This window comes from Streptomyces sp. GL_140 (assembly GCF_057834465.1).
This window is the reverse complement of sequence record NZ_CM174404.1, coordinates 6350710-6465202: the sequence shown is the minus strand read 5'-3', so window position 1 is coordinate 6465202 and position 114493 is coordinate 6350710. Positions and strand designations below refer to the sequence as shown.

Annotated in this window: 91 protein-coding genes, 2 pseudogenes and 1 riboswitch (2 of these 94 running past the window's edge); of the genes and pseudogenes, 22 read left to right on the top strand and 71 right to left on the bottom strand. The window is 71.4% G+C overall.

Features of this window, described 5'->3' with window-relative positions; translation table 11 throughout:
- The 11 genes from AC3IYJ_RS30350 to AC3IYJ_RS30300 form a co-directional block, all read right to left on the bottom strand.
- Window positions 1–224, bottom strand: the 5' end (the start) of a protein-coding gene (locus tag AC3IYJ_RS30350; RefSeq protein ID WP_489397702.1) for a TauD/TfdA family dioxygenase. 886 nt of this gene lie to the left of the window's left edge; the window shows 224 of its 1110 coding nt (coding positions 1–224); its start codon is at window positions 222–224; the stop codon falls past the left edge of the window.
- Between the two features lie 75 nt (window positions 225–299).
- Entirely contained in the window at window positions 300–698 is a 399-nt protein-coding gene (locus AC3IYJ_RS30345; RefSeq protein WP_489397701.1) for a hypothetical protein, read from the bottom strand.
- Window positions 699–1546: 848 nt separating this feature from the next.
- Window positions 1547–3484: an alpha/beta hydrolase family protein gene (locus tag AC3IYJ_RS30340; RefSeq protein ID WP_489397700.1), complete on the bottom strand. Its 1938-nt coding sequence runs from the start codon at window positions 3482–3484 to the stop codon at window positions 1547–1549.
- A gap of 14 nt (window positions 3485–3498) precedes the next feature.
- A complete protein-coding gene (locus tag AC3IYJ_RS30335) occupies window positions 3499–4518 on the bottom strand; it encodes a pyridoxal phosphate-dependent aminotransferase (RefSeq protein ID WP_489397699.1) in 1020 nt (339 codons plus the stop codon).
- Window positions 4519–4561: 43 nt separating this feature from the next.
- The gene (locus AC3IYJ_RS30330) at window positions 4562–5806 is read right to left on the bottom strand and encodes a phenylacetate--CoA ligase family protein (protein ID WP_489397698.1); all 1245 of its coding nucleotides are present in this window, start codon (window positions 5804–5806) and stop codon (window positions 4562–4564) included.
- Between the two features lie 291 nt (window positions 5807–6097).
- A complete protein-coding gene (locus tag AC3IYJ_RS30325) occupies window positions 6098–6910 on the bottom strand; it encodes a hypothetical protein (RefSeq protein WP_489397697.1) in 813 nt (270 codons plus the stop codon).
- A gap of 44 nt (window positions 6911–6954) precedes the next feature.
- Window positions 6955–7119: a hypothetical protein gene (locus tag AC3IYJ_RS30320; protein WP_489397696.1), complete on the bottom strand. Its 165-nt coding sequence runs from the start codon at window positions 7117–7119 to the stop codon at window positions 6955–6957.
- 189 nt (window positions 7120–7308) lie between these two features.
- Window positions 7309–7617, bottom strand: a complete 309-nt coding sequence (locus tag AC3IYJ_RS30315) for a hypothetical protein (RefSeq protein WP_489397695.1) — start codon at window positions 7615–7617, stop codon at window positions 7309–7311.
- Window positions 7618–7714: 97 nt separating this feature from the next.
- A complete protein-coding gene (locus AC3IYJ_RS30310) occupies window positions 7715–8749 on the bottom strand; it encodes a LuxR C-terminal-related transcriptional regulator (protein WP_489397694.1) in 1035 nt (344 codons plus the stop codon).
- 499 nt (window positions 8750–9248) lie between these two features.
- Window positions 9249–9524 (bottom strand): hypothetical protein, encoded by a 276-nt coding sequence (locus tag AC3IYJ_RS30305; protein ID WP_489397693.1) that lies wholly within the window; start codon window positions 9522–9524, stop codon window positions 9249–9251.
- A gap of 195 nt (window positions 9525–9719) precedes the next feature.
- Window positions 9720–10265, bottom strand: coding sequence for an NUDIX domain-containing protein (locus AC3IYJ_RS30300; protein WP_489397692.1), 546 nt, complete (start codon window positions 10263–10265; stop codon window positions 9720–9722).
- 90 nt (window positions 10266–10355) lie between these two features.
- Between AC3IYJ_RS30300 and AC3IYJ_RS30295 the strand changes: the two genes are divergently transcribed.
- Window positions 10356–10496 (top strand): protein kinase domain-containing protein, encoded by a 141-nt coding sequence (locus tag AC3IYJ_RS30295; protein WP_489402972.1) that lies wholly within the window; start codon window positions 10356–10358, stop codon window positions 10494–10496.
- A gap of 100 nt (window positions 10497–10596) precedes the next feature.
- Here the strand turns inward: AC3IYJ_RS30295 and AC3IYJ_RS30290 are convergent.
- A pseudogene (locus tag AC3IYJ_RS30290) lies at window positions 10597–10821 on the bottom strand (hypothetical protein); the annotation flags it as partial.
- Between the two features lie 87 nt (window positions 10822–10908).
- Here AC3IYJ_RS30290 and AC3IYJ_RS30285 point away from each other — a divergent pair.
- Window positions 10909–11556, top strand: coding sequence for a hypothetical protein (locus AC3IYJ_RS30285; RefSeq protein ID WP_489397691.1), 648 nt, complete (start codon window positions 10909–10911; stop codon window positions 11554–11556).
- A 27-nt stretch (window positions 11557–11583) separates the two neighbouring features.
- Here AC3IYJ_RS30285 and AC3IYJ_RS30280 read toward each other — a convergent pair whose 3' ends face one another.
- The 6 genes from AC3IYJ_RS30280 to AC3IYJ_RS30255 form a co-directional block, all read right to left on the bottom strand.
- Window positions 11584–16245 (bottom strand): putative T7SS-secreted protein, encoded by a 4662-nt coding sequence (locus tag AC3IYJ_RS30280; protein ID WP_489397690.1) that lies wholly within the window; start codon window positions 16243–16245, stop codon window positions 11584–11586.
- The gene (locus AC3IYJ_RS30275) at window positions 16245–16397 is read right to left on the bottom strand and encodes a hypothetical protein (protein ID WP_489397689.1); all 153 of its coding nucleotides are present in this window, start codon (window positions 16395–16397) and stop codon (window positions 16245–16247) included. The genes AC3IYJ_RS30280 and AC3IYJ_RS30275 overlap by 1 nt, the downstream gene beginning before the upstream one ends.
- Window positions 16398–16404: 7 nt before the next feature.
- Window positions 16405–16812: a hypothetical protein gene (locus AC3IYJ_RS30270; protein WP_489397688.1), complete on the bottom strand. Its 408-nt coding sequence runs from the start codon at window positions 16810–16812 to the stop codon at window positions 16405–16407.
- Window positions 16812–17222 (bottom strand): SseB family protein, encoded by a 411-nt coding sequence (locus tag AC3IYJ_RS30265; protein WP_489397687.1) that lies wholly within the window; start codon window positions 17220–17222, stop codon window positions 16812–16814. The genes AC3IYJ_RS30270 and AC3IYJ_RS30265 overlap by 1 nt, the downstream gene beginning before the upstream one ends.
- 130 nt (window positions 17223–17352) lie before the next feature.
- Window positions 17353–19689: an ABC transporter permease gene (locus tag AC3IYJ_RS30260; RefSeq protein WP_489397686.1), complete on the bottom strand. Its 2337-nt coding sequence runs from the start codon at window positions 19687–19689 to the stop codon at window positions 17353–17355.
- Complete coding sequence (locus AC3IYJ_RS30255) at window positions 19686–20417, bottom strand: ABC transporter ATP-binding protein (RefSeq protein ID WP_489397685.1); 732 nt, start codon at window positions 20415–20417, stop codon at window positions 19686–19688. Before AC3IYJ_RS30255 ends, AC3IYJ_RS30260 begins: the two co-directional genes overlap by 4 nt.
- A 134-nt stretch (window positions 20418–20551) precedes the next feature.
- On the opposite strand from AC3IYJ_RS30255, the gene AC3IYJ_RS30250 reads away from it, so the two are divergent.
- Both AC3IYJ_RS30250 and AC3IYJ_RS30245 read left to right on the top strand, forming a co-directional pair.
- Complete coding sequence (locus AC3IYJ_RS30250) at window positions 20552–21757, top strand: sensor histidine kinase (protein ID WP_489397684.1); 1206 nt, start codon at window positions 20552–20554, stop codon at window positions 21755–21757.
- Window positions 21757–22419, top strand: a complete 663-nt coding sequence (locus AC3IYJ_RS30245) for a response regulator (protein WP_489397683.1) — start codon at window positions 21757–21759, stop codon at window positions 22417–22419. Before AC3IYJ_RS30250 ends, AC3IYJ_RS30245 begins: the two co-directional genes overlap by 1 nt.
- A gap of 3 nt (window positions 22420–22422) precedes the next feature.
- Here AC3IYJ_RS30245 and AC3IYJ_RS30240 read toward each other — a convergent pair whose 3' ends face one another.
- The 4 genes from AC3IYJ_RS30240 to AC3IYJ_RS30225 form a co-directional block, all read right to left on the bottom strand.
- Entirely contained in the window at window positions 22423–23073 is a 651-nt protein-coding gene (locus AC3IYJ_RS30240) for a thymidine kinase (RefSeq protein WP_489397682.1), read from the bottom strand.
- 52 nt (window positions 23074–23125) lie between these two features.
- Window positions 23126–24331 (bottom strand): alkaline phosphatase family protein, encoded by a 1206-nt coding sequence (locus AC3IYJ_RS30235; RefSeq protein ID WP_489397681.1) that lies wholly within the window; start codon window positions 24329–24331, stop codon window positions 23126–23128.
- Window positions 24331–24927 carry a DUF5998 family protein gene (locus AC3IYJ_RS30230; protein ID WP_330298991.1) on the bottom strand — a complete coding sequence of 199 codons (597 nt, stop codon included), beginning with the start codon at window positions 24925–24927 and terminating at the stop codon, window positions 24331–24333. Before AC3IYJ_RS30230 ends, AC3IYJ_RS30235 begins: the two co-directional genes overlap by 1 nt.
- 80 nt (window positions 24928–25007) lie before the next feature.
- On the bottom strand, window positions 25008–27845 hold the full coding sequence (locus AC3IYJ_RS30225) for a bifunctional acetate--CoA ligase family protein/GNAT family N-acetyltransferase (RefSeq protein ID WP_489397680.1): 2838 nt from the start codon (window positions 27843–27845) through the stop codon (window positions 25008–25010).
- Window positions 27846–28029: 184 nt separating this feature from the next.
- Between AC3IYJ_RS30225 and AC3IYJ_RS30220 the strand changes: the two genes are divergently transcribed.
- The gene (locus tag AC3IYJ_RS30220) at window positions 28030–28311 is read left to right on the top strand and encodes an HPr family phosphocarrier protein (protein ID WP_250746483.1); all 282 of its coding nucleotides are present in this window, start codon (window positions 28030–28032) and stop codon (window positions 28309–28311) included.
- A gap of 209 nt (window positions 28312–28520) precedes the next feature.
- Here AC3IYJ_RS30220 and AC3IYJ_RS30215 read toward each other — a convergent pair whose 3' ends face one another.
- From AC3IYJ_RS30215 to AC3IYJ_RS30200, 4 genes are all read right to left on the bottom strand, one after another.
- Window positions 28521–29186 carry a GntR family transcriptional regulator gene (locus AC3IYJ_RS30215; protein WP_489397679.1) on the bottom strand — a complete coding sequence of 222 codons (666 nt, stop codon included), beginning with the start codon at window positions 29184–29186 and terminating at the stop codon, window positions 28521–28523.
- 191 nt (window positions 29187–29377) lie between these two features.
- Window positions 29378–30169 (bottom strand): M23 family metallopeptidase, encoded by a 792-nt coding sequence (locus tag AC3IYJ_RS30210; RefSeq protein WP_489397678.1) that lies wholly within the window; start codon window positions 30167–30169, stop codon window positions 29378–29380.
- 12 nt (window positions 30170–30181) lie between these two features.
- Window positions 30182–30341: riboswitch (cyclic di-AMP (ydaO/yuaA leader) on the bottom strand.
- A gap of 207 nt (window positions 30342–30548) precedes the next feature.
- Window positions 30549–31916 (bottom strand): M16 family metallopeptidase, encoded by a 1368-nt coding sequence (locus AC3IYJ_RS30205; RefSeq protein ID WP_489402971.1) that lies wholly within the window; start codon window positions 31914–31916, stop codon window positions 30549–30551.
- A 32-nt stretch (window positions 31917–31948) separates the two neighbouring features.
- Entirely contained in the window at window positions 31949–33313 is a 1365-nt protein-coding gene (locus AC3IYJ_RS30200; protein WP_489397677.1) for a M16 family metallopeptidase, read from the bottom strand.
- Window positions 33314–33546: 233 nt separating this feature from the next.
- On the opposite strand from AC3IYJ_RS30200, the gene AC3IYJ_RS30195 reads away from it, so the two are divergent.
- Together AC3IYJ_RS30195 and AC3IYJ_RS30190 are read left to right on the top strand one after the other, a co-directional pair.
- Window positions 33547–36003, top strand: a complete 2457-nt coding sequence (locus AC3IYJ_RS30195) for a DNA gyrase/topoisomerase IV subunit A (protein ID WP_489397676.1) — start codon at window positions 33547–33549, stop codon at window positions 36001–36003.
- Between the two features lie 127 nt (window positions 36004–36130).
- Window positions 36131–38278, top strand: a complete 2148-nt coding sequence (locus AC3IYJ_RS30190; RefSeq protein ID WP_489397675.1) for a restriction endonuclease — start codon at window positions 36131–36133, stop codon at window positions 38276–38278.
- A gap of 19 nt (window positions 38279–38297) precedes the next feature.
- Here AC3IYJ_RS30190 and AC3IYJ_RS30185 read toward each other — a convergent pair whose 3' ends face one another.
- Window positions 38298–39428, bottom strand: a complete 1131-nt coding sequence (locus tag AC3IYJ_RS30185; RefSeq protein WP_489397674.1) for a CobW family GTP-binding protein — start codon at window positions 39426–39428, stop codon at window positions 38298–38300.
- 25 nt (window positions 39429–39453) lie between these two features.
- A complete protein-coding gene (locus tag AC3IYJ_RS30180) occupies window positions 39454–40605 on the bottom strand; it encodes a citrate synthase (protein ID WP_489397673.1) in 1152 nt (383 codons plus the stop codon).
- A 64-nt stretch (window positions 40606–40669) separates the two neighbouring features.
- On the opposite strand from AC3IYJ_RS30180, the gene AC3IYJ_RS30175 reads away from it, so the two are divergent.
- Window positions 40670–41905, top strand: coding sequence for a citrate/2-methylcitrate synthase (locus AC3IYJ_RS30175; RefSeq protein ID WP_489397672.1), 1236 nt, complete (start codon window positions 40670–40672; stop codon window positions 41903–41905).
- 45 nt (window positions 41906–41950) lie between these two features.
- Here AC3IYJ_RS30175 and AC3IYJ_RS30170 read toward each other — a convergent pair whose 3' ends face one another.
- The 6 genes from AC3IYJ_RS30170 to AC3IYJ_RS30145 form a co-directional block, all read right to left on the bottom strand.
- Entirely contained in the window at window positions 41951–43555 is a 1605-nt protein-coding gene (locus AC3IYJ_RS30170; protein ID WP_489397671.1) for a glycoside hydrolase family 13 protein, read from the bottom strand.
- A gap of 78 nt (window positions 43556–43633) precedes the next feature.
- Window positions 43634–44509 (bottom strand): carbohydrate ABC transporter permease, encoded by an 876-nt coding sequence (locus AC3IYJ_RS30165; protein ID WP_489397670.1) that lies wholly within the window; start codon window positions 44507–44509, stop codon window positions 43634–43636.
- 14 nt (window positions 44510–44523) lie between these two features.
- Window positions 44524–45432, bottom strand: a complete 909-nt coding sequence (locus AC3IYJ_RS30160; RefSeq protein WP_489397669.1) for a carbohydrate ABC transporter permease — start codon at window positions 45430–45432, stop codon at window positions 44524–44526.
- Window positions 45433–45618: 186 nt separating this feature from the next.
- Window positions 45619–47019: an ABC transporter substrate-binding protein gene (locus tag AC3IYJ_RS30155; protein ID WP_489397668.1), complete on the bottom strand. Its 1401-nt coding sequence runs from the start codon at window positions 47017–47019 to the stop codon at window positions 45619–45621.
- Between the two features lie 238 nt (window positions 47020–47257).
- Window positions 47258–48277, bottom strand: coding sequence for a LacI family DNA-binding transcriptional regulator (locus tag AC3IYJ_RS30150; RefSeq protein WP_489397667.1), 1020 nt, complete (start codon window positions 48275–48277; stop codon window positions 47258–47260).
- A 44-nt stretch (window positions 48278–48321) separates the two neighbouring features.
- Window positions 48322–48645, bottom strand: a complete 324-nt coding sequence (locus AC3IYJ_RS30145; protein WP_489397666.1) for a hypothetical protein — start codon at window positions 48643–48645, stop codon at window positions 48322–48324.
- 243 nt (window positions 48646–48888) lie between these two features.
- Between AC3IYJ_RS30145 and AC3IYJ_RS30140 the strand changes: the two genes are divergently transcribed.
- The gene (locus AC3IYJ_RS30140; protein ID WP_489397665.1) at window positions 48889–49026 is read left to right on the top strand and encodes a hypothetical protein; all 138 of its coding nucleotides are present in this window, start codon (window positions 48889–48891) and stop codon (window positions 49024–49026) included.
- Between the two features lie 180 nt (window positions 49027–49206).
- Here AC3IYJ_RS30140 and AC3IYJ_RS30135 read toward each other — a convergent pair whose 3' ends face one another.
- Window positions 49207–53496, bottom strand: a complete 4290-nt coding sequence (locus tag AC3IYJ_RS30135) for a discoidin domain-containing protein (protein WP_489397664.1) — start codon at window positions 53494–53496, stop codon at window positions 49207–49209.
- A gap of 230 nt (window positions 53497–53726) precedes the next feature.
- On the opposite strand from AC3IYJ_RS30135, the gene AC3IYJ_RS30130 reads away from it, so the two are divergent.
- Both AC3IYJ_RS30130 and AC3IYJ_RS30125 read left to right on the top strand, forming a co-directional pair.
- Window positions 53727–55328 carry a sensor histidine kinase gene (locus tag AC3IYJ_RS30130; protein WP_489397663.1) on the top strand — a complete coding sequence of 534 codons (1602 nt, stop codon included), beginning with the start codon at window positions 53727–53729 and terminating at the stop codon, window positions 55326–55328.
- Window positions 55325–56050, top strand: coding sequence for a DUF7342 family protein (locus AC3IYJ_RS30125; RefSeq protein ID WP_489397662.1), 726 nt, complete (start codon window positions 55325–55327; stop codon window positions 56048–56050). Before AC3IYJ_RS30130 ends, AC3IYJ_RS30125 begins: the two co-directional genes overlap by 4 nt.
- A gap of 7 nt (window positions 56051–56057) precedes the next feature.
- Here AC3IYJ_RS30125 and AC3IYJ_RS30120 read toward each other — a convergent pair whose 3' ends face one another.
- The 3 genes from AC3IYJ_RS30120 to AC3IYJ_RS30110 form a co-directional block, all read right to left on the bottom strand.
- Window positions 56058–57650: a solute symporter family protein gene (locus tag AC3IYJ_RS30120; RefSeq protein ID WP_489397661.1), complete on the bottom strand. Its 1593-nt coding sequence runs from the start codon at window positions 57648–57650 to the stop codon at window positions 56058–56060.
- Entirely contained in the window at window positions 57647–58195 is a 549-nt protein-coding gene (locus tag AC3IYJ_RS30115) for a DUF485 domain-containing protein (RefSeq protein ID WP_489397660.1), read from the bottom strand. The genes AC3IYJ_RS30120 and AC3IYJ_RS30115 overlap by 4 nt, the downstream gene beginning before the upstream one ends.
- A gap of 153 nt (window positions 58196–58348) precedes the next feature.
- Window positions 58349–60469 (bottom strand): DNA gyrase/topoisomerase IV subunit B, encoded by a 2121-nt coding sequence (locus AC3IYJ_RS30110; protein WP_489397659.1) that lies wholly within the window; start codon window positions 60467–60469, stop codon window positions 58349–58351.
- Window positions 60470–60915: 446 nt separating this feature from the next.
- Here AC3IYJ_RS30110 and AC3IYJ_RS30105 point away from each other — a divergent pair, with 446 nt between their 5' ends.
- Window positions 60916–61152, top strand: coding sequence for a DUF7455 domain-containing protein (locus tag AC3IYJ_RS30105; RefSeq protein ID WP_330298965.1), 237 nt, complete (start codon window positions 60916–60918; stop codon window positions 61150–61152).
- 181 nt (window positions 61153–61333) lie between these two features.
- Here AC3IYJ_RS30105 and AC3IYJ_RS30100 read toward each other — a convergent pair whose 3' ends face one another.
- From AC3IYJ_RS30100 to AC3IYJ_RS30065, 8 genes are all read right to left on the bottom strand, one after another.
- Entirely contained in the window at window positions 61334–62293 is a 960-nt protein-coding gene (locus AC3IYJ_RS30100; RefSeq protein ID WP_489397658.1) for a S1 family peptidase, read from the bottom strand.
- A 99-nt stretch (window positions 62294–62392) separates the two neighbouring features.
- Window positions 62393–63970: an RNA polymerase sigma factor gene (locus AC3IYJ_RS30095; RefSeq protein WP_489397657.1), complete on the bottom strand. Its 1578-nt coding sequence runs from the start codon at window positions 63968–63970 to the stop codon at window positions 62393–62395.
- A gap of 528 nt (window positions 63971–64498) precedes the next feature.
- Entirely contained in the window at window positions 64499–65365 is an 867-nt protein-coding gene (locus AC3IYJ_RS30090) for a FadR/GntR family transcriptional regulator (protein WP_489402970.1), read from the bottom strand.
- Between the two features lie 226 nt (window positions 65366–65591).
- On the bottom strand, window positions 65592–67406 hold the full coding sequence (locus AC3IYJ_RS30085) for an ATP-binding cassette domain-containing protein (protein ID WP_489397656.1): 1815 nt from the start codon (window positions 67404–67406) through the stop codon (window positions 65592–65594).
- A gap of 137 nt (window positions 67407–67543) precedes the next feature.
- The gene (locus AC3IYJ_RS30080; RefSeq protein WP_489397655.1) at window positions 67544–68299 is read right to left on the bottom strand and encodes an NUDIX hydrolase; all 756 of its coding nucleotides are present in this window, start codon (window positions 68297–68299) and stop codon (window positions 67544–67546) included.
- A 93-nt stretch (window positions 68300–68392) separates the two neighbouring features.
- Window positions 68393–70375: a glycogen debranching N-terminal domain-containing protein gene (locus AC3IYJ_RS30075; protein WP_489397654.1), complete on the bottom strand. Its 1983-nt coding sequence runs from the start codon at window positions 70373–70375 to the stop codon at window positions 68393–68395.
- 245 nt (window positions 70376–70620) lie between these two features.
- On the bottom strand, window positions 70621–71898 hold the full coding sequence (locus tag AC3IYJ_RS30070) for a DUF4192 domain-containing protein (RefSeq protein WP_489397653.1): 1278 nt from the start codon (window positions 71896–71898) through the stop codon (window positions 70621–70623).
- Between the two features lie 131 nt (window positions 71899–72029).
- Window positions 72030–74189, bottom strand: a complete 2160-nt coding sequence (locus tag AC3IYJ_RS30065; RefSeq protein ID WP_489397652.1) for a RecQ family ATP-dependent DNA helicase — start codon at window positions 74187–74189, stop codon at window positions 72030–72032.
- A 432-nt stretch (window positions 74190–74621) separates the two neighbouring features.
- Between AC3IYJ_RS30065 and AC3IYJ_RS30060 the strand changes: the two genes are divergently transcribed.
- On the top strand, window positions 74622–75251 hold the full coding sequence (locus AC3IYJ_RS30060; protein WP_489397651.1) for a hypothetical protein: 630 nt from the start codon (window positions 74622–74624) through the stop codon (window positions 75249–75251).
- A gap of 214 nt (window positions 75252–75465) precedes the next feature.
- Here AC3IYJ_RS30060 and AC3IYJ_RS30055 read toward each other — a convergent pair whose 3' ends face one another.
- The 3 genes from AC3IYJ_RS30055 to AC3IYJ_RS30045 all read right to left on the bottom strand — a co-directional run bounded on the left by AC3IYJ_RS30055 (window position 75466) and on the right by AC3IYJ_RS30045 (window position 77676).
- On the bottom strand, window positions 75466–76146 hold the full coding sequence (locus AC3IYJ_RS30055) for a hypothetical protein (RefSeq protein WP_489402969.1): 681 nt from the start codon (window positions 76144–76146) through the stop codon (window positions 75466–75468).
- Between the two features lie 45 nt (window positions 76147–76191).
- The gene (rnhB, locus tag AC3IYJ_RS30050; protein WP_489397650.1) at window positions 76192–76902 is read right to left on the bottom strand and encodes a ribonuclease HII; all 711 of its coding nucleotides are present in this window, start codon (window positions 76900–76902) and stop codon (window positions 76192–76194) included.
- Between the two features lie 171 nt (window positions 76903–77073).
- Entirely contained in the window at window positions 77074–77676 is a 603-nt protein-coding gene (locus tag AC3IYJ_RS30045; protein WP_489397649.1) for a TetR/AcrR family transcriptional regulator, read from the bottom strand.
- A 140-nt stretch (window positions 77677–77816) separates the two neighbouring features.
- Between AC3IYJ_RS30045 and AC3IYJ_RS30040 the strand changes: the two genes are divergently transcribed.
- Window positions 77817–79370 (top strand): MFS transporter, encoded by a 1554-nt coding sequence (locus AC3IYJ_RS30040; RefSeq protein WP_489397648.1) that lies wholly within the window; start codon window positions 77817–77819, stop codon window positions 79368–79370.
- A gap of 78 nt (window positions 79371–79448) precedes the next feature.
- On the opposite strand, the gene AC3IYJ_RS30035 is transcribed toward AC3IYJ_RS30040, so the two are convergent.
- From AC3IYJ_RS30035 to AC3IYJ_RS30015, 5 genes are all read right to left on the bottom strand, one after another.
- Window positions 79449–81167, bottom strand: coding sequence for a DUF4153 domain-containing protein (locus AC3IYJ_RS30035; protein ID WP_489397647.1), 1719 nt, complete (start codon window positions 81165–81167; stop codon window positions 79449–79451).
- A gap of 154 nt (window positions 81168–81321) precedes the next feature.
- Complete coding sequence (locus AC3IYJ_RS30030) at window positions 81322–82236, bottom strand: ADP-ribosylglycohydrolase family protein (protein ID WP_489397646.1); 915 nt, start codon at window positions 82234–82236, stop codon at window positions 81322–81324.
- 11 nt (window positions 82237–82247) lie between these two features.
- Window positions 82248–82907, bottom strand: coding sequence for a histidine phosphatase family protein (locus tag AC3IYJ_RS30025; protein WP_489397645.1), 660 nt, complete (start codon window positions 82905–82907; stop codon window positions 82248–82250).
- Between the two features lie 101 nt (window positions 82908–83008).
- Window positions 83009–83614 carry a YdbC family protein gene (locus AC3IYJ_RS30020; RefSeq protein ID WP_384651390.1) on the bottom strand — a complete coding sequence of 202 codons (606 nt, stop codon included), beginning with the start codon at window positions 83612–83614 and terminating at the stop codon, window positions 83009–83011.
- A 32-nt stretch (window positions 83615–83646) separates the two neighbouring features.
- Window positions 83647–84471, bottom strand: a complete 825-nt coding sequence (locus AC3IYJ_RS30015; RefSeq protein ID WP_489397644.1) for an arylamine N-acetyltransferase family protein — start codon at window positions 84469–84471, stop codon at window positions 83647–83649.
- A gap of 81 nt (window positions 84472–84552) precedes the next feature.
- On the opposite strand from AC3IYJ_RS30015, the gene AC3IYJ_RS30010 reads away from it, so the two are divergent.
- On the top strand, window positions 84553–85512 hold the full coding sequence (locus tag AC3IYJ_RS30010; RefSeq protein WP_489397643.1) for a DUF1152 domain-containing protein: 960 nt from the start codon (window positions 84553–84555) through the stop codon (window positions 85510–85512).
- A gap of 40 nt (window positions 85513–85552) precedes the next feature.
- Here the strand turns inward: AC3IYJ_RS30010 and AC3IYJ_RS30005 are convergent, their stop codons facing one another.
- Window positions 85553–86098 (bottom strand): MarR family winged helix-turn-helix transcriptional regulator, encoded by a 546-nt coding sequence (locus tag AC3IYJ_RS30005; protein ID WP_489397642.1) that lies wholly within the window; start codon window positions 86096–86098, stop codon window positions 85553–85555.
- Between the two features lie 62 nt (window positions 86099–86160).
- Between AC3IYJ_RS30005 and AC3IYJ_RS30000 the strand changes: the two genes are divergently transcribed.
- Window positions 86161–86613 (top strand): MarR family winged helix-turn-helix transcriptional regulator, encoded by a 453-nt coding sequence (locus AC3IYJ_RS30000; RefSeq protein WP_489397641.1) that lies wholly within the window; start codon window positions 86161–86163, stop codon window positions 86611–86613.
- Window positions 86614–86627: 14 nt separating this feature from the next.
- On the opposite strand, the gene AC3IYJ_RS29995 is transcribed toward AC3IYJ_RS30000, so the two are convergent.
- Window positions 86628–89525 carry a vitamin B12-dependent ribonucleotide reductase gene (locus AC3IYJ_RS29995; RefSeq protein WP_489397640.1) on the bottom strand — a complete coding sequence of 966 codons (2898 nt, stop codon included), beginning with the start codon at window positions 89523–89525 and terminating at the stop codon, window positions 86628–86630.
- 148 nt (window positions 89526–89673) lie between these two features.
- Window positions 89674–90186, bottom strand: coding sequence for a transcriptional regulator NrdR (nrdR, locus tag AC3IYJ_RS29990; protein ID WP_384651380.1), 513 nt, complete (start codon window positions 90184–90186; stop codon window positions 89674–89676).
- Window positions 90187–90675: 489 nt separating this feature from the next.
- Between nrdR and lexA the strand changes: the two genes are divergently transcribed.
- On the top strand, window positions 90676–91467 hold the full coding sequence (lexA, locus tag AC3IYJ_RS29985; RefSeq protein WP_214953278.1) for a transcriptional repressor LexA: 792 nt from the start codon (window positions 90676–90678) through the stop codon (window positions 91465–91467).
- A 148-nt stretch (window positions 91468–91615) separates the two neighbouring features.
- Here lexA and AC3IYJ_RS29980 read toward each other — a convergent pair whose 3' ends face one another.
- The 4 genes and pseudogenes from AC3IYJ_RS29980 to AC3IYJ_RS29965 all read right to left on the bottom strand — a co-directional run bounded on the left by AC3IYJ_RS29980 (window position 91616) and on the right by AC3IYJ_RS29965 (window position 97191).
- Window positions 91616–93586 carry an ATP-dependent DNA helicase gene (locus AC3IYJ_RS29980; RefSeq protein WP_489397639.1) on the bottom strand — a complete coding sequence of 657 codons (1971 nt, stop codon included), beginning with the start codon at window positions 93584–93586 and terminating at the stop codon, window positions 91616–91618.
- 52 nt (window positions 93587–93638) lie between these two features.
- A pseudogene (locus AC3IYJ_RS29975) lies at window positions 93639–94133 on the bottom strand (IucA/IucC family C-terminal-domain containing protein); the annotation flags it as partial.
- A 303-nt stretch (window positions 94134–94436) separates the two neighbouring features.
- The gene (locus AC3IYJ_RS29970) at window positions 94437–95093 is read right to left on the bottom strand and encodes a GNAT family N-acetyltransferase (RefSeq protein WP_489397638.1); all 657 of its coding nucleotides are present in this window, start codon (window positions 95091–95093) and stop codon (window positions 94437–94439) included.
- 31 nt (window positions 95094–95124) lie between these two features.
- Entirely contained in the window at window positions 95125–97191 is a 2067-nt protein-coding gene (locus tag AC3IYJ_RS29965; protein WP_489397637.1) for an IucA/IucC family protein, read from the bottom strand.
- 1417 nt (window positions 97192–98608) lie between these two features.
- On the opposite strand from AC3IYJ_RS29965, the gene AC3IYJ_RS29960 reads away from it, so the two are divergent.
- Complete coding sequence (locus AC3IYJ_RS29960) at window positions 98609–98788, top strand: hypothetical protein (RefSeq protein WP_489397636.1); 180 nt, start codon at window positions 98609–98611, stop codon at window positions 98786–98788.
- A 187-nt stretch (window positions 98789–98975) separates the two neighbouring features.
- Here the strand turns inward: AC3IYJ_RS29960 and AC3IYJ_RS29955 are convergent, their stop codons facing one another.
- Entirely contained in the window at window positions 98976–100298 is a 1323-nt protein-coding gene (locus tag AC3IYJ_RS29955; protein WP_489402968.1) for a diaminobutyrate--2-oxoglutarate transaminase family protein, read from the bottom strand.
- A 422-nt stretch (window positions 100299–100720) separates the two neighbouring features.
- Here AC3IYJ_RS29955 and AC3IYJ_RS29950 point away from each other — a divergent pair, with 422 nt between their 5' ends.
- Window positions 100721–101890 carry a trypsin-like serine peptidase gene (locus AC3IYJ_RS29950; RefSeq protein WP_489397635.1) on the top strand — a complete coding sequence of 390 codons (1170 nt, stop codon included), beginning with the start codon at window positions 100721–100723 and terminating at the stop codon, window positions 101888–101890.
- A 143-nt stretch (window positions 101891–102033) separates the two neighbouring features.
- On the opposite strand, the gene hflX is transcribed toward AC3IYJ_RS29950, so the two are convergent.
- From hflX to miaA, 6 genes are all read right to left on the bottom strand, one after another.
- Window positions 102034–103557 carry a GTPase HflX gene (hflX, locus tag AC3IYJ_RS29945; protein ID WP_489397634.1) on the bottom strand — a complete coding sequence of 508 codons (1524 nt, stop codon included), beginning with the start codon at window positions 103555–103557 and terminating at the stop codon, window positions 102034–102036.
- A gap of 174 nt (window positions 103558–103731) precedes the next feature.
- Window positions 103732–105180, bottom strand: coding sequence for a M1 family metallopeptidase (locus AC3IYJ_RS29940; RefSeq protein WP_489397633.1), 1449 nt, complete (start codon window positions 105178–105180; stop codon window positions 103732–103734).
- A 75-nt stretch (window positions 105181–105255) separates the two neighbouring features.
- Window positions 105256–107376, bottom strand: coding sequence for a RelA/SpoT family protein (locus tag AC3IYJ_RS29935; protein WP_489397632.1), 2121 nt, complete (start codon window positions 107374–107376; stop codon window positions 105256–105258).
- A gap of 140 nt (window positions 107377–107516) precedes the next feature.
- On the bottom strand, window positions 107517–108413 hold the full coding sequence (dapF, locus tag AC3IYJ_RS29930) for a diaminopimelate epimerase (RefSeq protein ID WP_489397631.1): 897 nt from the start codon (window positions 108411–108413) through the stop codon (window positions 107517–107519).
- 24 nt (window positions 108414–108437) lie between these two features.
- On the bottom strand, window positions 108438–109082 hold the full coding sequence (locus tag AC3IYJ_RS29925; protein WP_489397630.1) for a hypothetical protein: 645 nt from the start codon (window positions 109080–109082) through the stop codon (window positions 108438–108440).
- A gap of 132 nt (window positions 109083–109214) precedes the next feature.
- The gene (gene miaA, locus AC3IYJ_RS29920) at window positions 109215–110153 is read right to left on the bottom strand and encodes a tRNA (adenosine(37)-N6)-dimethylallyltransferase MiaA (RefSeq protein WP_489397629.1); all 939 of its coding nucleotides are present in this window, start codon (window positions 110151–110153) and stop codon (window positions 109215–109217) included.
- A 196-nt stretch (window positions 110154–110349) separates the two neighbouring features.
- Here miaA and AC3IYJ_RS29915 point away from each other — a divergent pair, with 196 nt between their 5' ends.
- Both AC3IYJ_RS29915 and AC3IYJ_RS29910 read left to right on the top strand, forming a co-directional pair.
- Window positions 110350–110571 (top strand): gliding motility protein, encoded by a 222-nt coding sequence (locus AC3IYJ_RS29915; RefSeq protein ID WP_489397628.1) that lies wholly within the window; start codon window positions 110350–110352, stop codon window positions 110569–110571.
- Between the two features lie 23 nt (window positions 110572–110594).
- On the top strand, window positions 110595–110840 hold the full coding sequence (locus tag AC3IYJ_RS29910; protein ID WP_489397627.1) for an antitoxin: 246 nt from the start codon (window positions 110595–110597) through the stop codon (window positions 110838–110840).
- A gap of 90 nt (window positions 110841–110930) precedes the next feature.
- Here AC3IYJ_RS29910 and AC3IYJ_RS29905 read toward each other — a convergent pair whose 3' ends face one another.
- Together AC3IYJ_RS29905 and miaB are read right to left on the bottom strand one after the other, a co-directional pair.
- Window positions 110931–111638, bottom strand: coding sequence for a class III extradiol dioxygenase subunit B-like domain-containing protein (locus tag AC3IYJ_RS29905; protein WP_489397626.1), 708 nt, complete (start codon window positions 111636–111638; stop codon window positions 110931–110933).
- A 69-nt stretch (window positions 111639–111707) separates the two neighbouring features.
- Complete coding sequence (gene miaB / locus AC3IYJ_RS29900) at window positions 111708–113228, bottom strand: tRNA (N6-isopentenyl adenosine(37)-C2)-methylthiotransferase MiaB (RefSeq protein ID WP_489397625.1); 1521 nt, start codon at window positions 113226–113228, stop codon at window positions 111708–111710.
- 95 nt (window positions 113229–113323) lie between these two features.
- Between miaB and AC3IYJ_RS29895 the strand changes: the two genes are divergently transcribed.
- Window positions 113324–114319, top strand: coding sequence for a TAXI family TRAP transporter solute-binding subunit (locus AC3IYJ_RS29895; protein ID WP_489397624.1), 996 nt, complete (start codon window positions 113324–113326; stop codon window positions 114317–114319).
- Between the two features lie 42 nt (window positions 114320–114361).
- On the opposite strand, the gene AC3IYJ_RS29890 is transcribed toward AC3IYJ_RS29895, so the two are convergent.
- Window positions 114362–114493, bottom strand: partial view of an ROK family protein gene (locus AC3IYJ_RS29890; RefSeq protein ID WP_489402967.1) — the end only. 819 nt of this gene lie beyond the right edge of the window; only the last 132 of its 951 coding nucleotides appear in the window; its start codon lies beyond the right edge, outside the window — the gene reads right to left on this strand; it ends in the stop codon at window positions 114362–114364.

The following is a 114493-nucleotide window of genomic DNA, read 5'->3' as shown; positions in this document are numbered from 1 at the left end:
GTCTTCGCCAGCGCGCTGAGCGAGGAGTAGTTCTTCAGCGTCTCGCCGAAGTGGCCGAGGAACTCCAGGTAGCGGTCGGGGTCCAGGGGGAATTCCCGGATCAGGCAGATCCGGTTCTTCTCCATGACCTCCCGCGCATCGGCGGCGATCTGCTCCACCGACTTGCCCGCACCGGTCACGTACCCGTCCTGGATGGACCGGGCCAGTGCGTTCTCCGTATTCAAGATCTTCTCTCCTTGGCGATGGTGTGCGAGGGGAACGGTGCGGCGCGGGGCCGCCCCGCTCGTTCGGCCGCTGGGCTACGCGGCTTCCGGAGCCGCCGTTGCCCGCGCCGAGGCCCGCCCCTGGAAGGTGCGCGCCTCGGCGACACGGCCGGCCCGGGCCAGCAGCGAGGCGTGCGTGAGCAGCGTCAGCCGGTCGGCGTCCGGGCTCTCGGCCGCCGGCGCCAACAGGGCCAGTGCCTCCTCGGCGCGGTCCTGCCGGTCGAGGAAGTTGGCGAACTCGACCCGCAGCTCGTGCTGGGTCGCGTTGGCGATCAGGCTCTGGCGGTAGAGGACTTCCGCAAGGGCCGGGTCGTCCAGCGGACCGGCGGTCAGCCAGGCCAGCTTGCCCAGCGTGTAGGGGTGGTTGGGGCGGCCGCTCAGGGCGCGCAGCATCAGCGTCCGGGCCTGCGCGGCGTCCCCCTCGTGCTTCGCCACGTACAGGGCGTAGTTGCACAGGGTCCGGGGGTGGGCCGGGTCCAGCCGCAGCGCCTCGCGGTAGCGGCCGCCCGCGTACTGCGGGTCCTGCTTCTTGTGCTCGGCGTACAGCGCGAAGTTGCTGTTGACCCGGGCGTGACGGGTTGCCGCGGGGACGGGCCGGCCTGCTCCGCTTCTTGTCGTCCGGCGCCCAGTGGATCTTCTCGGTCCACAGCGAGAGCAGCCGCAGGTCGTTCGCGTCCTCGGGGTAGCGGGCCTGCATGTCGGCCAGCGCGATGGGATCCGGCCGGTCGGCGAGGTAGCCGAAGCGCCCCATCGTCTCCCATTCGGAGAGGGTGATCAGTTCCTTGAGCTCCTCCGGGTAGTCCGGGCGGATCGTCGTCGCGTTGACGCGGCTGCCCTGGGCGAGTACCTCGGCGTCGAAGTCCTCGCCCGCCAGGGTGAGGAAGCGTGCGAAGTCCGACTGGAGGTCCTCCTGGCGCCCGACGAAGTCGACCTCCTCCCCCGGGGCACCCACGTACGAGCCGTAGATGTTGCCCAGGGCTCCCGGCAGCGTCGTCACCGCGCGGCGGACGAACGTCTCGAAGACGTCGCTCTCGCAGTGCTCGTCCAGCGCGTACTGCGGACGCCAGCCCTTCTCCATCCGGTAGGACCAGTAGGAGCGGTACCACTCCAGCGGGTCACGGACGAAGGCGCCGACGAGGCCGTACTGCGAGCGGTCGAAGTCGGCGAGCAGGTCGTGCTCCCGCATCGCGGGGTCGCCGACCTCCTCGACGGGAATGCCCAGTTCCCTGATCTTCTTCCGGATCCAGGTACTGCCGGTCTTCGGGGTCAGCAGCAGCAATGCGTTACTGCGCGTCAGGTGAAGTGCCATGCTCCGCTCCAGAGTTCGATGCCCTCCCCGCCTTCCGGCGGGTGGCGCGTGGTGAGTCGAAAACCTTCATGCCGGTGTCTCCCGGACCGGCCGCAGGTTCTTGCCCGCCCGGCCCGGGCACGCCGAGACCGTCGGCCAGGTACCGGGTGAGCAGGGCGTTCAGCGCGTTGCGGTTGCCCGTGGTGACCACCTCGTGTCCCTCGTCGGGGAAGAGGGCGAGCGAGGCGTCCCGGTCGGCACGGGCCAGGGCCATGAACATCCGGGTCGCCATCTCGGCGGGCACCCGGCTGTCGGTGGCGCCGTGCACCAGCAGAACCGGGCAGCGGAAGCCTTCGGGACGGTTGACCGGCGAGACCGCGGCCAGCCGGGTCCGCTGGCCGGGGACGGCCGGATCCCCGATCCGCCGCCTCAGCATGGGAACGGCGGCCAGCCAGAACGCCGGAGGCTCCTCCAGGAACCGCACCAGGTCGGTCAGCGGCGAGGTCGCCACCACGCAGCGCAGCTCGCGCCGGGTGGTCGCGGCCATCTGGAGCACCGCGTAACCGCCGTAGCTGCCGCCCAGCAGGGCGATCCGGTCCGGGTCGGCGAGCCCCTCGGCCACCGCCCAGTCCAGGGCGTCCTCCAGGTCGTCCTGCATGGCGCGACCCCATTGCCGGTCGGCGGCATTGATCCAGGCCGAGCCGAAACCGGTGGAACCCCGGAAGTTGGGTTCGACCACCGTGTAGCCCTGCTCCGCCAGCCGGGCGCGCCGCTCGTTGTACTCCCACCGGCTGCGCCGCCAGGGCCCGCCGTGCACCAGCAGGACGGTGGGTCCCGGCACTCCCGTCCGCCATGCCCCCGTGCTCCGGGTGACGTAGGCGACGGCATGGCCGCCGTCGCGCAGCGGCACCGAGCTCGGCCGGCACTCCACCGGCAACGGCTCCTGTCCGGGCCGGGCCTCGGTCAGCGTCCAGGTGTCGCCCGTGCCCACGTCGTGGACGGCGTACGCCACCTCCCGCTCAGGACGGTGCGAGGCCGCCAGCCACAGACCGTCGCGGCGCTCCAGGACCACGGGTTCGGTGCCGAGCGCACCGCGAAGCCGGACGATCCGCTCTGCTCCCGCCTCGTCCAGCGCGACGCACTCCTGCTTGGCCCGCTCGACGTGCACCAGGTCCGGCAGACCGGTGTCCTGCGCGTACAGGACCCCGGCGAAGTCCCCGCCGCGGATCCGGTGCAGGGTGCGCGGTTCACCGGCCGCGACCCCCTGCCGGCAGTCCAGCGCGGCCAGCCGGACACCGTCGGGGCCGTCCGGCAGCACCAGGTAGAGGCTGTCGCCGTCGTCGCTGAACCGCAGCACCCGCACGGTGAGCGCATCCTCGTGCGGGATGCGCACGTACGGCGCGCCCTCCGGGTCCGCTCCCGGACCCGGCAGGTGCCGCAGCTCCCGGGAGCCGTCCGGGAGGACGGTCTCGGTCAGCCGGGGGCGGAGGTCGCGGTCGAAGTACACGGCGGAGTGCGCGGAGCCGCGCAGCAGCGGCTCGGTCCCGCCGGTGAGCAGACAGACTCGGAGGTAGTCGCGGCAGCCCGCGTCGCCGCCGGCCGCGGAGAGCACGACGTCGGTGGGACGTCGCTCCGAGAGCCCGACGATCTGCGTCCGCGCGGCCGGATCAGTGCCAAGGGGCGTCCACTCGCCCGTCTCGGCCCGGACCCGGTAGAGGGCCCAGTTCTCGGCACCGTCCGCATCCGCCACGGCCAGCCCGACGCCTGGCAGGTGGGTCCAGGTGAAGGCCCGGCAGCGTGCCGCGCCGACGCTGGAGCGGCTCAGCTCACGCCGGGCCGCCACGTCGTACAGCACCAGTCGGGGGGCGGCGGAGCCGCTGGAGAGCCAGCCGGCGAACCGGCCGTCGGCACTGAGCGACGGCGGCCCGTTCACCTCGCCGGAGGGGCTCACAGGTCTGCCGCGGCCAGGCGCTCCGCTTCGTGCACGCGGGCGACGCACGCGACGACGGCGTCGAGCTCGCTCTCCCGCGGTACGGAGATCCGCAGGCCGAGTGGCCAGTCCTCGGGGTAGCCCTTCAGGTCGTGCAGCAGCCGGGTCCGGTATCCGGCTTCCAGCAGCTCGGCGACGACCGACGGGGCGTGCGGGGTCTCCAGGCAGAGGTAGTTGGCGTCCGAGGCCCAGACCCGCACTCCCTCGATCTTCCGCAGTCCGGCCGCCAGCTCCTCCCGGCACGCCCTGGCCCGCACGATGCTGTCGTTCACGGCACCGGGTTCGGCCAGTAGCCGCAGAGCCGTGCGCTGGGCCACTCCCGAGACGCTGTTGGGCATCAGCCAGAAGCGGAAGTCCTCGCGGGCGAAGGCCTGCGAGACCGCGAAGCCGATCCGCAGGTTGGCGAGGCCCCAGGCCTTGGAGAAGGTCCGCATCACGACGAGGTTCGGGTGCTGGGAGACGAGTCCGAGGGCCGTCTCGGGAGCGAAGTCCGCGTACACCTCGTCCAGGACCACGAGCCCTCGGGCCCTGCTCAGCAGGGTGGAAATGTCTTGCAGATCGAATTGGTAGCCGAGCGGGTTGCGCGGCGAGCAGAGCACGATGATCGCTTCGGGGCGGTCGAGATACGGCTCCAGGGCGGGCAGCAGCTCGCCGCTTTCGCGTACCGGGACGCTCTCGTAATTCCACCCCTGCTGCCGGGACACCGTCGCGGTGAGGTGGAAGTTCGGGGTGACGTCGACCACGAGGCCCTGGTAGGCGCTGCGCAGCAGGGTGTCAATGAGCTGGGTCGCTCCCGCGCCGACGCGCACGAACTCCTCGGACACGCCGAAATGCGCCGCCACCGCGGTGGCCACGCTCTCACCCCAGACGTCGTCCTTGTTGGTGATGTCCATCGACTTGGTGGCCGACATCATCCGGTCGGCCTGTTCACCCGGGTCGAGGAATTGGTTGCCCGTCCAGGTCAGGTTTAGCGTCATCGAAGTATCCAGCCGTTGGTGTGGGGGCTCTGCATGAGGAAATTCAGAGCAGGAAGCGCCGCTTCTTCCCGCCTTGCGGGGTGATGCGTGCGCGCTGCTCCAAGTGCGGGTCCTCGCCGGGGAGGAGTGCGGCCATGGCGTCCCGGAGGGTTGCCTCGAGGGCGGCGGGGTCCGGGCAGGACGCCTCCGCCGACCAGTACAGGAGGGTGCGGTCCCTGCCGGTCAGCACGAACTGGAAGTCCGCGAGGCCCGGGAGGAAACCGACGGCCCGCGTCACCTCGTCCGCGGACAGCTCGCCGGTACGGAAGGGCACGGTCTGCGGCTCCCGGCCGCGCAGTGACAGCAATCGCTGGCCGCCTTCTTCGTTCGTCTCCAGCTCCGCGTGGTCGCCGGTGCGGTACCGGGCGAAGACCGTGCTGCGGTTGACCAGGTTGGTGAGCAGCAGCTCTCCCCTGCCCTGGAGCGAGGGGCGTCCGCTCCCGTCGATCACTTCGAGCCGTACGTTCTCGCCGAACACGTGGTAGTCCGACCCGTTCGGCGCGGTCGCGGCGATCAGCCCGCCCTCCGTCGAGGCGAGGGCGTCCACGACGGGCGCCCGGAAGTAGCCGGTGAGTCGCTCGCGGTCGTCGGCGTGCAGGCACTCGCCGCTGACCAGGATCAGCTGCGGCCGCCACGGCGCCTGCGCGGCGCCCGCGGCCAGCAGCGCGGCCCGCAGATCGAGCAGGTAGGTCGGCTTGCCGTAGAGCACGGGGGCCTGGAATTTGCCGAGGATCGTCAGGGTGTCCGCCGCCGTGTCGGGCAGCTGGAGACGCAGGTACAGCGCGTCGTCCAGGGACGGCAGCGGACGGACGAAACTTGGCCGGCCGGGCTTGTTGCTGACGAAGAGGACGCCGGGTGCCCCACGGCGGAAGACGTCACGGGAGAGTCCGGCGAGCTCGCGGATCTGCGCGAAGAAGTGGTAGTTGACGGCGTACCAGGAGGCTTCGTCCAGGGTGACCTCGAGGGGGCGGCCGGTGGTGCCGCTGGAGGAGATCCGGTACTGCCTCCCTACGGGGGGTTCCGCCCGGAACCGGAGGCCCTGGTCCTGGTGGTCCGCGCGCCCCACGACAGGCAGGCCGGCCTCGGTGTCCACGTCCCGGTAGTAGGGAACAGACGTAGGCAGGCAGGTCAGGAACTCCTCGTACGCCATCGCCGCCGAGGCGGTGCGGGACGCTCTTCCCTCCCAAGCCTGCCGGGACCGTCGGACTTCTTCCAGGGCGTTCGCGATGACGTCGTCGGAATTAATCACTGTGGACCCTGTCCGTTCGGAAAGTTGACAGCGCGGCGCCGTGCGATGCGCGAGATGAGAATTACGGAATCCGGCACATCCGTGACGGCAGCTTCACGTCAAGGAAGGGGATCGGGGGAGCGTCCGAAAATTTCGACACTTCTTCCGCCACCAAGAGCGTGACACTTCTGCGGCGCCATGTCAAACACATCAGGGAATCGGCGAGGAAAGCAGGACGGGACGCCAAAAGGGCCCCCGTCCGGCAATGTTAATTGCCGGACAAGGACCTTTTCGACACCGATACCAAATCGATCAGCCGACCGCGAGCGCCATGAGTTCATCGATATTGAATTCGGCGCGCGACGGACTTCCGTGCCTGGTGAGCTTTCCGCGGCTCACCCACTTCCGAACGGTGGCCTCCGAAACCCCTGCGGCCTGCGCCGCGAGCTTGGTGGGCAGCAACCGCCCCACTGGCGCGGGAGCCGAAGCGCCTGCCGACAACAGCTTCCGAAGAGCCAGCCAGTCACCGGTGGACCAGGAATGGCCGTTCCCGCAGCGCACCGCGCCGCCGGCCGCTCGGCCGCCTGTCATCCACGCCTCGACCGCACCGGCACATCCGGGCTGCGGGCAGGTGCCGAGCGTCATGGGTCGGGCCGCGGGCGGGCCGACCACCTTACGGGCGTCCGCCGCCAGCCCCTTGATCTCCTCGACCAGATCGGCGATGGCCGGGTGGCCGGCCAGGAGGTCGAGGTGCTGGAGCAGGAAGGCTGCGAGCGGTCCCACTTTCCGCTCCGGCACGGCAGCCGTCACGCCGAGGCCCCTGACCACGCCCGCCCAGGAGGCGAGCACGCCGAGCATCGACGTACTGACGGCCGACGCCTCCTCGTTGAAGAGGAGACCGCGGTACTGGCTGCCGCTGACCCTCTCGCCCCGGCCGGTCACGGTCGGGCCGAGGACGTACTCGATCTCCCGGTGCAGGCCCGGCAGTTCGGACAGCGTGACGGCGAGACGATCCCGGCACGCCCGGCACAGCCACGGGGACGGCGCCGGGGTGGGCGAGGGCCGACCGCGGCCGGTGGGGCAGTGGGGCAGGACGCAGTCGCTGGTGTGGGGGGTTCGATGCATGCGAATTTCCTGAAGTGCCGAGGTGGTCAGGCGGGGTCGGGTGCCTAGTCCCAGCCCCAGCTGTACGGCACGGCTTCGGCCACGACTACGGCGGACGACCCCTCCGCGCTGACCCCGTGATCGGTGGACCGCTCAGCCGGCGCGGCGAGCAGTGCGGCGCCCAGCGCTGCCGCGCAGCAGATGAGGTGGGTCAGAAAGCGCTTCGACATGGAAATCCTCTTGAGATCTGTACACGCTCGACGTGGATGTGTCGACGAGCCAAAAAACTCCCGGGAATCGTGTTCTCCGAGAAATTCATCCGCTGGTCACATCGCCAAGGTGGCACACCACTCGAGCCGGGTTCCAGACGTTGCGCTGGCCACAAGCTGCCCAGGCCACATGGTGCCATCTCAAGAAACCTAGAAGGACGCCACCCGGATCATCCCGTCACACAGGCCTATGGACCGGGGATCGGTAGAAGTCACCAAATCAGCCCGCATTCGGCTACCTGTGAGCACTTTCCGGACTGCGGCCAGCACTGCCGTACCTGCGGCTTTTGCGGACGACCCAGTGACGTAGACCACTCCGCTATGTCCATATTCATTCGATCTAGGCGCGTAGATATGCTCCAGAATACTGTCCCGGGCCTTGGACAATTCCATACCGACGTCGTTGATGTCGAGTCGGCCGGGCAGCGGCAGGATCTGCCGGATATGGATCGCGTACATGGGAGCACATGGTGGCACCGCTGGGCCCGGGGCGAGCAGATGGACCTCGGCCGCTCCCTGCCATGGCAGGGGAATGCCACACGGTGACGGCCGCGCCCTACATCCAGCCCGCCCTGACCGCCAGCAGTCCGGCTTCGAACCGGCTGCGGGCGCCCAACCGCCCCATGATGTCCGCCATCATCCTGCGCACCGTCCGCAAGGAGACGCCGAGCTTGCGGGCAGCCACCTCGTCCGTGCTTCCCAGCTCCAGCAGCTTCAGCAGTTCCAGCTCCTGGGCCGTCACCTCGCCCGGCCCCGAGGGCCGGGCACCATCCAGGGCCTGCCCCTGCGCCCAAGCCGCCTCGAATGTGTACACAAGAGCCGCCAGCACACCGGGAGCCTTCACCACGACGGCTCCGGCCCCGCTGTTCTCCGGATCCGTGGGCAGCACGGCCACGGACCTGTCCACGACGAGCATGCGGACCGGCAGGGAAGGGATCGTGCGGATCTCGCCGCCGAGTCCGGCCAGCCAGCGGGCGTACTCCGTGGTGGCCCGGTCGTTGCGAACACTGTCGAGGTACAGGGTCTGGATCCTGACCCCGGCCGACAGGCTCTTCTCGTCCAGGGGCCGGCTGGCTTCCAGCGCTTCCCTGCTCTGTGCACCGCCCGGCATGAAGGAGAGCAACTCGTACTGAGCCTGCTCGGCGAGCTCGATCAGCCTCGCTCGCACCGTAGCGAGGTCGTCGAGCTGCTCGAGGCTGCGGTTGCCCCAGTACCCGTGGTGGGTGGAATAGACGGCGGCGAGTTCGGCGACCGCGGTGCGGGCCGCGGCGAGCTGGGCCTGCTGGCGCTGGATCTCGGTGTCCCGACGGTTCAGCAGCGCCCCCAGACCGACCTCCGGGTTCAGCGCGACCGGAGTGGTCGCGTGCGTGGCCGGGTAGAGCATCGAAAGCTCCGCGAGCTCGTCCAGGCAGCCGCGCACATGAGCCTCGGTCATCTCCAGATGCTCGGCGATCTCGCTGATGCCCCGCCCCTGGCGGCGCACCACGCTCGCGTAGACGTCCAGGAGCCGGTCGTTCACACCCAGCAGTTCGGCCAAGTGCGCCCGCCCGGGCTCTCGCGAAGCCTCGTCACCAGACGCTGAGGTAGCCATCGGTACTCCACCCTCCCGGTACCCGTCGCGCTGCGTACCGTTTCCCCGTCCCCATCACCCTCGGTGCAGATGGTAGACGGCCATGGGTAATGAATTGGCCATGTCGAAGGTGCAACACGAGTCGGGGGGAGCGCCCCGGCGACAGGGCTGACCGTCGCGGCGGTCGGGGCCGGGGCCGGGGGATGCTCACGGTGGTCAGCCTGCCGATACGGGCAGAACTCCGGGGCGATCCGCGTACGGTCCCGCTGACCGACCCCACGGTGGACAAGTCCCCTGGGCCTGCCTGCCGGACTACGGGTTCTCGCCATCTCCTCAACACCGCGGCCGGCCGCATGGGCATCACTCCCAGCGACTTCCCCGACCGACTCTCCGCACGGGGACACGAGGACACGAGGACGCGCACGGCTACCCGGCACGTCGTTGTCGGCAGGTTCTGCGAGTTCGCCCAGCAATCTGCGAGGTCGTGCGGGTTTCGGTAAGTCGCGCCGTCCGGCGCTGCTCACCGGGCACTGCGGCGACGGCTCAGCAGTGAGCTGCCTGCGAGTACCAGGCCGAAGGCGAGGACCTTGGCGGCCTGGTAGTAGCCGGTCGCCGGGTTCTCCGGGGCGCCGGGAAGCCGGAGGAAGACCCACACTGCCCAGAGAACCCCGAAGACGACCAGTCCGATGGCCCCCCACGTCCCGAGGCCCGCCCACCAGAGCCCCGGGCCATGGGTCCGTTCGTCGGCCCGTTCGTCGGCCCGTTCGTCGGTCCGCTCAATGTCCTGTTCGGTCAACGGCCTTTTCTCCTGCGCGTGTAGGGACAGACGAGCGAGAAGACGCAGGCACCGTACGGGAGGTTCACCGGGCTGAGCCTTCCCGGCCGGGAGCGGGCACGGGCCGACCCCGACGGTGCGCTACGCCGCGGCAACCTCTTCGAGACCGAGGCGGTTCCCGAGATCAGGACCCGGGAGCTCCGGTCACAGCTGCGGTCACGGTTGCAGGAAGGGGGCAGCAGCCACGCCGTCCACGAGCTCCGCCGGGCCGCCCTCGTGCGACAGCACCGCGAGCGCTGCCGCCAACTGTCCCCAGGTCGCCTCCGACAGCAATGCCTCTGCCTCCCCCGGGGTGCACATCTGCCACTCCGCCAGTTCCGTCTCGTCCAGCCTTATGCCCTCCAGCCGATCGTCCTCCAGCAGTCCGCCGTCGAAGACGTGGACGATCCGTGGCTGTTGGCCGTCGCTCCGGTTCACCCAGTCCAGGGCGAGCAGCCGTCCCGGCACGCACGACAGCCCGGTCTCCTCCGCAATCTCACGCACAGCCGCCTGCCGCGGAGCCTCCGTCCCGGCCTCCACGGTTCCGCCCGGCAGACCCCAGTGCATACCGCTGTGCCACGGCTGGAGCCGCACCAGCAGGATTCGCCCCCGGAGGTCGGTGAACAGCACCCTCGCCTTGGCCACAACAGCGGGCAGGAGCCGTACCGAAGCGGCTCCCGCAGACCCGCCCTCGAGGGGCCGGGCATCGTTGCCTGTCGGCATTGGATCATCCATGCCACGAGCCTAGTAGCGTTGCCGCGCAGGCCGACCGCTGCGAGCCGAGACCGCCCCTCCAGCATCACCGTGGCGGACATGCGCGCGGACCAGATGCTGGCGGCGCTGGAGGCCAGCAACGCGCGCGGGATGGTGCACAGGGGCATCAAGCCCGCGAACGTCCTGCTCTCCGAGGACGGCACCGCGAAGGTCGCCGATTTCGGATCGTCCGGGCGGTAGCGAGCGACGGCGCTGCCCTGACCGGCGCCAGCTTCACCATCGGTGCACCGCAGTACATGCTGGCCCCGCCAGCATCCCGCTCCTGAAGGAAAGAAACAGGTTGGGCCTCGTCCACGATCACGTAGTCCGCCTTGCCGCCCTTCGAGAGCTGGGCGACCAGGTACGCGTACAGGTCCATGCCCTCCGGCGCCTCGACCGCCTCCGTCACCAGACCGAGCCGGGAAGACAGCTTGCCCTCCCCCGCACGGCCGTCACGAGTGAGGATCACACCCTGCAGACCCCTCGCCACGTAGGGTGCCGACACGCCGCGAGAGCGGCTCGGCAATCGCTCTGACCTGGGCCGACGCCACGGCTCCCCCGTAGGCGCAAGCCCACGGTGCACCCGTCCTGACGACCGTGCACACTCATCACTATGCCGAGTACCCCGCGCCTTGCCTCCTCCATCGACATACGCGCCCACCTCATCGATCAGCTCAACAGCGTCCTGCGCCGCCCGGCGGCCTACGGCGACCTCGACACCGCCATCTGGTTCCTGATGGACCACCTGCTCGTGGCCGAGCTGAACGCCGGAGCCTGGCAGGAGGAGCAGTCCCGCCTCACCGAGGCAGGCGCGTGGTACGCGGACGGAGTCCAGGGCGCCTTTCGAAAGCTGCTTCCGCGGGACGAGGCCCGCGACACCCACACCGCCTCCGTCTACGCCGAGTTCGCCCACCGCCGGGGCTGGCTCGCCGCAGACCGCCTCATGTCGAACTCCGAGTACGAGGCGATGCGCGACGCGCTGCCCGGCTGGTGCGTCGTGGACCGGGACTGGCCGGACGTCACCGCCGAGTTCGGCGAACCGTCCGTCGTCATCGGCGGCCCGAACCCCCGGGTCAGCAAGGCGCTCGTCTACGCCACCGCGGCACCGGAGGACCCCCTGCTCGTCCTGCACCTCTGGAACGACTACGACTCCGGGCGGGCGCAGCCGGCTGTGCTCGCCGCCCGGGTCGGCGGGAACCTCCTCCCGGAGTCGTTCACGTTCACACCGCTCGGCAGCTCTCCCGACGGACCCGGCGGATGATGAGACCGGCGGATGATGCGGCGGCCGTCAGTAGAGCTCGTCTCCCGGCTGTTTGTCCCAGTACTTCCTCGCGTTCGCCTTCGTCGAGTTTCCATCGATCTGAAGGGAGCTGTCGAAGTACGAGATGATCTTCCCGGTCGTGCGGTCCCTGACGCTGAACTCATTCGTCGACGGGTCCCACCGGTAGATCTTGTTCTTCAGGATGCTGTCCTTCTCCCGGACGCCTTCCTCCCTCGGGCCGTTCGTGAACCTGTCCGCCTCCAGCGCGTAGTCGTCCTCGTCGTAGATGTTGAGGTCCCGGGCGTGGTCGTCGTAGTGCTGACGCAGACCGGCCGGGCTGGTCCAGCCGTCCCGTGCCTTCTTGATGTCGGCGTCGAGTTCTTCGCACCCGGGATCCGGTGCCAGGCCCAGCAGGTCGACGAAGGTGAACGGATTGCCGACGTAGGCGACCGGATTCGGCGCCGGCCGCAGGCCCAGCGGGTCTGGGGAGAAATAGCGGGCCGTTTCCGGGTCGTACGTGCGGAAGTAGTTGTGGTGAAGCCCTGATTCCGCATCGAAGTACTGACCCGGGAAACGCAGCGGCGTGTACGCCGTCGCGTCGCGGTTCCACGTGGTGGCGCCCCAAACCGTCGAGCGGCTGCGCCAGGCGATCTTCCCGTCCTCCCCGACCAGCTCCTTCGGGGTACCGATCAGATCGGTGACGATCGCGAAGAACCGCTCGTCCACCACCTCCTGCGAGGCGTCCGCGACGCGTTCCGTCTGGGTGAGCGGGTGGTGGCCGTCGTGGTTCCAGGTGAGGATCACCGCCGGAGCGCCGGGGCCGTCGGCGATCGCGGTCTGTTCGCACAGCGTCGTTCCGTCCCACGTGAAGAGGGTTTCCTCCACGACCCCGGGCACCAACCCGGCCGGCGCGAGGCGCTGTTTGGCCGTGCGGCGACCCAGTGCGTCGTACCGGTAGCGCCAGTGCGTGCCGTCCGGGGTCACCACGGCCGCGAGCCGGTCCTCGGCGTCCCACTCGTAGCGCCAGGTGTCCGGCTTGCGGGACAGCCTGGTCCGCTGCTGGAGGACCACCCGGCCCCGCTCGTCGTGCTCGTAGCGCACTCGGCCCGCCCGGGTGATCCGGGTCCCCGTGTACTCGCGTGCGCCGCGCGCCTCTTCTCCGGGATGTCCGTCCGGCCAGAAGGCAGCGGACTGGTTGCCCGTCCCGTCGTAGCCGTAACGCTCCGACCAGCCGTCCGCATCCACGGCCGTGACCCGCCCGAGCGCGTCGAGCGTGAAGGACCGGTCACCGTTCAGGGCGTCCTCGATCCCCGTCAGGAACCCGTCGTCCCGGTAGCCGTACTCGCGGCGTTGCAGGACGGTGCCGTCCGCGCCGGTCACGTGCTGCCCGGTCACCCGCCCCCGGGCGTCGAACCGCTGAGCCACGGTCAGGGCCCGGCCGACTGTACGGCTCACCTCGCGGCCCGCCGCGTCGCGCCCGAAGGCGACGGTCCGCCCGGACGTGGTCAGCTCACCGCGCCGGCCGTCAGAGGTGAACGTCCACAGGCTCCGCGCCCCTGTGGGGGTGGTCCGTCCCACACGTCTGCCGAGCTCGTCGTAGGCGTACGAGAGCGTCCGGCCGTCGACCGTCTCCGAGAGCAGCCGGCCGTGCCGGTCCCGCAGCCTGACCAGCGTGGAACCGTCGGGGGTGGTCGCCGCGGCCAGCTCGTCGAAGACGTCGTACTCGTACGTCGTGACACCGTCCGGGGTCTCCTTGCGGATCACCTGCCCCAGCGCGTTGCGCTCGAAGGCCACCACTTGGCCGGGGCCGTTCGTCCGGGACGAGAGCTGCCCGGAAGCGTCGTGGACGGAGTCGACTGTCCGGCCGTCGAAGTCCGTTTCCGACACCAGCCGGCCCGCGGCGTCGTAGACGTAGGTCCACTCGGCACCGTGCGGGGCGGTTACGCGCACCGGGCGCAGTTCGGCGTCGTAGGTGAACTCGTACCGCGCCCCGTCCTGGGTGGTGCGTGCCGACATCAGGTCGAAGTCGGTGTACTCGTACGCCGTCGTTCCACCTGCCGCATCCGTGTGGGTCAGGCAGTTGCCCTCGCCGTCGTACGTCCAGGACTGCTCCGTGCCGTCCGGGGCGATCCGGCGGGACGGCTTCCCTTCCACCGTCCATTCCATTCGGGTGACCGCGCCCAGCGGGTCGGTGAAGCGCACGACCCGGCCGAAGGCGTCCCGTTCGAAGCGGGTGACCGCACCGAGCGGGTCCGTCACCCGGTACGGCAGGCCCGCGGCATCGGAGTCGATGCGGACGACGGCCCCCAGCGGGTTCGTCTGCGCAACCAGAGAGCCCCGTTCGTCGTGCTCCAGCACGGTCGTCGAGCCGGTCGGCGAGGTCATCGACGTGCGATTGCCCCGCTCGTCGTAGGTCTGGTGGAACACCCGGCCGTCGGGGTTCACCACCCGCGTCGGGAGACCGAGGTCGTTGTACTCCATCCTGCCCACTCGCCCGTCCGGCCGCTCCAGGGCCGTGAGCAGACCGCGCTCGTCGTAGGAGCGTCGGGTGGTGTGGCCCAGTGCGTCCGTCTCCATGACCGGCAGGCCGCGCCGGTCGTACGCGTGGCGCGCGACCGCGCCGAGCGCGTCGATCGATGCGACCACACGGTGGGCGTCGTCGATCAGATACCGACGGATGTGGCCCTCACCCGTGGTGGTCTTGGTGACGCGCAGCCCCGTCCCCGGGTCGACCGTGTCGTAGGTGAGGGTGAGGGCCAGCTGCCCGTCGGCGCCGCCTTCGGCGATGCACCGGTCCCGGTCGTCGTACGCGTAGGTGAAGCGGCGGTCGTTGGTGTCGGTCCAGGAGGTGACGCGGCGCCGCTCGTCGTAGGCGAGGCGCAGCGGCCGGCCCGAGGAGTTGACGACTTCGGTGAGGTTTCCGTCGGTGTAGCCGTACGCGAGGACACGCGGGCCGCCGGTCAGGTGGAGGGCGGTGACACGGCCTTCGGCGGTCTCGAAGCGCAGGTGGTAGCCGCCGCTGTGGGCGATGCCCAACGGGGTGCCCTCGGCGTCGTACTCGAAGGTGATCGTGTTGCCGTTGCGGTCCTCGATGCGGTCGATGACCGCATGTCCGTCACCGTCGTCCTCGGCGGAAGCGGGAGCGGGAGCGGTGAAGAACCGGGTACGGCCCAGGGCCGGGTCGGTGACGGCGTAATCACCCTCCGGAGTGCGGTCCAGCGACCATCGGGGACCGCTGATCGCGAACACCGGGACGCCGGGGGCGGGATGCGGGTACGGGACGACCAGACCGTCGGCGGTGACCAGGACGACACCCTCGGGGTCGATCTCCAGGTGTTCGTCGACGGTCGAGGACCAGCTCGGGCCGAACCAGCGGCCGGCCGTGTACCCGGACTCGGCGCGGCGGGTGAAGACCAGGGGCAGGGTCCCCGGCAGGACGATGTCGGTCTGCGGCAGGAACATCCGGCCGGTCGCCAGGTCCACCGGGTCGGTACCGTCGCACCGCTTCTCGCAGTCCGGCTTCTCCCGCTGGTGCGGGCCGTCCTCGTCCAGGCCCTTGCGGGCGGGCCCCTTCAGATCGTCGAGGTGTTTGGCAGCGGAGCCGATCTTCTTCAACGACCCCAGGCCCTTGGAACCGACCGCCTCCGGGATCATCTTGCCGAGGCCCTCGGAGGGGTCCTTCATGAACTCGTCGAGCATCTGCTTGCCCGCGCCCAGCGGGTCGTTGGCCATGGTGACCAGACCCGCGGCCGTCGAGTTCAGGTTCGTCACGTACTCGGCGGGGTGCGTCAGGTTGTAGGGGTCCACCGGGTTCAGCGCGCGGGCGAAGTTCACCAGACCGGCCGTGCCCTTGAGGACACCGCCCGCGAGGTGGGTCTTGGCGAGGTCCATGTAGTCCATGCCGTCGCCGAGTTGCTTCGCGTACGAGGGCTTCGGCGGGGCCGCGTCCCGCGCCGCACGCACCGCCGTACGGACCGTCTCCGCGACGTCGTTGCGCTGCTTGCGGGCCGTGTCCAGCTTGTCCTGCGCCGCCGTCGCCAGCCCGGTCCCCGGGTCGGTGAAGTGCTCCGAGGGACGGGGCGGCAGAGTGTCCTTCTTCGCCTTCAGCGCATCGTTGTAGGCGCTGACCAGCTTGTTGTGCGCGTTGCGGGCGTCGGTGGAGACCTTCTTGGCATTGTTGTACTCCTCCAACGCCTCCTTCGCCTGGTTCTGCGCCCACTCCACCGTCTCCGCGAACCGGCCCATCGCGTCCGCGGCCTTCCCGAACGCCTCGGCCGCCTTGAACCAGAGCGGAGGCTCCTTCGCCACCGCCTCCCGGAACGAGTCCGCCGCCTTGCCCTTCAGCCCGTCCGGCTCCCCCATCCCCTTCAGACCGTTGCCGACCTTGTCGAACGAGGCCTTGAAGTCGTTCAGGTGGGACACCTGCGCACGGATCTTCGACACACTGCCGTAGACCAGCCTGTTCGGATCCTCGGTCTGCCCCAGCTCCAACTCCGCCACGTCCGCGCCGAGCTGGTTGGCGGCAGAACGGCTCTTGTCACGGATCCAGTCGCCCGCATCGTCCAGACCCACGTCCTCGGCGAGGTCGGCCGTCTTGTCACCGGCCCACTCGATCGCGTCGCCGACCTTCTCCGCACCCTTCTCGACGCCGTCCTCGATGACGTCCGGTACGAAATCCCGCCAGCCCATCAGCGACCGCCCCCGTCACGCTTCGCCTGCTCCAGCAGATCCTTCAACGAGCCGATCTTCCCGCTGGACGTCAGCTTCTCCCCCGTGTCCGACCAGGTCTTCCTGATGTCCTCGCCGCTCTTCTCGAAGGACTCCGAGCTGTAATCGGGCATGTAGGTGTCAGCGGAAAAAATGTCCCCCCCACGACTTCTGCTCGATCTCGTCCTCACTCGCGTGCGGATTGCCGAACGCGGCAGCGTTCACAACCACCTTGAACGAGCCCTGGAGGTACTGCTCCTCCTCCCACACCGTGCCCGCCGCGATCCCCAACGACTGGGCCAGCGTGCTCGCGTTCTGCACCAGACTGCGCACCCCCCACTCCCAGCGCTCGCAGAAGTCCTCGAAATCGGTCGCCAGACCCGCGTGCCCGGCCTCCATACCCGTCATCGACAGGCTCTCGAACCCCGCACCCATCGAAGCCCCGGCCGCATCCCCCGACTCCCGCAACTCCCCGATCGCCGCCCGCAGACCGTCCTGGATGTTCTTGACCGCCGCCGGCGAAACCTCGAGATCCCCGTCCCCTGCCATCAGGCCGCCTCCCCGTCCGCCGTCAGATCCACGGCACTGCCCTCGGGAACGATCCCCACCACCGGCGGGAAGAACATCGACCCGTCCTCGTCCGCCACGTTCACGACCACACCCGCCGGACCGCCCGCCATCGGAACCACCGCATCCACCAGGCGCGCACCCAGCACCGACAGGTACTCCCACTCCCGACCGGCGTCCGCCTCACCACGCGCCGCCACGAACCGCGCCAACGCAGCCTCGTCCGTGAACGCGTACACCCACCGGATGCCCCCCGACACCGCCGACATCAGACCACCCTCGGGGCCGTCCGCGAGCGGAACCAGCAGGACGGCCCGCCGGAACTCCCCCACCAGGCGACCGGAATCACCCGACCCGCCCCGTATCGCCGCGATCTCTGCGGTCAGTTCCATGAGCTGCATCCCCTTCAGCGCCGGTCAACGTCCTGAAGGAACACGCTATCGGGGGCCCCACCGGTTCCCTCGGGCCCACCGGGGGCCCTGTCAGGCGTGCTGGGCACGGACCGGCTGGTCTGATGCTCTGCTACTCCGTCCGCAGCACCTCCGCCACCGGGGCCTTCGCCGCACCACGGGCCGGGAGGTAGGCCCCCAGCGCGGCGATCACGGAGCCCGAGAAGGCCAGGAGTAGCGCCGTCGGCCAATTCCACACCTGCAGCAGGGAGTCCGGCAGATCGAGCCCGGTGCCGTGCCCGGTCATCGGGATGATGATCCGGTGCACGAGCATCCCGAGCGGGGCGCCGATGAACCCACCGACCGCTCCGAGCATCGCCATGGACGTCACCACCATGGCGATCACCTGGCGCGGCGTCATGCCGATCGACTTGAGCATCCCCAGGTCCTTGCGGCGCTCGCGGGTGTTGAGGACCACCGTGTTGAACACGCCAAGGCTCGAGACGATGATCAGCAGCACGGTGAGAGTCGACACCACGCTGATGATGACCTTCTCAAGGCTGTCGGTGGCTCCGTTCACAACCGCGTTCAGCCCCGGGTCCGTACGCGCGACCGCCTCGGCGTAGGCCTGCGGGTCGGTGCCCTTCGCGAGCTGGACGGAGAAGCCCTGGGCTCGCTGGGCCGGGCTGAGCCGGACGAACCGACTCCAGTCGAGGGTCGTCACGTCCCATCCACCGACGCTCTCGCCGACGATCTTCTGCGGCTGGGGTCCCTCGCTCGTGTCCAGCGTGATCGTGTCGCCGAGGGACACCTCGTGCTGGTGCCAGAACTCCGACGAGACCACCACCTCGTTCGGTCCCTCGATCCAGCGTCCCCGGGCGAGATCCGGGTGCAGCTCCGTCGTGTCGCCGCTCTCGACACCCACCCGGAGGGTTCCCGACCAGCCCGCCATGCGGGTCTGCAGCGGGGCGTGCGCGGACACATGCTCGGCCCCGGGCAGCGAGCGCAGCACCGCGAAGAGCTGCTCGTCGGAGTGCGTCGGGCCAGGAGTCTTCCACTTGGGGTCGTTGACGTCGACGCGCACCTGGATCTTGTCGGTCTGCTGCTGCATCTGCCCGAACTTGACGACCGAGGCCGAGATACCGAGAGCCATGGTCACCGTCATGACGCCGAGCACGACGGTCGACAGTGTCAGGGCCGTGCGACCCGGCCGGGCGAACGGCCAGCCCAAGCCCAGGCTCACCGGGCGCGGCAGGCGCGATCGGCCCAGCTTCCGCTGGACCGCCAGACCGTATCCGGTCTGCTGGACGCTGCCCGCGCTGATGGCAACGGCGGCGGGTAGGCGGCGGGCTCGCATCGCCGGAATGAGCGCGGACAGCGCGACGAGCACCGGCATCCCGATCAGCACCACCGGATAGACCCACGTCGGGACGGTCGCCTTGTCCATGACGAGGTCGTTGCCGAAGAGGCCCCAGAAGGCCTGGTTCACCAGCTTCTTGCCGAGGAGGCCGCCGAGCACCGAGCCGAGCACGCAGCCGACCATCGCCGGGAACGTGACCATGACGAGGTAGACAGCGGTCACCTGGTTCGGCGTGAATCCCATGGCCTTGAGGACTCCGATGTGCCGGAAGCCCGAGACGACCGCGCCGCTGACGACGTTGCCCACGATCAGGACCGAGACGATCAGGCCGAGAATGCCGAAGACCGTCAGGAACGGCACGTAGGTGTTCGGGCCCTTGGCGAGGTTCGCCTTGATGGTCAGGTACGAGCTGGTGCCCGTCAGGGCGTCGGACGGCAGTCCCTTCGTGGCAGCGGTCATGCCGGCCGTCAGCGCCGAGTCGGATCCGGCGTGCTTGAAGCGGTACATCATCTGGAGCGAGGGCGAAGCGGATTGCAGGGCCTGGGCCTGGTCCTGCGTGACCCAGCCCCCCGCGGACTGGCCGGCCGAGTTCGCGTAACCGACGACCTTGAGACGCACACCGTCCGGGGTGACGACCTCGTGCTCGGACTTGATCTGATCCGGACCGATGAACGACGGCTCGTTCAGGACGATCTCCCCGGGACCGGTCACCCAGCGGCCGGCGCTGAGCTTGAGCGTGTCGACTGCGGTGTCCGGCCGGTCGCGGCCGACGACGGTGAGGGCACCCGACAGCCCGATCGGATGGTCGCCGGTCTGCGCGGGCGAGTGGAGGACGGCCTGCGGGTAGGGGCCCGCGACGGCCTCCACGTCGGGGGCGGTCGCCGCCTGGACGATCTGGGCGGCAGTCGCCTTCGAGCCGTCGAACTCGGCGACGACGTGCGCACCGTTCGCGGCGTCGTAGGCCGTGTCGAAGGGGCCCGACACGGCCGCCAGCAGGGCCAGGGTCGCGACGGCCATGGCACTGGAGACCATGACGACGACGCCGAGGACGAATGTCTGGAACCTGCGCCGCTTCACCGCTGCGCGGGAGGCCCGCCACACGGCGCTCATCGGGTGACCTCCCCGACCACTGCGCCGTTCACCGAGCTGTCCCGGGCGATGCGCCCGTCTGCAACCTCGATGACCCGACGCGCGCACTGGGTGGCGAGCCGCGGGTCGTGCGTGACGATCAGGAGGGTCTGGCCGAGCTGGTTCAGGTCCGTGAGCAGTTGCATCACCTGGTCGCCGGACCGGCTGTCCAGGGCGCCGGTCGGCTCGTCGGCCAGCAGCAGCGACGGCTGGTTCATCAAGGCCCGCGCCGTGGCGACCCGCTGCCGCTCGCCGCCCGACAGCGAGGCGGGATAGATGTCCTTCCGGTCGGCGATGGAGAGTTCGCCCATGAGCTCCAAGGCGCGCTTGCGGGCGGCCGACGCCTTCAGCCCGACCAGTTGTCCGGCCAGGGCGATGTTGTCCAAAGCCGGCAGGTCGTCCAGCAGGTTGAAGAACTGGAAGATCATGCCGATCCGGCGACGCCGGAACAGCGCCAGGCCCTTCTCGTCGAGCTTGACCAAGTCCTCCCCGCCGACGACGACCGATCCGGCAGTCGGCCGGTCGAGCCCGGACACCATGTTCAGCAGGGTCGACTTCCCGGAGCCGGACGGCCCCATCACGGCCACCGATTCCCCCGCGCCGATCTCCAGCGAGACGTCGTCCAGGGCCGCGTAGTCCCCGAAGTCCTTCCGTACGTCCGTGAGTCGGACAACGAGTTCCCGCTCCTCGTAACCGCCAGTGTTCGTCATGAGGGGAACAGTGCCGATCACTCTGGTCCGGCGGCATCGGAGCGTCGTCCACATGTCGACCGCTCGGTTACCGACCTGGGGCGTACACCCACGGTCCGATACCCCCGGCATGATCACAGAGCTACGATCGCGCCATGCCCACGACACCGCCTCCGACGCTGGTCCAGCGCGTGACACCCGGCGCGTGGACGGCGCTCGCCTGGTGCGTGTCCACGCTGTACTCCTTCATCGTCCAGATCCGCTGGCCTGGAGAGTCCTGGGGGCTGGTGTACGAGAAGACGCCACGCGCCGCCCCGTTCTCGATGCTCCCCCGGGAGCAGGCGGCCCTGCTGATCGCGGCGGTCCTGCTGTACGTCGCCTGCCGGCTGCTGACCCGCAGACCGCTGGCGTCGATGACGATGCTGGTGGTCAGCGCGCTGCTCCTGACCAATGGCCCCTTCCACACGGTCAACATCGCACCCGAGCAGTACCTGCCGGTGTGTGTCGCCTTCTGTTTCGTCGCAGCCACCGAGCCGCGGCGGACCTCGCTGCGTGCCGCCGGGCTGGTACTCGTCGGACTCTTCGGCTACATCGGTGTGCGCCTGGCGCTGGGACTTGCCGTCGGCACCTCGGTCGAGGCCGTCGTCCTGATGATGATCGCCGTCGCGTGGGTGGTCGGTAACTCCCGGCACCGCGAACGCGTACACGCCGAGGAGATGCGCACCCGGGTGGCGGAGCAGGCGGTGACGGCCGAGCGGCTGCGGATCGCCCGCGAACTGCATGACATGGTCGCGCACAGCATCGGCGTCGTAGCGTTCCAGGCCGGGGCCGCCAGGCGCGTCATCGATACGCAGCCGGAGGGGGCGCGCAAGGCCCTCGGCGCCATCGAGGACACCAGCCGGGAGACGCTCGCCGGACTGCGGCGCATGCTCGGCGCGCTCCACGACGCCGCGTCCGGTGACGGAGAGAAGCCGATCGCCGGGCTCGAGGACGTCGACACACTCGTGGAGAACGTGAAGAACGCCGGCGTCCGCGTGGACGTCGAGTGGCGCGGCGAGCGGCGTCCGCTGCCGCCGGAGGTCGACCTGTCCGCGTTCCGCATCATCCAGGAGTCCGTCACCAACGTGGTGAAGCACTCCAGAACACAGCAGTGCCGCGTCTCAGTGATCTTCCAACCGACCGACCTGTCCGTCGTGATCGTCGACAGCGGATCCGGGAACGGCAGAGGCGAAGGCACCGGCTACGGTATCGCCGGGATGCGTGACCGGGTGAAGCTGCTGCACGGCGACTTCACCGCCGGTCCGCGACCCGAGGGCGGCTACCGAGTGACCGCCCGTCTCCCCATCCCGATGGAGGTCTGATGCCGATCCGCGTCGTGCTCTCCGACGACCAGCCGCTGATCCGTACCGGGCTGGGCATGGTGATCGCCGACATCCCGGACATCGAGGTCGTCGGAGAAGCCGGGAACGGCGCCGAGGCCGTACAGATGGTCCGGGATCTGAATCCCGACGTCGTCGTCATGGACATCCGCATGCCCGGCATGGACGGCATCGAGGCCACCCGGATGATCACGAAGGACGTCGGCGCCCCGCACGTCATCGTCCTGACGACGTTCGACGACGACGACAACGTCTACGACTCCTTGCGAGCCGGAGCTTCGGGATTCCTCGTCAAGGACATGGCACTGGACGACATCATCACGGCCGTACGGGTCGTGGCCGCCGGGGACGCGCTGATCGCTCCGAAGGTGACGCGCCGCCTGATCGAAGAGTTCGCCGGCCGCCCGCAGCAGGCCGCCACACAGCCGGCTAAGGAGATCCGGGGGATCACCGGCCGCGAGCTCGAGGTACTGACGCTGATCGGCCGGGGCATGTCGAACGCCGAGATCGCCGAGGCGATGTTCATCAGCGGCGCGACCGTCAAGGCATACGTGACGCGCCTGCTGTCCAAACTCGACGCCCGCGACCGCGTCCACCTCGTCATCATCGCCTACGAGCACGGCCTGGTGACACCGGCGGGATAGCGCTCAGGCGTGGTTGACGGGGAGGACGTCCGGGGAGAGGGCGCTCGCGTGGGCGGCGGCGCTCGTCATCCGTCGGCGGTGATGCCGGCGGCAGAGGACCTCGTAGCCGATCTCCCCGGCCGGGCGGTTCACGTCGCCGACGACGACCTGCTCGCCCTCGACGACCATCTCACCGTCTATCGTCCGGGCGTTGTGGGTGGCGCGGGCGCCGCACCAGCACAGGGCCTCCACCTGGAGCTGTTCCAGCCGGTCCGCCAGCTCGATCAGGCGCTGGGAGCCGGGGAAGAGCTTCGTACGGAAGTCCGTGGTGATGCCGAAGGCGAACACGTCGAGGCCGAGGTCGTCCACGATGCGCGCCAACTGGTCAATCTGGGCAGGGGCCAGGAACTGGGCCTCGTCCACGATCACGTAGTCCGCCTTGCCACCCTTGGAGAGCTGGGCGACCAGGTACGCGTACAGGTCCATGCCCTCCGGCGCCTCGACGGCCTCCGTCACCAGGCCGAGGCGGGATGAGAGCTTGCCCTCCCCCGCGCGGTCGTCACGGGTGAAGATCACGCCCTGGAGTCCCCGCGCGTCGCGGTTGTGGGCGATCTGGAGAGCCAGTGTGCTCTTTCCGCAGTCCATCGTTCCGGAGAAGAACACCAGCTCGGGCATGGGGAGCAGGACCTTTCGGGTCAGGGAGGGGGAACGGCGGGGAGGGGAGTCGTCAGGAGCGGATTTCGAGCAGCGGGACGAGCTGCTCGGCAGCGGTCATGGAACCGTGCATTCCGGTGAGCGCCGACTCGTTGGGCTCGCTGCGCGAGGCCGTGATCGCGACATCGGCCTGGGCGGCCGCGACCACGTCGCCGATCCGGCCCAGGACCCGCTCGTCGCATTCGCCCCGCGCGCCGAACCAGCCCAACTCCAGGGCTTCCTCGCGGCTCGCGACCCAGAACCGGTCGCCGAGCACCTCGCGCCACACGGTCAGGACGTCGGCCTCGGCGCCCGGTACGGCGTACACGTGCCGGGCCCGGCCCTCGCCGCCCAGCAGGGCCACGCCGGCGCCGAGTTCCCAGTCGTCGTCGTAGTCGATGCGGGAGTCCTCGTCGAAGGGGACGTCCACCATGCCGTGGTCGGCGGTCACGTACAGCGCGGTGCGGGGCGGGAGTTGCTCCGCGAGGCGCTGGACCAGGCGGTCCACGTACATCAGCTGGCCGCGCCAGGCGTCGGAGTCGACTCCGTGCCGGTGGCCGGCCCCGTCGAGCTCGCTGTAGTACGTGTACACGAGCGAGCGGTCGCCGGCCCCGAGGCGCTCGGCGGCCAGGTCCATGCGCTCCTCGCCGGTCATCCGGCCGAGGAAGGTGCCGCCGCTCAGCGCGATCTTGGTCAGCGGGGTGGTCTGGAAGGCCGGCGAGGACACCTGTGCGGTGGCCACCCCGGCGGCGTCCGCCTGCTGGAAGACCGTCGGGTACGGCTGCCAGGGCTTGGGCGAGGTCCACGGGTACCAGCGGAGCTGGTTCATCAGTTCGCCGGTGGCCGGGTTGCGCACGGCGTAGCCGGGCAGGCCGTGGCGGGCCGGGGGCAGGCCGGTGCCGACGGAGGCGAGCGAGGTGGCGGTGGTCGCCGGGAAACCCGCGGTGATCGGCCGGCCGGTGCCGCCGCGCGAGCTGCCGAGGAGGGAGGTGAGGTACGGGGCCCACTCCGGGTGGGCCTTGATCTGCTCCCAGCCCATGCCGTCGACCAGGAACACGCAGTTCCGGTCGGCCGGGGTCAGCTCGGGGATCGAGGCCTCGAAGCCCGGTACGCCCTGGCCCGCGACGAGGGTGGGCAGCAGGTCGGCGAGGGAGCCGGAGCCGTACTCCGGGACGGGGGCGCCGGCCAGGTCCAGCAGTTCCGGCTCGTCCTGCCAGCTCTGCGCCGCGGTGTACGCCATCAGCGGGCGGGGTTGGACGTGGCTGCCGTGGCCTCGGAGAGTGCCTGGGCGAAGAGCAGGGTCTGGCGGACCGCCTCGGGGCCGTCGCCGGCCTCGCTGACGCGCAGGCTGAGGTCGTCGGCGGTGGAGTTGCCGGTGTACCCGTGGTCGGCGTCGCAGTTCTGGTCGCCGCAGGCGGCGGGCTCCAGGTCGATGCGCGAGACCGCGCCCCAGCCGATGGTCAGGACGACCTCGCGGGGCAGGGTGCCGGGGGTGTAGGACTCGGGGTTGGCCACGACGCGGCTGAGGACCACGGAGGAGATGGTGGCCAGCTTCACCGACTCGGTGGAGGTGGTCGCGTACGGCGAGGGGGAGCCGGCGTCGGCGGCCTGCTCGTCGGTGTGGCTCACGATGAACCGGTTGCCGGTCAGGACCAGCACGGTGACGTGCCGGCGCACCTCGTTGGAGTCGAAGGTCGTCTCCTGGTGGACCAGGTACGAGGAGATCGGCTCGCCGCCCACCGCGGCCTCCACGGCCTCGGCCACGAGGGCCGGGTAGTAGCCGCTGCGCTCGATCGCCGTGCGCAGCCCCTGGGTCGTCGTACCGGATTTCGCCATGAGGTCCATCCTAAGGCCCGTTCGGGGCACCCCGGCCGCTCCGGACCGAGCGCCGTGGCCGGCACTGGCCGGTCCGGAGCTCAGTAGCTGGGCAGCGTCCGCGGCCCGAGGTCCCCGCGGGCGGGCGGGTGGGCGACGCGGACGGTCGCGCTCAGGACGCAGAGCCCGTCCGTGGCGACGACCACGGGCTCCAGGTCCACCCCGACCACCTCCGGGTGGTCGTCGACGAGGCGGGACACGCGCAGGAGCAGCTCCTCCAGGGCCGGGATGTCCACGGGGTCGCTGCCGCGCCAGCCGAAGAGGAGCGGGGCGGCGCGGATGGAGCGGATCAGGCCCGCCGCGTCCCGGTCGGTGGCGGGGACCAGCCGGTGCGCGGTGTCGCCCAGCAGTTCGGAGGGGACTCCGGCGAGCCCGAAGGAGAGGACGGCTCCGGCGGCCGGGTCGATGACGGAGCGGATGACGGTGTCGACGCCCCGGGGAACCATGGCCTGGACCACGGGAAGCAGTTCCTGCGGCTTGCCCAGCGCGTCGGTGAGCTCCCCGTAGGCCCGGCGCAGGTCGGCCTCGGTGGTGAGGTCGAGTCGTACGCCGCCCAGGTCGGCGCGGTGGCGCAGGTGGGGGGCGGTGGTCTTGAGCGCCACCGGGTAGCCGAGGACCTGGGCGGCGCGGGCGGCGGAGTCGGCGCTGGGGGCGGGAAGTGTGGGCGGCACCCGGATCCCGTAGCGGGCGAGCAGCTCGCGGGCGTCGGGGTCCGGGAGCCGCAGCACCTGCGTGTCCCCGACGTGCTCCAGCAGCCGGGAGAGCTGCGCGGCGGTCCCGCTCTCGTCGATGTCCTCGTACTCGGGCACCTGCCCGGCCTCGGCGGTGGCCCGCCGCCACTGTCCGTAGCGCACGGCCTCGGCGACGGCCCTGACGGCCCGCTCGGCGGCGGGGTAGCTGGGGATCCGGATCCCGTCGCCGCCGGGCGCCTGCGGAGCGGCCTGCGCGCCCTGCGGCCCCGCCGGGGCGGGGGGCGCGGACTCCGGGGCGGCGCCCCGGTAGGGGGAAAGGGCGGGGTGGGGGAAGGTTCCCGCGGGGGCCGTGGCCGCCGAGAGGGCTTCGGCCAGGGCGCCCAGCTCCACGTGGACCACCGCCACCGGCTTGCCGGGGTGCTCCGCGACCGCCGCCCGCAGGGCCTCGGCCAGGTCGTCGGCCAGGGTGTGCTCGCTCACCCACGGAATCGCGGTGACGACGACCGCGTCGTTGTCCGGCGAGGCCAGAGCCGCGGCGACCGACGTGCGGAAGTCCTCCGGCGAAGCGGCGGTGGTCAGGTCCAGGGGCGCCAGCGGCCGCAGCCCCTGGGTCAGGCAGGCGTCGTAGGTGAGCACCCCGAGCGACTCGGAGTTCCCGAGGATCGCCACCCGCGGCCCGGCCGGTACCGGCTGCGAGGCCAGCAGCAGGCCGACGTCCACGAGCTCGGTGACGGTGTCGACACGGATCACGCCGGCCTGCCCCAGCAGCTCGGACACGGTCGACTCCGGCAGCCGGGTGCCGGGGACCACGTGTCCGGCGGGGGTGTGGCGCCCGCCCAGGGCGACGACCACCGGCTTGACGGCGGCCGTGCGCCGCGCGAGGCGGGTGAACTTCCTCGGGTTGCCCAGGGTCTCCAGGTACATCAGTGCGACGTCGGTCGCCTCGTCGTCGTACCAGTACTGGAGGATGTCGTTGCCCGAGACGTCCGCCCGGTTTCCGGCGGAGACGAAGGAGGACAGCCCTTCCCCGCGCCGCAGCAGTCCCGAGAGCAGCGCGATGCCGATCGCCCCGGACTGCGTGAACAGGCCGACCCGTCCCCGCGCGGGGGCCGGGGCCGGGGCCAGCGAGGCGTTCAGCCCCACCTCGGGCGCGGTGTTGATCACCCCGAAGGCGTTCGGCCCGATCAGCCGCATCCCGTACGAGCGCACCTGCCGCACCAGTTCGCGCTGGCGGGCCAGGCCTTCGGCCCCGCTCTCGCCGTATCCGGCGGACAGCACCACCAGCCCCTGGACCCCGTGCTCACCGCAGGCCGCCACCGCCTCGGGGACCCGGTCGGCGGGGACCGCGATCACCGCGAGGTCGACGGGGGCTCCGATGTCGCCGACCGTGCGGTAGGCCCGTACGCCGTCCAGCAGACCGCTGGCGATGCCGGGGGCGCACGCCTCGTTGACGGCGTAGAGGTGGCCGTGGAAACCGCTGTCCCGCAGGTTGCGCAGGGCGGCCGCGCCCACTCCCCCGCCGGACCGGCTGACTCCGATCACGGCCACGGATCCTGGGGCGAGCAGCCGCTGCACGGACCGGGCCTCGGCGCGCTGTTCGCGGGCGCGCTGCACGGCGAGGGACTCGGCGGTGGGTTCGAGGTCGAGGGTGAGGTGGACGGAGCCGTCCTCGAAGCTGCGCTTCTGCTGGTAGCCGACGTCCGTGAACACCTTGATCATCTTGGTGTTGGCGGGCAGCACCTCGGCGGCGAAGCGCCGGATGCCGCGCTCGCGCGCCACGGCGCCGATGTGTTCGAGCAGCGCCGAGGCGACCCCGCGGCCCTGATGGGCGTCCTGGACGAGGAAGGCCACCTCGGCCTCGTCGGAGGGTCCGGTGGCCGGGCGGCCGTCGGTGCCGATCCGGTCGAAGCGGACGGTGCCGATGAACTCTCCGCCGATCGTCGCGGCGAGGCCGACCCGGTCCACGTAGTCGTGGTGCGTGAACCGGTGCACGTCACGGTCGGAGAGCCGGGGGTACGGGGCGAAGAAGCGGTAGTACTTGGACTCGTCCGAGACCTGCTCGTAGAAGCTGACCAGCCGGCCCGCGTCGTCCGTGGTGATGGGCCGGATCCGGGCGGTTCCGCCGTCACGCAGGACGACGTCGGCTTCCCAGTGGTCCGGGTACGAGGGGTCCGACTCGGTGGTCATGGGGCCACCTTAAGGCTCGAACGGTTCGATTGGCCCGGGCGCGGCGCATCGGGCAAGCTGACCCGAATCAGTGCAAGCTGGAGTAGGTCGAACGGCGGGGATTTCGGGCCGAAGGTCGGTCCGACCATTCCGGACGTCGTGAGAGACTGGTCTAGACAACCGTAAGAACCTGAAGGGCATCACCATGGCAGAGCGCCGCGTCAACGTCGGCTGGGCCGAGGGCCTGCACGCTCGTCCCGCCTCGATCTTCGTCCGTGCGACGACCGCTTCCGGCGTCCCGGTGACCATCGCGAAGGCCGGCGGCGACCCCGTCAACGCCGCCTCCATGCTGGCGGTTCTGGGCCTGGGCGCCCAGGGCGGCGAGGAGATCGTCCTGTCGTCCGAGGCCGATGGCGCCGAGGCCGCGCTGGACCGCCTCGCGAAGCTGGTCGCCGAGGGTCTCGAGGAGCTCCCCGAGACCGTCTGACCCTTCGGGTTCGACTCGCAAGACGTGCACGGCGAAGCCGTTGCCCCCGACCACCGTCGGAGGCAACGGCTTCGCTGCGTCCGGGGCGCGCCACATTCGGGCCGGGCCGAAAATGCGCGCGGCACACGGGGCGCGAATTCACGTGAATTGCGCGGCCTGAAATACCCTCCGGCGCCGTACTGATATCCGACCTTTGTATACGGCGTTTGTTAATGCCGGCCGCTTGCCATGTTTACGGCAGGTTGCAAAGTCCTCACCCTGATCCGGTACGCCCCCGCCGCCCGGTCCACGTGCGCCGCGGTCAGCGTCCGGGCCCGCTCGGCGTCGCCCCGGGCCACCGCGTCCACGATCGCGCCGTGCTCCGCCCAGGACTCCACGGGCCGCACCGGGGACTCCACCACGTACATCCAGGCCAGCTTGTGGCGCATCTGGGTGAGCAGCGTGATCAGCCCCGGGCTCCCCGATGCCTGGGCGAGCGTCTCGTGGAACCAGCCGCCCAGCGAGCGCAGATCCTCCCCCTGCCCCCGCCTGGCCCTCTCCTGGCCCAGCCTGACCAGCCCCCGCAACACCTTGAGGTGGGCCTCGCCGCGGCGCCGGGCGGCCCGTGCGGCCGCCAGGGGCTCCAGCAGCATCCGCAGCTCCAGGAGGTCGGCCGCCTCCTGCTCGGTGGGTTCGGCCACGCAGGCGCCCGCGTGCCGGCGGGTGGTCACGAACCCCTCGGACTCCAGCGTGCGCAGTGCCTCGCGCACCGGGACGCGCGAGACTCCGTACCGGCGGGCCAGCACCTCCTCGGTCAGTCGGCCGCCGGGCCCGAACACCCCGGAGACGATGTCGTCGCGGATTGCTGTGCATACCGTGTGCGCGGGAATACGCAAGACCGGACCTCCGCCTTTTTCGTATGGCTGTGCGCGCTGCAACTCTATTGCAACACACGATAATTTCCGAGGGCGGCCGGAAATACGAAACATTCACACAACGCGAAGGCCCCGGCTCGGATAGAGCCGGGGCCTTCGGGAAGATGCGTGACGCGGCGCGGCGCCGTGCGGGCCGCTGCCTGCTGCCTGCGTCAGGCGTTGACGCCGTGGGCGCGCAGGTACGCGACCGGGTCGATGTCCGAGCCGTATTCGGCGCCGGTACGGGCCTCGAAGTGCAGGTGCGGGCCGCTGGAGTTGCCGGTGGAGCCCGACAGGCCGATCTGCTGGCCCGGGGTGACCTGCTGGCCGACGGAGACGCTCAGCGAGGACATGTGGCCGTACTGGGTGTAGGTGCCGTCGGCGTGCTTGATGACGACGTTGTTGCCGTACGCGCCGCCCCAGCCCGCCTCGACCACGGTGCCCGCGCCGACCGCGTGCACCTCGGTGCCGGAGGCGGCGTGGAAGTCGATGCCGGTGTGGCTGCCGGAGGACCACATGCCGCCACCCGCGTGGTACTGGGTGCTGACGTAGGAGTCCGAGATCGGGGCCACGAAGGTGTTGAGGCGCTTGCGCTCCTCTTCGCGGGCCGCGCGCTCGGCGGCCTCGCGCTCGGCCTTGGCGCGGGCCTCGGCTTTCGTCTTGGCCTCGGCGGCGCGCTGCTTGGCGTCGGCCTCGGCCTGCGCCTTGGCGGCGGCGGCCTCGGCGGCCCGCTGCTGGGAGTGGGCCTGGGCCTGGATCTCACCGGCGAGTTCGTCGGCCACCACGATGGTGTTCAGGCCGGTGTCCTCGACGGAGGGGGCCTTGTCCGCGGCGAACGCCGGGCCGGCCAGGGAGCCGACGACACCGGTGGTGACGACGGCGGCTATGCCGGCATATCCGGCGGTCTTGCGGCTCAGACGGCTGGAACCACGGTGCTTGCCGGCGGCACGACTGCCAAAGGCCATGAAGGGGTTGATCCTTTCCTTCCCTCTCGCCTACCGGGTTAGCTGACGGGTTCGGAGCAGGAAGGTCTCCTACGGGCCACCTCTCGCGAGGCGGTCCGATTCACCCCAGGGACACATGTGGGTCCCCGGCTCCCCAGGCTCGCGCCTGACGGGGACTCGGCGATCGCTGTCCGGTGCCGCGGGGCGCGGCGGTTACAACTGACGGACAGCAGGGCCGACGCTAGGCGGATCATCAGTCAATCGCCAAACAGACACGCCTTTTTGTTGCGTACGCCACACCACATACAAGCAACCACACGACTAAACAGACAAAAGGGGCCCCTGCGGACAAGCCGCCTGAACCCCTCTGTCGGCCGGTGAACGGCCGCCCGTCGTCCGGTCAGTTGGTGACCACGGTCACTTCGCCGATCCCCAGGGCCCGTACGGGCTCCTCGATCTGCGAGGCGTCGCCCACCAGCACCGTGACCAGGCGGTCCACCGGGAAGGCGTTGACGACCGCCGAAGTGGCCTCCACCGTGCCCGTTTCGGCGAGCCGCGCGTACAACTGCGCCTGGTAGTCGTCCGGTAGCTCCTGCTCGACCTGGTCGGCGAGGGTGCCCGCGACCGAGGCGGCCGTCTCGAACTTCAGCGGGGCCACGCCCACCAAGTTCTGCACGGCCACGTCCCGTTCGGCGTCGGTCAGGCCGCCCTCGGCGAGGGTGCGCAGCACCTTCCAGAGGTCGTCGAGCGCCGGGCCGGTGTTCGGAGTGTCCACCGAGCCGCTGATGGCGAGCATCGAGGCGCCCTTGCCGTCGGCGGTGGAACGCAGCACCTGGCCGAAGGCGCGCACGCCGTAGGTGTACCCCTTCTCCTCGCGCAGCACCTTGTCCAGGCGCGAGGTGAGGGTGCCGCCCAGGCAGTAAGTGCCGAGCACCTGGGGGGCCCAGACCCGGTCGTGGCGGTCCGGACCGATGCGGCCGATCAGCAGCTGCGTCTGGACGGCTCCGGGCCGGTCCACGATGACCACGCGGCCGCGGTCGTCGGCGGTGATCGGCGCGACCGGGAGGGGCTCGGTGGTGTCACCGGTCCACGTGCCCAGGGTGTCGGCCAGGACGGCGTCCAGGTCGATGCCGGTCAGGTCGCCGACGATCACCGCGGTGGCGGTCGCGGGGCGTACGTGGGCCTCGTAGAAGGCCCGTACGGCCGCGGAATCGATCCGCGCGACCGTGTCCTCGGTGCCCTGGCGCGGGCGGGAGATCCGCAGGGACTGCGGGAACAGCTCCTTGGAGAGCTGCTTGGCGGCGCGGCGCTGCGGGTTGGCCAGCTCGTGCGGGATCTCGTCGAGCCGGTTGCGCACCAGGCGGTCGACCTCGGCGTCGCTGAAGGCCGGCGCGCGCAGCGCCTCGGCGACCAGTCCCAGCGCCTTGTGCAGGCGGGAGGCCGGAACCTCCAGGGAGACCCGCAGGCCCGGGTGGTCGGCGTGCGCGTCGAGAGTGGCGCCGCAGCGCTCCAGCTCGGCCGCGAACTCCTCGGCGGAATGCTTGTCGGTGCCCTCGGACAGGGCGCGGGCCATGATGGTGGCCACGCCGTCCAGGCCCTCGGGCTCCGCGTCGAGCGGGGCCGCGAGGTTGATCTCGACCGCGATGACCTGCTGGCCCGGCCGGTGGCAGCGCAGCAGGGTCAGGCCGTTGGCCAGGACCCCGCGATCGGGGGCCGGGAAGGCCCACGGCTGCGGCTCACCGGCCCGGGGGCGCGGGTGGAAGGTCATCGTGACGGCTGCGGTGTCGGCTGCGGTGTCGCTCACTGCTCCGCCCCTTCGTTCTCGTCGCTGTTCCCGGCGGATTCGGCCGCCTCGTCCTCCACGTCCACCGCGATCGGCTCGTACACGAGCACCGCGCGGTTGTCCGGGCGCAGTCGGGCCGCGGCCACGGCCTGGACCTCCTCGGCGGTGATGTCGAGGACCCGCTGGACGGCGGTCAGCGCCAGCTGCGGGTCGCCGAACAGCACCGCGAAGCGGCACAGTTCGTCCGCGCGGCCGGACACCGTGCTCAGCCGGTCCAGCCACTCGCGCTCCAGCTGCGCCTGCGCGCGCTCCATCTCCTCGGCCGTCGGGCCCTCGGCGGCGAACCGCGCGAGCTCCTCGTCCACGGCCGCCTCGATGGCGGGCACCTCGACCCCGCTGGAGGTCTTGACGTCCAGCCAGCCGAGGGAGGGCGCGCCGGCCAGGCGCAGCATCCCGAAGCCGGCCGCGACGGCGCTCTGGTCGCGTCGGACCAGGCGGTTGTGCAGCCGGGAGGAGTCGCCGCTGCCGAGGACGGTCAGCGCCACGTCGGCGGCGTCGCACTCGCGGGTGCCGTCGTGCGGGAGCCGGTAGGCGGCCATCAGCGCGCGGGCCGGCACCTCTTCGACGATCTCCTCGCGCAGCTGCTCGCCCATGATGTCGGGGAGCGAGCCGTCGCGCGGCGGCTGCTTGCCGTCGTGGGCGGGGATCGTGCCGAAGTACTTCTCGACCCAGGCGAGCGTCTTCTCGGGGTCGATGTCGCCGACCACCGACAGCACCGCGTTGTTGGGCGCGTAGTACGTACGGAAGAAGGTGCGCGCGTCCTCCAGGGACGCGGCGTCCAGGTCCTCCATCGAGCCGATCGGCGTGTGGTGGTACGGGTGGCCCTCCGGGTACGCCAGAGCGGTCAGCCGCTCGAAGGCCGTGCCGTAGGGGACGTTGTCGTAGCGCTGGCGGCGCTCGTTCTTGACGACATCGCGCTGGTTCTCCATGGACTCGTCGTCCAGGGCGGCCAGCAGCGAGCCCATCCGGTCCGCCTCCAGCCACAGCGCGAGCTCCAGCTGGTGGGTCGGCATCGTCTCGAAGTAGTTGGTGCGCTCGAAGCTGGTGGTGCCGTTGAGGGAGCCGCCGGCCCCCTGGACCAGTTCGAAGTGGTCGTTGCCGGACACGTTCTGCGAGCCCTGGAACATCAGGTGCTCGAAGAGGTGAGCCAGGCCGGTACGCCCCTTGACTTCGTGGCGCGAGCCGACGTCGTACCAGAGGCAGACCGCGGCGACCGGGGTCAGGTGGTCCTCGGACAGCACCACGCGCAGGCCGTTGGCCAGCCTGTGCTCGGTCGCTGTGAGGCCGCCGGAGCCGGCCTGGGCTGTGGCCGTGTGACCCATGGGCATGTGGTCCCTTCGATCGCGATGCAGAGATTCCTGTCAGACCTGCCACTGTATGCAAGCGTGTCGGCGACCGGAGAAGTTCCCGGCCCAGTCCTGGGTCGGAGTCGGCGTTGTCGGTACCTCGGGCCACAATGGTCCGCGTCACCCCTGTCCGAAACCCGGCCAGGCGCACCAGCCCACCCCGTGAGAGCTCAGCTCATCCCGAATCTTGGTTAAGGAGCCGCGCAGCGATGGCCCGCCGCAGCACGAAGACCCCGCCGCCGGAGGATTTCGAGGAGAAGATCCTCGACATCGACGTCGTCGACGAAATGCAGGGCTCCTTCCTCGAGTACGCGTACTCGGTGATCTACTCCCGCGCCCTGCCCGACGCACGCGACGGCATGAAGCCGGTGCACCGGCGCATCGTCTACCAGATGAACGAGATGGGCCTGCGCCCCGACCGCGGCTACGTCAAGTGCGCGCGCGTCGTCGGCGAGGTCATGGGCAAGCTGCACCCGCACGGAGACGCGTCGATCTACGACGCCCTCGTGCGCATGGCGCAGCCCTTCTCCATGCGGCTCCCGCTGGTCGACGGCCACGGCAACTTCGGCTCCCTCGGCAACGACGACCCGCCGGCCGCTATGCGGTACACCGAGTCCAAGATGGCCGACGCCGCGTCGCTGATGACGGACGGGATCGACGAGAACACCGTCGACTTCGCCGCCAACTACGACGGCCAGGAGCGCGAGCCGGTCGTACTGCCCGCCGCGTACCCCAACCTGCTGGTCAACGGCGCGTCCGGGATCGCGGTCGGCATGGCCACCAACATGGCCCCGCACAACCTGGGCGAGGTCATCGCGGCCGCCCGCCACCTGATCCGCTACCCGGAGGCGGACCTCGAGGCGCTGATGCGCTTCGTACCGGGTCCCGACCTGCCCACCGGCGGCCGGATCGTGGGCCTCGCGGGCATCAAGGACGCCTACGAGAACGGCCGCGGCACCTTCAAGATCCGCTCGACGGTGACCCTGGAGGACGTGACCCCGCGCCGCAAGGGCCTGGTCGTCACCGAACTGCCCTTCACGGTCGGCCCCGAGAAGGTCATCGCGAAGATCAAGGACCTGGTCGGCTCGAAGAAGCTCCAGGGCATTGCGGACGTCAAGGACCTCACCGACCGTTCGCACGGCCTGCGGCTGGTCATCGAGATCAAGAACGGCTTCCACCCCGAAGCCGTGCTGGAGCAGCTGTACAAGCTGACGCCGATGGAGGAGTCCTTCGGCATCAACAACGTCGCGCTGGTCGACGGACAGCCGCTGACGCTGGGCCTCAAGGAGCTCCTGGAGGTCTACCTCGACCACCGCTTCGAGGTCGTGCGCCGCCGCAGCGAGTTCCGCCGGGGCAAGCGGCGCGACCGCCTGCACCTGGTCGAGGGCCTGCTGGTGGCCCTGCTCGACATCGACGAGGTCATCCGGATCATCCGGGACAGCGACAACTCCGCCCAGGCCAAGGAGCGCCTGATGGAGCGCTTCTCGCTGAGCGAGATCCAGACCCAGTACATCCTGGACACCCCGCTGCGCCGCCTCACCCGCTTCGACCGCATCGAGCTCGAGTCCGAGCGCGACCGGCTGACCGGCGAGATCGACGAGCTGACCGGGATCCTGGACTCCGACAACGAGCTGCGCAAGCTGGTCTCCTCGGAACTGGCCGCGGTGTCGAAGAAGTTCGGCACGGAGCGCCGTACGGTGCTGCTGGAGTCCGCCGGGACCCCGGTCGCGGCGGTGCCGCTGGAGGTCGAGGACACCCCGTGCCGGGTGCTGCTGTCCTCCACCGGCCTGCTGGCCCGCACCGCGAACGCCGATCCGCTCCCCGAGGAGGAGGGCGGATCCCGTGCCAAGCACGACCTGATCGTCTCGCAGGTCGCGGCCACCGCCCGGGCCGACATCGGCGCGGTCACCTCGTACGGGCGGCTCCTGCGGCTTTCGGTGATCGACCTGCCGCAGCTGCCGGACACCCACGCCTCGCCGAACCTGGCGGGCGGCGCCCCGGTCTCGGAGTTCCTCTCCGGGCTGGAGGCCGACGAGAAGGTCGTCTGCCTGACCTCTCTGGACGAGTCGGGGCAAGGCCTGGCGCTCGGCACCGAGCAGGGCGTGGTCAAGCGGGTCGTGCCGGACTACCCGGCCAACAAGGACGAGCTGGAGGTCATCACCCTCAAGGACGGTGACCGGATCGTCGGAGCGGTCGAGCTGCGCACGGGCGAGGAGGACCTCGTCTTCATCACGGACGACGCCCAGCTGCTGCGCTACCCGGCGGCCCAGGTGCGCCCGCAGGGCCGCCCGGCGGGCGGCATGGCGGGCATCAAGCTCTCCGACAACGCCAAGGTGATCCACTTCTCGGCCGTCGACCCGGCGCGCGACGCCGTGGTGTTCACGGTGGCCGGCTCGCACGGGACGCTGGACGACTCGTTGCTGTCGGTGAAGCTGACCCCGTTCGACCAGTACCCGCGCAAGGGCCGGGCCACCGGCGGCGTGCGCTGCCAGCGGTTCCTGAAGGGCGAGGACCTGCTGGTCCTGGCCTGGGCGGGCGGCTCGCCGGCCCGTGCGGCCACGGCGAACGGCAGCCCCGCGCAGCTGCCCGCCGTCGATCCGCGACGGGACGGCTCGGGCACCTCGCTGCCGGTCGTGGTCGCGGCGCTGGCCGGGGCCGCGCTGTAGGACGCCGGGCCCTGAACGGCCGGCGGGGTGTGCGGTCCGGAGCGATCCGGGGACCGCGCGCCCCGTTCGCCGTACAGGGCCTAGTGTTTTCCCGGTACACGTAGGTGGGGGCGGGAGAGCAGAGCTGATGAGTCGTCGGTCGAGCGGGTTGATCGGGGTCTGGGCAGAGGCCCAGCGCCAGCAGCAGCGCACACAGCTGGTCCAGCAACGCGAGGCCGAGCGTCGGCAGCGGGCGTACGAACGGGACGCGGCGCGGGGCCAGCGGGAGCAGCAGGCCGCCTACAAGCAGCACCGCGAGGCCGAGGCCCGGCGCCGGACCGAGCGGCTCGACGCGGACGTGGCCGCCCTGCAGGGGCTGCTGGCCGCCGGCTGCCGGGCGCCCGCCTTCCGGATGTCCGGGCTGGTCCGCTCCGAGCAGCTCCAGCCCTTCGACCCGGGCACGCTGGCGCACCCCGTACCGCTGCCGCACCTCCAGCAGTTCCAGCAGCAGAGCAGCGGCTGGACCCTCGGCTCGGGCCGGCGGGCACAGGCGGAGCGCGAGGCGCACGACCGGTACACCCGGGCCTGGCAGGCCGCCCACGCGGCGGAGCAGGACCGGCTGCGGCAACTGGCCGCGTACCGGCAGCAGTACGACCAGTGGGCCACGGCGCAGCTCGCCGGGATACGCGCGCACAACAGCGGCCTCAGCGAGACGGCGGACGCCCTGCGCTCGGGTGACGCCGAGGCCGCGGTGGAGTACTTCTCGGCGGCCCTGTACGCCTCCACGGCCTGGCCCGAGGAGCTGCCCCGGCAGGTGACCGCCGCGTACGACCCGGCGGCGCGACAGCTGGTGCTGGACTGGGAGCTGCCGCGCTACCAGGTGGTGCCGGAGATCAAGTCCGTGCGGTACGTGCCGAGTACCGACGAGGACAAGGAGACCGCCCGCCCGGCCACGCAGCGCCGGGCGGTCTACCGGGACCTGCTGGCGCAGTGCCTGCTGCTGGTGGTGCGCGAGCTGTACGCGGCGGACGAGTTCGGCGCGCTGGACTCGGTCGTCGTCAACGGGTTCGTGGACGACCACGATCCGGTGACGGGCCGGGAGGCGCAGCTCGTCCTGGGCTCCGTTCGGGCCGACCGCGCCGACTTCTCCGGGCTGCGACTGGAGCAGGTGAGCGCGGTGGACTGCCTGGTCGACGGCTTGCGCGGGCAGTTGTCGGCCCGGCCCGACCAGCTGACGGCGGTCCGTCCGGGACGGCGGCCGCAGGAGGTCGGCGCGGTCGTCAGCCACGGCGGGCACGCGCAGGGCGGCGAGGACGAACCGGACCTCTTCGCGATGGACCCCATCGTCTTCGAGAACCTGGTCGCCGAGCTGTTCCGGGCGATGGGCATGGAAGCGGTGACGACGCAACGGTCGGGCGACGGGGGCGTGGACGTCGAGGCTCTCGACCCGACTCCGATCCGGGGCGGGCGGATCGTGGTGCAGGTCAAGCGGTACCGGCACACGGTCCCGCCGACGGCGGTCCGGGACCTGTACGGCACGGTCCAGGACCGGGGCGCGAACAAGGGGGTGCTGGTCACCACCGCGACCTTCGGACCCACCTCGTACGCGTTCATCGCGGACAAGCCGCTGGAGCTGGTCGACGGATCCACCCTCGTGGGCCTGCTCCACCAGCACGGACTGCGCGGACGCCTCGGCGGCGGACCGGCGGCCGAAGTACCGGCCCAGCGCACGGCGGAGGCCGCGCGGCCCACATCGTCCGCGCCGCCCGCTCCGTCCGCTCCGTCCGCTCCGTCCTCCCCGCCCGTTTCCCCGGACCACAACGTGCTCGGCATGTCGTGGGCGGGGTCGGTCGCGCTGGACGTGTGCGCGCTGGTCTGCGAGGGCAACCGAGTGCTGAGCGAGGACCACTTCGTGTTCTTCAACAACCCCCGCACCCCGGACGGTTCGGTACGGGCGCACGCGCACTCGGCCCCCGACAAGGCGGCGCTGCTCGTCTCCTTCGACGACCTGCCGCGGCGGGCCGACCGGCTGGTGCTCGTCGCGGCCATCGACCCGGAGGTCAACCCCCACGCCGATCTGGCGGGCTTCACGGACGCCCGGATGCGGCTGCTGGACGCCACGGGCGGGGAGCTGGCCCGACTGGACGTATCCGACGGCCGCGCGGGCGAAACCGCCCTGGTCCTTGGCTCCTTCCGGCGCCGCGAGGGCGGTGACTGGGACTTCGTCCTCGGCGGCAAGGGCTACCGAGACGGCCTGGAGCCCCTCCTCGGCGACTTCGGCATCGAGGTCGCCTGAGGGGTCCGGCGGGCCGGCCTCACGGGTCCTCGATGTCGACCTCCGCCTCGGCCTCCGCGTCGGCATCGGGGACCGGTTGCGCCGGCCGGTCCACGTAGCGCAGGACGCCCCACATGGATTCCGGGCGGCCGCGCTGCGGCTGCGCCTCCTGGCAGGCCTCCAGCTCGCTGAGCAGCCCCGGGCCGTCGGTGCCCGAGCCGATCAGGACGAGCTGCGTCAGGCGGGGCTCGCCCCGGCCCCAGGGCTGCGGGGTGAAGCGGAGGAACCGGCCGACCGCGTGGACCTCGTAGCGCTCCTGGTGGCCGGGAACGCCGAAGTAGACGAAGCCCTTGATTCGGTAGAGACCGGCCGGGCGGCGGTCGAGGAACTCGATGAACCTGCGCGGGTGGAGGGCCTGCTCGGACACGAACTCGATGCTCTCGTAGGCCGCGTGGACGTGCTCGGAGTGGTCGCTCTCCGGCGTCCCGTCGGTCCCCCGCGCCCCGTCCGCCCCGTCCGCATGCGCCTGCTCCAGGAGGTCCTCGAAGGACAGCTGGCCCCGCGTCTGCTCCCACGGCCGCCGGTCGAAGAGCAGCTCCGGGTCGATCCGCCCGTGATCCGCGCCGACGACCGGGATCCCCGGTGCGCAGAGACCGCCGAGCACGTCCTCGATCCTCGCCCGCTCGCCCGCGTCCACCCGGTCGGTCTTGTTGAGCACCACCAGGTCCGCGACGGCCAGGTGCCGGTCGGTCCCGGGGTGCCCGACCCGGGTCGCGTCGAACTCCGCCGCGTCCACGATCTGCACCATGCCGCCGTAGCGGACGGCCGGATTCTCGTTGGCCACGAGCATCCGGACCATCTCCTGGGGCTCCGCCAGCCCGCTCGCCTCGATGACGATCACGTCGATGTGGTGGACCGGGTCGGCGAGCTTCTCCAGGTAGGCGTCCAGCTCGCTGCCGTCCACCGCGCAGCACAGGCAGCCGCCGCCGAGGGAGACCATCGAGTCGCCGAGCCGGCCGGCCACCGACATCGCGTCCACCTCGATGGAGCCGAAGTCGTTGACGACGACCCCGATGCGGGTGCCTCCCCTGTGGGTCAGGAGGTGGTTGAGGACGGTCGTCTTGCCGGATCCGAGGAATCCGGCGAGGACGATGACGGGGATGCTGTTCACCCGGTCGATCGTAGCCAGTGCCGCGTCAGCCGAGGGCGGGGACCGGCTCGGGCGGGGTCGGGCCGGTGTAGCGGGCCGCCGGGCGGATGATCTTCGAGTCGGTGGCCTGTTCGAGGATGTTCGCGCTCCAGCCGACCACCCTGGCCGCGCAGAAGGTCGGGGTGAACATCTCGCGCGGCAGCCCGCACAGCTCCATGACCACGCCGGCGTAGAACTCCACGTTGGTGTGCAGCTCACGCCCCGGCTTCAGCTCGGCGAGGATCTCCTCCACGTGCCGCTCGACCTCCACGGCGAAGTCCACGAGCGGGCCGCCGAACCCGCGGGCGATCTCCCGCAGCATCCGCGAGCGGGGGTCCTCGGTGCGGTACACGGGGTGTCCGAAGCCCATGATCCGGTCGCCCGCGAGAACCCGCTCGCGGATCCAGGGGTCGATCCGGTCCGCCGTGCCGATGGCGTCGAGCGTGTCCAGGGCCCGGCTGGGGGCGCCGCCGTGCAGGGGGCCGGAGAGCGCGCCGATGGCCCCGGTGAGGCAGGCCGCGACGTCGGCTCCGGTGGAGGCGATCACGCGGGCGGTGAAGGTGGACGCGTTGAACCCGTGGTCGATGGTGGAGATCAGGTACTGCTCGACCGCGCGGGCCCTGACCGGGGCGGGCTCGCGCCCGGTCAGCATGTAGAGGTAGTTGGCGGCGTACGGGAGGTCCTCGCGCGGCTCCACCGGTTCCAGCCCCTGCCCCAGCCGGTGCAGCGCGGTGAGGAGCGTCGGTACGGCGGCGCAGGCGGCCAGCGCGTCGGCGGCCCGGCGCTCGGGGTCGAGGTCGTAGACCGGGCGGAAGCCCGCGGAGGCGCCGAGCAGCGAGAGCGCGGTGCGCAGGCCGGCGAGCGGGCCGGACAGGGCGGTGGCGCGGGCCAGTGCGGGCAGGGCGTCGCGGACCTCGGCGGGGAGCCGGCGCAGCGGGGCGGTCTCGGCGGCGAAGGCGGCGCGTTCGGCGGTGTCCGCGGGCAGCGTGCCGCGGAACATCAGGTGCCACACGTCCTCGAAGGTGCGGCTCCGGGCGAGCTCGACGGCCGAGTACTGGCGGTAGTGGTAGAAGCCCTCACGGCCTCGGACGTCACCGAGCAGGGTCTCGGTGACCACGACCCCCGCGAGTCCGCGGGGTACTTCGACGGTGGTGTTCATGCATCGACCATCGATGATTGATGGAATCCTTGTCAATATTGATTGAATCAACATGTATAGAGTGATGGGCATGAACGAAGAGCGACGGCTCACCACCCGGCAGGCGGCCGAGCTGCTGGGGGTGAAGCCCGCGACGGTGTACGCGTACGTCAGCCGCGGGCAGCTCACCAGCCGCCGCGATCAGGTCGGGCGCGGCAGCAGCTTCGACGCCCACGAGGTGGAGGCGCTGGCCCGGAGCAGTCGGCGCGAAGCGGCGGTCCCCGCCGCCGGCGAGTTCTCCGTGCGCACCTCGCTCACCCTCATCGAGCCGGACCGGTACTACTTCCGCGGCGTGGACGCCGTGGAGCTGGCCTCCCGGTACCGCTACGAGGAGGTCGCCGAGTGGCTGTGGACGGGGACCCTGGTGCGCGGGGCCCGGTTCACCGCTCCCCCGGAAGCCCTCGCCGCGGCCCGGCGGGCGGTCGCCGCGCTGCCGGAACACGGCGGCCCGCTCGACCGGCTGCGGGTGGCCGTCGCCGCCGCGGCCGTCGCGGACCCGCTGCGCTTCGACCTTTCCGAGACGTCCGTACTGGGCTCCGCGCGCGCCCTGATCCCCACGCTGGTCGGCGCCCTGCCCGAGGTCGGCCCGTCCCAGTGGCCCGGGGACGGCCGCCTGGCCCGGCAGCTGTGGCCCCGGCTCTCCGCCCTGGACCCGGATCCGGACGCGCTGGCCGTGCTGGACCTGGCCCTGGCGCTGCTCACCGACCACGACCTGGCCGCGTCGACCCTGGCCGTACGGGTGGCGGCTTCGGCCCGCGCGCATCCGTACGCGGCGGTTTCGGCCGGGCTCGGCGCGCTGGAGGGCCCCCTGCACGGAGCGGCCGGGCGGCTCGCCCACCGGATGCTGGTGGAGGTGCTGGAGCGGGGCGGAGCGGCGCCGGTGGTGGCCGACTACCTGCGGGCCGGGCGACGGGTGCCGGGGCTCGGACACCGGCTGTACCGGGGCGAGGACCCGCGGGCGACGGCGCTGTTCGCACGACTGGAGGGGCTGGCGCAGGCCGGTCCGGCACTGGGCGCGGCGCGCGAGGTGGCCGGGGTGATGGCCCGGCACGGCGGCGGGCTGTACCCGAACGTGGACCTGGCGCTGGCCGTGCTGACGGTGTCGTGCGCGATGGCCGCGGAGGCCGGGGAGACGGTGTTCGCGGTGGCGCGCACTGCCGGCTGGATCGCGCACGCGCTGGAGGAGTACCAGGAGCGCCCGCTGCGGATGCGGCCGAGCGGCCAGTACCAGGGTCCCCGCCCGCCACGGCCGATGCCGTGACGGGCGGGGAGGCGGAGCGGTGGTTGCGGCGGTCCGGCGGCGGCGTCAGGTCCGCAGCCAGACCGCCGTGTCCTGCGCGAGCAGCCCGCTGTCCAGGGCGGAGCTGCTGAGCAGGAGTTCGGTGTGGGCCGGCAGCGGGGCCGGCTCCGGCGACAGGTTGGCCACGCAGACCAGCCCGTCGGGGCGGCGGAAGGCCAGCACCCCGGGCGGCGCGTCCAGCCACTCCAGCGCTCCGCCGCCGAAGCCTCCGGCGGCGCGGCGCAGCCGAAGGGCCGTCCGGTAGAGGGTGAGCATGGAGTCCGGGTCGCCGTCCTGGCGGTCGGCGGCGTACGCGGCCCAGTGCTCGGGCTGGGGCAGCCAGGCGTCGTTCCACGGCTCGGCGGTCCAGGGCAGCGGGACCCGGCATCCGTCGCGGCCCGGGTCGGTGCCCCCGGAGCGGAAGTGCATGGGGTCCTGGATGCGGTCGAGCGGTATGTCGGCCTCCGGCAGGCCCAGTTCCTCGCCCTGGTAGACGTACACGGCGCCGGGCAGGGCGAGCGAGAGCAGCGCGGCGGCGCGGGCCCGCCGGGCGCCCAGGTCCAGGTCGGTGGGGGTTCCGAAGGCCTTGGCGGCGAAGTCGAACCCGGTGTCGGTGCGCCCGTAGCGGGTGACCGTGCGGGTCACGTCGTGGTTGCACAGCACCCAGGTGGCCGGGGCTCCGACGGGGGCGTGTTCGGCGAGGGTCTCCTCGATGGACGTGCGCAGCCGGCCGGCGTCCCAGGGGCAGCTGAGGAAGGAGAAGTTGAAGGCGGTGTGCAGCTCGTCGGGGCGCAGGTACCGGGCGAACCGCTCGGAGTCCGGCAGCCAGACCTCGCCGACGAAGATGCCCCCGTACTCGTCGGCGATGGCGCGCCACGAGCGGTAGATGGCGTGCAGGTCGTCGCGGTCGATGTACGGGTGGACCTCGCCGGGCCAGGGTTCGGGCGAGCGGCCCGCCAGGTCGGGCAGGGCCGGGTCCTTGGCCAGCAGGGCCGCGGAGTCGATCCGTACGCCGGACACTCCGCGCTCGAACCAGAACCTCAGGACCTCCTCGTGCTCCCGGCGGACGGCGGGGTGGTCCCAGTTCAGGTCGGGCTGCTGCGGGGTGAACAGGTGCAGGTACCACTCCCCGTCCGGTACCCGCGTCCAGGTGGCGGCGCCGTTGAACTGCGAGGGCCAGTCGCCGGGCGGCAGTTCCCCGTGCGCGCCGCGGCCGGGGCGGAAGTGGAAGAGCTCGCGCTCCGGGCTGCCGGGGCCGGCGGCGAGGGCGGCCTTGAACCAGGCGTGCTGGTCGGACACGTGGTTCGGGACGATGTCGACAATGGTGCGGATGCCCAGCTCACGGGCTTCGGCGATGAGCTTCTCGGCCTCGGCGAGGGTGCCGAAGGCGGGGTCGATGGAGCGGTAGTCGGCGACGTCGTATCCGCCGTCGGCCAGCGGGGAGAGGTACCAGGGGGTGAACCAGAGTGCGTCCACTCCCAGTTCGGCGAGGTAGGGGAGGCGGGCCCGGACTCCCACGAGGTCACCGGTGCCGTCCCCGTCGCCGTCGGCGAAGCTGCGTACGTACACCTGGTAGATGGCGGCCGAGCGCCACCAGTCGGCGGCGTTTTCGGGCAGGGGAAAGTCAGCCACGGAGGGGTCCTTTCACGGCGTTCTTTTCACAGCGTTCTTTCACAGGGGGCGGCCGGGCGCGGCGGCGGAGCGGGGTTCTCACCCCTTGAGGGAGCCTGCCGTCAGGCCGCTCATGATGTTGCGCTGGAAGATCAGGAAGATGATGAGCGTGGGTGCGGAGGCCATCGCGAGTGCCGCGACGAGATGGTTCTCGGGGACTCCCCTGGCCAGTGAGTAGATGCCGACGTTGAGCGTCTGCAGGGCCGGGTCGGGGAGGGTGAGCATGGGCCAGAGGAAGTCTTTCCAGACCCCGACGATCGCGAAGATCGACACGACTCCGAGGATGGGCCGGGACATCGGCAGGACCACGGAGCGCAGGGTGCGCAGGGCGGAGGCCCCGTCGATGGCGGCGGCATCGAGGATCTCGCCGGGGATGGAGTCGAAGAATCGTTTCAGTAGGAAGATGTTGAACGCGTTGGTGACGGAGGGCAGCCAGATCACCCAGGGCGTGTTCAGCAGGTTCCGCTGGATGATCGGCATGTCCAGGACCGTGAGGTACTGCGGTACGACGAGCACCGCGGCCGGGATCATCAGGGTGCCCAGCATCATGGCGAGGACGGCCTTGCCGAAGACGGGCCGGAGCTTGGACAGCGAGTAGGCCGCGGCGACGTCGAGGACGAGCTGGAAGGCCAGCGCCCCGAAGGCGTAGTAGAGGGTGTTGAAGAGCAGCTTGGCGAGGTCCATGACCTTCCATGCCGCCGAGTAGTTCTCGGTGTGCAGGGACCCCGGCACCAGGGTCGGCGGGACCTGGGTGAACTCCTGGGTGCTCTTGAGGCCGTTGGCGACCATCCAGTAGAGGGGGCCGAGGAAGACGACGGTGAAGCCGACGACGACCAGGGCGAGGACCGACCAGTAGGTGATCCTGCCTCGGGTGCGGCCGAGTTGGGCCGGAGATATCAGCGTGCGCTCTGCCATGTCAGGTGCTCCCGTCAGTTCTCGTTGTCGCGGCTCAGCCGGACGTACACGGCGGAGAAGCCGGCGAGCAGGACGAGCAGGCACAGGCCCAGGGCCGCGGCGCCGCCGTACTGGTTGAAGCTGAATGCGTACTGGTAGATGAGGACGACCACGGTGGTGGTCGACCCCTCGGGGCCGGCGCCGCCGGTCAGCATGAACGGTTCCACGAAGACCTGCATCGTCGCGATGATCTGCATGAGCAGCATGAGCGAGAGGATGAGCTTGGTCTGCGGGATGGTGACGTACCAGATCTTGCGCAGCACCCCCGCTCCATCGAGCTCAGCGGCCTCGTAGAGCTCGCCGGGGACTCCCTGGAGGGCCGCCAGGTAGATCAGTGTCGCGCCGCCCATGTTCATCCACGTGGAAGCGATGACGACGGAGAGCATCGCGGTGTCGGTGGATTGCAGCCAGTCCTGCGCCGGCAGGTGCAGGAATTCCAGGACCCTGTTGAAGATGCCGTAACCGGGGTCGTAGAAGTACTTGAAGAGCAGGATCGAGGCCACCGGCGGCATCATCACCGGGAGGTAGACCAGCAGCCGCAAATAGCCCTGCGCATGGCGGAATTCGTTGAGCACGATCGAGACCACGAACGGGACGACGAAGCCGAGAACCAGCGCGAGCCCGGTGAACAGCAGCGTGTTGCGCCAGGCCTGCCAGAAGGTCGGGTCGTTGAAGACGTAGCGGAAGTTGTCCCAGCCGACCCAGCGGACGGATCCGCCCTCGGTCTTCTGGAAGGCCAGCAGGAACTCCCGGACCATGGGGTACCAGGAGAAGAAGGAGAAGCAGAGGACGGCACCGATCAGAAAGCCGTGGGCCGTGATGTTCCGCTTGAACGCCCGGACGAATTCCTCGCGGGAGGTACCGGGCAGGGTGGGAGCCGACATCGCCGCTCGCTCCTAGGTGGGTCGTTGCCGATCGAAACGCGGGTACGGGGCCGGAGGCCGTGAGCCGGGGCCGGAGGACCGGCGGGCCGGAAGCCCGGGAGAGGCTCCGGCCGGAAGGTCCGGCGGGCGGGTCCGACGGGCGGGTCCGGGCCGGGGAGGCCGCCCGGACCTCCCCCGGCCGGGCCGCTACTGGTTGGCCAGCACCTGGTTGACGGCCTTCTCGGCTTCCGCGAGGAGCTGCGCCGAGTCCGCGTCCTTGTTGGTCAGGACCCCCGACATCACCTTGTCGAGCACCTTGTAGACCTCCTGGGCCTTCTTCGGCTCGGCCTTGCCGACCACCGGGTTGTCCAGGAAGGTCTTGAAGTTGATGACCGGCATGGTGGCGCTGGCGGCCTTGAGCTCGTCGTCCTTGGCCTTGCTGGCCCCGGTGAAGAACGCGGGCTGCGGAAGGCCGACCGGCAGGGCGTCGGCCTTGGAGCGGTCGTACTGGAACTGGCCCTTGCCGACGGTGAGGAACTTGAAGTTCAGCCAGGCGATACCGGCCTTGATCTTGTCGGGCGAGCTGCCCTTCTTGATCATGTAGCCGTTGCCGCCGGCCAGGGTGGAGGCTCCGCCGGGGATGGGGCCCATGCCGAAGTTCTCGTACTTGGCACCGAGCTGCTGGACCATGTAGGTGATGTCGTCGGGCGCGGCCAGGAACATGCCGAGCTTGTCCGAGGCCATCTGCTTCTGAAGGTCACCCCACTTGAGCAGCTGGGTCTTGCCCATGCTGTCGTCGTCCCAGCGCATGGCGTGGAGGTTGTCGACAATCTGCTTGCCGGTGGGGTTGTTGAAGGCCGCCTTGCCGTCGGCGCCGACGATGTCGCCGCCCATTCCGTACATGGCCGCCGTGTAGTGCCAGCCGCCGGTGTTCTCGACGCTGTAGTCGCCGTAGCCGGCGGTGCCGTTGCCGAGGGCCGCGATCTTCTTGCCGGCCGCGCGGACCTCGTCCCAGGTGCGCGGCGGCTGGTCGGGGTTGAGGCCCGCCTGCTGGAAGAGCTTGCGGTTGATCAGCAGGCCCATCGTGTAGTTGCTGGTGGGCAGGCCGTAGACCTTGCCGTCACGCTTGAGGATGCTCGTGACGTTCTTGTCGATGTCGTCCAGGCCCGGCACCGACTTGGAGGTCGCGTAGGCCGAGATGTCCTCGGCACCGTCGTTGTCCAGCACCTGCTGGAGGTCGGTGAAGTAGGCGTAGAACACGTCCGGCTGGGACTTGGCCTTGAGCATCGCGGTGAAGCGCGGGGGCTCCAGGCACTGGCCGGGGGTGGAGCGGCCCTCGATCGTGACGTTCGGGTAGGTCTTGTTGAACTCCGCCACGTCCTCCTTCCACTCCTTGAGCTCGGCCGCCTTCGCCGCGGGCGGCATGCAGTCGATGGAGATGGTGACCTTGGTCTTCGGGTCGAGCGGGGCGGAGGCGTCGCTGGAACCGCCGGACGGCTGGTTCTTGTCGGCGTCACCGCTGCTGCTCGTACCGCAGGCCGCGAGGGCCGTGACGGCGAGCGCCGAGACAAGGGCGGCCGCGGTGTTGCGGCGGATGTTGGTTCTCATCGGTGGTCCCCTTCGAGCATCAAGCAGGAGGCTGGGGGCGAGTGTGGGGGGCGAGCGCGGCACACTCAATCACCACCAACAGATGAACGCAATATCTCGCGCAGATTTCGCAAGACATTGGCAGTGAGCCGCCGGACAGGTCGGGCAGAGAACGCAAAACAGGGCTCCGAAACGTCGTCAAGACGTTACGGAGCCCTGTGCTCGAGCGGTGGAGTGAGGGGTGGAGCCGGCCGGAGCCCTACGCGGGACGGCGGCGCGGGACCTGTCCCGTGGAGCCGCGCACCACGAGTTCGGGCTCGAAGAGCAGCTCACCTGGTTGCACGGCGGCGCCCTGGATCTGCGCCGTGAGCAGTTCCACGGCGGCCCGGCCCATGGCCTCGATCGGCTGCCGGACGGTGGTCAGCGGGGGCTCGGTGCAGTTCATGAACGCCGAGTCGTCGTAGCCGACGACGGAGACCTCGCCGGGGACGTCCAGCCCCCGCCGGCGGGCCGCCCGGATGGCCCCGAGGGCCAGCGGGTCGCTCGCGCAGATGATGCCGGTCACCCCGCGATCCAGTAGCCGGGAGGTGGCCGCATGGCCCCCTTCCAGCGAGAACAGCGCCCGCTCCACGTGCTCGGCGGGCAAGTCGGTGCCGGCCGCGGCGGCGACCGCCTGGGCGGCCACGAGCTTGCGCAGGGAGGGGATGTGGTCGGGCGGGCCCAGCACCAGGCCGATGCGTTCGTGACCCAGGGAGGCCAGGTGGCGCCAGGCCTGCTCGACCGCGACGGCGTCGTCGCAGGACACGCACGGGAAGCCGAGGTCCTCTATCGAGGCGTTGATGAGCACCACCGGGACCTTGCGGTCGTGCAGCAGCCGGTAGTGCTCGTGCGGGGCGTCGGCCTGCGCGAAGAGCCCGCCCGCGAAGACCACGCCGGACACCTGTTGCTGGAGCAGGAGCTCGACGTAGTCGGCCTCGGACACCCCGCCGGTGGTCTGCGTGCAGAGCACCGGGGTCAGCCCCTGCTGGGCCAGCGCACCACCGATGACCTCGGCGAAGGCCGGGAAGATGGGGTTCTGGAGCTCGGGCAGGACCAGGCCGACCAGCCGGGCGCGCTCGCCGCGCAGCTGGGTGGGGCGCTCGTAGCCGAGGACGTCGAGGGCTGTGAGCACGGACTGGCGGGTCGCCTCCGAGACGCCCGGCTTGCCGTTGAGCACCCGGCTGACCGTTGCCTCGCTGACCCCCACCTTCTTCGCCACTTGAGCAAGTCGTCGCGTCATGAGCGCAAGAGTAGCGCAAACAATGCAAGTTCCTTGCAGTTGGATTACAGCCAGTTTGGCCCATCGGAATCCGGCGTGGAACCCCCTGGGCCCCACCCGCGGGAATCAGCCACATCCGCTGAAGGCCGCGCCGCCGCACGGCGGCCCCAGGGGCTGGCCCAGCGGGCCGCGATCGACTCCGAGCGCGCGAAGTGGGCGGCGGCCTCGGACTCGCGTCCCAGCAGGACGGCCAGTTCGCCCAGGGTGTACGCCACCGGCCGCATCGCCACGGTGAACCCGGACGAGGGCGGCGGGGCGGCGGCGTAGGGCAGCAGGGCCTCGTAGAGCTCCCGCGCGCCACGCTTCTCGCCGAGGGCCACCAAGGTCATCGCGCGGAAGGTCCCCAGGACCTCCCGTCAGCAGCTCACGGGCCTCCCCCAGCAGCCGCTCGAAGCGCCAGGCGTCCACCGCGTCCTCGGGCAGCCGCAGCGCGTAGCCCGGGGGCGCGCTCACGAGCAGCCGGGCGGCGGTGCGCGGAGCCCGGCCCGGTTCGAGGAGCCTGCGCAGGTTGGACACGTACGCCTGGAGCGAGGCCAGCGCCCGGGCGGGCGCCGCCCCCGGCGATCGCCTTCGTGCCGCTCGGCGACGCGGTGATCGTGCTGAACAGCGGAGGGGCCGCCGCCACCGCCCTCGGGGTCCACGGTTCGACGGCCGCGGCCGTCCTGCTCACCGCCGTCCTGCTGCTTCGCGAACGTCCCGCCACCGCGTGAACACGCCGGCCCGCAAGCACCCGCCCCCGCATCCCCGACCCGATACCCAGGACCCTGCTGGACGTGCAGGAGCTCCACGACACGTACTTCGCCTCCAGCGAGCCGTGGACCGCGGCCCGCACGTGAAGCGGCGGGGCGCCCCCGAGGGGTGCCCCGCCGCTCCACCGGTCCGCTGCCCGCCTACGGCAGCTGGTTGATCTTGAACGTCGAGGTCGTGTTGCGCACGTCCACGGCGTTGTCGCTCGTCTTCAGGTTCTGGATGGTGACCTCACCCACCGCCGGGCCCTGTCCCGCCTCGGGCATCTCGTTCGCCCAGAGACCGAAGCCGGACTTGGCGTCGAAGGCGTCGCCGCTCTTCTTGGCCCCGGTGATGGTGATGTCCTTCAGGATGGTGTCCTTGATGGGATTGACCGGCTGACCGCCGACGTACTGCGTCTGGAACATGATTCCGCTGTACGTCGGATCGATGATGTCGACGTTGTTGATCCGGATCCCCTGGAACACCTTGGAAGCGGAGAAGATCCAGATTCCGGGGAAGGTCTGCGAGCCCCAGAAGTGGCCTCCGGACCGGACGATCGAGATGTTCTCGAAGGTCGTCGGGTCGGTCCCGAATCCGTTCATCGGATACCCGAAGTCCAGCGAGCTGATGGTGATGCCCGAGTAGACGAGGGTGTCGGCGATGTAGACGTTGCGGAAGGTGTTGTTGAAGCCGCCGTAGACGGCGACACCGGCCGCGCGCCAGGTCAGGATCGTGGTCAGGTTCTCGTAGACGTTGTTCTTCATGTCCGCGCCGCCCGCGTCGATCGCGGAGAACAGCGCGAAGCTGTCGTCACCCGTGGAGCGCGCCTCGTTGTTGGAGACGAGGTTGTCCGTGCTGCCGTTGGTCATGTTGATGCCGTCGGCGAAGGTGTCGCGGATCCGCGAGTTCTTGATGGTGATCCGGTCGGTGTTGGCGCCCCAGTACAGGCACACCGTGTGCTCGTTCCAGACGTTGTCGATGGTCATGTCGGTGACGTTGGAGAAGTCGAAGACCTTGCCGGGACCGTCGATGCGCGAGGTGTAGTTGCCGAAGTAGGCGAAGCCGGAGAAGGAGGATCCCTTCGCGGTGCCCTCCGCGCGCCAGCCGTTGTCGGTGTTGTCCTGCGAGGACGGGGCGTGGAAGCGGGTGAACCACGGTCCGGCGCCGACGACCTGGACGGCCTTGCCGTACACCTGGAACTTGCTCGCCGTGTCGTAGTCGCCCGGCGGCAGGTAGACGCCCACGAGCTTGCCCGTGGTGTCCATGCGGACCTTGTCGAGGGCGTTCTGCACGTCCTGGTGGGTGAATCCGGCGGGCACGGTGTACGTCGCCGGGTCGGGGTTGGGGACGACGGTGGCCTGCTCCAGGCTCACGAAGTCGATGGCGTAGGTGGTGGTGTTGGCCGTGTCCTTCTGGAGGCGGATCTTGCTGCCCGCCGGGACGGTCTCGCCGAGGAGGATGTTGGCCTCGTCGTAGATGTGGCGCGGGGCGCCCGCGGTCGGGGAGTTGCCCGGACCGGCCTCGGCCCCGTAGAGCCAGGAGTACTTCGAGGTCAGCGGCAGGGCCTTCTTCAGGACGCCGTTGACGTAGACGTCGATGGTGGAGTCGATGCCGCCTCCGCCCGGGGCGTCCGGGATGGAGAAGCGGGTGACCAGGGTGTTGGTGGCGGCGCGGGTGGTGAACTCCACGTACTCGCCGGTCGCGTCCAGGCTGACGGCCTTGCGGCCCGAGGCCTCGCCGGCGATGTCGCCGATGGTGCGGTTGGGTCCGACGACACTGGCACCGCCGCCGACCACGCCGTCCTCCGCCTCGTAGGTGTCGAAGGGCATGTTCGCCCCGCGGCCGACGAAGAAGGGCTTGGTGGAGGTGTTGTTGCCGCGCTTGACCGGCAGTTCGTTGGCGTCGTCGGCGAGGACCGTCCTGACGGTGTACTTGCCGTTGGCCGCGGTCCAGTTGCCGAGCGCGATCGGGGCCGAGGAGGCACCGGCCGCGAGGGCGCCGCTGAAGGAGCCCGTCAGGGTACGGACGGTGGCGCCGGCCGCGTCCTGCAGGGTGAGGGTGACGTTGTGGGTGCCCGCGGCGGCTGCCACGGTGCCCTGGTTCTGGACGGTGGCGGAGAAGCCCACCGACTGTCCGGCGGAGGGGGCGCCCGGCGACCAGTTGACGGCCGAGGCCACCAGGTCCGAGCTGTCGACCGGCTTGACCACCAGCGGGGAGCCGGTGAAGGAGTTGTTGGTGTCGTTCTGCTCGACGACGGTGTTGGCCTCGTCGACGATCGCGCTCAGCGGGTACGAACCGGCGTCGCGCGGGCCGATCCCGGCGGTGACGGTGGCCGTGGCGCCGGCGGCCAGCGCGGGCACGTCGGCGGTGGCGATCTTCGAGCCGCCCAGCTGGAAGGAGACGGCGGTCGCGCCGGCCGGGGCCGGTCCGGTGTTCTTGACGGTGGCGGACAGGGTGACGGAGTCCGACTCCACGGGGGCCGCCGGGGTGGCGCTCAGCGCAGTGATCTGGAGGTCCGGGTTGGGCGCCGGGACGCCGATGACCTGGAATTCCGCGATCTGGCCGTTGGAGGCGCCGGTGTTGGAGGTGAAGCGCAGCTGCACGTCCGCGACCCGGGCGCTGACCGGAATGGTGACGGTGTTGGACCCGGCGGCCGGATTGAAGACGTAGTCCTTGGCGGCGACCAGGCCGGTGACGCCCGAGGCGCTCTGCTCGCGGCCGAGGACCTGGATGTTCTGGGTGCGCGTGCCCCAGCTGCTGTCCGGGTTGAGCTTGAGGACCAGGCGGTCCAGGTCTGCGTTGGCGCCGAGCTTGACCGTCAGGGTGCTCGGGTAGGCGCCGGCCGCGCCCTCCCAGTAGGTGGAGGTGCTGTTGTCGTTGGCGTTCTCCGCGACGAAGGTGTTGATCACGGAGGAGCCTTCGACGGCCTTGCCGACGGCCAGGTTGGAACCGCCGCCTCCGCTGCCGTTGCGGGTCACGGAGTTGCTGTCGCCGGAGCGGTTGCCCGCCGCGTCCTTGGCTCGGACGAAGTAGCTCACGGTGGCGGTGGCCGACTGGGTGTCGGTGTACGTGGTGAGGTTGCCCGCAACCGTGGTGAGCAGCGTGTTGTTGGCGAAGACCTCGTAGCCGGTGACGCCGACGTTGTCGGTGGAGGCCTGCCAGGCCAGCTTGATCTGGCCGGAGGCCGGCTCGGTGAAGGTCAGGGATCCCGGGGTGGTCGGGGCCTGGGTGTCACCGGTGTCCCCGGCGCGGGTGACGCTGTTGCTGTTGGCCGACTGGTTGCCGGCCGCGTCCTTGGCGCGGACGTAGTACGTCACGCTCGCGGAGGCCGGCTGGGTGTCGGTGTAGCCGGTGACGTCGCCGGCGACGCTGGTGCGCAGCTGGTTGTTGGCGTAGACGTCGTAGCCGGTGACACCGGTGTTGTCGGTGGCGGCGTTCCAGGTGAGCTTGATCTGGCCGGTGGCGGGCTCGGTGTAGGCGAGCCCTGTCGGGGCGCTCGGCGCCTGGGTGTCACCGGTGGTCGGGCCGTAGATCTCCAGCTCGGAGAGCTGTCCGCCGGGCTGTACGGAGTTGAGCGATATCCATACGCGCACGTAGCGGGTGGTGGTGGCGTCGAAGGTGATGGTCATGGCGTTGCCGCCCGCGGCGTTGAAGTCGTACGCCTTCGAGGCGGTCAGGTCGGTGTAGTCCGTGCCGTTGGCGCTGCCCTGGATCTTGAGCGTCTGGCTGCGGGCACCCCAGTTCTCGGGCAGCTTCAGGACCACGCGGTCCACGCGGACGGAGGAGCCGAGGTCTGCCTGGATCCACTGGGGCATCGCGTTGTTGACGCTCTCCCAGTAGCTGGCCGTGTTTCCGTCGTTGGCGTTGCCCGGGACGTAAGCCTGGGTGTTGCTGCTCGCGGTGAGCGTCCTGCCGAGCGCCAGGTTGGTGCCGGATTCGCCGGGGGCGTGGACTTCGAGCTCGGAGAGCTGGGCGGCCTGCCAGCCGGTGTTGGCCGTGATGTTGATCCGGACGAACCGGGTCTGGGTGGCGGGGAAGCCGATGGTGACCACGTTCCCGCTGCCCTGGCCGAAGGTGTACGTGGCCGAGCCGACCAGGGTGCTGTAGCTGGTGCCGTCCGCGCTGCCCTGGACGGACAGGGTCTGGTTGCGGCTCTCCCAGGCGGCGGGGAGCTTGAGCACCACCTGGTCCACCCGTGTGGTGGCTCCGAGGTCGGTCTGCACCCACTGCGGGAACGTGCTTCCGGCGCTCTCCCAGTACGAGGACTGGTTGCCGTCGGTGACGTTGGCGGCGGCGTAGCCGCCGTTGGTACTGCTCGCCGTGGCGGGGCGGCCCGCCGAGATGCTCGGTCCGCCGGCGGCCACGGCGGAGAGAGCGGGCCAGCCCAGCATCAACAGGGCCGTGCTGATCAGGGCGGCCAGGGTCCGCCATCTCCAGTTGTGCCTTCTCATATGTCCTCGTCCCTCGACATGAACTTTCTGAACCATGGGAGATAGGAATTTGCGATGTTCGGTGCGAGAGTTGCAGAGCTTTGCCGAGTCGTCTACCGCTCTGACAGCACTTTTATGTCGTCATCGCTTGCGCAAGCTGGGCGCAAATAGCGCAAGCCATTTGCGTGCAGGATGGAAATTCCACTTACGCCCGAACCGCCCTACCGTTCCTACTCATGCGGTTCCTCCACATGAGCGCTCGGCGCCTCGGGCTGCCCAGACGGGCCGTCTCCCAGATCCTGCTGACCCAGCTGGCCATCGCCGCCGGGGTCCTCGCCCTGGCCACCGGCCTGTTCCTGGCCCCGCTGAGCGCGCAGCTCGACGACCAGGCCATGCGCCGTGCCCTGGCCATCGCCCAGAGCGCGGCGGCGGACCCCTCGCTCGCCGCCGACCTCCTCGACTCGGGCCCCTCGCCGGACGGCCCGGTCCAGGCCTCGGCCGAACGGATCCGCAGCGCCACGGGCGCCGAGTACGTGGTCGTCATCGACCTGAACGGGATCCGCCGCTCGCACCCGAGCCCCGACCGGATCGGGCATCCCGTCTCCACCGACCCCGGCGACGCCCTGGCCGGCCGCGAGGTCATGGAGATCGACGAGGGCACCCTGGGCCGCTCCGCGCGCGGCAAGGTGCCGCTGCTCGCCGCCGACGGCGAGATCGTCGGAGCCGTCTCCGTCGGCATCGACTACTCGGGCGTCCGCGACCGCCTGCTCGGCGCGGTCCCGGGGCTGCTCGCCTACGCGGGCGGCGCCCTGGCAGCGGGCGCGCTCGCCGCCTACCTGCTCTCCCGCCGGATCCAGCGGCAGACCCGCGACCTGGCCTTCTCCGATATCGCGGGCCTGCTCGCCGAGCGCGAGGCCATGCTGCACTCCATCCGCGAAGGGGTGGTCGCCCTCGACCGGGACGGCCGGGTCCGGCTCGTCAACGACGAGGCCGCCCGGCTGCTGGGCCTCACCCCCGACTTCGCCGCGACCGTCGCGGGACGCGCGCTGGACGAGGTACTCGGCGCGGGCCGCACCACCGACGTCCTGGCGGGCCGCGTCACCGGCCGCGACCTGCTCACGGTGCAAGGCCCCCGGGTGCTCGTCGCCAACCGGATGCCCACCGAGGACGGCGGAGCCGTGGCCACCCTGCGCGACCGCACGGAGCTGGAGAACCTCGGCCGCGAGCTCGACTCCACCAGGGGCCTGATCGACGCCCTGCGCGCGCAGGACCACGAACACGCCAACCGCCTCCACACCGTCCTCGGCCTGCTCGAACTGGGCCTGAACGAGGAAGCCGTGGAATTCGTGACGGAGGTCGTCGGCGTGCACCGCAGCACGGCCGAGCAGGTCACCGAGAAGGTCCACGACCCGCTGCTCGCCGCCCTGCTGGTCGGCAAGACCACCGTCGCGGCCGAACGCGGCGTCCCCCTGCGCCTGGCCGACTCCGCCCTGCTGCCCGACCGCCTGGTCGACCCGGGAGGGCTGGTCACCATCGTCGGCAACCTGGTCGACAACGCCCTCGACGCGGCGGTGGGCTCACCGGCGCCGCTGGTCGAGGTCGACATCCGCGCGCAGGGCCGCACGGCGGTCCTGCGGGTCCGCGACAGCGGCCCCGGCGTCCCGGTGGCGCGCCGCGAGGAGATCTTCACCGAGGGCTGGTCGACCAAGCAGCCCCGGGCCCACCGCGAGCGCGGGCTCGGTCTCGCGCTGGTGCGGCGCCTGGCGGAACGGCAGGGCGGCACGGTCCGGGCCGGCGAGGCAGCGGACGGAGGGGCGGAATTCTCCGTCGTACTCCCGGAGGCCCTGCGATGAACGGGTCCGCGATGAACGGGGCTGCGGTCATCTCCGTATTGGTCGTCGACGACGACATGCGGGTTGCCCGGATCAACGCGGCGTACGTGGCCAAGGTTCCCGGCTTCCGCGTGTCGGCCCAGGCCCACTCGGCGGCCGAGGCGCTCGCCCTCCTCGACACCCACCCGGTGGACCTGATCCTGCTGGACCACTACCTACCCGACGAGAACGGCCTCGACCTGGTCCGGCGGCTGCGCGAACGCGGCCACCACGCCGACGTGATCATGGTGACGGCCGCCCGCGACCTGGCCACCGTCCAGGCCGCGATGCGCCTCGGCGCCCTCCAGTACCTGGTCAAACCGTTCACGTTCGCGGGCCTGCGCACCCGCCTGGAGGCCTACGGAGCCCTGCGCCGCACCCTGGCCACGGGCGGCGAGGCCGAACAGGCCGAGGTCGACCGGATCTTCGGCGCCCTCGCCGCGGCCGGCGGCCCGGGCGACCTGCCCAAGGGCCACTCCCCCACCACAGCCGACCTGGTCCGCCAGGTCCTGCGCACCGCCGACGGCCCGCTCTCCACCCAGCAGATCGCCGACCGCGCGGGCATCAGCCGCCAGACCGCCCAGCGCTACCTCAAGCTCCTCGACCGCACGGGCCGCGTCACCCTGGCCCTGCGCTACGGCGAAACGGGCCGCCCGGAGCACCGCTACGCCTGGCGCCCGACGGACCCCGGCGGCGCGCACTGACCCGCCGTCACACCGCTCCGGCTCCCGTCAGCGACCTGACCTCGGTCTCCGCGTGGCGCCGCTCGTCCGCCTCCTCCGTGGAGGTCACCGTGCCCAGCCAGCCCGCCAGGAAGCCCAGCGGGATGGACACGATGCCCGGATTCTGGAGCGGGAAGTACTGGAAGTCGACGCCGGGGAACAGGGATTCCGGGCTGCCGGAGACCACCGGGGACAGCACCACCAGCAGCACCGCCGGGACGAGACCCCCGTACACCGACCAGACGGCGCCCCGCGTGGTGAAGTCGCGCCAGAACAGCGAGTACAGCAGCACCGGCAGGTTCGCCGAGGCCGCCACCGCGAAGGCCAGCCCCACCAGGAAGGCCACGTTCAGGTCCTGCACGAGCAGTCCCAGCGCGATCGCCACCGCCCCGATCCCGACGGCCGCGGCCCTGGCCACCGCCACCTCGCTGCGCTGCCGGGCGTGGCGCCGCTTCAGCGAGGCGTACAGGTCGTGCGCGACCGAGGCCGACGAGGCCAGGGTGATCCCCGCGACCACCGCCAGGATGGTGGCGAAGGCGATGGCCGCCACGAAGGCGAACAGCACCGCGCCCCCGGTGGACTCGGCGCCGCCTCCCAGGAAGGCCGCGAGCAGGGGAACCGCGGTGTTTCCCGAAGCGTTGGAGGACTTGACCTGCTCCGGCCCGAGCAGCGCCGCCGCCCCGAAGCCCAGCACGATGGTCATCAGGTAGAAACCGCCGATCAGCGCGATCGCCCACACCACCGAGCGGCGGGCCGCCCGCGCCGTGGGCACCGTGTAGAAGCGCGAAAGGATGTGCGGGAGCCCGGCCGTGCCGAGGACCAGCGCGAGTCCGAGGCTCATGAAGTCGACGCGGGCCGTCCAGTCCCCGCCGTACTTCAGCCCGGGGCCGAGGAACCGGGCCCCGTGCCCGCTGCGCTCGGCGGCGGTGCTGAGCAGCTGGTCGAAGTTCCCGTGGAAGCGCAGCAGCACCATCACCGTCAGGGTGATCGCCCCGCCCATGAGGAGCACGGCCTTGACGATCTGGATCCAGGTGGTGGCCCGCATGCCGCCGAAGGACACGTAGATCACCATGAGCGCGCCGACCCCGATCACGGTCAGCGTCCGCGCGGCCCGGCCCGAATCGGCGAGCAGCAGGCCCACCAGGCTGCCCGCGCCGACCATCTGCGCGACGAGGTACAGCACCGAGACCACGACCGACGAGGTCCCGGCGGCGATCCGTACCGGCCGCTCGCTCATCCGGGCGGCGACCACGTCGGCGAGGGTGAAGCGGCCGCAGTTGCGGACGAGTTCGGCGACGAGGAACAGCACGACCAGCCAGGCGACGAGGAAGCCCACGGAGTACATCAGGCCGTCGTAGCCGAAGAGCGCGATCAGGCCGGAGATGCCGAGGAAGGAGGCGGCGGACATGTAGTCGCCCGCGATGGCGAAACCGTTCTCCATGGGGGAGAACAACCGCCCGCCCGCATAGAACTCCTCCGCGGAGCCGTGCCGGTTGCGGCTGACCCACGTGGTGATCCCGAGGGTGACGGCGATGAAGACGCTGAACAGGATCAGCGCCAGTGTCTGGTGTTCGCTGGTCACCGGCCCGCCCCCCGGGTCCGGGTGCGTTCCTTGGCGTCCGTCCGGCGGACCTGCTCCCGCTCGAAGACCGTCCAGCGCAGGTCCAGGGCCGCGCGGTCGCGCCGCAGCCGGGCGTGCCGGGCGTAGGCCCAGGTGAGCAGGAAGGTGCTGAGGAACTGGCCGAGGCCCGCCAGCAGGGCCACGTTGACGGAGCCGACCACGGGCCGGGCCATCATGCCGGGCGCCGCGGTGGCCGCGATCACGTAGGCGACGTACCAGAGGAAGAAGCCGGCGGTCGCGGGGACGACGAACCTCCGGTAGCGGCCGCGAACCTCCTGGAAGGCGGCGCTGCGCTGCACTTCGAGGTAGATGTCGGACGCGCCGGGCGTCTGCGCGCCACCGGCGGCGGACCGCGGCGGTGACGTTTCCGCACCCTGACCGGCTTCCCCGCCGACACCTTCGCCTACGTCGGCACCCGCGCCCTCGCCCCACCCGACGGCCAGCGCGTCGTACCAGGGGTCGTCCAGCCGGATCGTTCCGGCATCACGACCTTCGTGCTTGTCCACCGAACTCTCCTTGTCCGCTGCCGCATTGGCCGCGTGCCCACAAGGATGTGCGGGAGGGAAGGTTTCCGGACTGGTGTCCCGGTGCTCTTCACTCCATCAGGTGATGGAGTGAAGAGCACCGGTGTGCCAGTGCGCCGGTGGTGCTCGCTGCCGTCAGGCGTCGATCCGCGAGCGGTCCAGGGTGGCGGCGGAGCTGGTGATGAACTCCTTGCGCGGGGCCACCTCATTGCCCATGAGCAGGTCGAAGACCGACTCGGCCGAGTCCAGGTCGCCGATGTTGATCCGGCGCAGGGTACGGAACCGGGGGTCCATCGTGGTCTCCGCGAGCTGGTCGGCATCCATCTCGCCGAGGCCCTTGTAGCGCTGGATCGAGTCCTTGTACCGGATGTTCTTGCGCTGGTACTCCAGCAGGGTCTGGCGCAGCTCGTTGTCCGAGTACGTGTAGACGTACTTGTCCTGGCCCTTCTTCGGCTGGACGAGCTCGATCCGGTGCAGCGGGGGCACGGCGGCGAAGACCCGGCCCGCCTCCACCATCGGGCGCATGTAGCGCTGGAAGAGCGTGAGCAGCAGGCAGCGGATGTGCGCGCCGTCCACATCGGCGTCCACGAGCAGGACGATCTTCCCGTAGCGGGCGGCGTCGATGTCGAAGGTCCGGCCCGAGCCGGCTCCTATGACCTGGATGATCGCCCCGCACTCGGCGTTCTTGAGCATGTCCGAGACGGAGGACTTCTGAACGTTGAGGATCTTGCCCCGGATGGGCAGCAGGGCCTGGAATTCCGAGTTCCGCGCCAGCTTGGCGGTGCCGAGCGCGGAGTCCCCCTCGACGATGAAGAGCTCGCTGCGCTCCACGTCGTCACTGCGGCAGTCGGCCAGCTTGGCGGGCAGCGAGGAGGTCTCCAGCGCCGTCTTGCGTCGCTGCGCCTCCTTGTGCTGACGGGCGGCGATCCGGGTCCGGGCGGCCGCGACGATCTTCTCCATCACGGCGCGGGCCTGCTGCTTGTCGTCCCGCTTGGTGGAGGTCAGGAAGGCCTTGAGCTCCTTGGCGACCACGGCCGCGACGATCCGGGTGGCCGCCGAGGTGCCGAGCACCTCCTTGGTCTGACCCTCGAACTGCGGCTCGGCGAGACGGACGGTGACCACCGCCGTCATGCCCTCCAGCGCGTCGTCCTTGACCACGTCGTCCTCGGCGACGCGCAGGAGCTTCGCCGAGCGCAGCACCTCGTTCACGGTCTTGGTGACCGACCGCTCGAAGCCCGAGATGTGGGTGCCGCCCTTGGGGGTGGCGATGATGTTCACGAACGACTTGACGTTCGTCTCGTACCCCGTGCCCCAGCGCAGCGCGATGTCCACGCCGAGCTCGCGGGTGACCTCGGTGGGGGTCATGTGACCCCGCTCGTCGAGGACCGGGACGGTCTCCTTGAAGGTTCCCGTGCCGGACAGGCGCTGCACGTCGCAGGCCGCCTTGTCCTGGGCGAGGTACTCGCAGAACTCGCTGATGCCCCCGTCGAAGCGGAAGGTCTCCTCGGTCTTGCCGGCCCCTTCCAGGGCGCGCTCGTCGCGCACCACGATGGTCAGGCCCGGGACGAGGAAGGCGGTCTGGCGGGCGCGCTGGTAGAGCGTGTCCAGCGTGAGCTTGGCGTCCTTGAGGAAGATCTGCCGGTCGGCCCAGTACCGGATGCGGGTGCCGGTCCTGCCCTTGGTGACCCGCTTGCCCTTGCGCAGCCCGTTGTCGGGGTCGAAGGGGCTGTCGGGGCCCTGCTCCGTGAACATCCCCGGGACGCCGCGGCGGAAGCTGATGGCATGCGTGGCGCCGTTGCGGTCGACCTCGACGTCCAGGCGGGCGGAGAGGGCGTTGACGACGGACGCGCCGACGCCGTGCAGGCCGCCGGAGGCCGCGTAGGACCCGCCGCCGAACTTTCCGCCGGCGTGCAGCTTGGTCATGACGACCTCGACGCCGGAGAGGCCGGTCTTGGGCTCGATGTCCACGGGGATGCCGCGGCCGTTGTCCCGGACCTCCACGGAGGAGTCCTCGTGGAGGATCACCTCGATGTGGTCGCAGTAGCCGCCCAGGGCCTCATCGACGGAGTTGTCGATGATCTCCCACAGGCAGTGCATGAGGCCACGGCTGTCGGTGGACCCGATGTACATGCCGGGGCGCTTGCGGACGGCCTCCAGTCCTTCGAGGACGAGCAGGTGCCGCGCGGTGTAGTTGGAGCCGTCCCGGTCTGCTCCGGTCAGCAGTGCGCTGGAAGGCACGGACGTGTCGGCGGTCACGCAGTTCGCTCCTCGCTGAATTTCTTTTCTGGCCCGGTGGGGCGCAGTGGTGGCTCGGCTGCCGCTGGAAGGGTACCGAGGCCTGGTAGAGCCGATGCAACGCCACCCCAGCCTCTTCGTCAGCCTAGTGCAGATCCGCACGGGTGTTCGATCGCCCGTGGGAGTGAAGCAAACATCACGTTCCCTTCCACGCATGAACCATTTAGTGTTCGGGCACGTCCTCATGAACAACCGGCACTCAGCCGGAGAGGGCAGAACTGCGACAAGCGAACGACCTGACAACGCGAAACCGTAAAGCAACGCAATACGGCTCCTTCGCCGCCAACCGGCAACGGCCGGCCAGCTTCGGAAGGAAGTTTCGAGGAAAAGCCGCGAGCGGGAACGTTTTCGGCCTGGTTGGATGTTGACCCTGGTACGACAGCTCGTCGAGCTAGAGAAGAGGCGACGTGACTACTGTTCTGACACCCGCGACCCCGCTGACGGCCGCTGACCGATGCGACCGTTGTGGCGCCCAGGCATATCTGCGCGTCGTCCTGCTGAGCGGCGGTGAACTGCTCTTCTGCGCCCACCACGGGCGCAAGTTCGAGCCGGAACTCAAGAAGATCGCCGCGGAAATACAGGATGAGACCGAGCGGCTCACGTCCGCTCCGGCGGCGAATGCAGCCGACCCCGAGGACCGCTGACACAAGGCCTATACCTCGCATCCGACGAGCCAGGACCGGCCATGCGCCGGTCAACGGGCGGGACCTCTGAGACCCAGGGGTGCCGCCCGTTCTCATACCCGCGACCGGGCCCCGTTCCCGGGTATGGACCCACGGCAGGACCGGGCCCGGCACGAGGCCGGACCCGGCATCGGGGCCGTGCTCAGTGCCTCGGCGCCGGCCGGTCCCCGGCCAGAAGGCCCCTTCCGGGGCCCTGGGCGGGCCGTACGCCCGTTCCGAGCGCTCCGCGGGCATCTGGGTGGGTCCACTTGCGCCGGCCCGTCTCCGGGCCGTCGGGGAAGTCGGCCACGAAGCCGATCAGCGGTGCGATCCGCGTGTACACGCCCGGGCTGTCGGCCCGGCCGCAGCCGCGCCCCCAGGACACCAGCCCGATGAGCCGTCCCTGGGCCACCAGCGGACCGCCACTGTCCCCCTGGCAGGCGTCCTTGCCGCCCTCGCGGTCCCCCGCGCACACCATCGAGTCGGCCCGGTACTGCCCGTCGGCATCGCCCGGGTACGCCCGCACGCAGACCTCGTCCGCCAGCACCGTCACCCTGGCGGCCCGCAACCCGTACGCGTAGTCACCGAATCCGCTCGTGTCGCCCCAGCCGTAGACGGCCGCCTCGGTCCCCGCGGCGTACGCTGGATGCCCCAGGTCCGCCATGGGCAGCACGTGCTGCGCCGGCACGGCTTCGCCCAGCTCCAGTACGGCCAGGTCGCCCGCGTTGCTGCCGGGATCGTAGCCGGGGTTCACCCGGGCGGAACGCACCGCGATCTCCCGGCCCTCCTCGGCGCGCAGCTCCGTACGCCCGGTGATCACCCGGAAGTCCGGGACGGACTCGACCGGGCCGCCCAGCACCTGACGCCCCAGGCAGTGCGCCGCGGTCAGCACCTTGGTCGGGGCGACCAGGACGCCCCCGCAGAACTGCCCGCCCCGCGTACCCCCGAACCGGTCACGGCTCGCGAGGGCCACGACCCACGGGGCATCGGCCACCTTCACCGGCTTCCCGCCGATCACCACGCTGTCCGCCGCGGCTCGCGGCGCCTGGCTCAGCGGGGCCGCCGCCGCTCCCGCCACCAAGGTCAGCGCTCCCGCCAGGACACGGGCAAAGGGACGACGCATGAGGCCTCCTGACTCCGAGTGTGCATGACTCCACCCAGAGTGGGACGCCCGGTGGCCGTGCGCACCCGCGCGGCCACCGGCGAAGGTCCTCGGCGAGGCTCAGTCCAGGTAGTCGCGCAGCACCTGGGAGCGGGAGGGGTGACGGAGCTTGGACATGGTCTTCGACTCGATCTGGCGGATGCGCTCACGGGTGACCCCGTAGACCTTGCCGATCTCGTCGAGCGTCTTGGGCTGGCCGTCGGTGAGGCCGAAGCGCATCGAGACCACGCCGGCCTCGCGCTCGCTCAGCGTGTCGAGCACCGAGTGCAGCTGTTCCTGCAGAAGCGTGAAGCTCACGGCGTCTGCCGGGACGACCGCCTCGGAGTCCTCGATGAGGTCGCCGAACTCGCTGTCGCCGTCCTCACCCAGCGGGGTGTGGAGGGAGATCGGCTCGCGGCCGTACTTCTGGACCTCGATGACCTTCTCGGGGGTCATGTCGAGTTCCTTGGCCAGCTCCTCCGGGGTGGGCTCGCGGCCCAGGTCCTGGAGCATCTGGCGCTGGACGCGGGCCAGCTTGTTGATGACCTCGACCATGTGCACCGGGATGCGGATGGTGCGGGCCTGGTCGGCCATGGCGCGGGTGATCGCCTGGCGGATCCACCAGGTGGCGTACGTGGAGAACTTGTAGCCCTTGGTGTAGTCGAACTTCTCGACCGCACGGATCAGGCCCAGGTTCCCCTCCTGGATCAGGTCCAGGAAGAGCATGCCGCGGCCGGTGTAGCGCTTGGCCAGCGAGACCACGAGGCGGAGGTTGGCCTCCAGCAGGTGGTTCTTGGCGCGGCGGCCGTCCTCGGCGATGATCTCCAGCTCGCGCTTGAGCTTGGGCGCCAGCTTGTCGGAGTTGGCCAGCTTGTCCTCGGCGAAGAGTCCGGCCTCGATGCGCTTGGCGAGCTCGACCTCCTGCTCCGCGTTGAGGAGCGGGACCTTGCCGATCTGCTTGAGGTAGTCCTTGACGGGGTCGGCGGTGGCTCCGGCCACGGCGACCTGCTGGGCGGGGGCGTCGTCCTCGTCGTCCGAGATGACGAAGCCCTTGCTCTCGCCGCCGTCCTCTTCCTCCTCGGACTCGGCCTTGGCCGCTCCCGCGCCCTCTTCCGTGGCCTCGTCGTCGCCCGCCTCGTCGGCGTCCTTCTTGCCGGCGGTCTTCTTCGCCGCCGTCTTCTTCGCGGCGGTCTTCTTGGCGGGCGCGGCCTTCTTGGCCGCGGCCGTCTTCTTAGCCGCGGTCTTCTTGGCGGCGGGTTCGGTCGCTGTCTCCTGCGCGAGGGCGTCGGCGGTCTCCGGGGCCGCCACCTCGGCCTCCGGGGCCGTCGCGGCGACAGCCGGCGCGGCCGCCGTCTTCGCCGCGACCGTCTTGGTGGCCGTCCGCTTGGCGGGGCTCTTCGCTGCGACGCTCTTGCGGGTGGTGCGCTTGGGCGACTCCGCGGCACTGACCATCAGCGTCACACCCTCTTCCTCGAGGATCTGGTTGAGGCTGCGCAGAACATTCTTCCACTGGGTCGCAGGAATCTGGTCAGCCTCGAAGGCCCGACGCACGTCATCGCCGGCGATCTGCCCCTCGGCCTTGCCCCGCTCGATGAGCGCCATCACAGACTCGGAATCGGCGATCTCCGGCGGGAGCGTACGGGATGTGCTGGCCGACACGAACAACCTCTCGGAACGATGGAAACGGCTTCCGACCCCGGCCTGGTGGTGCTGGACCGGAGCCGACGACCACCGACTGGGGATGGGCCGGCGGCGCGGGCAGGGGCCGGGGAGCTGCACAGCACCCCCAAGGGCTGCTGTCTTCCCTCCGTCGGCCATCACCTCTTAGGTCATCGCGTGACCTCGCGGAGCGTTACGCCCAATCTTCGTGGCCCGAGTCACACCCCGTTTGATGCCATGCCGTTCATACGGTCATAAATGTGGGTCCGGTGTGTCCGAACACGCCCCGTTTCGGGGGTCGGAGGACCACCCGGGAGCGGCGCCGCGAGGACTCCGGGTCGACCGGACCGCCGTCCGGGCCGCCGTCCGGGCCGCCGTCCGGGCCGCTCACCGGCCGAGGGCCGGGCCGCCCGACGGGCCGCCGGGGCCCTGACGCCGATGCCGCCGGGCCCTCCCCCGGGGCCCGGCGGCACGTCGGCAGCTCTCCCGTCATCCCCACACCCCCGCACACCTGGGCCCGTGGGCCCGTCAGTGCTCGCGCGGGGCGGGGACCACTCGCTCGACCTCCGGATGCACCGTCAAAAGCTGGCGCATCGCGTTCTCCGCGCCCAGCGCGTCGCCGGCGGCGATGGCCTCGACCATGCGGGCGTGGTGCGCGACGCAGGTCTCGCTGGGGCGGTCGCAGGCGGTGACGGGGCTGCCGGAAACCTGGAGGGCGGAGGAGACGATGCCGGAGAGGTGCTCCAGCATGCGGTTGCCGGCGACCTGGATGAGAAGCGCGTGGAACTCGTTGTCGGCACGCGCGAAGGTGATCGAGTCGCCCTGCCCGAGGGCGTGTCCCATGATCTCGACCATGTCGACGAGACGCTGCTGGATGTCCTGACGGCCGTGGCCGGCGGCGAGGCGGGCGGCGAGCGGCTCGATGGTCCAGCGGAGCTCGTTGAGCTCGCGGCGCTGGTCGTCGCGCTGCGGGCCGAAGGCACGCCACTCGATGATGTCGGGGTCGAGCAGGTTCCAGTCGGCGACCGGGCGGACCCGGGTGCCGACGTTGGGGCGGGCACTGACGAGGCCCTTGGCCTCCAGGACCCGCAGCGATTCACGGACGACCGTACGGGAGACCTCGAAACGCTGGCCGATCTCCTCGGGGACCAGCGGACGGTCCGCGCCGAGGTCGCCGGAAACGATCATCTGGCCGAGCTGCTGGACGAGTTGGCCGTGGAGTCCGCGGCCGCGGCTGCCTGCCGCGCGCCGGCCGACGCGGCTCAACTCGATGTCGGATCCGTCCCAGTGGGGCACTCCGACACGGTCGGCCCCGGGGGCCTCCGCGAAGGGGTAGCGGTCGAGTTCGCCCGAGCCGGCGAGGCCGGAGTCGGCGTGGCGGGCGGCGGTCATCATGGTGTGCGCAAGGGTACTCACGAATCCTTTGTCGGCCTCGTCTCCGCCGCCCTTGAGGTCTTTGCTGAAAAGCACACGAAAGGGTGATCGGTGCCACCTACGCAATTGACGACTTATCGTAAAGAACCGGGCCTTTTACGGGGAGTTGCGGTCCGGCGCTCCCGATGTGGACGGCATCGGTCCCGATGAGCTGCCGTCCGACATCGGAACGATCACCAACGGTCCCTCACAACCGAACGCGGCTGCGCAGTCCTGTGAACCCATAGGCGCACAACAGGACCATCAGCGACAACACCAGCGCGGTGCCGACCGGTTGGGCCATCACCCGCAGCGCCCCGAGAACCACGCGGTCCGCCTCCGGCGGCCACTGCGCCCAGGCCAGACCCCGCAGCCGCTGCGCGAGGCCGCCCACGGGGTACGCGGACGGACCGTCCAGCGCCTTGCGCACCAGCGGTACGACCATCACCGGTACGGCGAGCACCGCGGCCAGACCGGCGGAGGCGGACCGGAAGACTCCGGAGGCCAGCACCCCGGACCAGGCGCAGCCGATGAGCAGTCCCGCCCAACTCGCGGCCGGGGAGACCCACTCCGCGGGGGTACGGAGCGGGCCGCCGCCGAAGACCAGCGTCAGGGCGGCGGCGTCGGCGCTCACGGCGAGGATCCCGAGCAGGAGCGCAAGGCCGGCGCCGACCCCGAGCTTCGCGGTGAGCAGCCCCAGTCGACGGGGGACGGTGCCGCGGTCGGCGGCGAGCGCGGGGTAGCGGTACTCCTCGCCGAAGGCGAGGGCGCCGAGCAGGCCGGCGCCGAGAGCCGCGGGCGGCAGGGGCAGCAACTCCGGCCAGGCGGCGAGCAGCCGGTTCTGCCCGGTGTGACCGACCCTGGCGAGCACCAGCGCCGTGAGGACGGACACGACGACGACGGAGGCGGCGGTGAGGGTGGCGGTGGCGGTGCCGAAGACCCTGTGCAGTTCGTAGCGCAGGGGCCGCAGCGGGCCGCCGAGCCTGCGCACGGCCGAGGCGGGCCGACTCGAGCGGGCGTTGCGTGGGCGCCCGTCGCCGACCACGCCCGCGCCCGTCTCGACGGTCCCGGCCGGCGCCGCGTCCGCGCCGGTGGTCCGGACCGCGGATTCGGCGTCGGTGCGGGCCCGGGCGCGCGGCAGCGACGGGGCTCCCGCGTCGCCGGTCTCGTCGGCGAGTTGATGGACGAGCACTCCGTGGCGGAAGGCGGCCTCACCGATCTCGGCACAGTTGCTTCCGTACACGGACAGGCGGCTGCCGCTCTCCTCGACGATCTCCACCGTGCGCTGGGTGGCCCGTGCTTCTCGGCCCAGCACGTCGGCCAGCCGGGCGGCGTGCGGGGTGCGCACGGCGACCCGCGGCCGCAGCCGGGTCCGGGCGAAGTCCGCCGCGTCCTGGTCGGCGACGAGCCGGCCCGCGTCGATGCTGACGACCCGGTCGGCGCTGCGAGCGGCTTCCTTCGCGTCGTCGGTGGTGAAAAGCACCGCTCCGCCGAGGGAGGCGTGTCCGCGCAGCAGGCCGTGCAGCCAGCTCCGGTCGCGGGGCGAGAGCCCGGCGGTGGGCTCGTCGAGGAGCAGCGTGCAGGGGTCGGCGAGCAGCGCGCAGGCCAGGGCGACCCGGCGTTCCATGCCGAGTGAGAGCGAACCGAGCCGCTGGTCGCGCAGACCCGCGACGCCGACGACCTCCAGCATGGTGTCGGCCCGGGAGGCCGGCACGCCGGCGGCGGCGCACAGCATGCGCAGCTGGCTTCGGACGGTGCGCGAGGGGTTGCCCGGAAGGTCGCCGAGGAGCACGCCGACCTCGCGGCCCGGCTGCGGGATCCGGTGTAGGGGGCGCCCGCGGAAGTACGTCACTCCGCGGCCGGGTTCGAGTTCGAGCATGAGCCGCAGCGCGGTGGTCTTGCCCGATCCGGGGTCGCCGAGGAGAGCGGTCACGCTCCCGGGGCGGGCCTCGAAGGTGAGGTCGTCCACGAGGGGCGGAAGGTTTCGACGGGGTGTGCTGGTCAGTCCGATGGCCTGGAGCATCGCTTCTCTCGCGGGGGGTGAGACCGCTTTGCGGCAGCGTGAGTACCGCTAACAAGATAACGCGATATGTCCGATATTCAGCGGATCCGACACGGGCGTCCGCTCGTGTCGGATCAGGTGCCCGCGGTGCGTCCGGGTCAGACTTCCGGACGCAGCATCGGCGGGTTGAGCAGGGTGGCCCCGCCCGCCCTGAACAGCTGTGCGGGCCGACCGCCCTGACGGGTCGTCGTGCCACCGGCAGGGACGAGGAACCCGGGGGTTCCGGTGACCTTGCGGTGGAAGTTGCGGGGGTCCAGAGCCACGCCCCAGACCGCCTCGTAGACCCGGCGCAGCTCCCCGACCGTGAACTCGGGCGGGCAGAAGGCGGTGGCCAGCGAGGAGTACTCGATCTTCGAGCGGGCCCGCTCGACCCCGTCGGCGAGGATCCGCTCGTGGTCGAAGGCGAGTCCGCCGCCGGTCTGGCCTTCGGTGGGCACGAGCTCCTCCACGGGGGCCCAGCGCGCACTGTTGGCGTCGCCTCCGGCCCGGGGCGCGGGCAGGTCCGGAGCCAGCACCAGGTGCGCCACGCTGACCACGCGCATGCGCGGATCGCGCTTCGGATCGCCGTAGGTCGCCAGCTGTTCGAGATGCGCTCCGTTGCCCACGCCCGGGGTGGCCCCGGCCGCCGGGTCGTGGGTGCACAGACCGGTTTCCTCGGACAGTTCACGGGCCGCGGCCGCCGCCAGGTCCTCGTCTCCCCGCACGAAGCCGCCGGGCAGCGCCCAGCGTCCCTGGAAGGGCTGCTCGCCCCGCCGGACCATCAGCGCGCAGAGCGCGTGGCGCCGCACGGTGAGCACGACCAGGTCGACGGTGACGGCGAAGGGCGGAAAGGCCGACGGGTCGTAGGGCGACATGCCGCGATCATAGTCGTCTGCCTGACGATAAACAGAGCTTTGGTGATCCTCGGAACACGGAACCGGAAGCCGCGCGGTGGGGCCGGACCCGACTCAGCCGCCCAGTTGCAGCGCATCGGCGGCCTCCTCGACCATTGCGAGCCCGAGGCGGCTGATCCGCACGGCGAAGGGTTCTCCGGAAACCCGGAGGCCGGAGAGGCGGAGCTCGCCGAGCGGGGCGCCCGGGAGCGGGTTCAGGGCGACCGTGCCGGCGGGGGCGTCCGGCCGGATCCCGGCCAGGGCGGTCAGCACGTGGATCCCCGCGGCCGCCGCGACCGCCGCCGGGCGGCAGGCCGCCGGATGGGGAAGCGGAGCGCTGCCCGCGGTACGCTGCTCGGCCGCGTACATCTCCGGGAGGCGGTACCCGAAGCTCTCCGCCGCGTCGAGCAGGCCCTTGAGGAGTGCGGTGGCCTCCTTCTCGCAGCCGGCCTGGGCCAGTCCGGCCACGGCGACCGCGCTCTCGTAGGGCCGTACCGCGCCCGACCGGAAGCCGAAGGGGTTGTGGCCCGGCTCGCGGACCGCCATGCTCCGCAGCCCCCATCCCGAGTCCATGGCGGGGGCTGCGAGCAGCCTCGCCAACTGCTCGGTACGGACCCGGTCGAGGAGTCCCGGCGCGAGCCGGCCGCCTCCGAGCAGCCCGGTGTCGAGCAGGTGGGCGGCGGCCCCCGTCAGCCGGGGCAGCGGCCGCCCGTCGGGATGCAGGGCCGCCGCGGGCCGGCCCCCGTCCGGACCGCCGACCCAGAACCCGGCTGCGAACCGCTCCCGAAGGGCGGCCGCCCACTCCCGCCACTCGGCGGCTCCGGGCCGCCCGCACCCGTCGAGCAGATCTGCGCCGAGCAGCGCGGCCCGATGGGCATGGGCCTGGGTTTCACAGCGGCGCGGACCCGGGTCGGGGTCGGCCAGGAACCCGTCCTCCCCCAGCGCTCCCCGCAGCCAGTCCAGGCACCCCTCGGCGGCCGGGAGGAGCCGGGCGATCTCCGCCTCGGGCATCCCCCAGCGCCTGGCTTCGGCCAGCACCACCGGGAAGGCGAGCGTCGCCTCGGTCCCGGTGCAGCCGGGGGGCAGTTGCGGCCCGGCACCGCGCAGGGGACCCGGGATCTTTCCCGCGTCACCACCGCGGCCACCGGTCTGGGTCCGGGCCAGGATGCGCAGGGTCGCAGCGGCCAGTCCGGTGCCGAGCGGGAGCGCCATCCGGGCCGCCCACAGGGATTCCGCCGGGGCCAGTCCCAGCCGCCACGGCACCCCGGCCGCCGCATACGCGTCGGCCGGATCCCGCGGGTCCCTGAGCAGGAGCGCCCCGAGGTCCTCGATGCCGGTGCGCAGCCACGCCTCGGCCCTGGGGTCGTCGCCCTCGGCACGGGCGGTGGACAGCGGATTCGCCACCTGCCCGGCGGTGGCCCGCGCCGCGCGGTCCCGGGTGGTCCGCAGCTCGATGGTGCGGGACTCGCCGGGGAGCAGTTCGAGCTGCCAACGCAGCAGTCCGACGGAGGCGAGCGCGTCGTCCGGAGCCGGCTCGGCCGCCGTGACGGCCTGGGCCTCCCCACTCGTCCAGCGCAGCCCGGCGGCGTGCACCCCGGCGGGCAGTTCCGGTCCGGCCCGGCCGGCGGCCACCTCGGCCAGCTCCGCCAGGTCGGTGCCGAGGGAGACCTCCACGGGGATCCGCAGCGGCCGGGTGGTGAAACTGCGCAGGGTGATCCGCTCGGTGCCGTCGGCATGCCGGATCCGCTCCACACCGATGTCGGGGTCGGGCCCGGCCTCGGCTCCGGTCCGGACGGTCGCGGTGAAGGCGGCCCGGTCCGCGCCGAGGCTGCGCCCCTGCACGGCGACCGGATCCCGGCCGTCGACCCGCAGCACGCAGCGGGACAGCAGCCTGCGGCCGGAGCGGTAGATCCCTTCGATCCCCCGCCCGGTGAGCTGGCCGTGCTCGGCCGAGATGACCAGGCAGGGCGCGGCGACGCAGATGACGGCGCCGTGCACGGGCGGCAAGTCTGGCCTGCGGGACGGTGGTACGCGGGCAGGGGGTACGGGGTGGGACATGCGTCGCCTTGTCTGCGCTCCGGGTGGATCGGCTGGACGGCGGCGCGGCCGGGCCCCCGCCGTCCCCCTGGGCAACGCCCCCACCCCCGCCCGGGTCACGGGCCCCGGCGGTGGCTGCGCCCATCGGAGACCCGGCCGTGGCCCCGGCTTCCGGCGCAGGACCGAACACACCGCCCCCGGCAACAGCCGCCATCGGTGCCACCGGGGCGGCAGGGCCCGTACAAGTACCCGGGTCCGGGCCGCCATCACTGCTCTCCTCCCGCCGTGCGGCCGGATTCGCGGCGGACGGTCCGACTCCGGCGGGCGGGTGGCCTGGTGACACCCCGTCGGCCCCCGGCCGCCGGCCGGCTCCTGCGGGGCTCCCGGCGGCGGCGCTCCTGCCTCAGGCACTCCCGCAGCCCCTCGGGGTCGATCCCTTCGTTGCAGGCGTGGTGCAGCAGCTGCGCGAAGCGGTACTCGCCGTCCGCCCGGAGCGCCAGTCCCAGCGCGATCCGGGCGGTCGGTTCGTCGCCGGTGGACCAGGAGACCCAGCCCGCCAGGGTCAGCGGGGCCGCCGCGTGTTCGCCGTAGGCCCCGACACAGCGCCGGGCCAGGGCCCGCCACAGCCGCAGGGCGGGGACTGCCTCCTCGTCCTCCATCCATTCGGCGGCGATGTCGCGGATCTCCCGGTCCTGGAGGCCGAGGATCAGCGAGGCGGCCTCGTCGTGGCCGAGCAGCGCGTCGTCCCGGTCGTCGGCGCCGGGGCCGGCTTCGGCCGGTGGGGCGAGGGTCATGCGCCGCATCAGGGCGCGGGCGAGGACCACGGTCTCGGCGCCCACCTCCTCCCGGGTGGCCCCGTCGAGGATCTTCGGGACCAGGGCGGCGGCCGCCCGGTCCAGGGCCCGCTCCATCTCCTCGGCGACCGTCCCGCGCAGCGGCGAGAGCCGCCGCTCGATCTCCCTGAGGGAGCCCCGGACCTGGAGCCCCGCGAAGGTGGCCGCGGCGGCCATCACGGAGGTGCCGGGCGTGGCCGGCGCGCTGCCTTCGGCGGGGCAGCAGCGCTCGTCGGGACAGCAGTAGGACCAGTACCGTCCGGCGGACAGGCACAGCGCCTCCAGCACGGGCACGTCCAGGGCTCCGCAGGCCAGCCGGATCCGCTGGGCGAGCGGGCGCAGCCTCGTCATCACGCGCTGCCCGCTCTCGTCCTCGCGCGGGTCCTGGCAGAGGAAGACGACGATGCCGTCGGGCTTGGCGCCGCGCCGGGTGCTCCCGCCGACCAGGCATTCGGCGGCCTGCCGGGCCGTATCCTCCCATTCCCCGGGAGCCTCGGGGATCCCGACACGGAGCCTGCCGCCGAAGCGTCCGCCCTCTCCGTGGACGGCGACCATGACGAGGGAGTCGGTGGGGTGGAAGCCGAGCATGTAGGGCAGCGCGTCGGCCAGTTCGGCCGGGCTGCGCAGGGTGATCGGGGGTACGTCGGTGGTTCCGGACGGGCTGGTGGAGGACCGGCCGGACGGGCTGTGTGCTTCGTGGCTGTTCGTCATGTCACGAAGGTCCCGTGTCCGACCAAATCCGGAAACCCCTGTGGATAACCCCGGACCGACCCGCGTCAGCCGACCACGGCCAGGCCGACCGCCCCGCCTCGACCGACCACCGCCCGGCCGACCGCCCCGCCTCAGCCCGCCGCGGCGAGGACCAGGGGAAGCACCCGCTCGCAGCCCGCCCGGCGGAGCAGCCGGGCGGCGACCGCCAGGGTCCAGCCGGATTCGGTGCAGTCGTCCACGAGCAGGACGGGGCCGGGCGAGGCCGCCAGGGCCGCGGCCAGCTCGTCCGGTACGGCGAAGGTGCCGGAGAGCGTGCGCAGGCGCTGGGCGGAGTTGCTGCGGCGTGCCGGGTGCGCTCCCTCCGGCCCGGTGTACGCCAGGGTTCCCAGGAACGGCAGGCGGCCGATGGTCGCGATGCCCTGGGCCAGGGAGCCGACCAGCTGCGGGCGGGTCAGAGAGGGGACGGCGACGATTCCCACGGGCCGCGAGGAGGCGTCCGGGACGTTCGGCGCCCAGCCGCCCGGGGAGCGCGCCCAGTCGGCGATGACCGCCACCGCGGCCTTGAGGACGTCCTCGGGGACCGGACCGTCGGGCGCGTTGTCGGCCAGCAGCGGGCGCAGCCGGTTGCCCCAGCCGATGTCGGAGAGCCGGCCCAGGGCACGACCGGTGGAGCACTGTTCCTTGACCGGGATGCGGCCCTTGAGGTCGATGCCCAGCGCGGACATCCCGGTCGGCCACATCCGGCGCGGCTCGATCTCCACGCCCGGACGGTCCAGTTCCTTCGCCGCCCCCGTCAGCGTCTCCGCCGAGACGGAGGCATCGGCCCAGGTGCCCGCGCAGTTGTCGCAGCGGCCGCAGGCCGTCGCGCCCTCGTCGTCCAGCTGGAGGCGCAGGAATTCCATCCGGCACGCGGAGGTGTTCACGTAGTCGCGCATGGCCTGCTGCTCGGCTGCCCGCTGCCGGGCCACCCAGGCGTACCGCTCCGCGTCGTAAACCCAATCCTGGCCGGTGGAGGTCCAGCCGCCCTTCACCCGCTTGACCGCCCCGTCCACGTCGAGGACCTTGAGCATCGTCTCCAGCCGGGTGCGCCGCAGGTCCACCGCCGCCTCCAGGACCGGAACCGACAGGGGTCGCCCGGCATCGGCCAGGGCCGACAGGGTCTGGCGGACCTGGGCCTCGGGCGGGAAGGCGGTATCGGCGAAGTAGCGCCAGATCGCCTCGTCCTCCTGGCCCGGCAGCAGCAGGACGTCGGCGTGCTCGACGCCGCGGCCGGCGCGGCCGACCTGCTGGTAGTAGGCGATGGGCGAGGACGGCGAGCCGAGGTGGATCACGAAGCCCAGGTCGGGCTTGTCGAAGCCCATGCCGAGCGCGGAAGTCGCCACCAGCGCCTTGACCCGGTTCTCCTGCAAGTCGACCTCGGCCTGCAGCCGGTCCGCGTTCTCGGTCTTCCCGGTGTACGAGGCCACCTTGAAGCCGCGCTGGCGCAGGAACGCGGCGGCCTCCTCGGCCGCGGCCACCGTCAGCGTGTAGATGATGCCGGAGCCCTGCAGCCCGTCCAGGTGCTCGGCGAGCCAGCCCAGGCGGTGCGCCGCGTCCGGCAGCCGGACCACGCCCAGCCGCAGGCTCTCCCGCTCCAGGGTGCCGCGCAGCACGAGAGCCTCACCGGCGCCGGTACCCAGCTGCTCGGCCACGTCGGCCGTGACCCGCGCGTTCGCGGTCGCGGTGGTGGCCAGCACCGGCACACCGGGGGCGAGCTCGGCGAGCATCGCCCGCAGCCGGCGGTAGTCGGGGCGGAAGTCGTGGCCCCAGTCGGAGATGCAGTGCGCCTCGTCGACGACCAGCAGGCCGGTCGTGGCCGCGAGCTTGGGCAGCACCTGCTCGCGGAAGTCCACGGAGTTCAGGCGCTCCGGGCTGACGAGGAGGACGTCGGTCTCGCCGCGCTCGACCTCCCCGTAGATCGTCTCCCACTCCTCCGGGTTGGCGGAGTTGATGGTGCGCGCCTGGATGCCCGCCCGAGCCGCCGCCTCGACCTGGTTGCGCATCAGCGCCAGCAGCGGCGAGATGATCACGGTGGGGCCGGCGCCGCGCCGCCGCAGCAGGGCGGTGGCGACGAAGTACACCGCCGACTTGCCCCAGCCCGTGCGCTGCACCACGAGGGCTCGCCGACGGTCCTCGACCAGCGCCGAGACCGCCTGCCACTGGTCCTCCCGCAGCCGCGCCGAACCCCCGGGGTCGCCGACGAGCTCGGCGAGGATGGTGTCGGCTTCGGTGCGGAGCTCCAGGGTGTCCATGCCCCCATGCAACCCGATGGCTACGACAATGGGCCAGCTCACGCACCGTAACCACCTGCGTGGACGGGATTCGGTGGTCATTCGGCCGCCGGGGACCGCGCCGTCGGCTTCGGAACGACGTCCCGCAGCCTCGACCGACGCCCGACCGCGCCTCAGGCACCCCCCGCGAGACTGAGCCGCCGGGAGGTGTTTCCGCTGGTGCAGGCGGTTCAGCCGCTGCCGGATGAGTCATCCACGGCGTGGCGGGGCAAGGATATGAACGGCATACCGGCGAATTCCGGTCGGCGGCGTCAATTGCTCGTTGCCGCATGCTCACGGGCCACGCGAGAATTGCAGTGCTCCCACTCGGCTCGACGGCACCTTTCCGGGTCGCGTCGGCGCGCCCGTACCCCAGCCGTGCCCGTTCGCGGGCGTGTACCCGAAGGGAGGACCGTGACCTTCGGATTCGCCCCGCCCTCGACCACGTCCCTGTCAACGGCCGTTGGCGGCGTCAACCGGCACGGCAGGATGCTCGAACCTTCCGAGTGGACCTCGTCGGGCGTACCCCTGCTGCGCAATCCGCGCGAGGTCGTCAGCGGGCTGCACTCGCGGCACAGTCCGGTGCCGTCCACGGCGGTGATCGCCGTGCTCGGACCCGAGGAGCGGCTCGTCGCCAGCGCCTCCTTCGCCCAGCGCTCGACCTCGGCCGACGGCTGGGAGTACCGCAATGCCCTGCTCGCCGGCCTGCGCCGGATCATCCCGCACGACCTGCGGAGGCGGACCCCGGTACGGACGGCGGTGCTGCTGTACTGCCGCGACGGCGACGAGCGGTGGACCGAGGAGGACGGGGCCTGGATGTGGGGCCTGCGGGACGCCTGCACCCTGCACGGGCTGCGCTGCGGCGCGTACATCACGCTGACCCGCGGCGGCTGGCAGGTCCTGGGCGAAGGCCGTGGCGGCCGGCGGCCCAGCTCGGACTCCCGGCCCGAACGGCTGGGCCGGGCGACGGCCGAGTTCGCCCCGATCGCCCTGCAAACCGCGGGCGGAGCGCCCGAGGCCCTGCGCCGCACCGCCGCGCGCTGACCCCCACGGAACCGGACCGCGGGTTTCACCGCCGAAGGCGTTGCTGCCGTCTTCGCCGCCGAAGGCTTCACCGCCGACAGCCCCACGGAAAGTTTTCGGGAACGCCCAACGGCCGTACACCCTGAAAGCGGGCGTACGGCTGGTCAGGCCTCGGACTTCGGCAGGGCCGGCTGCTCGCCCGCCCCGCCCCTCGACCGTGCCGGGGTACGGAGCGTCAGACGCCCGCGCCCAGCACGGAGTTGATCTGCTGCGGGTCACCGCAGCAGATCAGGAGCGCACCGGCTCGCGCGAGCGCGCCCGGCAGGGCTCCGGCAACGGTCTCGACCGATCCGCCGTTGGCCGCGAGGACCACGACGGGACGGCCGGCGGCGCGCTGCACCTGCGCCGCGTCCGCGTAGAAGACGTCGTCCCCGGCGTCGTGCAGGGCCCAGTACGCGGCCTCGCCGAAGGACAGCTCGTGCGCGGCCCACGGGTGCGGGTCGCCGGTGGTCAGCACCAGGATGTCGCCGGGCGCGCGCCCGGTGTCGAGCAGCAGGTCCACGGCCTCCTCGGCCGCGTCCAGCGCGCCCTCGGCGGATGCCGGGATCAGCTGGACCTGCGGCACCGCCGCGGAGACCGACGGGGTGGTGGGGGTCGCGGGAACGGGTCCGGGGGCGGCCGACGCGACCCGCTGTGCGGGCGGTGCGGGCCTGGGGGCACTACCCGCGCGGCCGACCGCTGCGGGAGAGGGACCGGGGCGTCCGGGCCGGGGCACGGCTGCGGGACGCGGACCAGGTACGGGGCGGGGGGTCTGCGCGGTGCGGCTCGCGGCCGGCGTGACGCGGGGACCCTGGGCACTCTCGTGAATCTGAGGCTCCTCGGGGGCGGGGGTTGAGAGGCGTGAGTTGACATCTATCAAACACCGGTACGAAACGTACCCGTGGGTGGCATGTGCGTGCGATCAGAAATCGAAGCCGAGTTGGCCTCCGTTTTCCAGTTCCAGCGATTCCTCGCTGCGGCGCACCTTCTTGAGGTGACGCCAGCGGGGCAGCGCGTCCAGGTAGGACCACGAGAGCCGGTGGTACTCGGTGGGACCCAGCTCCTCCAGCGCCGCCCGGTGCACGGGCGAGGGGTATCCGGCGTTGGCCGCGAAAGCGAAGTTCTCGATTCCGCCGCCCTGTTCACCGATTTCGGCCATCATCCGGTCGCGCCGGACCTTGGCGATCACCGAGGCGGCCGCGACGGCGACACAGGACTGGTCGCCCTTGATCACCGTCCGGACCTGCCAGGGCGAACCGAGGTAGTCGTGTTTGCCGTCGAGAATCACCGCGTCCGGCCGCACGGGCAGCGCCTCCAGGGCGCGCACAGCGGCGAGGCGCAGGGCGGCGGTCATCCCGAGTTCGTCGATCTCCTCGGGGGAGGAATGGCCCAGCGCGTAGGCGGTGACCCAGTCCTCCAGGACGCCGACGAGCGCGTCACGCCGCTTGGGGGTGAGCAGCTTGGAGTCGGTGAGTCCCGCGGGCGGCCGGCGCAGACCGGTGATCGCCGCGCACACGGTGACGGGACCGGCCCAGGCCCCTCGTCCGACTTCGTCGACCCCGGCTATGACCTTGGCGCCGGTGGTGGCACGGAGGGAGCGTTCGACGGTGTGTGTGGGTGCTTCATACGGCATGGCGCCAGCAAGGTTACGCCGCCTCGAGCCGCCTGCACACCCCGCCCCCCGTCAGGTCCGCGCCGGACCCCCGCCGAGCCTCCCGGCGGCCCCCTCCCGGCCTCCCACCGACCCCCTGCCGGCCACCTTCCGGGGCTGCGCCCCGGCGCCCGGCCCCCGGCCCGGCCCGGCTCACGCCCGGAGCAGCGGCAGCATGACCTCGTCGATCATCTCGGCGATCTCCGTGTCCATCCATTCGCTCTCGCACACCTTTGCGCGGTACATCATCATCGCCGGAATCACCTCGACGAGAAGTGGGCCGCTGGCGTCCGCCCGGACGTCGCCGCGGTCGATCCCGCGCTGCACCAGCTCGGTGATCAGCCTGTGCGCCGGGTCGTGCAAGCCGGACAGGATCAGGCCCCGGAACCGCTCCGCATGGCCGTGGTCGCACTCGTGAAGCACTGCCCGCAGCGCCCGCCCGGCTCGGGAGTTCATGACGTCCCGCATCCGCACGCAGAGCGCGTAGAGGTCCTCGCGGATCGAGCCCAGGTCCCGGATCTGGACGAGCGGCGGCAGCCTCGTCCAGAGCGCATCGGCCACCAGGTCCGCTTTCGAGGGCCACCGCCGGTACAGCGCCGCCTTGCCGGTCTGCGCACCGGCGGCCACACCCTCCATCGTGAGGGCGTTCCAGCCACCGGTGCTCAGCTGTTCCAACACGGCGTCGAGAATCGCCCGTTCGAGTTCGGGCCCGCGCCTGCGCCCCGAAGGCACCGCCGACCAGCGCGTACCCATCACTGCCCTACCTCCGCCCGGAACTCATGTCCGTCGTACACATTTTCAGCCTTAGTGAACGCTTGCGTTCCCTAAGGCTGACTCCCTACGGTGGACGAGCTGTGAACGCATACCTTCACTATTTCACTTTGGGGGGATCCACAGTGACAACTCCTCAGCTCTCCAAACCCCGGATACCGGGCGCGGCCCGCCGGGAGGGGCGCCCGGGAGTGGCGCTCGCCGTCATCGCCGCCTGCCAGCTCATGGTCGTCCTCGACGCGACGATCGTGAACATCGCGCTCCCGCACATCCAGACCGATCTCGCGATCTCGACCACCGACCTGTCGTGGGTGATCAGCGCCTACACGCTCGCCTTCGGCGGACTGCTGCTGCTCGGCGGCCGCGCCGGAGACATCCTGGGCCGGCGCCGCGTCTTCATGACCGGCATCCTGCTCTTCACCCTGGCGTCCCTGCTCGGCGGTTTCGCCCAGGAGCCCTGGCAGTTGCTCGCGGCCCGCGCCCTCCAGGGCGTCGGCGGCGCCATCGCCTCGCCGACCTCGCTCGCCCTGATCACCACCACCTTCGCCGAGGGGCCCGAACGCAACCGCGCCTTCGGTGTGTTCGCGGCCGTCTCCGCGGGTGGCGGCGCCATCGGCCTGCTGGCCGGCGGGATGCTCACCGAATGGCTCGACTGGCGCTGGGTCTTCTTCGTCAACGTGCCGATCGGCATCCTGATCGCGGTCCTGGCCCCGCTCTACATCAGCGAGTCCGAGCGCCATCCCGGCCGGTTCGACATCGCCGGAGCGCTCGCTTCCACCGGAGGCATGACCGCACTCGTCTACGGGTTCATCCGCGCATCCCAGGACGGCTGGCGCGACGGCGTGACCCTCGGCTCCTTCGCGGTCGCCGTCGCCCTGCTCGCGGGCTTCGTGCTCATCGAGTCCCGGGCCGCCGATCCGATCATCCCGCTGCGCATGTTCGCCGAGCGCAACCGCACCGGCACCTACTTGATCATGCTCAGTCTCGCCGCGGCGATGTTCGGAATGTTCTTCTTCATCGTCCAGTTCGTGCAGAACGTGCTGGGCTTCTCTCCGATCCAGTCCGGCATCGGCTTCCTGCCCGTCACGGTCGCCATCGTCACCTCCGCCGGCATCTCACAACGCCTGCTGCCGCGCTTCGGCCCCAAACCGTTCATGATCACCGGGTCCGCGCTGACCGGAACCGGCCTGACGTGGCTGACCTTCATCGAGCCCGACAGCTCGTACCTCTCCGGGGTCCTGGGCCCGATGCTGCTCTTCGGCTTCGGCATGGGCCTCAACTTCGTCACCCTCACCCTCACCGCCGTCTCCGGGGTGGCCCCGCACGAGGCGGGCGCGGCCTCCGGACTGCTCAACGCCAGCCAGCAGGTCGGCGGATCGCTGGGGCTGTCCATCCTGGTCACCGTCTTCGGCACGGCCAGCCGCACCGAGGCCGACAAGCAGTTCCCTGCCTTCCTGGCCCAGGCCGACCCGGGCCAGGTGGCGGCCGTCAAGCAGACCGGGCGGCTGCCCGACCCCTGGGGGGACATCGTCCTGACCCGCGGGATCGCCACCGCCTTCATCGCGGCCGTGGTCATGGCCGCGCTCGCGCTCGCCACGGCCCTGCTGGTGATCCGGGTGCGCAAGAGCGACCTGGAAGCGCTCAACGGAGCCGCCGCCAAGGCCGGTCCGGCCGCCTGAGCACGCAGTCCCGTACGAGGGCCCGGCGCGGAATTCCTCCCGCGCCGGGCCCTCCCTGCGAGGCCTTCGGACCTCCCGCTACCCGAAGGTGCGCGGGCGCGAGCACTCCCCGTACGGGGCCGTCACCGGGCGCTCGTTCAGGATCTCCCGCGCCCTGCGCTCCCCCAGGCTCATCGCGTACCAGGGCACGTCGTCGCCCGCCCGCCTCAGGTCCTCGTTGATCCCGCGCAGGGCGCAGGAGCGCTGCGGCTCCGGCAGCCGGTCCAGTGCGGGCACCGCGTCGGCCGACAGGGACTGGAAGTAGTCCAGGTCGATCTTGTGGTCCGTCTCGTACCGGGCGACGTTGCGCTCGGCGATCAGCCCGTCCGGGGACACCAGCCCGAAGGCCAGTACGGCGGCCACGGCGCTCCCCGCCACCGCGCGCGGCAGCCACCGCGCGCCGAACACCCCGGCAGCCATGATCAGTACGACGACCAGCCCGAGCCACAGCTCCACGCCCGCGACCGAGACGCGCAGTCGGGTCAGCCCGTACGCGTCCACGTAGAGGTTCATGCGGTGCAGCGCGGAAGCGACCACGACCAGGGTCAGCGCGCACAGAGTGCCGAGCACCGAACGCACCAGCCGCCGGTCGCCGGCGCCGTCGCGCGGGGCCCAGCGCAGGGCGAGCGCGATGACGGCGAGGGTGAGCAGGGTGGCCCAGAGCAGCTGCCAGAAGCCCTGGCGGGCGTACTCGGCGTAGGTGAGGCCGGTGGCTTCCAGGACCTTGCGGTATCCGCCGAACAGGACGGTGAGCTGAACGGCGTTGAATCCGGCGAAGAGCAGGTTCAGCACGACGAGCGGCAGCGCCCACTCCACCCGCGAGCGCGCCTTCCCCGGGGCCACCTCGATCCGGTCCCAACGGGAGGGCGCCGCGGCGGTCCGGGCGGCGGCGATCGCGAGGACGGTACCCAGCAGGAAGAGCAGGAAGCGGACCGGCCCGCCCATACCGCCGACATCGGGGGTCAACCCGCTGAGCACGTCCGCGAAGGCGGCGTCGGCGGAGGCGAACAGCGCACCGAAGAGCCCCAGCAGGACCAGCGCCACCAGGGTAGCCTTGGCCACGGGCAGCCAGCGGCCCCGGCTCCCGCTCCCGCGCGAGCGCAGCCCCGTCCAGACCCAGCGCACCCCGAGCACGGCCGAGTCCACGAAGCCGAAGAGCGGGCCGATCAGGATCCCCTGCCAGCTGCGGCTGCCGTGCAGTGCCAGCGCCCCGGCGAACACTGCGGCGAGCAGGGCCAGCGTGATCGGCCAGCCGGAGTCACGCAGGGTGGGTACGGCGAGCAGTGCGAGGCAGCCGACGGCCCAGAACACGGTCCACGGGCGGATCTTGCGGCCGGCCCTGGCGGCGGCCGCGTACACGGCGACGAGCGCCGGCACCACGGCGAGCAGCAGGCCGGGGCCGAGCCCGTCGGCGAGCAGCAGGGCGGCGGCGATGCCGGAGGCGAAGACGGCACCGAGCACGGGGCCCGAGATGGGAGCCGCGGCTCCGGGCCGTGCGGCCTCGGCCCAGGCGAGCGGTGCGAGGGACCAGCCACCGGCCTGGGCCCGGCGCTTGCGCATCAGGCGGGTCTGGTAGGCCTGCCACGCCTTCGGATCCCAGCCGGGCGGCGGCGGGGGGATCACCGGCTGCGCGGCCGGAGCGGATCCCGCGCCGGCCCCCACGCCCTGTCCGGCGGGGGCCTCGGCGGCTCCGCCCTCGGCTGCGGCGGCCGCGGCCTTCACCTCGGCACCATCCGCTGCGTCGGTGTTCTCTGACATCGGATTTCCCTCCCCTTGCCGACCCTCCCCAACAATGCGGTGGGGAGGGCGAGCGGCCAGGGTAGGCCGGTGCCATGCAGTTTTGAACAGGCTCAAAAGAGTCCTGTGTCAGGACCGTGACAAACGGAAAGGCATGGACCGGCACGGACCGCCGCTACCGCGCCGTCTCGGGCAGCCAGGCCGGCAGCGCCTCGGTCCGTGCCAGCCAGGCGGCCGGCAGCACCTCGTCCCCGCGCGCGCCGAGCACCCCGCCGACGATCGCGCAGGTCGTGTCGACGTCGCCGCCCACCTGCGCGGTGGTCCAGAAGGCCCGCTCGTAGTCGCCCAGGCCCCGCGCCGCCGACCACAGGGCGAACGGCACGGTGTCGTGGGCGCTGGTGCGCCGCCCGCAGCCCAGTACGGCCGCGACCGTGGTCGCGTCGCTGTAGTCCAGCATGTCGCGCGCCCGCCGCAACCCGGCGCCCACCGCGCTGCGCGGCACCAGCGCGATCACACCGTCCAGCAGGTCGGCTGCCGTGGGAGGTCCGGCCGGGGCGGCCGCCAGCGCGGCCGCGGCGGCCACGGCCATCGCCCCGCAGACAGCTTCGCGGTGCTGGTGGGTCGTGTAGGCGGAGATCTCCGCCTGGTGGGTGGCCTGCTCGGGGTCGTCCGCGTACCAGGCGCCCAGCGGGGCGACCCGCATGGCCGCACCGTTGCCCCACGAGCCCTGCCCGTTGAACAGTTCGGCGGCGAGCGTGCGCCAGTCCGCGCCCTCGCGCACCAGGCGCAGCATCCGGTTGACAGCGGGGCCGTAGCCGCGGTCGAAGTCGTGGTGGTGGGCGAAGGAGGAGGCCAGAGCGTCCTGGTCCACCCGGTCGTGCTCGGCGAGCACGGCCACCACCGAGCAGGCCATCTCGGTGTCGTCGGTCCACTGCCACGGATCGCTGCCGAGGGGCAGCTCGCGCCGCTTGAGCAGCGGGTAGTTGACGGGGACGAAGTACTGGGAGCCCAGGGCGTCCCCCAGGGCCAGCCCACGGAGGCTGGCCATGGCGCGCGCGTAGCGCCTTTCGGAAGAGGAGTCAGAGGTCATCGCGCGTCACTCTAGCCGTCCAGGTCGTAGGGCTCGGGTGTGGTCCACCGCTCAAACGGGCGGTCCATCCGGTACCGGCCGTCGGGGCCCAGCAGCAGGACCCGGTATTCGCCGTTGCCCGGGTTGGAGAGGGCCTCGAACTCGGCCACGGACCAGTGGAACCAGCGCATGCAGAACAGTCTCATCGTCAGCCCGTGGGTCACGAGCAGCACGTTCTCCGGGTGGTCCGGGGCCTCGAAGCTGCGGTAGAGGCTTTCCAGGAAGGAGCCGACGCGGTCGTACACGTCGGCGCCCGACTCCCCTTGCGCGAAACGGTAGAAGAAGTGTCCGTACGCGTCGCGGTACGCCTTCTGCAGCCGTACGTCGTCCCGGTCCTGCCAGTTGCCCCAGTCCTGCTCGCGCAGCCTCGGCTCCTCGCGCATCCGGACCCGCGCCGGGTCCAGGCGCAACTCCCGGAAGGTCTGCAGGGTCCGGCGGTACGGAGAGACGTACGCGCTGATGGACTCGTCCGCGAAGAGCTCGCGCAGCCGGACGCCGGCGTCGGCGGCCTGCTCGTGCCCGGTGCGGGTGAGCCTCAGGGCGTGGTCGGGCTCCCGCTCGTACACCGAGTCATCGGCATTGCCCTCCGATTCCCCGTGCCGGACAAGGACGATGCGTCGTGGTCGAACCATCCCACGACCCTATTCGGCCACCGGCGGGCATGCCGACCGGGCACGCCGGTCGGACGAGCCGCGGTCGTACGGCCAGCTCTTCATACGGTCATTTCGTACGGTCATACCGTCCAGGAAGGTTCCAGATCGACGACGTCACCGGTGAGGGCCTCCACGTCGGCCTGGATCTGGGCGCGCAGCGAGAGCCGCTCGACCCGCTCCTGGCGGTACTTGCCGTGTTCGGCCGCCGCCTGCCACATCGACAGGACGAGGAACTCCCGGCCGGGTGCCTCGCCGAAGAGGCCCCGGATCATGCCGGGCGAGCCCGCCATGGCCGGATTCCACACCTTCTCCTGCATGAGGGCGAAGTGGTCCACCCTGCCCTCGCGCACCCGGGTATGGGCGACCCGGACGACGTCGGCGTCGGTGAACCTCGGCTCGAAGCCGGTCTTCACATCGAAGCGGTGGTCGAAGAGCGTGACCCGCGCGTCGGTGAAGGTGCCGTTCTGCGAGGCCGCCAGCCGGTCGTGCGACCGCGCCATGAAGGAATCGTAGAAGGAGCGGCTTTCCCAGAACGCGAAGACATGCGCCACCCCCTGCCGGCCCCGGCTCCAGCCGCCGCCCTGTCCCCGGAAACCCGGTTCGCCGGGCAGCCCAGCCCATTTTCGCTGCCCGCGCTCGAACCCGCGTCGGTCCGTCACCGTGCAGCGAATCCACTTGACCAGCACTGCGCCATCGTACGGGCCCGGCGGGGCCCGGGTCAGTCCCCGGCGCGGTAGATCCGCAGGAGTTCCGCCGCGTCCCGATCGGGCAGGCGAAGCCCGAACTCCCGGTCGAGCAGGGCGAGCAGCCCTTCGGCCTCCACCTCCCTGCGCTCCGTCCGCCCGTCGGGCGTCAGCCGGGTGAGCTCCCGGCCCACGAGCGCCAGCCGGGCCCGGTCGCCCGGGCGCTGGACGATGACCTTGCCGGCGAAGGAGGAGCGGGGGTGCGAGGAGCTGTAGTGGTTGAGCACCACGTAGTCGACGGGGTGGTAGGGCTGCGGGGAGAAGGCGTACAGGTCGCGCCAGGCTCCCTCGCGCAGGGTGCAGAGCACGAGGACCCCGCCCGCCTCCTCCCGGACGCGGAACACCCACTCCCCCTGGCGCACCTCGGTGCCGGGGCGCACCAGCGGCACGGGCTCGCGCGGCCCCTGCCAGCCGAACCCGGCGTCACAGAGCCAGGGCTCCCCTTCGACGGTGACGACGAGGACGGCGTGCGTCACCGCGAGGAGGGTGTCCCCGCGGCTGCGGTTGCGGGCACCGCGCCCGGAGACCTCGAAGCCGAGCCGCTCCAGGGCAGCGGCCAGCAGCAGGTTCTGCTCGTAGCAATAGCCGCCGCGGCGCTCGTGCACGAGCTTGTCCTCGACCGCCTTGACCTCCAGCGCGACAGGGCGGCCGAACAGTACGTCCAGACTCTCGAAGGTGATCGCACCGGTGTGGGCCCGGTGTACTTCCTTCAACGTCGCCGGATCCGGCCGGAGTTCCCCGCCCTCCCATCCGATCCTCGCGAGATAGGCACCCAGGTCCAACTGGTCACCGTTCCACATGGCTCCCCCGCTCCCTCGCTCACTCGCCGTACCTTGAAATCCCGGGGCGTCCGGTCGCAACGTCCCCGCACAATGATGGTCATGACCGCCCTGCACTCCAACCCGCTCTTCACCCGCCTGGCTTCGGCCGAGCGGATCCTCGTCGCCGGCGCCGGCGGTGGCTTCGACATCTACTCCGGCCTCCCCATCGCCCTCTCCCTCATGCACCAGGGCAAGGAGGTCCACCTCGCGAACCTCTCCTTCAGCGCGCTCGCGGGCCTCCCGGTGGAGGACTGGGTGGCCCCGGACCTCGCGGCCGTCACCCCGGAGACCTCGCCCCACCAGGCCTACTTCCCCGAGCGGACCCTGGCCCAGTGGCTGCAGCTGCACGACTACCCGTCCACGGTGTACGCCTTCCCCCAGGTCGGCGTGCAGCCGCTGCGCGCCGCCTACCAGGAGCTGATCGACCTGCACCGCATCGACGCGGTGGTCCTGGTCGACGGCGGCACCGACATCCTGATGCGGGGTGACGAAGCCGGCCTCGGCACACCTGAGGAGGATCTGACCAGCGTGGCGGCGCTGGCCGCGCTGGACGACGTACCCGAACGCCTCGTCGTCTCGGTGGGCTTCGGCGTGGACGCGTACCACGGGGTGAGCCACGCGCTGGTGCTGGAGAACATCGCGGCGCTGGAGCGGGACGGGGCGTACCTCGGGGCGTTCTCGATACCCCGCGCCACCCGTGAGGGCGCGCTCTACCTCGATGCCGTGACCCACGCCCAGGACCACACCCCGGAGCATCCGAGCATCGTGAACGGCTCGGTCGCCGCGGCCGTCCGCGGTGCCTTCGGGGACGTCCGGTTCACCAGCCGCACCCGGGACAGCGAGCTCTTCGTGAACCCGCTGATGTCCTTGTGCTTCGCCTTCGAACTGACCGGCCTCGCCGCCCGCTGCCTCTACCTCGACCGGATCGAGAACACCCATCTCATGCGCCAGGTGAGCTCCGCGATCTCGGACTTCCGAGAAGAAACGATTACTCGGCCCGCCCGCACCATCCCGCACTGAAGCGCGAGCCGGGGGCGCCGACCGGTCGCCCTCCTGCCCGTCAGCCGCCGGCCGGGCCCCGCTCGCGCAGGCCCGCGATCGCGTCGACATACTTGACCATGAGCCGGGCCAGGTCGAGCCGGTCGAGCTCGGACCAGTCGGTCGTCACGTACTCGAACGCGGCGCGCTGGTGTGCCCGGAAACGGCCCAGCAGGTCCACGCCCTGCGGGCTCAGGCACAGGATGGTGCGCCGGCCGTCGCGCTGCGAGGCGGCCCGGACGAGGTAGCCGCTGGAGATGCAGTCGGAGACCATCCGGCTGGCCACGGACGGATCCACGCCGAGCCTCTCGGCGACCGACCCGACCGTCACCTCGCCGTCCGGAGCCTTCGCACCGTCTTCGACGATGTTGAGCACGAGCGTGCGCGTCATGTCCTTCGGCGACAGGGGATTCTCCACCTCGGCCAGTACCGACCGGCGGAGCTTGCCGAAGGCCGGACCGACGGCATCCAGCAGCGCGGCGGCCTCGTCCGGGCCGTAAGCACGCACGGGTCCGCTCACGAATCCACTCGCCGGTCCGCTCTCGGGTCCGCTTTCGGGCGTAGTCATGACCACCACCCTACCGAATCGCATGTTGACCCGAAACTATATGCATGCAAGCATGCATATCCATGAAGCCCATCGGATACTGGCTGAACCGCACCGACCTGGCCCTCACCCGTTCCATGGACGCCCTCCTCGCCGACGCCGGCCTGACCCGGCTCGGCTGGCAGGTGCTCAACTCGGTCGAAGCGGGCCCGACGGCGCCCGCCGACGTACACGCCCTCCTCGCCGCCAACGCCGACAGCGCGACCCTGACCGGCACCGTCGAATCCCTCACCGCCGACGGCTGGCTCCGCGAGGAGCCGCCCGGCGCCCTGTCCCTCACCCCCGCCGGCCGCACCCGCTTCGCCGCCGCGGCCACCCGCGTAGCCGCCTTCCGCGAGCGGTCGACGAAGGGCATCACCCCGGAGGAGTACCGCACCGCGATCTCCGTGCTGGAGCACATCACCCGCAACGCGGAAGAGGGGACCGGCATCATGCCGGTCCCCTCTTCGTCAGCTATTCAGCCGCTGCGGCCCTGAGGCCACGCCCGGTATCAGCTGCAACCGCTGGTGGAGCCGCAGCCCTCGCAGATGTAGCAGGAGCCGGCGCGCTGCATCTTCGTGCCGCAGGAGAAGCAGAGTGGGGCGTCGGCGGAGACGCCGAGCTGCATCTCGACCAGTTCGGCGTTGGAGTGCGCCGTCTTGGGGGCCGGGACCGGGGCGACCGCCACCGCGACCGGCTTCGGGGCCACCGGGGGAACCGCCGCGAGCGGGGCCGACTGGGTCAGGGACTCCGTGTCGAGCTGCTCGTCGAGGGGCTCGTAGGAACCGGTGTCCAGGTGACGCTGACGCTCCTCGGCGGAGTGGATGCCGAGGGCCGAGCGGGTCTCGAAGGGCAGGAAGTCGAGCGCCACGCGGCGGAAGATGTAGTCGACGATCGACTGCGCCATCCGCACGTCCGGGTCGTCCGTCATGCCGGCCGGCTCGAAGCGCATGTTCGTGAACTTCGCGACGTACGTCTCCAGCGGGACGCCGTACTGCAGACCGACCGAGACGGCGATCGAGAAGGCGTCCATCATGCCCGCGAGGGTGGAACCCTGCTTGGACATCTTCAGGAAGACCTCGCCGAGACCGTCGTCCGGGTAGGAGTTCGCGGTCATGTAGCCCTCGGCGCCACCGACCGTGAAGGAGGTGGTGATCCCCGGGCGGCCCTTCGGGAGGCGCTTGCGGACCGGGCGGTACTCGATGACCTTCTCGACCGCCGTGCGGATCGTGTCCTCGGCCTTGGCCGTGACCTCGACCTTCTCCTCTTCCTTCTTCTTCGCGGAGAGGGGCTGGCCGACCTTGCAGTTGTCGCGGTAGATCGCGAGCGCCTTGACGCCCAGCTTCCACGCCTCGAAGTAGATCTCCTCGATCTCTTCGACGGTCGCCGTCTCCGGCATGTTGACCGTCTTGGAGATCGCGCCGGAGATCCAGGGCTGGATCGCGGCCATCATGCGGACGTGGCCCATCGCGGAGATGGCACGCTCGCCCATCGCGCAGTCGAAGACGGAGTAGTGCTCGGTCTTCAGGCCCGGGGCGTCGACGACCACGCCGTGCTCGGCGATGTGAGCGACGATCGCCTCGATCTGCTCTTCCTGGTATCCCATGCGGCGCAGGGCCTGCGGGACGGTGCCGTTGACGATCTGCATCGAGCCGCCGCCGACGAGCTTCTTGAACTTGACCAGGGCCAGGTCCGGCTCGACACCGGTGGTGTCGCAGGACATCGCGAGGCCGATGGTGCCGGTCGGCGCGAGGACGGAGGCCTGCGAGTTGCGGAAGCCGTTCTTCTCGCCGAGTCGGACGACGTCCTGCCAGGCCTCGGTGGCCGCGGCCCAGATGACCTTGTCCAGGTCCTCGGTGCGCGGGGCGACGGCGTTGGCGTCGGCGTGCTGCTTCATGACGCGCTTGTGGGACTCGGCGTTGCGGGCGTAGCCGTCGTACGGGCCGACGATCGCGGCCAGTTCGGCGGAGCGCTTGTAGGCGGTGCCGGTCATCAGCGAGGTGATCGAGGCGGCGAGGGTGCGGCCGCCGTCGGAGTCGTAGGCGTGGCCGGTGGCCATCAGCAGGGCGCCGAGGTTGGCGTAGCCGATGCCCAGCTGGCGGAAGGCGCGGGTGTTCTCGCCGATCTTCTGCGTCGGGAAGTCCGCGAAGCAGATGGAGATGTCCATCGCGGTGATGACGAGCTCGACGACCTTGGAGAAGCGCTCGGCGTCGAAGGACTGGTTGCCCTTGCCGTCGTCGTCGAGGAACTTCATCAGGTTCAGCGACGCGAGGTTGCAGGACGTGTTGTCCAGGTGCATGTACTCGCTGCACGGGTTCGACGCGGTGATGCGGCCGGACTCGGGGCAGGTGTGCCAGTTGTTGATCACACCGTCGTACTGGATGCCCGGGTCGGCACAGGCCCACGCGGCCTCGGCGAGCTTGCGGAAGAGCGACTTGGCGTCGACCGTCTCGATGACCTCGCCGGTCATGCGGGCACGCAGGCCGAACTCGGTGCCGTTCTCCACGGCCGTCATGAACTCGTCGTTCACGCGAACGGAGTTGTTGGCGTTCTGGTACTGGACGGACGTGATGTCGTCGCCGCCCAGGTCCATGTCGAAGCCCGCGTCGCGCAGGGCGCGGATCTTCTCCTCTTCCTTCACCTTGGTCGCGATGAAGTCCTCGACGTCCGGGTGGTCCACGTCCAGGACGACCATCTTGGCCGCACGGCGGGTGGCGCCGCCCGACTTGATGGTTCCGGCGGACGCGTCGGCGCCGCGCATGAAGGAGACCGGACCCGAGGCGTTGCCACCGGAGGAGAGGAGCTCCTTGGAGGAGCGGATGCGGGAGAGGTTCAGGCCGGCGCCGGAGCCGCCCTTGAAGATCATGCCCTCTTCCTTGTACCAGTCGAGGATCGACTCCATGGAGTCGTCGACGGCCAGGATGAAGCAGGCAGAGACCTGCTGCGGCTGGGGCGTACCGACGTTGAACCACACCGGCGAGTTGAAGCTGAAGATCTGGTGCAGGAGCGCGTAGGTCAGCTCGTGCTCGAAGATCTCGGCGTCGGCGGGCGACGTGAAGTAGTCGAAGTCCTCGCCGGCCTTCGTGTACGTCTTCACGATCCGGTCGATCAGCTGCTTGAGACCGGTCTCGCGCTGCGGGCTGCCGACAGCACCACGGAAGTACTTGCTGGTGACGATGTTGACCGCGTTCACCGACCAGAAGTCGGGGAACTCCACGCCGTACTGCTCGAAGTTGACCGAACCGTCGCGCCAGTTGGTCATGACGACGTCACGGCGCGCCCAGGTCACCTCGTCGTACGGGTGCACGCCCGGGGTGGTGTGGATGCGCTCGATACGCAGGCCGCTCTTGGCAGTCTTGGTCCCCTTGGCGCGGGAACCTCGTGCCGAGCTGCTCGCCGTCTCTGTCATGCCGCTTCCTCCCATATGCGGGCAAAAACGCCCTAAAGTGCCATCGATATTCCGCGGCACGGTGCTGTGTGTATGTCTGTGTAGCTACGAATCTGCGATTCCATCGCCGGACCGGGCGGACGGCCGCGCTGCGGGCGCGACCGCCGGATCAGTCGGCGGCGGAGGCGGGCACGGGGACCGAAGCGGTCCCACCGGGCTCGCACTCCTCGGGGTGGGACCGCGGCACGCGGAGTTCCGCGATGGCGGTCTCGAAGTCTTCGAGTGTGTCGAACGCCTTGTAGACGGACGCGAACCGGAGGTACGCGACCAGGTCGAGTTCCTGCAACGGGCCGAGTATGGCCAGACCCACGTCATGCGTGGTCAGCTCGGCGCTCCCGGTGGCGCGCACCGCCTCTTCGACCCGCTGGCCGAGTTTGGCGAGGGCGTCCTCGGTAACCGGCCGCCCCTGGCACGCCTTGCGCACGCCGGAGATGACCTTGGTACGGCTGAAGGGTTCGGTCACCCCGCTGCGCTTGATCACCATCAGCGAGGCCGTCTCCACCGTCGTGAAGCGACGGGAGCAGTCGGGGCACTGGCGGCGTCGGCGGATCGACGTGCCGTCGTCGGTGGTCCGACTGTCGACGACACGGCTGTCGGGGTGCCTGCAGAAGGGGCAGTGCATGGTTCCCTCACCCTTCTCTTGGCACGACTGAATCACCTCATGAGACCCCTGAACGGCAGAGTCGAAGCTCTGTCGGGGGGCTCATGAAGCAGCCACAAGCATATGCGATGTCGGGGCCTTCGGCAGACCGACGACCACAACCTCTGGGCGGCAGCGCTCATCCAACCACTAGATCTTGGGTTGTGGTGGATTTACGTCGCTCCGCGTGTCGCGGCGCCCGATGGCCTGATCCGAGGCCTCGCGGTGCCACACTGGGCCCGGACCCGGACGGTGGCGACCCGACCCGGAAGGGTACCGTAAGCAGTGACTCCGGAGCCGAACCTCCGTTCGGTCCAGACGGCCCGCCGATCGGCTACCGGCCGTCCATACACCCCCCGGCGTGAACACGGCGGATGATCTGCGATTTTTCACTCGAACGTGTGTTTGGCGCAACCTTTCGAAAGCAACTACCGTTGTCCAGCTAGGGAGAACATTTCGAGAGGGGCCGACGTGACCACCACCGCAGACAGTGCCACCATCACTGCCCAGAACCGCTCCCAGAGCCGACTTGAGCCGGTGCATGCCATGAACGACGCAAGCCTGAACCCGGAGGCGGAGCCCGTACGCCCCGCACGCTCGCTGCCAGGGCGACCTCCAGGCATCCGCGCCGACAGCTCCGGGCTCACCGACCGGCAGCGGAGGGTCATCGAGGTCATTCGCGACTCGGTGCAGCGGCGGGGTTACCCGCCGTCGATGCGGGAGATCGGCCAGGCCGTCGGCCTGTCCAGCACGTCGTCGGTCGCACACCAGCTCATGGCCCTGGAGCGCAAGGGTTTCCTGCGCCGTGACCCTCACCGCCCCCGGGCGTACGAGGTACGCGGCTCCGACCAGCCCAGCTCGCAGCCCACGGACACCACCGGCAAGCCCGCGGCCTCGTACGTCCCGCTGGTCGGCCGGATCGCGGCCGGCGGCCCGATCCTCGCCGAGGAGTCGGTGGAGGACGTGTTCCCGCTCCCCCGCCAGCTGGTGGGCGACGGCGAGCTGTTCTGCCTCAAGGTCGTCGGAGACTCGATGATCGAGGCCGCGATCTGCGACGGCGACTGGGTCACGGTCCGTCGCCAGCCGGTCGCGGAAAACGGCGACATCGTCGCCGCCATGCTCGACGGCGAGGCCACGGTCAAGCGGTTCAAGCGCGAGGACGGCCACGTCTGGCTGCTCCCGCACAACGCCGCCTACCAGCCGATCCCCGGCGACGAGGCCACCATCCTCGGCAAGGTCGTCGCCGTACTGCGCAGGGTCTGAAGCCCCGCGCCCTCATCCAGCCCTGGGACCCACTGCGCCGGTCCCAGGGCTGTTCTGCTTCTTGCGGCTAAACCGCCGCCGCTCTCGCGGACGTGGTTGCTCGCCGCTTGGGTTGCTCAATTGATGGTTGCCGCTCGTGCTCCCATAACTACTTCCCGTCGGCCTGCGCGGAGGCGTCGATCGCCGCCAGTGAGCGGCGGACCTGGTTGCGGTCCGTGGTGTACCAGAAGTCCGGCAGCGTGGCCCGCAGGAAGCTCCCGTACCGGGCCGTGGCCAGCCGGGGGTCCAGGACCGCGACGACACCCTTGTCCCCGGTGGCCCGTACGAGACGGCCCGCGCCCTGGGCCATCAGGAGCGCCGCGTGCGTCGCCGCCACGGCCATGAAGCCGTTGCCGCCGTGCTCCTCGACCGACTTCTGCCGGGCGCTCATCAGCGGGTCGTCGGGGCGCGGGAACGGGATCCTGTCCATGACCACCAGCTGACAGCTGGGTCCGGGGACGTCCACGCCCTGCCACAGGGACAGGGTGCCGAACAGGCAGGTCTTCGGATCGGCCGCGAAGTTCTTGATCAGCTCGCCCAGCGTCTCCTCGCCCTGGAGCAGGATCGGGTTCTCGAGCCGGCCGCGCAGCTCCTCGGCGGCCGCCTTCGCGCCGCGCATGGAGGAGAACAGTCCGAGGGTGCGGCCGCCGGCCGCCTCGATCAGCTCGGCGAGCTCGTCCATCATGTCGCCGCGGGTGCCCTCGCGGCCGGGGGTGGCCAGGTGCTTGGCGACGTAGAGGATGCCCTGCTTGGGGTAGTCGAACGGCGAGCCGACGTCCAGGCCCTTCCACTGCGGCACGTCGTCCCCCTCGACACCCTCCGGGGACAGTCCGAGCGAGGCCGCGACCCCGTTGAAGTCGCCGCCGAGCTTGAGGGTGGCCGAGGTCAGCACCACCGAGCGCTCCGTGAACAGCTTCTCGCGAAGCAGGCCGGACACCGACAGCGGGGCGACCCGGACCGTGGCACCGAAGCGGTCGTGGCGCTCGTACCAGACGACGTCGTACTCGGACCCGTTCATGATCCGCTCGGCCACGCCGTGCACGCTCTCCACCGCGGCGAGGGCCTGCTTGCGGACGGCGTCCTCGTCGTGGACGGACTTGTCGCGGGTGTTGCCGATCGCCGAGATCACGTTGCGCGAGGCGTCGCGCAGGGCCATCAGCGCGTAGCCGAGGTCCTCGGGGATCTCCTCCAGCCGGCCGGGGAGCGCCAGCTCCATGACGCGCTCGAAGGTCTCCGAGGCGGTCTGCAGGGAGTCCGCGGTCTTCTCGTCGACCAGTTTCGCCGCCCGCTTCACGGCACGGTTCACCTGGCCGGGGGTGAGCTCGCCGGTGGCGACGCCCGTCACCCGGGAGACCAGCTCGTGGGCCTCGTCGACGATCAGTACCTCGTGCGAGGGGAGCACCGGGGCGCCCTCGATGGCGTCGATGGCCAGGAGCGCGTGGTTGGTGACGACCACGTCCGCGAGCTTGGCCCGCTCGCGAGCGGCCTCCGCAAAGCACTCGGCTCCGTACGCGCACTTCGTCGCACCCAGGCATTCGCGGGAGGAGACGGAGATCTGCGACCAGGCCTTGTCCGAGACGCCCGGGGTCAGGTCGTCGCGGTCGCCGGTCTCGGTCTCGTCCGACCAGTCGCGCAGGCGCAGCAGGTCCTGGCCCAGCTTGCTGGTCGGGGTGGCCGCCTCGAACTGGTCGAAGAGGCCGTCCTCCTCGTCCTGCGGGGCGCCCTCGTGCAGGCGGTGCAGGCACAGGTAGTTGGAGCGGCCCTTGAGCATGGCGAACTGCGGGCGGCGGCGGAGCTGCGGATGCAGCGCCTCCACCGTCCGGGGCAGGTCGCGCTCGACGAGCTGGCGCTGGAGGGCCAGCGTCGCCGTGGCCACGACCACGCGCTCGCCGTGCGCGAGGGCCGGCACCAGGTAGCCCAAGGACTTTCCGGTGCCGGTGCCGGCCTGGATGAGGCGGTGGGAGTTGTCGTCGATCGCTTCGGCGACGGCTTCGGCCATGGCCACCTGGCCGGGGCGCTCCGTGCCGCCGACGGCGGAGACGGCGGCGTGCAGCAGGTCGGGGAGGGAGGGCTTCGTCATAGCACTGCCAACCCTACGGGGCGCCACCGACAGCGGCCGCACCGACGAGGACTCACGGCCGGTACAAGGGGTTCGGCACGGTGCCGTGCTGGACGGCGTGCGGACGGTCGGGGCGGTCTCGGTAGCCGTCCTCGTAGAGCCGGTTGCGGTTGAGGCAGAGCCGCCCGATGCGTTCACCGAGGAGGTCGAAGAGCTCGTAGCGCTCCTTGAGCTCGGGGAAGCGGGCCTGGTGGCGCAGGATCTCCGCCCGTACGAGGGACCAGAAGTCCTCCTCCGGGACGCCGAGCTGGTCCTCGCAGAGAGCGGAGAGGTGGCGGAAGACTCCGACGGAGAGCCCTGAGTGGAAGAACCGGGGCAGGAAGCCGGCGGGCTCGCTGAGCAGCACCGCGCGAACCTCGTCGGGCATGGCCGCGAGCTCGGGCAGGGGATCGTCGCTGACGTTGACGTCGTCCACGAAGTCCTTGACCGCGAGCCGGACCGGGACGTCGTGCTCATCGAAGATCACGACGACGTTCTCGCCGTGCGGGGAGAAGACGGTATCGCGTCGGGGGCGACGCGCCGGCTGCCGTACGCGCGGCGGCGGGCGCGGAAGCGCGAGGCTGCTGCCGTCGTCGAGGGTCAGGGTCCAGGCGTCACCGGAGGCCGCCGGGACGGGGGGACGGGGGGACGGGGGGCGGCGTCCGAGAAGTGGGGGCCGGAGGAGTCGGGGGTTGCGGAGAAATTCGGCACGGGGGTCCTCGAAGATCGGGAACTTTGCTGCGCGGCGCAGAGTTTTCGAAGGGAGAGGTGCGGAGGACGACTGAGGGCGGGGCGGGCGGGCTCGAGGGATCCGGGACTTGCGGGGCGGCACTCAGAGGAGATTGCGCAGCGCCCGTTCGCGGATCATCAAGGCCGCGCGCTTGCCGGGCAGTTCGATCTCCGCGGAACAGCGGAAGCCGGAGCTCAGGAAGGCTGATACGGAGGGGGTGTTGCGGATGTCCGGTTCGGCGATGACGCGCATGCAGCGGGGACGGTTGTCGAGCACCAGGTCTGCGACGGCGCGCAGGAGCGCCGTGCCCAGGCCCCTGCCACGGTTCGTGCCGTCTCCGATGAGCAGGTGGATACCCGTGTCGTGGGGGCGCGCCGGGTAGTACGCGGAGAGCGGGTCGAGGTCGGCCCGGTAGATCTCCCAGTAGCTCATCGGCGTGCCGTCGAGGAGGCCGAGGCACGGGATGCTGCGGCTGTCCCCGTCCAGCTGTGCCTGCGTGTGGGCTGCGGTGACGGCGGCGGGGCCGGCGAGTTCCCAGTAGGCGGCCACCTCCGGGTCGTTCATCCAGTGGGTGAGCAGCTCCAGGTCACGGCCGAGGCGGACCGGTTCGAGACGGAAGAGTCCGGCCCACGTGGAGACACCGCCCCAGCTCGCCGGGGAGTCGAGCAGGTCCGCTTCGGCGAGCAGCGGCAGCAGCTCGGCGGTGAGACGCGGCTCGGCGTCACGGGGCGCGTCGGTGTGGAAGTCGGTGGAGGGCATCGGGGGTCTTCTCCGTGTCGGTGGTGACGCGTCAATCGTGAAGGGGGTTGGCGATGGTGACGTAGACGGACTGGGTGTCGACGGGGCCGACGAGCTCGTCGAGGCCGCCCAGGCGGGTGAGCAGATTCGCCTTGCAGCGCAGGGTGGGTGAGTCGAGCAGCCGCGCGGGGAGCGGGCCGAGGTCCAGGGCCTTGCCGAGGAACCTGCGGAAGGCGGCGAGCAGAACGCGTTCGTCGGCGAGCCGCTGGGATCCGAAGGCTCCGATGAGGCCGAGCACGTTGTTGATGCCGAGGTAGTAGGCGAAGCGTTCGTCGGTGACGGCGTCGGAGACGAAGGTGTCGCTGGCGGCGCCGATACCGGGGAGCCGGTGTTCCAGTTCCGTGCGGCGGGAGGCGCGAAAGTAGTAGCCCTGGTTGTCGCGGTAGCGGCCGCCGACCGGCCAGCCGGCCGGGTCGAGGAGGACCAGCGTGTTCTGCTGGTGCGCTTCGAGGGCGATGCCGGCGAGAGCGTCGAAGGCGAGGACCGGCAGGACGACGTGGTCGAGGTAGCGCAGGAACCACTCGGCGGAGACCGCGGAGGTCGTCCGCCCGGTGGTGGCGGCGAGACGCGAGACGGTCTCGGCGAGCCGGGAGCTCATGGTGGTCCGACCGGGCCACGGGCGGAGCGCGGTGAGTGCGGCGACGCAGAGGGCGTCGTCGCCCGGACGGAAGGGGTTGTGGCGCAGCAGGACGTCCAGGCCGGGGACGTGGGTGCCGTCCGCGGCGTTCACGGCCACCCAGGCGGGGTCGCGGACGATGTCGAAGCCGGGGTGGGCCGCCTGCCACCGCTCCGCGAGTCCGGTGCGGAGCAGCCGGTGGACCTCGACGCCTCGGCGGAGTTCCTTGCGGAGGTTCTCCCGGCGGGAGTTGGTGATGCGCAGGCCCAGGGAGAGCTTGAGCATCACAGGGGCACCGGGCCGGTGGACGGTGCGGATGGAGGAGGTGGGATACCAGGGCTCTCCGTACGGGCCCAGGTCGTGCAGGAGTCCCGCGTCGCGCAGGGCGGTGACCGCGGGGCGCTGGAGCAGGTGGCGGGCCTGCCAGGGGTGAAGGGGAAGGGGGGTGGTGTCCTCGGGCACGGGGAGGCCGGGAGCGAGGCGGCCCAGCAGCCGGGCGGCGGAGACCGGGCGGCCGCGTTCGGTCCAGGCGGAGTCGGTGGCGAGCGCTGTGGGCGCGACCGCCACCCAGTGGAGGGGGAAGGAGCCGTGGAGTTCGGGTGAGTAAGCGCGCACTTCGGATTCGGAGAGGCCTTCGCGGCTCTTCGGGGTCGGGTGCAACGGGTGACCGAGAAGGAGGGATTGTTCGGCGGTGAGGAACCGGTCCTCGGCGACGGGAGTGGGGGCGGTCGGCCGTCGGCGGCGATCGGTGATGAACTCGGCGGTCCGGTGCACCGAGTCGGCGACCCGGCCGACGAGGTCCGCACCACCTGGGCCGGCGTTGCCGGAGGGGGTGATGAGAGAGCCGGCGCCGCCTCGGACGACGGCACGGCCCTCGCGGGAGATGAGGGCGGCGAGGGTGACGGCATCCACGGCGGGGGCGTCGACGGCGGCACCTTCGAGCAGGGCCGGGCCGAAGCGGTGCCAGCCGGCGGCCGACCAGTAGCGGACGGCGACGAGCAGGGCGGCGCCGGATGCGGGCAGGGGGACGCGCAGCACGGGCCCGGTGGGCTGCCCGAGCCCGGTCTCACGTACCCAGCACCGCAGCAGGTTCTCCACCGAGGCGGCCTCGGCGGCGACCACGGGGTCGGGGTGGTCCAACAGGTCGGCCGCTCCCGTCCGGGGTCTGACGGCGCCGTCCTTCTGCCGGGGGACACTGGCGCCGACGTCTCCGCCGAGCCGCGGCTCGGCGGCCATCCAGGGCATGCCCGGGCCCGGCATGCCCGGCATGCCCGGCATGCCCGGCGTGGCGTCGGCCGGGCCGGTCGAAGCATTGCCCGGCCCGGCGGCGGATCCGGGGGGTGCGGCAGCCGGTTGCTGGGGCTGCCCCGCCGGTTCGGCACTGCCGGAACCCGCCGGGGACGGCCTGCGGCGTGCCTCGTCGGGCGTGCCATCGGCGGCCATGGAGAGGGCCGCGGGCAGCACGGAGGCCGCGGGGGGCGCTGGCCAAGCCCCATCGGCATTACCCACTGGCGCGGGCGGCACCGGTGCTGTCCGGCCGTGCGCGGACGGGGACAGCCCGGCCCGGTTCCCCGGAGCGAGGGGTACGGCCGGGCCGGCAAGGCCGGAGTTCGAAGGGCCGGGGCCCACCGGGGACGGTTCGGCCACCGCTCCGGCGACGGGCGCCGAGGCGGCCGGGGCCGCCGGAGCCCCCGCCGGGCCGGTCAGCTTCAACGCCCCGACGGGACCTGGCACTTCCGGTCGGGCGACGAAGACAGGGCCCGGAGGCTGGACGGGGGCGGGCCCCGGAGACCGATCCAGCACCCCACCGAAGGCGCCTGGCGAGACGGGCGGCTCGGGCCGGAGCGGGGCGGGACGGGCCGAAGGCGGTGCGGTCGCGCCGCTGGCGGCCGGGTCGGGGTTCCTGCCGTCCGAGCCCGTGCGCGTGGCGTCGACGCCGAGGCCGGCCGGAGTCGGGGGTCGCAGCAACGAAGGCCAGGTGGAAGCGGGAGGGGAGGTTGCGGCCGCACCGGTGGCAGCCGGCGAAGCGGGAACGGGCGAGGACCAAGCGGACCCACCGCCCACCGGGGTCGGACCGCCCAGGGCCGGAGCCAACGGGGTGATCGGCCCGAACCCGGCCGGGCTGCTCGAACCAGCCGGGCTCGCCGAACCATCCCGCCCGACCGGACCCGACGAGCCGACCGGTCGATCCCGACCTGCCGAGCCGGCCGGGCTCGCCTGGCTGACCGCGCCGGCCGGGGGCTGTTCCGACGGAGGGAGAGGGCGAGGAGACCTGGTCGGGGCTGCGTTGGCGGTCGTCGGTGACGGCAGCTCCGGGGCGGTCTCTGGAGCGGAGGTCATGTCAGGGCGCGGGGCGGCGGCTGTGGGCGGTACGGGGGCGCTGCCCGTGACGAGTGGGATGTCCGCCGGTCCGCCGTGCGGGGCCACTGACGTCCTGGACTCGTTCCCTCCGAGTGGCACGGTGCCCCAGGCCGGGGCGCCTGATGGCGCGGGCCCGGCCGGGATGACCCAAGCCAGCGCGGGCTCGGCCTTCGTGAAGGGTTTGCTCACGTAGGTGGGGGTCGGATGCACTGGCGTCGGCGGTAGGAGTGTTCTGGGGGCGGCCGGAGGCAGCGTCCCTGCCGTGGGCAAGGGCATGGGCGTGGCCGCCGGCGAGGGCGAGGGCGTAGATCCTGCCGGGGCAGCGTTGGACGGTCCGGCGGTAGGTGCGGCGGTAGGTCCGGGAGCAGTCTCGGAGTACGGGCCCTGCGGTGATCGCATCGGCAGAGTCGCCGCGGGAAGAGGCGGAGTCAGCCCGGCAGTGGATGCGAAGCCTCCGACGGGGGCGGCCGGGACACCGGGCGGCCATGCGGTGGCATCCATGGCCGGGGACTCGGAGCCGGGGGCGATCGCGGCCGAGGGCTGCGGGGCGGGGAACGTCGCGGCCTCGGCCTCGGAGCCCTGCGCGGGGGCGGTCCCGGCCAGGGGCTGCGGGTCGGAGAACACCCTGGCCTCGGACCCGGAGCTCCGCACAGGGGCGATCGGGCTCGGGGGCTGCTGATCGGGGAACGCCTCGGTCGCGAACCCGGAGCCCCGCACAGGGGTGGCCGGGGCCGGGGACTGCGGGTCGGGGGACGGACCGGCAGCGGAGCCGGAGCTGTGCGCGGGGGCCGTCGGGGGCTGGGGGGACGGGGGGACGGGCTGGAGTGGGGGGTCCAGGGGGTGGGCGGGGTGCGGCATGGAGGTCCTTAGCGGCGGAGGGCGGCGGGGATGGCGTCGGCGAGGCGGTCGAGGACTGCCGCGGCCTGTTCGTCGGTCAGGGTCAGGGGAGGCAGGAGCCGGACGACGCTGGCGTGCCGCCCGCCGAGTTCGACGATCAGGCCGCGGTCCAGGCACGCCTGGCGGACGGCCACCGCGAGGGCGGGGGCGGCCTCCCCGGTATCGGGGTCGATCAGTTCGACGCCGATCATCAGCCCGCGGCCCCGTACGTCCCCCACACAGGAGTGGGCCGGGATCAGGCCGCGCAAGGAGCCCAGCATGCGCGCGCCCAGCAGGTCCGCCCGGGCCGCGAGGTCGTTCTCCCGGACGTAGGCCAGTGTCGCGGTGCCGGCGGCCATGGCCAGCTGGTTGCCGCGGAAGGTGCCGGCGTGGGCTCCGGGGGCCCACTGGTCCAGCTCCGACCGGTACACGATCACCGCGAGCGGCAGGCTCCCGCCGATGGCCTTGGACAGCACCATCACATCGGGGACCACCCCCGCGTGGTCGACGCCCCAGAAGGCCCCGGTCCGCCCCACCCCTGTCTGGACCTCGTCGGCGATCAGCGGGATCCCGCGGGCCGCGGTGATCTCCCGCATCCTCCTCAGCCAGGCGTCCGGGGCGGGGTGCACCCCGCCCTCGCCCTGCACCGGTTCGACGATCATTCCGGCGGGCGCCGCCACCCCGCTCTTGGGGTCGTCCAGGAGGCTCTGCGTCCAGCGGGCCGAGAGTTCCGCTCCCTCGGTCCCGCCGACCCCGAACGGGCAGCGGTAGTCCTGCGGATACGGCAGCCGGGTCACCCGTACGTCCGCGGCCCCGCCCGAGGCCTCCCGCGCGCCGGCCGTCATGCCGTGGTAGGCCCCGGTGAAGGCGAGGAGTCCCGACCGGCCGGTGGCGGTCCGGACGAGTTTCAGCGCGGCTTCCACGGCGTCGGCCCCGGCCGGTCCGCAGAACTGGATGCGCGCGTCGGCCGCCAGCCCCGCGGGCAGGTTGGCGAACAGTTCGGTGGTGAAGGCGTCCTTGACCGGCGTGGCGAGGTCCAGGACGTGCAACGGGGCACCGGAGTCCAGGACACCGCGGATGGCTTCGAGCACCACCGGATGGTTGTGGCCGAGGGCCAGGGTGCCGGCGCCGGAGAGGCAGTCGAGGTAGCGCCGGCCGTCCGCGCCCTCGATGGTCAACCCCCTTGCCCGCACGGGGACGATGGGCAGGGAGCGCGCGTACGTCCGCGCCGCGGACTCCCGTTGCGCCTGCCTCCGCAGGATGCCCTCCCCCGGCGCCGTGCGGGCTCCCGCCTCCGTCCGGCCGCCCGGCACCCTCGAACTGCCCCGAGCCGCGGCCCCCGGTACCCGGTGGGCCTGCGGCGGGACGAGTGCCTCGGCCGCGGCCTGCTCGCTCGTCAAAGCCACGAGTGTCGCTCCTCCCGCACGGTTGCTCTTCCGGAGTGCGCCTCGAACACCAACGCTGCTCCCCCATCCCCCGTACGTACCAACGACGGTGGCGGCGGCGGATCACGGGTGGGCCCAAGATCCTTGCTCCGCGCGGGAGACGGGCCCGGTTGCACGGAACCGTCGCCCCGGGCTGCGCCGTCTCCCCCGGCAGCGGCATAGTGGGGTGCTACGACCCGGGCGACTCGGGTGACCCGGAGAGCCCAGCCGGCCGGCCAGGCATCCAGTTGTCCGAATCCAGGCGCGCAAGCACCCAGGCAACATCCCGAACCACCAGGGGGATTCACGACATGCGACCGATCCGACCGGTCACCGCGCTGCTCTGCTCGGCCGCGCTCGCGCTGACCGCCGCGGCCTGCGGACCCGGCGACGGTGACACCGACGCGAAGCCGACCGTGGCGGCGAGCCTTCCCACGAGCCTCGACGGGGTCAAGATCCCGGACTCGCTCAAGGACAAGCTCAAGGAGCACGGCATCGACCTGGAGAAGTGGAAGGGGGGTGCGTGGAAGAACTGGAAGAAGGAGGACTGGCTCCGCGAGGCGGGCGACTACATCAACCCGATCATCGAGGGCCTGTGGGACTCGGACCGGATGCGTGACGCCGACAAGACTCCCCAGCCTCCGGCCGTCGACCCGGACGCGGGCAAGGACCAGGGCGTGACCGATCCGGTTCCGGCCCCGGTGACGGCGAAGGCCGCGGCCGCGCCCTACCACCAGAGCGTCCCCGCCTCCGGCAAGGTCTTCTTCGACAGCCCCGAGGGCTCGATGGTCTGCTCGGCGACCGTGGTCAAGGACCCGGCGCACCCCGGCAAGTCCAACATGGTCTGGACGGCCGGCCACTGCGTGCACGCGGGCAAGGCGGGCGGCTGGTACCGCAACATCGCCTTCGTCCCGTCGTACAACAACGCCGGCAAGCCCGCGGCGGCCCTCAAGGGCGCTCCCCGCGACGAGGTGGCCCCGTACGGCGTGTGGTGGAGCGACTGGGCGCAGACCTCCGACCAGTGGATCGCGACCGGCGGTCCGACCGGCGGCGCGGGTGCCCCGTACGACTTCGCGGTGCTGCACGTGACCCCGGAGAAGGGCGGCGGCAAGTCCCTGGAGGAAACGGTCGGTACGGCGCTCCCGGTGGAGTTCAACGCCCCGGCCGTGCCCAAGGTCGCGAACATGACGGCCACGGGATACCCGGCGGCGGCTCCGTTCGACGGCCAGAAGGCCTTCCAGTGCACCGACAAGCCGGGCCGGCTCTCGCTGAACGCGACCGACCCCTCGATGTACCGCATCGGCTGCACGATGACCGGCGGTTCCTCGGGCGGCGGCTGGATCGCGGCGGGCTCCGACGGCAAGCCGGCGCTGGTGTCCAACACCTCCATCGGCCCCGCCAAGGCGGGCTGGCTGGCCGGACCCCGGCTGGGCCCGGAGGCGAAGGGCATCTTCGACGCGGTGAGCGGCAAGTTCAAGTAGCCCGCCGGACGAGCAGGTAAGAGCCAGTAGGCCGCAGGCGCAGGCAGTAGGCGCAGGCGGCAGGACATGTGGATGAGGGCCCCCCGCACCTGCGGGGGGCCCTCATCCACATGTCCACCGGGCGGTCGGAACCGCCCGTCCGGTCAGTGCTTCGCGAGCACGTACGGAGCGAACTCCGCCGCCAGTTCGGCGTGCACCCGCGCCTTGAGCAGGGTGCCCTCCGCGGTGTGCTCCTCGGAGATCACCTCGCCCTCGGCATGCGCCCGGGCGACGAGCCCGCCGCGCGTGTAGGGCACGACGGCCTCGATCTCGATCGCCGGCCGCGGCAGCTCGGCGTCGATGAGCGCGAGGAGTTCCTCGATGCCCTGGCCGGTGCGCGCCGAGACCGCGATGGAGCGCTTCTCGATCCGCAGCAGGCGCTGGAGCACCAGCGGGTCGGCCGCGTCCGCCTTGTTGATCACCACGATCTCGGGCACCTTGACGGCGCCGACCTCGCGGATGACCTCGCGGACCGCCGCCAGCTGCTCCTCCGGCGCCGGGTGCGAGCCGTCCACGATGTGCAGGATGAGGTCGGAGTCGCCGACCTCCTCCATCGTGGAGCGGAACGCCTCGACAAGGTGGTGGGGCAGGTGCCGGACGAAGCCGACCGTGTCGGCCAGGGTGTAGATCCGGCCGGACGGGGTTTCGGCCCGGCGCACGGTCGGGTCGAGGGTGGCGAACAGCGCGTTCTCCACCAGTACGCCCGCGCCGGTGAGGCGGTTGAGCAACGAGGACTTGCCGGCGTTGGTGTATCCGGCGATGGCGACCGAGGGCACCTTGTTGCGGCGGCGTTCCTGCCGCTTGATGTCGCGGCCGGTCTTCATCTCCGCGATCTCCCGGCGCATCTTCGCCATCTTCTCGCGAATCCGCCGCCGGTCGGTCTCGATCTTGGTCTCACCGGGGCCGCGGGTGGCCATGCCGCCACCGCCGCCGCCACCCATCTGCCGGGACAGCGAGGCACCCCAACCGCGCAGGCGCGGCAGCATGTACTGCATCTGCGCGAGCGCGACCTGCGCCTTGCCCTCACGGGACTTGGCGTGCTGGGCGAAGATGTCGAGGATGAGCGCGGTCCGGTCGACAACCTTCACCTTGACGACGTCTTCGAGGGCGATGAGCTGGCCGGGGCTGAGCTCGCCGTCGCAGACGACGGTGTCGGCGCCGCTCTCCATGACGATGTCGCGCAGCTCGCGCGCCTTGCCGGAACCGATGAAGGTGGCCGGGTCGGGCTTGTCGCGGCGCTGGATCACGCCGTCGAGCACGAGTGCGCCGGCCGTCTCGGCGAGGGCGGCGAGCTCCGCGAGGGAGTTGTCCGCGTCCTGCACCGTGCCGGAGGTCCACACGCCGACGAGTACGACCCGCTCCAGGCGGAGCTGGCGGTACTCGACCTCGGTGACGTCTTCGAGCTCGGTGGAGAGGCCGGCCACGCGGCGCAGAGCCGCGCGCTCGGAGCGCTCGAACTGCGCGCCGTCCCGGTCCCCGTCGACCTCGTGGCTCCAGGCGACGTCCTCTTCCATCAGGGCGTCGGCCCGAAGGCTCTCGGTGAAGCTCTGCGAGTCGGAGGCCGACGCGCCGTGCGCGTCGTCCCGTGCGTCCCGCGCGTCCTGGGAAGGGGAAGAAGAGGAGGTCATTGGATCCTTACGTCGATTGCGAATGCGTCCGCGACAGCAGAAGCGGAGCCAAGGCCAAAGCTACTCCCGCGCGTGACACAACACCGTCATGTCCAACGCGTGACACCACCAGGAGATTCCCCCGGAGGCTCCAGCCGCGGCCCCGTCGATGGTGGCATGACCCTTCCGCACCCGTCACACGCTTTTCGGGCCGCCCCACTCCGGGTGCCCCGGCATCGCCGGGGTGATCTTCCCGTACAGCCACGGCTCCAGGAACGGCCCCAGGTCCCGGCCGGCCTCCTGCGAGGCCAGCCGTACGAAGTCCCCCGTGCCGGCGGTCGCGTCCCGGTGCTCGCCCACCCAGCGCCGCTCCACCCGGTCGAAGGCCTCGGCCCCGATCTCCTGGCGCAGCGCGTAGAGGATCAGCGCGGCTCCGTCGTAGACCGCCGGCCGGAACAGCCCGATCTTCTCCCCCGGGGCGGCCGGCTTCGGCGCAGCCGGGGGTCCGCCGGCCGCGCGCCACTGGTCGGAGCGCTGGTAGGCCTCGCGCATCCGGCGCTCCAGGGAGTACTTGCCGAGGCCGTCCGCGTACAGGGCCTCGTACCAGGTGGCGTGGCCCTCGTTGAGCCACAGGTCCGACCAGGTGCGCGGGCTCACGCTGTCGCCGAACCACTGGTGGGCCAGCTCGTGGACCATCACGGACTCCACGTACCAGTCGGGGTATCCGCCGCCGCCCGTGAAGAGCGAGCTCTCGAAGAGCGACAGGGTCTGCGTCTCCAGCTCGAAGCCGGTCCTGGCCTTCGCGATCAGCACCCCGTAGTTCTCGAAGGGGTAGCGGCCGACCCGTGCCTCCATCCACTCGATGTGCCCGGCGGTCTTCTTCAGCCACGGCTCCAGCCGCTCCCGTTCCGCCGCCGGGACCACGTCGCGCAGCGCCAGCCCGTGCGGACCGGTGCCGTGGACGACGGCCGACGTGCCGAGCGAGACCTGGGCCAGCTCGGTGGCCATGGGGTGCAGCGTGCGGTACGTCCAGGTGGTCGCGGAGCCGACGCGCGGGGCCGGGAGTGCGCCCGGCACCCCGTTGGCGACGGCCGTGATCCCGGCCGGCGCGGTGATCCGGAAGGTGAAGTACGCCTTGTCGGCGGGGTGGTCGTTGCAGGGGAAGACCCGGTGGGCGGCGTCGGCCTGGTTGGCCATCGCCAGCCCGTCGTCGGTGACCACCCAGCCGCCGTCGCCGCGCCCTCGCGGGTCGCTCGTGTGCCGGATGGTGACGTGCAGGGGCGCGCCCCGCTCGACGGGCCGGGCGGGGGTCAGTACGAGGTCCTCGCCGATGCTCGCGAAGGTCGCCGGCTCCCCGTTGACCTCGGCGGAGGCGACCTTCCCGTGGGTGAAGTCCAGGTTGACGGTTTCGAGCCGCTCCAGGGTGCGGGCGTCGATGACGGTGACCGCGTCGAGCGGAGTGCGGTTGTCCTTGTACGCGAAGGACAGGTCGTACGAGAGCACGTCGTACCCGGGGTTCCCGAGCTCCGGGAACAGCGGGTCGCCGATGCCCAGGGCCTTGGGTACGGGCACCACGGCGGCGACGAGGGTGAGGGAGGCCGCGGCCAGCAGTGCGGCGCGCAGGCGCGGGGAGGTGAGCTGCATCCCCCATCGCATACCAGCGCCCGCCACGCGCCCGCGAACGGCGCGCGACGGCTCCACCCGAAAGGAGCGGGCGGGCTACGCCCGGCTGACGTCGTAGACGCCCGGCACGTCGCGCATCGCACGCATCAGCGCCTGGAGCCCCGTGGCGTCGGGCAGTTGCAGGGTGTAGGTGTGCCGGACCCGTTGTTCGACGGGAGGTTCGACGGTCGCGGACACCACTTCCACCCCCTCGCGGGCGATGGCCTCGGTCAGATCTGCCAGCAGGTGCGGGCGGCCGAACGATTCGGCGAGCAGGGTGACCCGGCAGTCCGCGGTCGCCCTCCAGTGCACTACGACGGGGGTGCGTCCCACCGCCCGCATCTGGGCCACCGTCGCGCAGTGGATCCGGTGCACGGTCACGGCCCCGCCCCGTACGACGAATCCCGCGACCGCGTCCGGCGGCACCGGCGTGCAGCACCCCGCGAGCCGCACGGTGGCGTCCGGCAGGTCGGCGACGGCGTTGCCCCCGCCGCCGCGGGCCCCGATCACCGACAGCGGCGCCCGGGGCGCGGCCGCGGCGGGCCCGGCCCCGTCGGGATGGGACTCCAGCCAGCTGCTGACGGCGATCCTGGCGGCCGGGGTCTTGGCATGGTCCAGCCAGTCCGCGGCGGGTCCGGAGCCGGCGTCGTGCGCGAGGAGCAGCTGGACGGTGTCCCCGTCCGAGAGCCGGGAGGACAGGGAGGTCAGGCGCCCGTTGACCCGGGCGCCGATACAGCCGTGGGCCGCCTCGCCGTACTGCGCGTAGGCGGCGTCGATACAGCTGGCGCCGGCGGGCAGTCCCAAGGTTCCGCCGTCGGCCCGGAACACGGTGATCTCCCGGTCCTGTGCCAGTTCGGAGCGCAGAACGTCCCAGAAGGTGTCGGGGTCGGGCGCCGACTGCTGCCAGTCGAGCAGTCGCGACAGCCAGCCGGGCCGGGTGGGGTCCACCCGCTCCTCGTCCGGGTCGGCGGCCTGGGTGGCCTCGCCGGGCGGCTGCGGGGCCGTCGTCGAGGGCGTGGCGGACGTGGCCGTGTACGGATTGCCGAGCGCCACCACCCCCGCCTCCGCGACCCGGTGCATCTGACGGGTCCGGACGATCACCTCGGCGACGTACCCCTCGGGCGTGGCGAAGGCGGTGTGCAGCGACTGGTAGAGGTTGAACTTCGGGGTGGCGATGAAGTCCTTGAACTCGGAGACGACCGGGGTGAAGCAGGTGTGCAGCTCGCCCAGGACCGCGTAGCAGTCGGCGTTCTCCCCCACGAGGACCAGCAGGCGGCCGAAGTCGGAGCCGCGCAGCTCCCCTCGCTTGAGGGCGATGCGGTGCACGGAGACGAAGTGCCGGGGGCGCACCAAGACCTCGGCGGCGATGCCCGCGTCGCGCAGCACCACGCGGACGGATTCAGCGATGGCGGGCAGCGGGTCGCGGTCCCCCGCGTGGGCCGCGATGAGCGAGCGGGTGTGCTCGTACTCCTCGGGGTGCAGGATCGCGAAGACGAGGTCTTCCAGCTCGGTCTTCAGGGCCTGTACGCCGAGCCGTTCGGCGAGCGGGATCAGTACGTCCCGGGTGACCTTGGCGATGCGGGCCTGTTTGTCGGGGCGCATCACGCCGAGGGTGCGCATGTTGTGCAGCCGGTCGGCCAGTTTGATGGACATCACGCGGACGTCGTTGCCGGTGGCCACGAGCATCTTCCGGAATGTCTCGGGCTCGGCGGCGGCCCCGTAGTCGATCTTCTCGACCTTGGTGACCCCGTCGACGATGAAGCAGACCTCTTCGCCGAACTCCTCGCGGACCTGATCGAGGGTCACGTCGGTGTCCTCCACGGTGTCGTGGAGGAGGGAGGCCGTCAAAGTGGTGGTTTCGGCTCCGAGTTCGGCCAGGATGAGCGTCACGGCGAGCGGATGTGTGATGTACGGCTCACCGCTTTTGCGCATCTGACCGCGGTGCGAGGTCTCGGCGAGCAGATAGGCGCGGCGCAGGACGGACAGGTCCGCGTCGGGGTGGTGGGCGCGGTGCGCCTCGGCGACATGGCCGATGGCGTCCGGCAGCCGGTCCCGCGACGCGGGACCGAGCAGTGCGGCGCGTCCGAGTCGTCGCAGGTCAAGCCTGGTCCGGCCCCGTCTGCGAAGTTCAGGGCGCGCTTCGGAACGTGCTTCGGGGTTCGTGGCCTCTGCACTCATGGGCACCTCCGGCGGCTTCGACCGGCGGTGGTGGGCATGGGGTGAGCCCTCAGGGCCGGTGCCTGATGCTACCGACCCCACCACGTGGCGCAGTCCACCTCTCGCTCAGCGTGAAACGGATCACCCATTAGAGGGAAGCTTCAGGCGAAAGACGTTTCGGTGAGCCAGGCCGGATCGAACTCCCCCGCAGCCACGATGACGGCCGGTCCGGCCATCTCGATGCGGCCGTCGGGGTGCTCGGTGATGACCAGCGTGCCGCCCGGCAGATCGACGGTGTATGTGGCGGGCGTGCCGGTGACGGCCGGGTCCGCGCCGTCGCGGCGGATGGCGGCCACGGCGACCGCGCAAGCGCCGGTGCCGCAGGAGCGGGTCTCGCCGGAACCGCGCTCGTGGACGCGCATGGCGACGTGCCGGGGGCCGCGGTCGACGACGAACTCGACATTGACACCCGTCGGATAGGCGGACGCCGGGCTGTACGGGGGCGGGTCCAGCAGATTCCCGGCATCATCCAGGCTGTCAACGAACGCCACCGCGTGCGGGTTCCCCATGTTGACGTTGCGCGCCGGCCAGGAGCGCTCGCCCACGGAGACGGTGACCTCCCCCTCGGGCAGTTCGGCGCGGCCCATGGAGACGGTCACGTCGCCGGTCTTGTCGAGGTGCACCTGCTTGACCCCGCCCCGGGTGGCGACGGCCAGGTCGCCGGGGGCCACGTGTCCGGCGTGCTGGAGGTAGCGGGCGAAGACGCGGACGCCGTTGCCGCACATCTCGGCGATGGAGCCGTCGCTGTTACGGTAGTCCATGAACCATTCGGCCTCGCCGGCCATGTGCGCGGCCTCGGGGTGCGCGGCGGAGCGCACGACGTGCAGTACGCCGTCCGCGCCGATCCCGGCGCGCCGGTCGCACAGCCGCGCCACGGCGGACGCGGGCAGCTCGATGGCGTTGTCCGGGTCCGGGACGATCACGAAGTCGTTCTCGGTGCCGTGGCCCTTGAGGAACGGCAGGGAGGAGAGCGAGGAGGCGGGGCTGGTCTGGGTCACCGGCCCATCGTACCGAGCCCGCGACTACCGCAGCCGGGCCACCCGGTACACCGCCAGCGCTACGACGGCCAGCGCGACCAGCGCGTACAGCAGGGCCACCCGCCAGTCGGGGCGCAGCCCCGAGCCGCGGGCCGGAAGCCCCGGCAGGGCGTAGCCCACGCGGCGCGCGGCCATCATGCCCCAGCCGCCCGCGCAGCTCATGAGAAGGAACCCGAGCATGGCGACGACCGCTCCGCCGTCGCCGAACTCGAAGGCGAGGGGGAAGGCGAACATCAGGGATCCGGACGCGGCCAGGATGACGATGGGGGCGATCTGCCACAGCCTGAGCCGGCGCTGCGGACGCAGTTCCACCTCGAACTCGGGCGCCGCGGCGGCCTCCGCCTCGGCGGTGTCCGGAGCGTCCGGGCCGTCGGGGGTCAACCGCGTGGGCTCCGCCGGCAGGCCGAGCCCGTCGGCCGCGGTGAGCCCGTGGTCCGCGACGAGCCCGTCGGACGCGGCAGGGCCGTCGATCACGGCCAGGTCGTCGACCGCGTCGAGCTCGTCGGCATCACCGAACCCCTCGGCCCGTGCGAGCGCGTCGGCCTCGGCCTCGGCGAGCGCACCCTGAAGGATCGGGTCCGGTTCCCGTCGGGTGTCGTCCCGACCGGTGTCGCGAGGGCCGGCCTCCATCGCCACGCGCCCTCCCCACTCGGACTTCGTACGCTGTCTTTCACCGCCGGTGACGGCACCGCCGGAAGTTTGATGATGGCACGCCACCGGGCCCCGGACGGGCGAGCGGGGCTTCCCGATGCCATCACGTGATCAGGCTGTGACCGCTCGTTCGACCAACGACTGCGCGATTCCGGCCAGTTCTCCGCGGTCCGCGGCGGCCCCGCTGAGCCAGTGCACCCTCGGGTCGCGGCGGAACCAGGAGTCCTGCCTGCGGGCGAACCGCTTGGTCGCCCGTACCGTCTCCGCCCGCGCCTCGTCCTCGGTGCAGTCACCGGCGAGCGCGGACAGCACCTGCTGGTAGCCCAGAGCCCTGGAGGCGGTGATTCCGTCGCGCAGCCCGGCGGCCTCCAGCGCGCGGACCTCGTCCACCAGCCCGGCCTCCCACATCCGGTCGACGCGCAGCGCGATCCGCTCGTCGAGCTCGGGCCGGGCCACGTCCACGCCGATCTGGACCGTGTCGTAGACGGAGTCGTGACCAGGGAGATTGGCGGTGAACGGCCGTCCGGTGATCTCGATGACCTCCAGCGCGCGCACGATGCGGCGGCCGTTGCTGGGCAGGATCGCCTGCGCGGCGGCCGGGTCGGCGGCGGCGAGCCGGGCGTGCAGGGCACCGGGGCCGCGCAGGGTGACCTCCGCTTCCAGCCGGGCCCGGACCTCGGGGTCGGTGCCGGGGAACTCCATGGCGTCGAGCGCGCCGCGCACGTACAGACCGGAGCCGCCGACGAGGACGGGGGTGCGTCCCTGCGCGAGCAGCTTGTCGATCTCGGCGCGGGCCAGGCGCTGGTATTCGGCCACGCTCGCCGTCTCGGTGACATCCCAGATGTCCAGGAGGTGGTGCGGCACTCCGCCGCGCTCCTGCGTCGTCAGTTTGGCGGTGCCGATGTCCATCCCCCGATACAGCTGCATCGAGTCGGCGTTGACGACTTCGCCGTCGAAATGACGGGCCAGGGCCACGCCCAGATCGGACTTTCCGGCCGCTGTGGGTCCTACGACGGCGATGACCCGCGGGGCGGGGGCTGCTTTCCTCACCGCCCCAGTCTCTCAGTCCCCGGTCAAGACGCCGCCATGTACCCGATCGAGCTACGTGACGCGGCCCGGTCGGGGTCGTTGCCTTGGCGGGGTTCCGGCCCGGCGTGCGCCTGTCGTACGCCCGGCCCGTGACCGGCGCAGGCCGGTCCGTCCACGGCGGAACTTCACTCACACGAGTAACGTTATAGGAGTAGACATGGGCATTTTGGACCGGCTTCTCGGCCGCAAGAGCCAGGCAGTGACCGAAGAGGTCGCTGCCGAGGATCTGACGGTGGAGTCCGCGACGGCCGAAGAGGCCGTGACCGAGCCGGCTGCGGCCGAGGGGACCGAGACGGTGGAAGCCGTCGAGATCCCCAAGCAGCAGTCGGCCGAGGTCGCCGCGGACAGCGAGGCCGCCGGTGAGGGTGCCCGTACGTAGCGATCGCCAACGGAAGGTGACCCATGGGCCTGCTGGACGATTTGAAGGCCAAGCTCGCGCCCGCGAAGGAGAAGGTCGGCGACCTCGCGCAGCAGCACGAGGGAAAGATCACCCAGAATCTGGAGAAGATGGCAAAGGCCGTGGACTCGAAGACCAAGGGCAAGTACAGCGGCCAGATCTCTAGCGGCACGGACAAGGCGAAGGACGCCCTGGGCAAGATCGCGCACAAGGACAACCCCGGCGGGCCGACACCGCCGGCCGCTTCCTGACGCGGTCCCGGAAAGGGGCACGGCACCACCGGGCGTGGTGCCGTGCCCCTTCGTCGTGTTCCGGGCCGCTGCCCGCTCCGGGCCCGCCCGCTAGGACCAGGCGGCGACGAAGTATCCGACCCCGTAGGGCGCGTCCTCGTACAGCAGCCGCCCTTCGAGACCGGCGCCCTCGGCAGCGCCCGCGAGCACCTGCCAGGGAGCCCGGCCGGCGGCCTGGAGCTCGGTGGCGAGCCCGGCGTCGATCGCGGCGAGCGCGGCCACGTCGGCGGCGCCCAGCGCGCGGGCGGCCTCGGTGTCGAAGGCGGCGGCCCGCTCGTCGAGGTAGCCGGGGGCCTTGAGGGTGCGGCAGGCGCTGCCGTCACCCATCACGAGCAGCGCGACCCGGACGTCCCGCGCGGCGAGCTCCCGGCCGGCGGCCAGGCACTGCGCGGTGTCCAGCGGCCCGGCGACCCCGAACCCCTCCACGGGCGCGGCGCCCCAGCCCGCCCGGCCGAGCAGCCAGGCACCGACGGCGAGCGGCGCGGGCAGCAGGCGCGGGCCTTCCTCGCCCTCGCCCAGCTGTACGTCGGTTTCGACCCCGAACCCGCGGAAGGTGCCGCGGGAGCCCTGGGGGTAGGTGCCCTGGTGGTCCCGGTCGGCGGCTCCGACGACCACGAGCAGATCGGGCCGGGAGGCGGCGAGCACCGACAGCGCGTCCGAACACGCGGTACGGGCATCGCCGAGTTCGGCGGCGGCCCCCGCGGCGAGCTCGGGCACGAGCAGCGGCGGGGCGGGGCAGACGGCGGCGGCTACGAGCATGATCCGCAGCGTAGCCGCAGCCGGCCGGGCGGCGCCCCCGAAGGGCTGCGGATCAGGAGGGGACGCGGATCAGGAGGGAACCGAGCAGCCCGAGGCGGCCACCGGCAGCGGAGCCGGGACGCCCAGGGTCGGAATGCCGAGCAGGACTCCCTTGGGCTCGGCCGGAGCGGCGTTGCGCTTCTCCCAGGCGTCGCCCGAACGCGTACGGCGTACCGACCGGGTCGGGCCCTCGGCCAGCAGGTGGTGCGGGGCCGCGTACGTGATCTCCACGGTCACCACGTCACCCGGTCGGACCTCCTGGTCCGGCTTGGTGAAGTGCACGAGGCGGTTGTCGGGGGCGCGCCCGGAGAGCCGGTGCGTGGCGCCGTCCTTGCGGCCCTCGCCCTCGGCGACCATGACCTCCAGCGTGCGGCCGACCTGCTTCTTGTTCTCGTCCCAGGAGATCTCCTCCTGGAGGGCGACCAGGCGCATGTACCGCTCCTGGACGACTTCCTTGGGGATCTGCCCCTCCATGTCCGCGGCCGGGGTGCCGGGGCGCTTGGAGTACTGGAAGGTGAAGGCGTTGGCGAAGCGGGCCTCGCGCACGGCGTGCATCGTCTGCTGGAAGTCCTCCTCGGTCTCGCCGGGGAAGCCCACGATGATGTCGGTGGAGATCGCCGCGTGCGGGATCGCGGCGCGGACCTTCTCGATGATGCCGAGGAAGCGCTCCTGGCGGTACGAGCGGCGCATCGCCTTCAGGATCGTGTCCGATCCGGACTGCATGGGCATGTGCAGCTGCGGCATGACGTTGGGGGTCTCGGCCATCGCCGCGATCACGTCGTCCGTGAAGTCGCGCGGGTGCGGGGAGGTGAAGCGGACCCGCTCCAGGCCCTCGATCTGCCCGCAGGCGCGCAGCAGCTTGGAGAAGGCCTCGCGGTCGCCCAGGTCGGAGCCGTAGGCGTTGACGTTCTGGCCGAGCAGAGTGATCTCGGAGACGCCCTCGGCGACCAGGGCCTCGACCTCGGCGAGGATGTCGCCGGGACGGCGGTCCTCCTCCTTGCCGCGCAGGGCCGGAACGATGCAGAAGGTGCAGGTGTTGTTGCAGCCGACGGAGATCGAGACCCAGGCCGCGTAAGCGGACTCGCGCCGGGTCGGGAGTGTGGAGGGGAAGGCCTCCAGCGACTCGGCGATCTCGACCTGCGCCTCTTCCTGGATGCGGGCGCGCTCCAGCAGCACGGGCAGCTTGCCGATGTTGTGCGTGCCGAAGACCACGTCGACCCAGGGGGCGCGGGACACGATCGTGTCGCGGTCCTTCTGCGCGAGACAGCCGCCGACGGCGATCTGCATGCCGGGGCGCTTGGTCTTCATGGGGGCGAGCCGGCCGAGGTTGCCGTAGAGCTTGTTGTCGGCGTTCTCGCGGACGGCGCAGGTGTTGAACACCACGACGTCGGCGTCCCCGTCCGACCCCTCGGGCGCCCGGACGTACCCGGCGTCCTCCAGCAGACCGGACAGCCGCTCGGAGTCGTGCACGTTCATCTGGCACCCGTAGGTGCGCACCTCGTAGCTCTTGGGAACGTCCACACCCGGGCTCCGGTCACTGCTGCTGGTCATGGAACAAGGGTAAGGGTCTTCCCGGCGGCACTCGGCCGGGTGTCCGCGGCCGCCCCGCAGTGACAGGACGGCGGGGCGGTGGCAGGATCGCGGCCATGCCTCTCGTACCGCCCCGGATCAGCAGGCGCCATGCCCTGCGGGCCCTGGTGGCCGTGCTCGCCGTGCTCTGTGCCCTCGTCTGGTGGCTGCGGCCCTTCGGGGCGCCGGAGCTGAAGGGGGACCTGACCTTCAGCACGGGCGTCCAGACCGGGGTCTACCACCGCTACGGCCAGCTCCTGGAGCAGGAGCTGGCCACGAGCATGCCCGGGGTCCGCGTCCGGCTGCGGACCAGCGAGGGATCCCAGCAGAACCTGCAGCGGGTGGCCGCGGGCGAGGCGGACTTCACGGTGGCGACGGCCGACGCGGTGTCCAAGTACCGCCTCGACGGGAAGCCGGGCGCCCAGCGGCTGCGCGGTCTGGCCCGCCTCTACGACGACTACGTGCAGCTGGTGGTGCCCGCCGGTTCGCCGGTGCAGTCGGCCAAGGACCTGCGCGGCAAGCGGGTCGCCGTGGGCCAGGACGGCTCGGGGGTGCGGCTGATCTCGGAGCGGATGCTCAAAGCCGCGAAGCTGGACCCGGCCCGTGACATCACCCCGGTGTCCATCGGCATCGACACGATGCCGGCGGAGCTGCAGGCAGGCCGGATCGACGCCTTCTTCTGGTCCGGCGGGCTGCCGACCAACGCCGTGCGCGAGCTGTCGGAACGCTTCGACATCCGGCTCGTGCAGCTGGGCGACCTGGTGGAGGCGCTCCAGGCCAGTGGCACCCCGGCGCGCTACTACCGGGCGGCGGTGATGGCGCAGGATGCGTACGCGCGGGCCCGCAACACCTCGGCCGTGGCCACGGTGGCGGTGCCGAACCTGCTGGTGACCCGGGACGACATGGGCGCCGAGCTGACGGAGCAGTTCACCCGCACCGTGATCGCGAGCCGGGACAGGATCGGGCACGAGGTGCACGCGGCGCAGCTGGTGGACCTGCGGACGGCGATCTACACCGATCCTCTGGAGCTGCACGTGGGCGCCGCCCGGTACTACCGCTCCGTCAAGCCCTAGCCGGACTCAAGGGCCCCGCCGGCCTCAAAGGCCTCGCGGGCCTCAGGCCGAGGGCAGCAGCATCGTGGCCGCCGCGGCCGCGCCGATCAGGCCCGCGTGCGTGCCCAAGGTCGCCGGGACGACCTGGAGCCCCTTGACGAACGACAGGGTCGCGTACGAGGCCAGGTGCGTGCG

What these genes read in the sequence shown, in the direction of transcription:
- AC3IYJ_RS30335 (WP_489397699.1), bottom strand. Translation starts at nt 4,518, where the DNA reads ATGACGCTAAACCTGACCTGGACGGGCAACCAATTCCTCGACCCGGGT.
- AC3IYJ_RS30325 (WP_489397697.1), bottom strand. Translation starts at nt 6,910, where the DNA reads ATGCATCGAACCCCCCACACCAGCGACTGCGTCCTGCCCCACTGCCCC.
- AC3IYJ_RS30320 (WP_489397696.1), bottom strand. Translation starts at nt 7,119, where the DNA reads ATGTCGAAGCGCTTTCTGACCCACCTCATCTGCTGCGCGGCAGCGCTG.
- AC3IYJ_RS30315 (WP_489397695.1), bottom strand. Translation starts at nt 7,617, where the DNA reads ATGTACGCGATCCATATCCGGCAGATCCTGCCGCTGCCCGGCCGACTC.
- AC3IYJ_RS30310 (WP_489397694.1), bottom strand. Translation starts at nt 8,749, where the DNA reads ATGGCTACCTCAGCGTCTGGTGACGAGGCTTCGCGAGAGCCCGGGCGG.
- AC3IYJ_RS30300 (WP_489397692.1), bottom strand. Translation starts at nt 10,265, where the DNA reads ATGCCGACAGGCAACGATGCCCGGCCCCTCGAGGGCGGGTCTGCGGGA.
- AC3IYJ_RS30295 (WP_489402972.1), top strand. Translation starts at nt 10,356, where the DNA reads ATGCGCGCGGACCAGATGCTGGCGGCGCTGGAGGCCAGCAACGCGCGC.
- AC3IYJ_RS30285 (WP_489397691.1), top strand. Translation starts at nt 10,909, where the DNA reads ATGCCGAGTACCCCGCGCCTTGCCTCCTCCATCGACATACGCGCCCAC.
- AC3IYJ_RS30280 (WP_489397690.1), bottom strand. Translation starts at nt 16,245, where the DNA reads ATGGGCTGGCGGGATTTCGTACCGGACGTCATCGAGGACGGCGTCGAG.
- AC3IYJ_RS30275 (WP_489397689.1), bottom strand. Translation starts at nt 16,397, where the DNA reads ATGCCCGATTACAGCTCGGAGTCCTTCGAGAAGAGCGGCGAGGACATC.
- AC3IYJ_RS30270 (WP_489397688.1), bottom strand. Translation starts at nt 16,812, where the DNA reads ATGGCAGGGGACGGGGATCTCGAGGTTTCGCCGGCGGCGGTCAAGAAC.
- AC3IYJ_RS30265 (WP_489397687.1), bottom strand. Translation starts at nt 17,222, where the DNA reads ATGGAACTGACCGCAGAGATCGCGGCGATACGGGGCGGGTCGGGTGAT.
- AC3IYJ_RS30260 (WP_489397686.1), bottom strand. Translation starts at nt 19,689, where the DNA reads ATGAGCGCCGTGTGGCGGGCCTCCCGCGCAGCGGTGAAGCGGCGCAGG.
- AC3IYJ_RS30255 (WP_489397685.1), bottom strand. Translation starts at nt 20,417, where the DNA reads ATGACGAACACTGGCGGTTACGAGGAGCGGGAACTCGTTGTCCGACTC.
- AC3IYJ_RS30250 (WP_489397684.1), top strand. Translation starts at nt 20,552, where the DNA reads ATGCCCACGACACCGCCTCCGACGCTGGTCCAGCGCGTGACACCCGGC.
- AC3IYJ_RS30245 (WP_489397683.1), top strand. Translation starts at nt 21,757, where the DNA reads ATGCCGATCCGCGTCGTGCTCTCCGACGACCAGCCGCTGATCCGTACC.
- AC3IYJ_RS30240 (WP_489397682.1), bottom strand. Translation starts at nt 23,073, where the DNA reads ATGCCCGAGCTGGTGTTCTTCTCCGGAACGATGGACTGCGGAAAGAGC.
- AC3IYJ_RS30235 (WP_489397681.1), bottom strand. Translation starts at nt 24,331, where the DNA reads ATGGCGTACACCGCGGCGCAGAGCTGGCAGGACGAGCCGGAACTGCTG.
- AC3IYJ_RS30230 (WP_330298991.1), bottom strand. Translation starts at nt 24,927, where the DNA reads ATGGCGAAATCCGGTACGACGACCCAGGGGCTGCGCACGGCGATCGAG.
- AC3IYJ_RS30225 (WP_489397680.1), bottom strand. Translation starts at nt 27,845, where the DNA reads ATGACCACCGAGTCGGACCCCTCGTACCCGGACCACTGGGAAGCCGAC.
- AC3IYJ_RS30220 (WP_250746483.1), top strand. Translation starts at nt 28,030, where the DNA reads ATGGCAGAGCGCCGCGTCAACGTCGGCTGGGCCGAGGGCCTGCACGCT.
- AC3IYJ_RS30210 (WP_489397678.1), bottom strand. Translation starts at nt 30,169, where the DNA reads ATGGCCTTTGGCAGTCGTGCCGCCGGCAAGCACCGTGGTTCCAGCCGT.
- AC3IYJ_RS30205 (WP_489402971.1), bottom strand. Translation starts at nt 31,916, where the DNA reads ATGACCTTCCACCCGCGCCCCCGGGCCGGTGAGCCGCAGCCGTGGGCC.
- AC3IYJ_RS30200 (WP_489397677.1), bottom strand. Translation starts at nt 33,313, where the DNA reads ATGGGTCACACGGCCACAGCCCAGGCCGGCTCCGGCGGCCTCACAGCG.
- AC3IYJ_RS30195 (WP_489397676.1), top strand. Translation starts at nt 33,547, where the DNA reads ATGGCCCGCCGCAGCACGAAGACCCCGCCGCCGGAGGATTTCGAGGAG.
- AC3IYJ_RS30190 (WP_489397675.1), top strand. Translation starts at nt 36,131, where the DNA reads ATGAGTCGTCGGTCGAGCGGGTTGATCGGGGTCTGGGCAGAGGCCCAG.
- AC3IYJ_RS30180 (WP_489397673.1), bottom strand. Translation starts at nt 40,605, where the DNA reads ATGAACACCACCGTCGAAGTACCCCGCGGACTCGCGGGGGTCGTGGTC.
- AC3IYJ_RS30175 (WP_489397672.1), top strand. Translation starts at nt 40,670, where the DNA reads ATGGGCATGAACGAAGAGCGACGGCTCACCACCCGGCAGGCGGCCGAG.
- AC3IYJ_RS30165 (WP_489397670.1), bottom strand. Translation starts at nt 44,509, where the DNA reads ATGGCAGAGCGCACGCTGATATCTCCGGCCCAACTCGGCCGCACCCGA.
- AC3IYJ_RS30160 (WP_489397669.1), bottom strand. Translation starts at nt 45,432, where the DNA reads ATGTCGGCTCCCACCCTGCCCGGTACCTCCCGCGAGGAATTCGTCCGG.
- AC3IYJ_RS30155 (WP_489397668.1), bottom strand. Translation starts at nt 47,019, where the DNA reads ATGAGAACCAACATCCGCCGCAACACCGCGGCCGCCCTTGTCTCGGCG.
- AC3IYJ_RS30150 (WP_489397667.1), bottom strand. Translation starts at nt 48,277, where the DNA reads ATGACGCGACGACTTGCTCAAGTGGCGAAGAAGGTGGGGGTCAGCGAG.
- AC3IYJ_RS30145 (WP_489397666.1), bottom strand. Translation starts at nt 48,645, where the DNA reads ATGACCTTGGTGGCCCTCGGCGAGAAGCGTGGCGCGCGGGAGCTCTAC.
- AC3IYJ_RS30135 (WP_489397664.1), bottom strand. Translation starts at nt 53,496, where the DNA reads ATGAGAAGGCACAACTGGAGATGGCGGACCCTGGCCGCCCTGATCAGC.
- AC3IYJ_RS30130 (WP_489397663.1), top strand. Translation starts at nt 53,727, where the DNA reads ATGAGCGCTCGGCGCCTCGGGCTGCCCAGACGGGCCGTCTCCCAGATC.
- AC3IYJ_RS30125 (WP_489397662.1), top strand. Translation starts at nt 55,325, where the DNA reads ATGAACGGGTCCGCGATGAACGGGGCTGCGGTCATCTCCGTATTGGTC.
- AC3IYJ_RS30100 (WP_489397658.1), bottom strand. Translation starts at nt 62,293, where the DNA reads ATGCGTCGTCCCTTTGCCCGTGTCCTGGCGGGAGCGCTGACCTTGGTG.
- AC3IYJ_RS30090 (WP_489402970.1), bottom strand. Translation starts at nt 65,365, where the DNA reads ATGATGACCGCCGCCCGCCACGCCGACTCCGGCCTCGCCGGCTCGGGC.
- AC3IYJ_RS30085 (WP_489397656.1), bottom strand. Translation starts at nt 67,406, where the DNA reads ATGCTCCAGGCCATCGGACTGACCAGCACACCCCGTCGAAACCTTCCG.
- AC3IYJ_RS30080 (WP_489397655.1), bottom strand. Translation starts at nt 68,299, where the DNA reads ATGTCGCCCTACGACCCGTCGGCCTTTCCGCCCTTCGCCGTCACCGTC.
- AC3IYJ_RS30075 (WP_489397654.1), bottom strand. Translation starts at nt 70,375, where the DNA reads ATGTCCCACCCCGTACCCCCTGCCCGCGTACCACCGTCCCGCAGGCCA.
- AC3IYJ_RS30070 (WP_489397653.1), bottom strand. Translation starts at nt 71,898, where the DNA reads ATGACGAACAGCCACGAAGCACACAGCCCGTCCGGCCGGTCCTCCACC.
- AC3IYJ_RS30065 (WP_489397652.1), bottom strand. Translation starts at nt 74,189, where the DNA reads ATGGACACCCTGGAGCTCCGCACCGAAGCCGACACCATCCTCGCCGAG.
- rnhB (WP_489397650.1), bottom strand. Translation starts at nt 76,902, where the DNA reads ATGCCGTATGAAGCACCCACACACACCGTCGAACGCTCCCTCCGTGCC.
- AC3IYJ_RS30035 (WP_489397647.1), bottom strand. Translation starts at nt 81,167, where the DNA reads ATGTCAGAGAACACCGACGCAGCGGATGGTGCCGAGGTGAAGGCCGCG.
- AC3IYJ_RS30030 (WP_489397646.1), bottom strand. Translation starts at nt 82,236, where the DNA reads ATGACCTCTGACTCCTCTTCCGAAAGGCGCTACGCGCGCGCCATGGCC.
- AC3IYJ_RS30025 (WP_489397645.1), bottom strand. Translation starts at nt 82,907, where the DNA reads ATGGTTCGACCACGACGCATCGTCCTTGTCCGGCACGGGGAATCGGAG.
- AC3IYJ_RS30015 (WP_489397644.1), bottom strand. Translation starts at nt 84,471, where the DNA reads ATGTGGAACGGTGACCAGTTGGACCTGGGTGCCTATCTCGCGAGGATC.
- AC3IYJ_RS30010 (WP_489397643.1), top strand. Translation starts at nt 84,553, where the DNA reads ATGACCGCCCTGCACTCCAACCCGCTCTTCACCCGCCTGGCTTCGGCC.
- AC3IYJ_RS30005 (WP_489397642.1), bottom strand. Translation starts at nt 86,098, where the DNA reads ATGACTACGCCCGAAAGCGGACCCGAGAGCGGACCGGCGAGTGGATTC.
- AC3IYJ_RS30000 (WP_489397641.1), top strand. Translation starts at nt 86,161, where the DNA reads ATGAAGCCCATCGGATACTGGCTGAACCGCACCGACCTGGCCCTCACC.
- AC3IYJ_RS29995 (WP_489397640.1), bottom strand. Translation starts at nt 89,525, where the DNA reads ATGACAGAGACGGCGAGCAGCTCGGCACGAGGTTCCCGCGCCAAGGGG.
- nrdR (WP_384651380.1), bottom strand. Translation starts at nt 90,186, where the DNA reads ATGCACTGCCCCTTCTGCAGGCACCCCGACAGCCGTGTCGTCGACAGT.
- AC3IYJ_RS29980 (WP_489397639.1), bottom strand. Translation starts at nt 93,586, where the DNA reads ATGACGAAGCCCTCCCTCCCCGACCTGCTGCACGCCGCCGTCTCCGCC.
- AC3IYJ_RS29970 (WP_489397638.1), bottom strand. Translation starts at nt 95,093, where the DNA reads ATGCCCTCCACCGACTTCCACACCGACGCGCCCCGTGACGCCGAGCCG.
- AC3IYJ_RS29965 (WP_489397637.1), bottom strand. Translation starts at nt 97,191, where the DNA reads ATGGCCGCCGATGGCACGCCCGACGAGGCACGCCGCAGGCCGTCCCCG.
- AC3IYJ_RS29960 (WP_489397636.1), top strand. Translation starts at nt 98,609, where the DNA reads ATGGCCGGGGACTCGGAGCCGGGGGCGATCGCGGCCGAGGGCTGCGGG.
- AC3IYJ_RS29950 (WP_489397635.1), top strand. Translation starts at nt 100,721, where the DNA reads ATGCGACCGATCCGACCGGTCACCGCGCTGCTCTGCTCGGCCGCGCTC.
- hflX (WP_489397634.1), bottom strand. Translation starts at nt 103,557, where the DNA reads ATGACCTCCTCTTCTTCCCCTTCCCAGGACGCGCGGGACGCACGGGAC.
- AC3IYJ_RS29940 (WP_489397633.1), bottom strand. Translation starts at nt 105,180, where the DNA reads ATGCAGCTCACCTCCCCGCGCCTGCGCGCCGCACTGCTGGCCGCGGCC.
- AC3IYJ_RS29935 (WP_489397632.1), bottom strand. Translation starts at nt 107,376, where the DNA reads ATGAGTGCAGAGGCCACGAACCCCGAAGCACGTTCCGAAGCGCGCCCT.
- AC3IYJ_RS29925 (WP_489397630.1), bottom strand. Translation starts at nt 109,082, where the DNA reads ATGGAGGCCGGCCCTCGCGACACCGGTCGGGACGACACCCGACGGGAA.
- AC3IYJ_RS29915 (WP_489397628.1), top strand. Translation starts at nt 110,350, where the DNA reads ATGGGCATTTTGGACCGGCTTCTCGGCCGCAAGAGCCAGGCAGTGACC.
- AC3IYJ_RS29910 (WP_489397627.1), top strand. Translation starts at nt 110,595, where the DNA reads ATGGGCCTGCTGGACGATTTGAAGGCCAAGCTCGCGCCCGCGAAGGAG.
- AC3IYJ_RS29905 (WP_489397626.1), bottom strand. Translation starts at nt 111,638, where the DNA reads ATGCTCGTAGCCGCCGCCGTCTGCCCCGCCCCGCCGCTGCTCGTGCCC.
- miaB (WP_489397625.1), bottom strand. Translation starts at nt 113,228, where the DNA reads ATGACCAGCAGCAGTGACCGGAGCCCGGGTGTGGACGTTCCCAAGAGC.
- AC3IYJ_RS29895 (WP_489397624.1), top strand. Translation starts at nt 113,324, where the DNA reads ATGCCTCTCGTACCGCCCCGGATCAGCAGGCGCCATGCCCTGCGGGCC.